This window comes from Rhizobium sp. 007, assembly GCF_015353075.1.
In the GTDB taxonomy this organism is placed as follows: Bacteria; Pseudomonadota; Alphaproteobacteria; order Rhizobiales; family Rhizobiaceae; genus Rhizobium.
This window is the reverse complement of the sequence record NZ_CP064189.1, coordinates 346,029-461,371: the sequence shown is the minus strand read 5'-3', so window position 1 is coordinate 461,371 and position 115,343 is coordinate 346,029. Positions and strand designations below refer to the sequence as shown.

Sequence of the window (115,343 nt, the reverse complement as noted above, 5' to 3'; positions counted from 1 at the left end):
GCCATGCATGCAGTTGCTATCTCCGATGGGCTGCTTGAAGAGATCGCCCAGATCGGCGAGGCGAGCTTCCGCCGGATCTATGGCGATTCTCCGGCACACGCTCGAAGGCATGGGCGGATGCGCTGGCAAAGCATGCCCATCGTTCGACAGCAACGGCTTGCCTATGCGACGGGAAAGAATGCCTCCGATATAGCTCTGGTGGTTGACGCAATGGATTTTCCGCATAACGGCCGCTTCGGCGGCTTCTGCCTCCGCGAGCAGGGCGTCGATGTGTTCGGCTTCGGCTAGCAGAAGACACGGGAGACTTCTCGCCAAGCCTGCCGGCGGTTCGTCTACACCGAAACCTACTTCCCGGTGCGATCAAGGGCGAGCGGACGACCGCGTCTGCCGATAAGCCGCTGCAGCCGGCAGGCGCCGCCGTGCCGTCGATCAAAAAGGTGCTGTCGCAAGAGGGCACCGAAGATGGCTGGGTCAATCTGGGTACGGTCGGCAAGCAACTATCGAACCGGGCACCGTCTGGGGAACAGTTCTTCTGTGGTTGCCGTCCGTTGCGCAAGTAGTTTCTGACCTTTTTTGACGTGTGATCGAGTGCGGTCTTCTGTCAGGCCTTTGATTGCGGCGTTTCGAGAGACCGCTGGCCGGTATGGTGATCTGCGGATCGGGTCCAAATCTTGTTCCCGAGCTATAAGCTCCAGAGCTGTTACTGGTTGTCCCTATCCGGATCGGTTCGATCATGCGCCCATTCAGGTCATCGACTTCTCACACCTCCTTGCCGGCGCTGGCTATTCGCGAGCAGGACCTCCTTATCCATCGTGACATGCTCCAGAAGCCAGGGGTGACACGTGGACTGGCAAACCGATCTCGATCGCTGGCTTGCGCCGTTTGTCGCGGCGCTAGGGCACAAGACGCGGGCGCGGATGTGCCCTCTCTATGTCGCGGGTTTGATTGGTCCAGGAGACCGCAAGAGCGTTCAGCCGATGGCGGCGCGCGCTGGCGAGGTCGGCTACGATCAGCTTCATCATTTCGTCGCTGCCGGAGTTTGGGACAGTGCTCCACTCGAGGCTGCCCTGCTGAAGGAGGCAGATGGCCTGGTTGGCGATGAGGCGGGTTTTCTTGTCATCGATGACACGGCGTTGCCCAAGAAGGGACGTCACTCGGTTGGCGTCGCGCCACAATATGCCTCGTCGCTCGGAAAGACTGCCAATTGTCAGTCGCTGGTCTCGGTAACGTTGGCGTCACGCGAGGTGCCGGTGATGGTGGGCCTGCGGCTATTCCTGCCCGAGAGCTGGACAGATGATCCTGAGCGTATGGCGCGGGCCTGTGTGCCGAAGGATAGACAGACTGCTCTGACAAAGCCGGAGATTGCGATCGAGGAGGTCGACCGCGTCATCGCCTCCGGTGCTCGTTTCGGCTGTGTGCTTGCCGATTCAGGGTACGGCTCCAGCGGACCTTTCCGTCAGGCTTTGAGCGAGCGCGGTCTGCTGTGGGCAGTAGGTCTGTCGCGACGCCAGTACGTCTATCCCGCCGACGTTGCCCTGATCTTCCCCGTCGCGAAGGCCGGAAAGCCCCGCAAATACCACATCCCTGATCAGCCCCCGGTCTCTGCTGAAACGTTGTTGGCCGGAGGGAAATGGCAAAAGGTCAGCTGGCGGCGGGGCACCAAAGGTCGGCTGACATGTCTCTTCGCGGCCCGCCGTGTCCGTGTTGCGGATGGCCATAAGCACCGGATGCTCGATAACCGAATGCAATGCATGCCTGGCGACGAGGTTTGGCTTGTCGGCGAGCGGCGGTCAACCGGGGAGCAAAAATACTATGTGTCGAACCTGCCGGCCGATGCCACCATCAAGACGCTCGCTGCCACGATCAAGGCCAGGTGGGTCTGTGAACAGGCCCACCAGCAGCTCAAGGAGGAGCTTGGGCTCGACCACTTCGAAGGTAGATCCTGGACGGGATTACATCGACATGCGTTGATGACGATGATCGCCTACGCCTTCCTTCAATCCCGCCGCCTCAAAGCAGCGGGACGGAAAAAAAAGAGTCTCGGGGCCACCACCACAGCCAAGCATGCCGGCCATCAGGCAAGCGATCCTCGACCTCTTCGCACGACCTCCACCCCGACGATGTCCTCACTGTGACATGCTCCTTGCCGATATCGCAGAGCCTAAAGTGCCAAAGTAGTGCTAGCGGGTCTTTCTGAAGTCGAGCAGAGCTCCCAGCATCCGTTCTAGACATCTGCCCTCGGCGACGCGCCCAGAGCCATTGCAGTCGCTGAACGTGCAACCGCCTCCGAGCCTGTGCTCCAGCACTTTTTCTACGGTTATGCCGACAAAGTCCTTTGTCCTATAGTCTGTACGAGGCATCAGTTCCCTGTCGAGATTGGAAACCGTCAGCAGTAGTTTGAACTTAGACACGAGGGCGCTGTCTGCCCGGTCACAGGAAGAGTCGTAGGCGTCATCCGAGAAGTCGCCAAGAGGCCCGGCGTTGTGATTTGGATTGTTGTTGAGGGCGATTGCAAACAGGGGTGTCAGATCGTCGCCGGCCCACGAGTCCGAGGTCAGCTCAGGTTCGGCGCCGCCTTCAAGGAGCGCCGTCACTGTTTCCGGTCGGCCATCTTCAGCCGCCATTGTCAATGGTGTCGTCGTCTTGGCGTATTCGCTTCCCGGGAGTCGGCTCACGTTGATGCGATTGGACTTTGCCCCGTGCTTAAGGAGCATCTTGACCATGGGCGTATTGTCACAGGGGTCGTGGGCGATGATTGCGTTCATCAGAGGCGTCCATCGAGAGCCTCCGCGCGGACCATCGACCAGGGCGCCCCTCTTCAACAGTTCTTCAGCCATTTCCAAACGGGTACTAAGCCAAATTTGGCAGGCGTTCTCACGCACCTCGTGGCCATCCCCACGGAGGCCCTCGCGCTCAAGAAACGGATACAGAGTGTTGTCCGAGGTCGCGATCCACTCCAAAGCCATATCGCCGGTAGCGTCAGTGATGTTTGGGTCGCCAATTTCATCGAGCACAGCAAAGAACTTCTTGCTGTCGGCAGAGGAGGCCGCATCGAGCATTCTGGCGCTCGCGGATGCAGAGGCAGCACCATGCCCAGTTTGTCGGACAGGTATGCGTTAAGGACGCTCAGCGGTTGAACGATGCCGGCTGGGCATTTTTCGTCGGTCACGCGTATGAGCATCCCGTAGATCTTCTCGTCACGCAGGACCATCGATCCGCTCATGCTCTGCGCGAGCGGACAGGGATTGTTGCTGTCGGGCTTCGCCCTAACAGCAAGGTTGGAATTGCCGCTTGCAACAAACTCTATGGCCACATGGCTAAGGCTTGTGGGGGTCTCGCGGTGGACCAACTCATCAGGATAGGGCGGAGATGGTTCCGTCCCTGGAGAGGAAGCGGGACAATCGTCAAGCTGAAAGACCGAGAAGTCCAGCGCGCGGTCGGCCGCGAAGCGGTCGCCCCGTTTCGAGATCGAAGCCGAAGCTTCGTTGACGGTGATTTTCGCTTCCTCTGCTGAGGGATCGTCATCGAAGTCATCGGGCGCCAGCACGTGGAAAGGGGTAATTAGCCAGCAGTCGTTATTGTTTGAGAAAACGTATCCTTGACCCCTGTCGGGACCATCGACCTTTGCCTGCTGGGCGAGGGTGCTAGAGACCGCCGCAAGGAAGATAACAGAGATAGTTATCGCCCGAAACGTAATCACGGCTTCTTTCCAATTGCGGCTTCCCGCACCTTTTGAACCATCCCGAGCAGTGCGATCCAGAAGCCGATGAAGGCCCAGATGCCGATCAGGATTGGGTCGGCCTTTATCCGCTCCCACCACGAGAACTCGAGCGGAACGCCCTTCGTATCCCCATACCGCTCAATGATGACGCCCGTCGTGGGGTAGCGCGCCGCAATGTCGATCGGGCCGTTTCCTTCCACGCGGACGAATATGCTTCCTTTGGCGCCCCTCTCTCCCGTCAGCGTCAGCCGATCACCAAGACCGAGCTCGAGAGAGGGGCCGAAGATGACACCACCGCCCAGGCTGGAGTTGGCAATCGTGCGGATCTTTCCCTCGATGAGCAGCCATGCCGGAACAGGCTGATTGTAGCCAGTCCGGCCGATGGAGATGGCACTGGCCAGCATCCCGAAGGCGATAGGTTTTGGAAAGGCGTCACTGGGCGTCAGGACGGCGAAGACGCCGGAAGCCATAGGAGTACCGTTGACGAGTACCTTTGCATCGTTGTCGAGCGGTTGCGCGACTAGCTCAATGAGCTGTTTCGTGCGGCGAACGGCCACACGGAACCGACCCGCCAGAGTTACCCTCCCGGTGAATGCATCGGCGATTGCCGTTCCGCCATCCGGGCACGATCCGGTCTGAGTATTGGTAGTCGCAAAACTGCATAACCTTGCGTTCTCAACGCCAAAACCGCTCTCGTCGAGCACGGCACCTGGGGCCGTGTCGAACTGCAGCACTTCAGTCTGTGCAGACACATCGATCGTTGCGAACGAGGGCACAAATATGATGGTGATTGGTAACGCAATCAGCACGATGACGGTGCAAGCCGCGAGGGCGCGAAAGTAACTCATTCGCCGAGGACTCGGAACGGTAGCGGATCGCCTTTTCCCCCGAAGATGTCGGTGAAGTTGATGATGCCAGTGATCAGACTGCCGGCGGGCAAGCTGGCAGTGCAGACTGAGTCGAAGACTACTCTGCCCGTAGTGTTGCTGGGCTTACAGGTGCCAACGGCGCCTGGCGCATCGAAGGTTATCGACGGAGTTGCGTCGATGGCCTGGAAAACGAACTCAGCGGGCCCGGTCCATCGGTCCGCTGTTACAGACGCTATTGCAAATAACGGCGAGTCGGCTTGTCGCCATCGCGGCGGACACGCACTTGAATACGTCACCTCAATGCCGACTTCCGCGGGTTGACGCTCGGACAGAAATTGCTTCGGTGCCACGTCAAGCGGGAGAGAGAGCTTCACCGCGCCCGCCGATACCCCGGTCATATCGAACACTCCCGCAACTTGCAGAACGGCGTCGCCGGTGACAAGCCGTACACACAGTCGGGTGCCATGAACCGGATCGAAGTTCATATGGACGATGTTGGCGGCAATAGAGCCCTCGTTCGGCGTCGGGCGAACAGAGAGGAACCGGGCCGCCTCCATCGAAGCCATGGTAGAGCTTGCAGGCCTGATCGAGGGTCGTGAAGTCGGAACCGTCCCGCCCTTCGTGCATGGAGCCTTCAGGAAATTCCGGAAAGGCGGGGAAGAGCAGGTACCGGAAGACACCGCCGCCGCGGCCTTAGATGAAAGCGCTGGGCTGAAACTGCGGAGCGACGGCGATTACCGGCGCCTGGCCTTGGAAATTCTTCAAAGCCAAGCCTGGAAGAGCGTCCCACGGAAGTCGGGTAGGAAAAGGGACGCGCTATTGGTCGCCTGTTGCATCGTGTCCTCAGTGACGGATAAGGCCGAACCGGTGGGCTTCGTCAAGCAGGTCGCGGACGGAGGACGGCTGCCATTTTTTGCCGCCTCGCGCAGGGCGTTCTCCCATTTGATCCAGTTGAGTGGCAATATCTCGCAGCGATAGATCGGGATCGGCAATGGCGATCGCTGCCACCAGCTTCATCAGATGGTCCTCCGGCGCTCTGCGAGGCGACCGGGCAAGGAGTTCCTTTTCAGCCAGCTTTTCGCGGACCATACGATGCACGGCGCGCCGGAGCCGCTCAATGGTCCAGTCATGTCCACGACGGTTGAGAACCCGCACGACGTTGTCCCAGCTGTGCTGCGGCCGAAGCTGCCGCACCGTCGGCAGCCATGTTTGCGCGGAGGCAATGAGTTCGTCGAGATACAATTTCTCGCGTGCTTTCGAAACCGCCTTGATAGCCTCCGGTCGACGCTCTCGCAGACCAGGATTTCCGGGAAGCTTCCCTCTGGCTTTAGCAGCCTTAATGCCAGCCTTGGTCCGTTCCGCGATGAGCGCTCTTTCGAGCTGCGCGACAGCACCGAGAACCTGGAGAGAGAACATCCCTTGCGGGGTCGAGGTATCGATCGGATCCCGGATCGACCGAAAATGTACGCCGCGCACTTCGAGATCCTCGATGACCTGTAGCAGATGACTAACGGACCGCGCCAGCCGATCGAGCCGCACCACGACGAGGACGTCGCCGGCGGTGAGTTCTCCGAGCAATCGCGTCAACACCGGTCGAGCACGCGATGCACCAGAGCCGTGCTCTTGGTAGATACGATCGCAGCCGGCGGCACGCAGCTCGTCCATCTGGGCGTCATGGAGCTGATCCTCCGTCGAGACGCGGGCATAGCCGATGAGCCGCTTTGAATGCGGCGGGACGTTAACTGTTTGTCTCTTCGCCATCACGCTTTTCAACGACGCACCTCGAGGGCTTTTGTACAGATAAGGAATGCGTCAGAAAATGACCAGTTGCAAGCGTGTTTTATGGTCCAAATGCAGCCCCACCAGACTCGAAATAGGGTGCCAGACGAGTCTCGGGCCATGGTGGCGGGAAGCGCGCACTGGTGGGCTCCTGTGGCGGAAATGCCTGAAGACCAACGGATCTGGAGGAGGGGAGGGGCGAGCGCTGAGCGGCGCACCTGACGTGGTGAGCGCACGATATTGCCCCGCGAAAAGCCGCTGAGGCACTTCAGAGTTTCGCTCGTAGTCCGCCGAACCTGGCCTAAATCCACGAAAGGCCGGAAAACTAAGGGTTTCCGCTCAATCAGCGCGGGCGCCACTCTGATTTGCGAGAGGAAATCGATAACCTCCGATAAACGCTACTTATCGGAAGTTAGGACGCATCGCCACAATGCCCATGGATGGCAGAAGTAATGACGCATATCGCTTCTAGTTAATGCTGCATTTACCATGATTTCAATGCGTTATGATCTCGCGAAATTGCCCATCCAGAGCCTGCTGCGGCCGATCTCGGACGCCGGCACGCTTTGGCCGCCTCGACGAGCGCATTGCCCGCTCGCCGGTCGGTGCGGGCTTTCTCGAGCGCATGCGCCGATGCTTGCGCCTCGCTTTGGCTCGACGGCGAACTCGTCGATCTCGAGGACCTGGTCCTGCATGACGCCAGTCACGATATTCGCACGCCAACCCATGAACTGACCATCGCCCGCGACATCCTGAAAACCCGGCGGCGGATCGCGGCGCAGCCACCCGGCTGGGCGCTAAGTTCAGAGGGGATGCGAACGTCTCCGCGGCCAGGGTCAGAATGTGATCACCGACGGTGACGACGCCAGGGCCACCGCGGGAAACGGCGCACCGGATGCTGCGGATCTGACGGCGGGAGAAGGAGGGGAGGGGGCCAATCCCTCTGACCCGCTTGCGGCGCAATTCGCTGAGATCGATGCGGTGCTGGCCCGCTCGGAAGCGGTGCTGGAGGAAGAGAAGCGGCCGGGCCGGCACCAACGGTCGGGAAAAGGATCCGCTGGTCTATGATCTCGATTGGGACGAAGACGAACGGCTTGACGACTGGCGGGCGGTGCTTCGCGAGCTCGACGGCATGCCGCCGGTGCTGCAGGCGACATCGCCCTCGACGCCTGGCATGATCTGGCCGTGCTGCAACACGCGCCGTGGCTCGGGCGGCTGTTGGCAGGCGCAATCCTGCGCCAGGCCGGCGTCACGACCGCGGCGCATCTCGCCACCATCAATCTCGGGCTAAATCCACCCCTGTCGATCGGCGCCGGCATCGTGACCGTGAGACCCGGCTGGCTGCCATCGCGGAGGGTTTGATCGCGGCGGCCGAGATCGGTCTCAAGGAGCATGACCGGTTGGCGCTCGCGCATCAAATGATGCAGCGCAAGCTGGTCGACCCCGCACATCCTCAAAACTCCCCGCCCTGATCAACCTTGTCATTTCGCGCCGCTGGTCCGGCATGGTTTCGAAAACCCTCGAGGTGACGCCGCAGGCGGCCCGCCGCATTGTCGGCGAGCTGGGTCTGCGCGAGATGACCGGGAGATTTTGGGAGGATCCATTTGGTCATATCGTGCGGTAGTGTGCTGAAGGTTCTGCAAATTCCGAAATGAGAGCGGTCATGGCAAGCTGGTGATGTTCAAGCCACCTGATTCCCTGATGAGGAACGTCGCCATGACCAAGACGGAAAGTAAGACAGCCAGCGCCGCAGTCAAAGACATTCTTGTTTCCAATCCCGATGGCCTGCGGGAGATCATGCGCGTGATGATGCAGGAAGTGCTGGAAGCCGAGATGGAGCAGGCTTTGGGCGCTTCGAAGAGCGAACGCACATCGGAGCGCCTAGGCTACCGCTCGGGCTACTATGGCCGCACGCTGATCACCCGCGTCGGCAAGCTGGAACTGCGAGTGCCGCAGGATCGTTCGGGCCGCTTCTCCACCGAGCTGTTTGAGCGCTATCAGCGTTCTGAACAGGCGCTGGTTTCGACACTGGCGGAGATGTACGTCCAGGGTGTCTCGACACGGAAGGTGAAGGCGATCACTGAAGAACTGTGTGGGCATGCCTTCTCGGCTTCTGCGATTTCGGCCATCAACAAGCGGCTGGACGAAAGCCTCAAGGCTTTTGCCAAGCGCCTGCTTCCCGAGCCTTTCCCTTACCTCATCCTCGATGCCCGCTATGAGAAGGTGCGCGAAGCGGGCGTGGTCATGAGCCAGGCGGTGCTGATTGCAATCGGTATCGACTGGGACGGCCGCCGTCAGGTCCTGGCTGTCGAGATGGCCAATCGCGAGAGCAGCTCGTCATGGAAGGACTTCCTGCTCGGCCTGAAGACGCGAGGCCTTCACGGCGTTGAGTTTGTTGTCGCCGACGATCATGCCGGCTTGCGAGCCGCCATTCGCGAAGTGCTCAACGCAGCTGCCTATCAGCGCTGCTACGTGCATTTCCTCAGGAATGCGCTCGATCATCTGCCGCGCAAGGCCGACGACGACTGCCTGCAGGAACTACGCTGGATCTACGACCGCCGGGATCTCGCCGAGGCACGTGCCGATCTCGCCCAGTGGCTGGGAAAATGGCAGGGCAAGTATCCCAGGCTTACCGATTGGGTCGAGGAAACGATCAAGGAGACACTGACCTTCTATCGGCTGCCTCGCCGGCACCACAAGCACATGAAGTCGACCAATATGCTTGAACGCTTCAATGAGGAGATCGGGCGCCGAACCTATATGTCGTGCGTATCTTTCCCAATACGGCCAGTTGCTTGCGTCTGGTGCGGGCGCTTGCGTGGAAACGCACGAGAACTGGCTGGAAGCCAACCGCTACATCAACATGGAGGACCTGAAAGAACACAAGAAGATCATGCTCAAAGCAGCCGCATGACCAGCTTCATGACCGCCAATTTTGCAGAACTTGACGCACACAACCTATCGTGCGTCTACTCCGCGCCAACTGCTCTTGCTGGACGTGACATCGCCTGTGTCTCACTCAAAGCTAGCTACGTTGGCTGAGATACCCATTCGGAAAGCTCAAAGGGGCGGACATTATAACGCTTGATCAACAGAACACCTCGTCGGCATTCGTTCGATAGAACGCACCGACGAGGCCGCCTTGTTCGCATCCGAAGTTGCTGCGCTGGGACGCGCTGTTGCGAAAGTCCGTCGCCAAAGCGGTGCTGCAAGAATCATCGCCCGAATACTCCTGGGCGAACTAGGATTTCCACCGATGCCTATCCTAAAGACGCGGTCGGGTATTCCGACCTGGCCAGCCGGCATTGTTGGCTCTTTGGCTCATCACGATACAGTAGCAGCAGCCACTATTGCAGGGAAGAAAAGGATTGCAACGGTTGGTATCGACATCGAACCAAATGAACTTCTTCCGGAGAACTTGATTGAATTGATTGCAACTCCTAGGGAGCAACGCATGTACGACTTGCGTATGCTCCAGCGGCGGGACCTCTTTGTTTTAAAGGAGGCGGTATATAAGGCGTATTTTCCACTATATAATGACTTTCTTGAATTCCAAGACGTTGAAATTGATATTCGCGCCCGTTCAGGATACGTGCAGAAGGCAAATTGCACCTTTTTCCTAGAGCTACTTATTTCCAAAAATGTAATCGGTTTGGCGTATTTGAGATCCTGATCGAAATAGATTGAATCAGAACCGCTTGGTGAAGGAGCTGCGGCTGGCGGGTCCGCGTTGTCCGATGTCCGACAATTCCGCGTTGTCCGATGTCCGACAATGCCGAACATGCGACATAGCAGTGTTAACGCCACCATATTGTTCTAAAATGACTTTCTCCTTTGGCACGGTATATGCGCGTTCACCTACGAACGCGCATGGATAAGGAGAAATGGTCCCTTGATCACGCTCACTGGAAGCCAGACGAAGTCAAGGTGGTTGCAATACTGCCGATACAGTATTGCAGAGGGCGGGGGCTTGCTAAGCACTGTGGGAAGATCTGGTTCAGCGCAAGAGTTTCGTTACCCTCAATACGAGCCAAATAACACAATCGATCGTGGCAGGGCTGTTGATCGAACAGGGGATAAGTTTGCGTGGCTGGGTTCAGCCGGCGCTGGATTGGTATCGTGCGAAGCGCGACGTCATGTTGCGTAGTGTGTTTTCGCCTTTCCCGGAGCAGATTCGATGGAATCGACCCTCTGGCGGCTTCTTCCTGACTTTTGCTCTTCCTTTCAGATTTGGCGCGGACAGCGTGGACGAGTGTGCAAGGTGCGACAATGTCATTGTTAGCCGATGAGTTTCTTTGCGTTGGACAACTCTCAAGACTGCCGGATTCGATTAGCGTTCAGCACGGTTACCCCCGAGCAGATCCGAACCAGTGTGGTGACTGGTTTGGGCCACTGCGAAGCGCGGCGCCTAGAGCGGGAACTGTCCAGCCGACTGGGTCGAGTGGCTGAGGGGTGAAGATGGTATATCGGCCTTCTCCGACGCGCGGGAGTGCCTGCCAATCAGACGACCGGGATAAGCAACCTGCAGCGCGATCGATCTCCTCCAGCGTCGTTGTTGGCAGTGGTACGCTCGCTATCCGCTGCGCTCAGCTGGCAATGGAGATGGGCCACGTCATTGGTGCGGCCCTGTCCGGCGACGCCATATTCGCAGAGTGGGCGACTCGCGCCAACATCCCGTGTGTAGCGAGCGTTGAAGAGCTCTCGTCTTTTTTGGAGGCCGAACCGGTAGATTGGATTTTCTCGGTTGCCAATCCGTTCATATTGCCACCGGACGTGTTTGGGCGAGTGCGTCAAGGTGCTTTCAATTACCACGACGGTCCATTGCCACGATATGCGGGAACGCACGCGACGTCCTGGGCGCTGCTGGCGCAGGAGACCGAATATGCCATCACGTGGCATCGGATCGATGATGGTGTTGATACGGGTGACGTCGTGGTTCAGCGCCAAGTGCTGATTGCGCCCGCCGATACGGCGTTGACCCTGAACCTTAAATGTTATGAAGCCGCGATCGAGGGCTTCCGCGAGCTTTTAACTGGCTTGGCGAAGGGAGAGCTCACTGCCTATCCGCAGGCGCTGGTGAGCAGAAGCTACTTTCCGAGACGTCGACGCCCGGATGCGGCAGGCTGTCTGCGATGGGATCGGCCCGCGCAAGATCTGTCAGCGATGACGCGTGCCTTGAACTTGGGCCCATATCATCCCAATCCATTGGGTCTGCCCAAGGCTCTCGTAGGCGATGAGGTGGTCACAGTCAGACGCTTGGAGGTGCTGCCTCAACGCTCGGGCCTCCCGGCAGGTTCTCTGCTTGAAATCCACTCCAGCCACTGGCGGGTGGCGACGGGTACACAGGATGTCGATGTTTGCTTTGGCAGCTCCGATGGTCAGGCGGTGGACGCGCGAGCCCTCGCCAGGCATTCCAATCTGGATGAAGGTGGTCGCCTTCCAATTTTGAGCGAAGATGAGGCGCGGAGCATAACTGCGACCTATGAATTGCTGGCGCCTTCAGAGGATTTTTGGCGACAGCGGCTGGAGCAGCTTAGAATATTGCAGTTTCCTTTCCTGTCGTCCTGCGTGCCTGAGGCGCCGCCCAAACGGCAGTCGAGTTCGTGGTTCATTGCAAGTGCTTTGGCTAAGCTGTCGCCAAATGATCGCACGGAATACTTGGTAACGGCTTGGCTGATCTATCTCGCCCGCATCACCGGAGAAACAGAGCTTCAACTGGGATGGACGCCTGCACCGGATCGATCGCAAACTGGCTCTAAAGCGGTGGAGGTGCTTATCGCCTCTGTCGTGCCGATGGAAGTTACCATTGAGCTTGCACATGATTTTGAAGAAGTGCGCAAAGCGGTGGCGGCCGAATTCGCTCAGCTGAGGGAGCACGGTAGCTTTGCCCGGGATGTTATCGCGCGCTGCCCGACATTGCGAGGTGTGGAGGCGCTACGGTCTCACCAGCCCTGGCCGATTGGCATCACAATCACCACAGACAGCGGTTCCGTCGCTGGCGATCTGACGACAAGCCAAAGTGCTGGGTCAGCCCCATGCGGCGATTTGCTGACGTTTGAGGTTTGCGCTCTGGATGGGAGCTTTCGATGGCATTTTGACGCAAGTCGACTAGCGCCCGAGCAGATCGACCGTATGACGCAGCATTTGCAAACTTTGTTATATGGTGTGACGGCCGATGCAGGACAGCCGGTCGGCCGCATCGACATCCTGCCGGCCGCCGAGCGCACCTACCTGCTGGAGGATCTGAACCGGACGGCGGCCGATTATCCGTCGGATCTTTGCATCCACGAACTGTTCGAGGCGCAGGTGCAGCGTGCGCCCGACGCGGTGGCGGTGGTCCATGAGGACGAGCGCCTGAGCTATGGCGAGCTCAACGCGCGGGCCAACCGGCTGGCGCATCATCTGATCGGGCTCGGGGTCAGGCCGGACCAGCCGGTGGCGATCTGCCTGGAGCGCAGCCCGGCGATGGTGGTGGGGCTGCTGGCGATCCTCAAGGCGGGCGGCGCCTATCTGCCGCTGGACCCGGCCTATCCGTGCGCGCGGCTGCGGCAGGTGCTCGAGGATGCCGCACCGCGGCTGCTGCTTTGCGATGCCGCCGGACGCGCCGCACTCGGCGCCGAGGCGCTTGCGGCCGTGAGTGTGGTCGACGTGGATGCGGCAATACCCGCCTGGGCGGATGCGCCATCTTCCGACCCCGACCCGCAGGCGCTCGGCCTGACCGCACGCCATCTCGCCTATGTCATCTACACATCCGGTTCAACCGGAACACCAAAAGGCGTCATGATCGAGCATGCGAGCACCGTGAACCTGCTGCTTTGGAACAGCTGCGCCTTCGCAGGGTCAGAGATCGGCCGCATGCTGTTCTCCACCTCGATCAATTTTGATTTGTCCGTCTATGAGTGCTTCGTGCCGCTGTCGCAGGGAAGCAGGCTCTATCTCGTCGGGAATGCATTGGACTTGGCGCAGACGTCCCTGGATGTCTCCATGATCAACACCGTGCCCTCGGTGATCACATCCCTGCTCGACAGGAAAACCGTGCCGCTATCGGCAAGCATCATCAATCTAGCAGGCGAACGGCTGAAGCCGGAGCTGATCGAGAGGATCTTCGGGGAGAGTCGGGTACAGAAGATCTGCAACCTGTATGCTCCATCCGAGACGACGACATATTCGACCTGGATTTGCATGCCAAGGGGAGAGGCCGTCGTCGAGACGATCGGCCGTCCGATATCGAACACGCGGATGTACCTGCTGGACGCTCATGGCCAGCCGGTTCCGTTCGGGGCGGTGGGCGAGCTCTATATCGGCGGGGCGGGGGTGGCGCGTGGCTACCTCAACCGTCCCGATCTGACGGCGGAGCGGTTCCTGGCCGATCCGTTCAGCGATGAGGCAGGCGCCCGGATGTACCGGACCGGCGACCTGGCCCGCTACCTGCCGGACGGCAATCTGGAGTTTCTGGGCCGCAACGACGACCAGGTGAAGATCCGCGGCTTCCGCATCGAGCCGGGCGAGATCGCCGCGCGGCTTTGCGAGCACGCCCGGGTGCGCGAGGCGGTGGTGGTGGCGCGCCAGGACCGCGCCGGCGACAAGCACCTTGTCGCCTATGTCGTGTGTGGACCCGAGGCCGGATCGGACGACGAGGATGGAAGCGGGCTGGCCGTCGCCTTGCGGGCGCATCTGGGCGGGCGGCTGCCGGACTACATGGTGCCGTCGGCGTTCGTGCGGCTATCGGCGCTGCCCTTGACGGCGAACGGCAAGCTCGACCGCAAGGGGCTGCCGGCGCCGGCCGACGACGCCTATGCGCGCCGCAGCTATGAGGCGCCGCAGGGCGGGATCGAGACGGCGCTGGCCGAGATCTGGGCGGAGCTCCTCGGGGTCGAGCGGGTCGGACGCCACGACCACTTCTTCGAGCTCGGCGGCCATTCCTTGCTGGCGGTGCAGCTCTTGAGCCGGCTGTCACAGGCTGTTGGTGTGGAACTGCCGCTGACGAGGCTGTTTGCCACGCCGGTGCTTTCCGATCTGGCAGAAAGCATCGTCGAGGTGTTGAGCCGCGCCGGTCCGCAAGAGCTGACGGCGATTGTGGCCGTGTCACGTCATGAGCCGCTTGTGCTGTCGTTTGCGCAGCAGCGGCTATGGTTTTTGGCGCAGCTGGACGAGGGCAGCACCAACTATCACATTCCGCTGGCCTTGCGGCTGCGTGGTAGGCTCGACCGCACCGTCTGGCAGCGCAGCCTTGACCGTTTGTTTGCCCGTCATGAGGCGCTGCGCAGTGTCTTTGTCGCACCGCAGGGCAAGCCCCGGGTTGAGGTTCTGCCGCCGGATGCGGGGCTGCCGGTGACAGTGCACGATCTGCACGGGCTGCCGGATGCGGATGCCGTGCTTTCCGAGCTGTGCGACGAAGAGATGCACTCGCCGTTCGACCTGGCGCGCGGGCCGCTGATCCGCGGCCGGCTGATCCGGCTGGCGGAGGACGAACACGTCTTCCTGCTGACCCAGCATCATATCGTCTCCGACGGCTGGTCGATGGGCGTGCTGGTGCGGAGCTCAGTCAGCTTTACCGGGCGTTCGAGGCTGGAGAGGACGATCCCTTGCCGCCGCTGGCGATCCAGTATCCGGATTATGCCGCCTGGCAACGCCAATGGCTGTCGGGGGAACGGCTGCAGAGCCAGGCGCAGTATTGGCGCAACGCCTTGGCAAACGCTCCGGCCCGTCTTGCCTTGCCGACGGACCGTGCGCGTCCGGCCCAGCAGTCGTTTGCCGGGGCCAGTGTGCCTGTTGTCATCGATCAGGACTGACGCGGGGGCTGAAGCGGCTAAGCCGGCAGCATGGCACGACCTTGTTCATGACGGTGCTGGCGGCCTGGGCGGCGGTGCTGTCGCGTCTGTCGGGGCAGGACGACTTGTGATCGGCGTGCCGAGCGCCAATCGTGGCCGGGCGAGATCGAAGATTGATGGCTTCTTCGTCAACACCCTGGCGCTTCGGGTCGACCTGTCGGGCGAGCCTGATGTGTCGCAGCTTCTGGAACGGACGCGGCGCACGGCCCTGGCTGCGCAGGAGCATCAGGACCTGCCGTTCGAACAGGTGGTGGAGATCGTCAAGCCGCCCCGGCATCTGATCACACGCCGCTGTTCCAGGTGATGTTGGCCTGGCAGAACAACACCGTCGGGTCATTGACCTGCCGGGCTGCGGGAGGCTGCGGGCGAGGGGCTCGATCAGGTCAAGTTCGATCTGGAGCTGAGCCTTGGCGAGCATGGCGAGGAGATCGCCGGAACGTTCGGCTATGCCACGGCGCTGTTCGATCAGGCGACGATCGAGCGGCAGCGTGGTTATCTGCTGGCGCTGCTGCGGGCGATGGTTGCCGATGCCGACCAGCCGGTCGGCCGCATCGAGCTGCTGTCATCAGATGAGCGCACCTATCTGCTGGAGGATCTGAACCGGACGGCGGCGGCCTATCCGTCGGAGCGCTGCATCCACGAGCTGTTCGAGCAACAGGTCCGGCGCGCACCCGAAGCCGTCGCCCTCGTCCATGAGGACGAAGAGCTGAGCTATGGCGCGCTCAACGCCCAGGCCAACCGGCTGGCCCATCATCTGATTGCGCTGGGTAAGCCGGATCAGCCGGTGGCGATCTGCCTGGAGCGCAGCCCGGCGATGGTGGTGGGACTTTTGGCGATCCTCAAGGCGGGCGGCGCCTATCTGCCGCTGGACCCGGCCTATCCGTGCGCGCGGCTGCGGCAGGTTGTCGAGGATGCCGCACCGCACCTGCTGCTTTGCGATGCCGTCGGACGCGCCGCACTCGGCCCGGAGGCGCTTGTCGATCTGACGGTGATCGATCTGGAGACGGCCACCCCGGCCTGGGCCGAACTGCCGGCCTCGAACCCGGACCCGCGCGCCCTTGGCCTGACCGCGCGCCATCTCGCCTATGTCATCTACACCTCAGGCTCACCGGAACCCCAAAGGCGTCATGGTCGAGCATCGGGGATTGGTGCGTCTGGTGGCGGGCAACGATTTCGTCGAAATCTCGCCGCAGGACATCTTTCTCAATGCCTCCTCGCCGACATTCGACGCGACCACGTTCGAGGTCTGGGGTGCCTTGGCGAACGGCGCCAGGGTTGTGCTCTATCCTGAACGTCACCTCTCGACCGCAACGCTGGCCCAGATCATCCAGGACCAAGGCGTCACCATCGCTTGGATGACTGCCCGGTTGTTCGACGTCTATGTCGCGGAGGGGCGGAGCACCAATCGGCTACAGCAACTGCTGGTCGGGGGCGAGGAGGTCTCCATCGCTTCCATCAGGGCATGCCAGAAGCGACATCCGACGCTGCGAATCTCAAATGGCTACGGCCCGACAGAGAACACCACCTTTAGTCTTTGTATCCGGTGCCTGCTGAGTTCGATGGCCGGCAACGGGTGCCGCTGGGTCGACCAATTCGCAATTCGGTGGCCTATCTGTTGGATCGGTTTGCCCAGCCCGTGCCGTTCGGGGCGGCGGGAGAGCTTTACATCGGCGGGGCAGGGTTGCGCGGGGCTACCTCAACCGCCCCGCTGACGGCCGAGCGGTTTGGCCGATCCGTTCAGCGATGAGGCAGGCGCCCGGCTGTACCGGACCGGCGACCTGGGGCGTTATCTGCCGGACGGCAATCTGGAGTTCCTCGGCCGCAACGACGACCAGGTGAAGATCCGCGGCTTCCGTATCGAGCCGGGCGAGATCGCCGCACGGCTTTGCGAGCACGCCCGGGTGCGCGAGGCGGCGGTGGTGGCGCGCCAGGACCGCGCCGGCGACAAGCACCTTGTCGCCTATGTCGTGTGTGGACCCGAGGCCGGATCGGACGACGACGATGGAAGCGGGCTGGCCGGCGCCTTGCGGGCGCATCTGGGCGGGCGGCTGCCGGACTACATGGTGCCGTCGGCGTTCGTGCGGCTCGAAGCGCTGCCCTTGACGGCGAACGGCAAGCTCGACCGCAAGGGGCTGCCGGCGCCGGCCGACGACGCCTATGCGCGCCGCAGCTATGAGGCGCCGCAGGGCGGGATCGAGACGGCGCTGGCCGGGATCTGGGCCGAGCTTCTGGGGCTGGAGCGGGTCGGACGCCACGACCACTTCTTCGAGCTCGGCGGCCACTCGCTCCTGGCGGTTCAATTGATGGAGCGGCTGCGGCGGCTGTCGCTGGGGGTGGAGGTGCGCACCCTGTTCGCCAGGCCGGTGCTGGCCGATCTCGCCGCAAGCCTGGGCAGCCATCACGAGGTGGCGGTGCCTGCCAACCTGATCACCGAGGAGAGTACGGCGATTACGCCGCAGATGCTGCCGCTCATCGATCTGACCCAGGAGGAGATCGACCGGATCGTCGCCACGGTTCCCGGCGGCGTCGGCAACATCCAGGACATTTATGGCCTGTCGCCGCTGCAGGACGGCATCCTGTTCCATCATCTGCTGGCCAGCCGGGGCGATCCATATCTGCTGGTCTCGCAGATGGCGTTCGCCGACCGGGGTCTGCTGGAGCGCTATCTAGCGGCGGTTCAGCAAGTCGTGGATCGGCACGACATCCTGCGCACCGCCTTTGTCTGGGAGGGGCTGTCGAGCCCGGCCCAGGTGGTGTGGCGGAAAGCGCCGCTGCAGGTGAGCGAGGTCGAGCTGGATGACTGTGACGGTTCCGGCGCCGAGGAGCTCCGGCGCCGGTTTGATCCACGCCGGCAGCGCATCGACCTTGGCCGGGCGCCGCTGTTGCGGTTTGTGATCGCGCGCGAGCCGGGCAGCGGGCGCTGGCTGCTGCTGGAGCTGCAGCATCATCTGATCGGGGATCACACGACGCTGGAAGTGATGCATGCCGAGGTGCGGGCCGTGCTCGACGGGCGTGCGCATGAGCTGGCAGCGCCGCAGCCGTTCCGCAATCTGGTGGCGCAGGCGCGGCTGGGGGTTGATGCCAAGGCGCATGAAGAGTTCTTCCAGGAACAGTTGGCCGACATCGACGAGCCGACCATGCCGTTTGGGCTGAGCGAGGTCTATGGTGATGGCATCGGGTCTCACGAGGCGCGGCGGATGTTGCCGCAGGCGCTCAACGATCGGCTGCGGCAACAAGCGCGGCGGCTCGGGTAAGCCTGGCGAGCCTTTGCCATCTGGCCTGGGGGCAGGTGGTGGCGCGCAGCAGCGGCCGTGAGCAGGTGGTGTTCGGCACGGTGCTGTTCGGCCGCATGCATGCGGGTGCGGGCGCCGACCGGGCGCTGGGCCTGTTCATCAACACCCTGCCTGTGCGGCTCGACCTCGACGGGACCGGGGTCGAGGCGAGCGTGCGGACCACCCATGCGCGGCTTTCCGAGCTGCTGGCGCACGAGCATGCCTCGCTGGCGCTGGCGCAACGCTGCAGCGGGGTGGCGGCGCCGGCGCCGCTGTTCAGCGCGCTGTTGAACTACCGTCACAACACGCACCGGCGCTCGCCTGCGAAGCGGATGATCTCCTGTCCGGCATGGAATGGCTGGGCGGCGAGGAGCGCACCAACTATCCGCTGACCCTGTCGGTGGAGGATTTTGGCGAGGCGCTCGGCCTCACGGCGCAGGTGGCGGAGCCGTGTCTGCGGATCGGGTTGCGGCTACATGCAGCAGGTGCTCGAGCAATTGGCGAGGCGCTGGAGCATGCCCCAATAGGCCGGTGCGCGAGTCGACATCCTGCCGGCCGCCGAACGCAGCTATCTGCTGGAGGATCTGAACCGGACGGCGGCGGATTATCCGTCGGAGCGCTGCATCCACGAGCTGTTCGAGCAGCAGGTGCAAAAGGCGCCGGAGGCGGTGGCGGTGGTCCATGAGGACGAGCGCCTGAGCTATGGCGAGCTCAACGCCCGGGCCAACCGGCTGGCCCATCATCTGATTGCGCTGGGTGTGAAGCCGGATCAGCCGGTGGCGATCTGCCTGGAGCGCAGCCCGGCGATGGTGGTGGGACTTTTGGCGATCCTCAAGGCGGGCGGCGCCTATCTGCCGCTGGATCCGGCCTATCCGTCGGCGCGGCTGCGGCAGGTGCTCGAGGATGCCGCACCGCGGCTGCTGCTTTGCGATCCGGCCGGCCGCGCCGCACTCGGCCCCGAGCCGCTTGTCGATCTGACGGTGATCGATCTGGAGACGGCGACCCCGGCCTGGGCCGAACTGCCGGCCTCGAACCCGGACCCGAGCGCCCTTGGCCTGACCGCACGCCATCTCGCCTATGTCATCTACACCTCCGGCTCCACCGGAACCCCAAAGGGCGTCATGGTCGAGCATGGAAGTCTGGTCAATCTTACAGCATGGCATGTGCAAGCGTTCTGTCGGCAACCAGAAACCTGCTGCGCACTCACGGCCGGAGTGGCATTCGATGCCAGTATTTGGGAGCTATGGTCTGCATTATCCAATCGGAGCGCATTGCTGCTCTCGCCAAGAGCAGCAGCAGGAGATCCCCTGCTTCTACTGCAATGGTGGCGTGATCAATCGCTGGACGCCGCCTTTTTAGTCACACCGCTGGCTACAACCGCATTAGAAGACAAGCTGATAAATCCCACGTTGGAGTACTTGCTTATTGGCGGTGATCGTCTCCAGCGTGTGCCTTCCCGGCTACCGTCGCCTCTCAAGTTAATAAACAATTATGGCCCGACGGAAGCCACCGTCGTGGCAACCTCGGGACGGCTCTTCAGTGACAACGTTGTGCCACATATCGGCCGTCCGATTGCCAACACGCGGGTGTATCTGCTGGACGGTCATGGTGCGCCCGTGCCGTATGGAGCGGTCGGGGAGTTGTATATCGGGGGTGCCGGTGTAGCGCGGGGCTACCTCAACCGCCCCGAGCTGACGGCCGAGCGGTTCATCGCCAGTCCCTTTGTGGACGGCGATCGGCTGTACCGGACCGGCGACCTGGGGCGTTATCTGCCGGACGGCAATCTGGAGTTCCTCGGCCGCAACGACGACCAGGTGAAGATCCGCGGCTTCCGCATCGAGCCGGGCGAGATCGCCGCACGGCTTGGCGAGCACGCCCGGGTGCGCGAGGCGGCGGTGGTGGCGCGCCAGGACCGCGCCGGCGACAAGCACCTTGTCGCCTATGTCGTGTGTGGACCCGAGGCAGGATCGGACGACGACGATGGAAGCGGGCTGGCCGTCGCCTTGCGGGCGCATCTGGGCGGGCGGCTGCCGGACTACATGGTGCCGGCGGCGTTCGTGCGGCTATCGGCGCTGCCCTTGACGGCGAACGGCAAGCTCGACCGCAAGGGGCTGCCGGCGCCGGCCGACGACGCCTATGCGCGCCGCAGCTATGAGGCGCCGCAGGGCGGGATCGAGACGGCGCTGGCCGGGATCTGGGCCGAGCTCCTCGGTGTCGAGCGGGTCGGACGCCACGACCACTTCTTCGAACTCGGCGGCCACTCGCTCCTGGCGGTTCAATTGATGGAGCGGCTGCGGCGGCTGTCGCTGGGGGTGGAGGTGCGCACCCTGTTCGCCAGGCCGGTGCTGGCCGATCTCGCCGCAAGCCTGGGCAGCCATCACGAGGTGGCGGTGCCTGCCAACCTGATCACCGAGGAGAGTACGGCGATTACGCCGCAGATGCTGCCGCTCATCGATCTGACCCAGGAGGAGATCGACCGGATCGTCGCCACGGTTCCCGGCGGCGTCGGCAACATCCAGGACATTTATGGCCTGTCGCCGCTGCAGGACGGCATCCTGTTCCATCATCTGCTGGCCAGCCGGGGCGATCCATATCTGCTGGTCTCGCAGATGGCGTTCGCCGACCGGGGTCTGCTGGAGCGCTATCTAGCGGCGGTTCAGCAAGTCGTGGATCGGCACGACATCCTGCGCACCGCCTTTGTCTGGGAGGGGCTGTCGAGCCCGGCCCAGGTGGTCTGGCGGAAAGCGCCGCTGCAGGTGAGCGAGGTCGAGCTGGATGACTGTGACGGTTCCGGCGCCGAGGAGCTCCGGCGCCGGTTTGATCCACGCCGGCAGCGCATCGACCTTGGCCGGGCGCCGCTGTTGCGGTTTGTGATCGCGCGCGAGCCGGGCAGCGGGCGCTGGCTGCTGCTGGAGCTGCAGCATCATCTGATCGGGGATCACACGACGCTGGAAGTGATGCATGCCGAGGTGCGGGCCGTGCTCGACGGGCGTGCGCATGAGCTGGCAGCGCCGCAGCCGTTCCGCAATCTGGTGGCGCAGGCGCGGCTGGGGGTTGATGCCAAGGCGCATGAAGAGTTCTTCCAGGAACAGTTGGCCGACATCGACGAGCCGACCATGCCGTTCGGGCTGAGCGAGGTGCGCGGCGACGGCAGCGGGGTCGGCGAGGCACGGCGGATGCTGCCGCAGGCGCTCAACGATCGGCTGCGGCAACAAGCGCGGCGGCTCGGGGTAAGCCTGGCGAGCCTTTGCCATCTGGCCTGGGGGCAGGTGGTGGCGCGTGCAAGCGGCCGTGAGCAGGTGGTGTTCGGCACGGTGCTGTTCGGCCGCATGCATGCGGGTGCGGGCGCCGACCGGGCGCTGGGCCTGTTCATCAACACCCTGCCTGTGCGGCTCGACCTCGACGGGACCGGGGTCGAGGCGAGCGTGCGGACCACCCATGCGCGGCTTTCCGAGCTGCTGGCGCACGAGCATGCCTCGCTGGCGCTGGCGCAACGCTGCAGCGGGGTGGCGGCGCCGGCGCCGCTGTTCAGCGCGCTGTTGAACTACCGTCACAACACGCCGGCGCTCGCCTGCGAAGCGGATGATCTCCTGTCCGGCATGGAATGGCTGGGCGGCGAGGAGCGCACCAACTATCCGCTGACCCTGTCGGTGGAGGATTTTGGCGAGGCGCTCGGCCTGACGGCGCAGGTGGTGGAGCCCGTGTCTGCGGATCGGGTCTGCGGCTACATGCAGCAGGTGCTCGAGCAACTGGCCGAGGCGCTGGAGCATGCCCCCAATAGGCCGGTGCGCGAGCTCGACATCCTGCCGGCCGCCGAACGCAGCTATCTGCTGGAGGATCTGAACCGGACGGCGGCGGATTATCCGTCGGAGCGCTGCATCCACGAGCTGTTCGAGCAGCAGGTGCAAAAGGCGCCGGAGGCGGTGGCGGTGGTCTTCGAAGAGCAGTCGATCTGCTATGGCGAACTGAACGCCCGGGCCAACCGGCTGGCCCATCATCTGATCGGGCTCGGGGTCAGGCCGGACCAGCCGGTGGCCATCTGCCTGGAGCGCAGCCCGGCGATGGTGGTGGGACTTTTGGCGATCCTCAAGGCGGGCGGCGCCTATCTGCCGCTGGATCCGGCCTATCCGTCGGCGCGGCTGCGGCAGGTGCTCGGCGATGCCGCGCCGCACCTGCTGCTTTGCGATGCGGCCGGACGCGCCGCACTCGGCCCGGAGGCGCTCGCCGATCTGACGGTGATGGATCTGGAGACGGCCACCCCGGCCTGGGCCGAACTGCCGGCCTCGAACCCGGACCCGCGCGCCCTTGGCCTGACCGCGCGCCATCTCGCCTATGTCATCTACACCTCAGGCTCCACCGGAACCCCAAAGGGCGTCATGGTCGAGCATGGAAGTCTGGTCAATCTTACAGCATGGCATGTGCAAGCGTTCTGTCGGCAACCAGAAACCTGCTGCGCACTCACGGCCGGAGTGGCATTCGATGCCAGTATTTGGGAGCTATGGTCTGCATTATCCAATCGGAGCGCATTGCTGCTCTCGCCAAGAGCAGCAGCAGGAGATCCCCTGCTTCTACTGCAATGGTGGCGTGATCAATCGCTGGACGCCGCCTTTTTAGTCACACCGCTGGCTACAACCGCATTAGAAGACAAGCTGATAAATCCCACGTTGGAGTACTTGCTTATTGGCGGTGATCGTCTCCAGCGTGTGCCTTCCCGGCTACCGTCGCCTCTCAAGTTAATAAACAATTATGGCCCGACGGAAGCCACCGTCGTGGCAACCTCGGGACGGCTCTTCAGTGACAACGTTGTGCCACATATCGGCCGTCCGATTGCCAACACGCGGGTGTATCTGCTGGACGGTCATGGTGCGCCCGTGCCGTATGGAGCGGTCGGGGAGTTGTATATCGGGGGTGCCGGTGTAGCGCGGGGCTACCTGAACCGCCCCGAGCTGACGGCCGAGCGGTTCATCGCCAGCCCCTTTGTGGCGGGCGACCAGCTGTACCGGACCGGCGACCTGGGGCGCTATCTGCCGGACGGCAATCTGGAGTTCCTCGGCCGCAACGACGACCAGGTGAAGATCCGCGGCTTCCGCATCGAGCCGGGCGAGATCGCCGCACGGCTTGGCGAGCACGCCTGGGTGCGCGAGGCGGCGGTGGTGGCGCGCCAGGATCGCACCGGCGACAAGCACCTTGTCGCCTATGTCGTGTGTGGACCCGAGGCCGGATCGGACGACGACGATGGAAGCGGGCTGGCCGGCGCCTTGCGGGCGCATCTGGGCGGGCGGCTGCCGGACTACATGGTGCCGTCGGCGTTCGTGCGGTTGGAGGCGCTGCCCTTGACGGCGAACGGCAAGCTCGACCGCAAGGGGCTGCCGGCGCCGGCCGACGACGCCTATGCGCGCCGCAGCTATGAGGCGCCGCAGGGCGGGATCGAGACGGCGCTGGCCGGGATCTGGGCCGAGCTCCTCGGTGTCGAGCGGGTCGGACGCCACGACCACTTCTTCGAGCTCGGCGGCCACTCCTTGCTGGCGGTGCAGCTCTCGAGCCGGCTGTCGCAGGCTGTTGGCGTCGCGCTGCCGCTGACGAGGCTGTTTGCCAGGCCGGTGCTTTCCGATCTGGCGGCAAGCATCGTCGAGGCGTTGAGCCGCGCCGGTCCGCAAGAGCTGCCGGCGATTGCGGCCGTGTCGCGTCATGAGCCGCTTGTGCTGTCGTTTGCGCAGCAGCGGCTATGGTTTTTGGCGCAGCTGGACGAGGGCAGCACAAACTATCACATTCCGCTGGCCTTGCGGCTGCGTGGTGGGCTCGACCGCACCGCCTGGCAGCGCAGCCTTGACCATTTGTTTGCCCGTCACGAGGCGCTGCGCAGTGTCTTTGTCGCACCGGAGGGCAAGCCCCGGGTTGAGGTTCTGCCGCCGGAGGCGGGGTTGCCGGTGCTCGAGCACGATCTGCGGGGCCGGCCGGATGCAGAGGCGGCGCTTCTGGATCTGTGCCATGAAGAGGCGCGCACGCCATTCGATCTTGCGCGCGGGCCGCTGATCCGCGGGCGGCTGATCCGGATGTCGGATGCGGAGCACGTCTTCCTGCTGACCCAGCATCATATCGTCTCGGACGGCTGGTCGATGGGCGTGCTGGTGCGTGAACTCAGTCAGCTTTACCGGGCGTTTGCGGCTGGAGAGGACGATCCTTTGCCGCCGCTGGCGATCCAGTACCCGGATTATGCCGCCTGGCAACGGCAATGGCTGTCGGGGGAACGGCTGCAGCGCCAGGCGCAGTATTGGCGCGACGCCCTGGCCGGCGCTCCGGCCAGACTTGCCTTGCCGACGGACCGAGCGCGTCCGGCCCAGCAGTCGTTTGCCGGGGCCAGTGTGCCTGTTGTCATCGACCAGGATCTGACGCGGGGTCTGAAGCGGCTGAGCCGGCAGCATGGCACGACGTTGTTCATGACGGTGCTGGCGGCCTGGGCGGCGGTGCTGTCGCGTCTGTCGGGGCAGGACGACATTGTGATCGGCGTGCCGAGCGCCAATCGCGGCCGGGGCGAGATCGAAGAATTGATCGGCTTCTTCGTCAACACCCTGGCGCTTCGGGTCGACCTGTCGGACGAGCCGAGCGTGTCGCAGCTTCTGGAACGGACGCGGCGCACGGCCCTGGCTGCGCAGGAGCATCAGGACCTGCCGTTCGAGCAGGTGGTGGAGATCGTCAAGCCGCCCCGGCATCTTGATCACACGCCGCTGTTCCAGGTGATGTTGGCCTGGCAGAACAACGCCGTCGGGTCATTGGACCTTGCCGGGCTGAACGTGGCGGCGGCCGGGGACGGGCTCGATCAGGTCAAGTTCGATCTGGAGCTGAGCCTTGGCGAGCATGGCGAGGAGATCGCCGGAACGTTCGGCTATGCCACGGCGCTGTTCGATCAGGCGACCATCGAGCGGCAGCGTGGTTATCTGCTGGCGCTGCTGCGGGCGATGGTTGCCGATGCCGACCAGCCGGTCGGCCGCATCGACATTCTTCCGGCCGAGGAGCGGACCTATCTTTTGGAGGATCTGAACCGGACGGCGGCGGCCTATCCGTCGGAGCGCTGCATCCACGAGCTGTTCGAGCAACAGGTCCGGCGCGCACCCGAAGCCGTCGCCCTCGTCCATGAGGACGAAGAGCTGAGCTATGGCGCGCTCAACGCCCAGGCCAACCGGCTGGCCCATCATCTGATCGGGCTCGGGGTCAGGCCGGATCAGCCGGTGGCGATCTGCCTGGAGCGCAGCCCGGCGATGGTGGTGGGACTTTTGGCGATCCTCAAGGCGGGCGGCGCCTATCTGCCGCTGGACCCGGCCTATCCGTGCGCGCGGCTGCGGCAGGTTGTCGAGGATGCCGCACCGCGGCTGCTGCTTTGCGATGCCGCCGGACGCGCCGCACTCGGCCCGGAGGCGCTTGTCGATCTGACGGTGGTCGATCTGGAGACGGCGACCCCGGCCTGGGCCGAACTGCCCGCCTCGAACCCGGACCCGAGCGCCCTTGGCCTGACCTCACGCCATCTCGCCTATGTCATCTACACCTCCGGATCAACCGGAACCCCAAAGGGCGTCATGGTCGAGCATCACAGCCTGGTCAATCTGGGGTTGGCTCAGATCGGGCTTTTTGGCGTCTGTTCAAATAGCCGTGTCGTGCAGTTCGCCTCCTTCGGTTTTGATGCAAGTGCTTGGGAGCTTGTCATGGCGTTTGGCTCAGGCGCCGCATTGCACTTGCCTGCGGACGAGCTCCGCCAGGCGAGTAACAAGCTATCGGATTACCTGCGAAGCGAAGCCATAACCCATGCGACGTTACCTCCAGCCTTGCTTCAGGCAAGCAGGGATCCGGGATGTTTGGCATCGCAAGTTCTCATTCTTGCTGGCGAACTGCCGAAAGCAGAACTCGTCCGAAGTCTGGCCTCGGCATCTATCGTCAACGCTTATGGCCCGACCGAAGCAACAGTCTGCGCGACGGTTTGGAGTTGTCCCGATAATTTTGATGGGTCAGTTGTCCCGATCGGCCGTCCGATTGCCAACACGCGGGTGTATCTGCTGGACGGTCATGGTGCGCCCGTGCCGTTCGGGGCGGCGGGTGAGCTTTACATCGGCGGGGCAGGCGTTGCGCGGGGCTACCTGAACCGTCCCGAGCTGACGGCGGAGCGTTTCCTGGCCGATCCGTTCAGCGATGAGGCAGGCGCCCGGCTGTACCGGACCGGCGACCTGGGGCGCTATCTGCCGGACGGCAATCTGGAGTTTCTGGGCCGCAACGACGACCAGGTGAAGATCCGCGGCTTCCGCATCGAGCCGGGCGAGATCGCCGCCCGGCTTTGCGAGCACGCCCGGGTGCGCGAGGCGGTGGTGGTGGCGCGCCAGGACCGCGCCGGCGACAAGCACCTTGTCGCCTATGTCGTGTGTGGACCCGAGGCCGGATCGGACGACGAGGATGGAAGCGGGCTGGCCGTCGCCTTGCGGGCGCATCTGGGCGGGCGGCTGCCGGACTACATGGTGCCGTCGGCGTTCGTGCGGTTGGAGGCGCTGCCGTTGACGGCGAACGGCAAGCTCGACCGCAAGGGGCTGCCGGCGCCGGCCGACGACGCCTATGCGCGCCGCAGCTATGAGGCGCCGCAAGGCGAGATCGAGACGGCGCTGGCCGGGATCTGGGCCGAGCTTCTGGGGCTGGAGCGGGTCGGACGCCACGACCACTTCTTCGAGCTCGGCGGCCATTCCTTGCTGGCGGTTCAATTGATGGAGCGGCTGCGGCGGCTGTCGCTGGGGGTGGAGGTGCGCACCCTGTTCGCCAGGCCGGTGCTGGCCGATCTGGCCGCAAGCCTGGGCAGCCATCACGAGGTGGCGGTGCCTGCCAACCTGATCACCGAGGAGAGTACGGCGATTACGCCGCAGATGCTGCCGCTCATCGATCTGACCCAGGAGGAGATCGACCGGATCGTCGCCACGGTTCCCGGCGGCGTCGGCAACATCCAGGACATTTATGGCCTGTCGCCGCTGCAGGACGGCATCCTGTTCCATCATCTGCTGGCCAGCCGGGGCGATCCATATCTGCTGGTCTCGCAGATGGCGTTCGCCGACCGGGGTCTGCTGGAGCGCTATCTAGCGGCGGTTCAGCAAGTGGTGGATCGGCACGACATCCTGCGCACCGCCTTTGTCTGGGAGGGGCTGTCGAGCCCGGCCCAGGTGGTCTGGCGGAAAGCGCCGCTGCAGGTGAGCGAGGTCGAGCTGGATGACTGTGACGGTTCCGGCGCCGAGGAGCTCCGGCGCCGGTTTGATCCACGCCGGCAGCGCATCGACCTTGGCCGGGCGCCGCTGTTGCGGTTTGTGATCGCGCGCGAGCCGGGCAGCGGGCGCTGGCTGCTGCTGGAGCTGCAGCATCATCTGATCGGGGATCACACGACGCTGGAAGTGATGCATGCCGAGGTGCGGGCCGTGCTCGACGGGCGTGCGCATGAGCTGGCAGCACCGCAGCCGTTCCGCAATCTGGTGGCGCAGGCGCGGCTGGGGGTTGATGCCAAGGCGCATGAAGAGTTCTTCCAGGAACAGTTGGCCGACATCGACGAGCCGACCATGCCGTTTGGGCTGAGCGAGGTCTATGGTGATGGCATCGGGTCTCACGAGGCGCGGCGGATGCTGCCGCAGGCGCTCAACGATCGGCTGCGGCAACAAGCGCGGCGGCTCGGGGTAAGCCTGGCGAGCCTTTGCCATCTGGCCTGGGGGCAGGTGGTGGCGCGTGCAAGCGGCCGTGAGCAGGTGGTGTTCGGCACGGTGCTGTTCGGCCGCATGCATGCCGGTGCGGGCGCCGACCGGGCGCTTGGCCTGTTCATCAACACCCTGCCTGTGCGGCTCGACCTCGACGGGACCGGGGTCGAGGCGAGCGTGCGGACCACCCATGCGCGGCTTTCCGAGCTGCTGGCGCACGAGCATGCCTCGCTGGCGCTGGCGCAACGCTGCAGCGGGGTTGCGGCGCCGGCGCCGCTGTTCAGCGCGCTGTTGAACTACCGTCACACCACGCCGGCGGCCATGTCCGGCTCCGGAACGGACGATGTCCTGTCGGGCGTGGAATGGCTGGGCGGCGAGGAACGCACCAACTATCCGCTGACCCTGTCGGTGGAGGATTTTGGCGAGGCGCTCGGCCTGACGGCGCAGGTGGTGGAGCCCGTGTCTGCGGATCGGGTCTGCGGCTACATGCAGCAGGTGCTCGAGCAATTGGCCGAGGCGCTGGAGCATGCCCCTAATAGGCCGGTGCGCGAGCTCGACATCCTGCCGGCCGCCGAGCGCAGCTATCTGCTGGAGGATCTGAACCGGACGGCGGCGGCCTATCCGTCGGAGCGGTGCATCCACGAGCTGTTCGAGCAGCAGGTGCAAAAGGCGCCGGAGGCGGTGGCGGTGGTCTTCGAAGAGCAGTCGATCTGCTATGGCGAGCTCAACGCCCGGGCCAACCGGCTGGCCCATCATCTGATTGCGCTGGGTGTGAAGCCGGACCAGCCGGTGGCGATCTGCCTGGAGCGCAGCCCGGCGATGGTGGTGGGACTGCTGGCGATCCTCAAGGCGGGCGGCGCCTATCTGCCGCTGGACCCGGCCTATCCGTCGGCGCGGCTGCGGCAGGTTGTCGACGATGCCGCACCGCACCTGCTGCTTTGCGATGCGGCCGGCCGCGCCGCACTCGGCCCCGAGGCGCTCGCCTATCTGACGGTGGTCGATCTGGAGACGGCGACCCCGGCCTGGGCCGAACTGCCGGCCTCGGACCCAGACCCGAGCGCCCTTGGCCTGACCCCCAGCCATCTCGCCTATGTCATCTACACCTCAGGCTCCACCGGAACCCCAAAGGGCGTCATGGTCGAGCATGCCAGCACCGTCAACCTGCTGCATTGGAGCCGCGGCGTGTTTGCGGAGTCAGAGATCAGCCGCACGCTGTTTTCTACCTCGATCAGTTTTGATTTGTCCGTCTATGAGTGCTTCGTTCCGCTGTCGCAAGGAAGCACGCTTTATCTTGTCGAGGATGCACTGGCGCTGGCGCAGACGCCCTTGGATGTCTCCTTGATCAACACGGTCCCCTCGGCGATCGCCGCTCTGGTCGACCAGCAAGCCGTGCCGGCTTCGACCAGCGTCATCAATTTGGCGGGTGAGCGGCTGAAGGCAGATCTGATCGAGAGGGTCTTCGAGAGCAGTGGCGTAGAGAAGATCTGTAATCTGTACGCTCCTTCGGAGACGACGACGTACTCGACCTGGATTTGCATGCCGAGGGGAGAGGCTGTCGTTGAGACGATCGGCCGTCCGATTGCCAACACGCGGGTGTATCTGCTGGACGGTCATGGTGCGCCCGTGCCGTTCGGGGCGGTGGGCGAGCTTTACATCGGCGGGGCAGGCGTTGCGCGGGGCTACCTCAACCGCCCCGAGCTGACGGCCGAGCGGTTCATCGCCAGTCCCTTTGTCGACGGCGATCGGCTGTACCGGACCGGCGACCTGGGGCGCTATCTGCCGGACGGCAATCTGGAGTTCCTCGGCCGCAACGACGACCAGGTGAAGATCCGCGGCTTCCGCATCGAGCCGGGCGAGATCGCCGCACGGCTTTGCGAGCACGCCCGGGTGCGCGAGGCGGCGGTGGTGGCGCGCCAGGACCGCGCCGGCGACAAGCACCTTGTCGCCTATGTCGTGTGTGGACCCGAGGCAGGATCGGACGACGACGATGGAGGCGGGCTGGCCGGCGCCTTGCGGGCGCATCTGAGCGGGCGGCTGCCGGACTACATGGTGCCGTCGGCGTTCGTGCGGCTCGAAGCGCTGCCCTTGACGGCGAACGGCAAGCTCGACCGCAAGGGGCTGCCGGCGCCGGCCGACGACGCCTATGCGCGCCGCAGCTATGAGGCGCCGCAGGGCGAGATCGAGACGGCGCTGGCCGGGATCTGGGCCGAGCTTCTGGGGCTGGAGCGGGTCGGACGCCACGACCACTTCTTCGAGCTCGGCGGCCACTCCTTGCTGGCGGTGCAGCTCTCGAGCCGGCTGTCGCAGGCTGTTGGCGTCGCGCTGCCGCTGACGAGGCTGTTTGCCAGGCCGGTGCTTTCCGATCTGGCGGCAAGCATCGTCGAGGCGTTGAGCCGCGCCGGTCCGCAAGAGCTGCCGGCGATTGCGGCCGTGTCGCGTCATGAGCCGCTTGTGCTGTCGTTTGCGCAGCAGCGGCTATGGTTTTTGGCGCAGCTGGACGAGGGCAGCACAAACTATCACATTCCGCTGGCCTTGCGGCTGCGTGGTGGGCTCGACCGCACCGCCTGGCAGCGCAGCCTTGACCATTTGTTTGCCCGTCACGAGGCGCTGCGCAGTGTCTTTGTCGCACCGGAGGGCAAGCCCCGGGTTGAGGTTCTGCCGCCGGATGCGGGGTTGCCGGTGCTCGAGCACGATCTGCGGGGCCGGCCGGATGCAGAGGCGGCGCTTCTGGATCTGTGCCATGAAGAGGCGCGCACGCCATTCGATCTTGCGCGCGGGCCGCTGATCCGCGGGCGGCTGATCCGGATGTCGGATGCGGAACACGTCTTCCTGTTGACCCAGCATCATATCGTCTCGGACGGCTGGTCGATGGGCGTGCTGGTGCGTGAACTCAGTCAGCTTTACCGGGCGTTCGAGGCTGGAGAGGACGATCCTTTGCCGCCGCTGGCGATCCAGTACCCGGATTATGCCGCCTGGCAACGGCAATGGCTGTCGGGGGAACGGCTGCAGCGCCAGGCGCAGTATTGGCGCGACGCCCTGGCCGGCGCTCCGGCCCGTCTTGCCTTGCCGACGGACCGTGCGCGTCCGGCCCAGCAGTCGTTTGCCGGGGCCAGTGTGCCTGTTGTCATCGACCAGGATCTGACGCGGGGTCTGAAGCGGCTGAGCCGGCAGCATGGCACGACGTTGTTCATGACGGTGCTGGCGGCCTGGGCGGCGGTGCTGTCGCGTCTGTCGGGGCAGGACGACCTTGTGATCGGCGTGCCGAGCGCCAATCGCGGCCGGGGCGAGATCGAAGAGTTGATAGGCTTCTTCGTCAACACCCTGGCGCTTCGGGTCGACCTGTCGGGCGAACCTGATGTGTCGGAGCTTCTGGAACGGACGCGGCGCACGGCCCTGGCTGCGCAGGAGCATCAGGACCTGCCGTTCGAACAGGTGGTGGAGATCGTCAAGCCGCCCCGGCATCTTGATCACACGCCGCTGTTCCAGGTGATGTTGGCCTGGCAGAACAACGCCGTCGGGTCGTTCGACCTTGCCGGGCTGAACGTGGAGGCTGCGGGCGAGGGGCTCGATCAGGTCAAGTTCGATCTGGAGCTGAGCCTTGGCGAGCGTGGTGAGGAGATCGCCGGAACGTTCGGCTATGCGACGGCGCTGTTCGATCAGGCGACGATCGAGCGGCAGCGTGGTTATCTGCTGGCGCTGCTGCGGGCGATGGTTGCCGATGCCGACCAGCCGGTCGGCCGCATCGAGCTGCTGTCATCAGATGAGCGCACCTATCTGCTGGAGGATCTGAACCGGACGGCGGCGGCCTATCCGTCGGAGCGCTGCATCCACGAGCTGTTCGAGCAACAGGTCCGGCGCGCACCCGAAGCCGTCGCCCTCGTCCATGAGGACGAAGAGCTGAGCTATGGCGCGCTCAACGCCCAGGCCAACCGGCTGGCCCATCATCTGATTGCGCTGGGTGTGAAGCCGGATCAGCCGGTGGCGATCTGCCTGGAGCGCAGCCCGGCGATGGTGGTGGGACTTTTGGCGATCCTCAAGGCGGGCGGCGCCTATCTGCCGCTGGACCCGGCCTATCCGTGCGCGCGGCTGCGGCAGGTGCTCGAGGATGCCGCACCGCACCTGCTGCTTTGCGATGCCGTCGGACGCGCCGCACTCGGCCCGGAGGCGCTTGTCGATCTGACGGTGATCGATCTGGAGACGGCCACCCCGGCCTGGGCCGAACTGCCGGCCTCGAACCCGGACCCGCGCGCCCTTGGCCTGACCCCCAGCCATCTCGCCTATGTCATCTACACCTCAGGCTCCACCGGAACGCCCAAAGGCGTCATGGTCGAGCATCGGGGATTGGTGCGTCTGGTGGCGGGCAACGATTTCGTCGAAATCTCGCCGCAGGACATCTTTCTCAATGCCTCCTCGCCGACATTCGACGCGACCACGTTCGAGGTCTGGGGTGCCTTGGCGAACGGCGCCAGGGTTGTGCTCTATCCTGAACGTCACCTCTCGACCGCAACGCTGGCCCAGATCATCCAGGACCAAGGCGTCACCATCGCTTGGATGACTGCCCGGTTGTTCGACGTCTATGTCGCGGAGGGGCGGAGCACCAATCGGCTACAGCAACTGCTGGTCGGGGGCGAGGAGGTCTCCATCGCTTCCATCAGGGCATGCCAGAAGCGACATCCGACGCTGCGAATCTCAAATGGCTACGGCCCGACAGAGAACACCACCTTTAGTCTTTGCTATCCGGTGCCTGCTGAGTTCGATGGCCGGCAACGGGTGCCGCTGGGTCGACCAATTCGCAATTCGGTGGCCTATCTGTTGGATCGGTTTGCCCAGCCCGTGCCGTTCGGGGCGGTGGGCGAGCTTTACATCGGCGGGGCAGGGGTTGCGCGGGGCTACCTGAACCGGCCCAAGCTGACGGCCGAGCGGTTTTTGGCCGATCCGTTCAGCGATGAGGCAGGCGCCCGGCTGTACCGGACCGGCGACCTGGGGCGTTATCTGCCGGACGGCAATCTGGAGTTCCTCGGCCGCAACGACGACCAGGTGAAGATCCGCGGCTTCCGCATCGAGCCGGGCGAGATCGCCGCACGGCTTTGCGAGCACGCCCGGGTGCGCGAGGCGGCGGTGGTGGCGCGCCAGGACCGCGCCGGCGACAAGCACCTTGTCGCCTATGTCGTGTGTGGACCCGAGGCAGGATCGGACGACGAGGATGGAAGCGGGCTGGCCGTCGCCTTGCGGGCGCATCTGGGCGGGCGGCTGCCGGACTACATGGTGCCGTCGGCGTTCGTGCGGCTCGAGGCGCTGCCCTTGACGGCGAACGGCAAGCTCGACCGCAAGGGGCTGCCTTCGCCGGAGGACGACGCCTATGTGCGCCGCACCTACGAGGCGCCGCAGGGCGAGATCGAGACGATGCTGGCCGGCATCTGGGCGGAGCTTCTCGGGTCGAGCGGGTCGGCCGCCACGACCACTTCTTCGAGCTCGGCGGACATTCCTTGCTGGCGGTGCAGCTGATGGAGCGGCTGCGGCGGCTGTCGCTCGGGGTGGAGGTGCGCACCCTGTTCGCCAGGCCGGTGCTGGCCGATCTTGCCGCCAGCCTTGGCAGCCATCACGAGGTGGCGGTGCCTGCCAACCTGATCACCAAGCAGAGTACGGCGATTACGCCGCAGATGCTGCCGCTCATCGCGCTGGCCCAGCCGGAGATCGACCGGATCGTCGCCACGGTTCCCGGCGGCGTCGGCAACATCCAGGACATTTATGGCCTGTCGCCGCTGCAGGACGGCATCCTGTTCCATCATCTGCTGGCCAGCCGGGGCGATCCATATCTGCTGGTCTCGCAGATGGCGTTCGCCGACCGGGGTCTGCTGGAGCGCTATCTAGCGGCGGTTCAGCAAGTCGTGGATCGGCACGACATCCTGCGCACCGCCTTTGTCTGGGAGGGGCTGTCGAGCCCGGCCCAGGTGGTCTGGCGGAAAGCGCCGCTGCAGGTGAGCGAGGTCGAGCTGGATGACTGTGACGGTTCCGGCGCCGAGGAGCTCCGGCGCCGGTTTGATCCACGCCGGCAGCGCATCGACCTTGGCCGGGCGCCGCTGTTGCGGTTTGTGATCGCGCGCGAGCCGGGCAGCGGGCGCTGGCTGCTGCTGGAGCTGCAGCATCATCTGATCGGGGATCACACGACGCTGGAAGTGATGCATGCCGAGGTGCGGGCCGTGCTCGACGGGCGTGCGCATGAGCTGGCAGCGCCGCAGCCGTTCCGCAATCTGGTGGCGCAGGCGCGGCTGGGGGTTGATGCCAAGGCGCATGAAGAGTTCTTCCAGGAACAGTTGGCCGACATCGACGAGCCGACCATGCCGTTTGGGCTGAGCGAGGTCTATGGTGATGGCATCGGGTCTCACGAGGCGCGGCGGATGCTGCCGCAGGCGCTCAACGATCGGCTGCGGCAACAAGCGCGGCGGCTCGGGGTAAGCCTGGCGAGCCTTTGCCATCTGGCCTGGGGGCAGGTGGTGGCGCGTGCAAGCGGCCGTGAGCAGGTGGTGTTCGGCACGGTGCTGTTCGGCCGCATGCATGCCGGTGCGGGCGCCGACCGGGCGCTGGGCCTGTTCATCAACACCCTGCCATTGCGGCTCGACCTCGACGGGACCGGGGTCGAGGCGAGCGTGCGGACCACCCATGCGCGGCTTTCCGAGCTGCTGGCGCACGAGCATGCCTCGCTGGCGCTGGCGCAACGCTGCAGCGGGGTGGCGGCGCCGGCGCCGCTGTTCAGCGCGCTGTTGAACTACCGTCACAACACGCCGGCGCTCGCCTGCGAAGCGGAGGATGGGCTGTCCGGCATGGAATGGCTGGGCGGCGAGGAGCGCACCAACTATCCGCTGACCCTGTCGGTGGAGGATTTTGGCGAGGCGCTCGGCCTGACGGCGCAGGTGGTGGAGCCCGTGTCTGCGGATCGGGTCTGCGGCTACATGCAGCAGGTGCTCGAGCAACTGGCCGAGGCGCTGGAGCATGCCCCCAATAGGCCGGTGCGCGAGCTCGACATCCTGCCGGCCGCCGAACGCAGCTATCTGCTGGAGGATCTGAACCGGACGGCGGCGGATATCCGTCGGAGCGCTGCATCCACGAGCTGTTCGAGCAGCAGGTCCGGCGCGCACCCGAAGCCGTCGCCCTCGTCCATGAGGAGAGCGCCTGAGCTATGGCGAGCTCAACGCCCGGGCCAACCGGCTGGCCCATCATCTGATCGGGCTGGGGTCAGGCCGGACGACCGTGTGGCGATCTGCCTGGAGCGCAGTCCGTCGATGGTGGTGGGACTGCTGGCGATCCTCAAGGCGGGCGGCGCCTATCTGCCGCTGGACCCGGCCTATCCGTCGCGCGGCTGCGGCAGGTCTCGATGATGCCGCACCGCGGCTGCTGCTTTGCGACGCGGCCGGCCGCGCCGCACTCGGCCCCGAGGCGCTTGTCGATCTGACGGTGGTCGATCTGGAGACGGCGACCCCGGCCTGGGCCGAACTGCCCGCCTCGAACCCGGACCCGAGCGCCCTTGGCCTGACCGCACGCCATCTCGCCTATGTCATCTACACCTCCGGCTCCACCGGAACCCCAAAGGGCGTCATGGTCGAGCACGCCAGCACCGTCAACCTGCTGCATTGGAGCAGCGGCGTGTTTGCGGAGTCAGAGATCAGCCGCACGCTGTTTTCTACCTCGATCAGTTTTGATTTGTCCGTCTATGAGTGCTTCGTTCCGCTGTCGCAAGGAAGCACGCTTTATCTTGTCGAGGATGCACTGGCGCTGGCGCAGACGCCCTTGGATGTCTCCTTGATCAACACGGTCCCCTCGGCGATCGCCGCTCTGGTCGACCAGCAAGCCGTGCCGGCTTCGACCAGCGTGATCAATTTGGCGGGTGAGCGGCTGAAGGCAGATCTGATCGAGAGGGTCTTCGAGAGCAGTGGCGTAGAGAAGATCTGTAATCTGTACGCTCCTTCGGAGACGACGACGTACTCGACCTGGATTTGCATGCCGAGGGGAGAGGCTGTCGTTGAGACGATCGGCCGTCCGATTGCCAACACGCGGGTGTATCTGCTGGACGGTCATGGTGCGCCGGTTCCGTATGGAGGTCGGGGAGTTTATATCGGGGGTGCGGTGTGCGCGTGGCTACCTCAACCGCCCGAGCTGACGCCGAGCGGTTTTGGCCGATCCGTTCAGCGATGAGGCGGCGCGGCTGTACCGGACCGGCGACCTGGGGCGCTATCTGCCGGACGGCAATCTGGAGTTCCTCGGCCGCAACGACGACCAGGTGAAGATCCGCGGCTTCCGCATCGAGCCGGGCGAGATCGCCGCACGGCTTTGCGAGCACGCCCGGGTGCGCGAGGCGGCGGTGGTGGCGCGCCAGGACCGCGCCGGCGACAAGCACCTTGTCGCCTATGTCGTGTGTGGACCCGAGGCCGGATCGGACGACGACGATGGAAGCGGGCTGGCCGTCGCCTTGCGGGCGCATCTGGGCGGGCGGCTGCCGGACTACATGGTGCCGTCGGCGTTCGTGCGGCTCGAGCGCTGCCCTTGACGGCGAACGGCAAGCTCGACCGCAAGGGGCTGCCGGCGCCGGCCGACGACGCCTATGCGCGCCGCAGCTATGAGGCGCCGCAGGGCGGATCGAGACGGCGCTGGCCGGGATCTGGGCCGAGCTTCTGGGGTCGAGCGGGTCGGACGCCACGACCACTTCTTCGACTCGGCGGCCACTCGCTCCTGGCGGTTCAATTGATGGAGCGGCTGCGGCGGCTGTCGCTGGGGGTGGAGGTGCGCACCCTGTTCGCCAGGCCGGTGCTGGCCGATCTGCCGCAAGCCTGGGCAGCCATCACGAGGTGGCGGTGCCTGCCAACCTGATCACCGAGGAGAGTACGGCGATTACGCCGCAGATGCTGCCGCTCATCGATCTGACCCAGGAGGAGATCGACCGGATCGTCGCCACGGTTCCCGCGGCGTCGGCAACATCCAGGACATTTATGGCCTGTCGCCGCTGCAGGACGGCATCCTGTTCCATCATCTGCTGGCCAGCCGGGGCGATCCATATCTGCTGGTCTCGCAGATGGCGTTCGCCGCGTGGCCTGCTGGACCGCTATCTTGGCGCGGTTCAGCAAGTGGTGGATCGGCACGACATCCTGCGCACCGCCTTTGTCTGGGAGGGGCTGTCGAGCCCGGCCCAGGTGGTGTCGGCGTGCGCCGCTGCAGGTGAGCGAGGTCGAGCTGGATGACTGTGACGGTTCCGGCGCCGATGAGCTCCGGCGCCGGTTTGATCCACGCCGGCAGCGCATCGACCTTGGCCGGGCGCCGCTGTTGCGGTTTGTGATCGCGCGCGAGCCGGGCAGCGGGCGCTGGCTGCTGCTGGAGCTGCAGCATCATCTGATCGGGGATCACACGACGCTGGAAGTGATGCATGCCGAGGTGCGGGCCGTGCTCGACGGGCGTGCGCATGAGCTGGCAGCACCGCAGCCGTTCCGCAATCTGGTGGCGCAGGCGCGGCTGGGGGTTGATGCCAAGGCGCATGAAGAGTTCTTCCAGGAACAGTTGGCCGACATCGACGAGCCGACCATGCCGTTTGGGCTGAGCGAGGTCTATGGTGATGGCATCGGGTCTCACGAGGCGCGGCGGATGCTGCCGCAGGCGCTCAACGATCGGCTGCGGCAACAAGCGCGGCGGCTCGGGGTAAGCCTGGCGAGCCTTTGCCATCTGGCCTGGGGGCAGGTGGTGGCGCGTGCAAGCGGCCGTGAGCAGGTGGTGTTCGGCACGGTGCTGTTCGGCCGCATGCATGGGGTGCGGGCGCCGACCGGGCGCTGGGCCTGTTCATCAACACCCTGCCTGTGCGGCTCGACCTCGACGGGACCGGGGTCGAGGCGAGCGTGCGGACCACCCATGCGCGGCTTTCCGAGCTGCTGGCGCACGAGCATGCCTCGCTGGCGCTGGCGCAACGCTGCAGCGGGGTGGCGGCGCCGGCGCCGCTGTTCAGCGCGCTGTTGAACTACCGTCACAACACGCCGGCGCTCGCCTGCGAAGCGGATGATCCTGTCCGGCATGGAATGGCTGGGCGGCGAGGAGCGCACCAACTATCCGCTGACCCTGTCGGTGGAGGATTTTGGCGAGGCGCTCGGCCTGACGGCGCAGGTGGCGGAGCCCGTGTCTGCGGATCGGGTCTGCGGCTACATGCAGCAGGTGCTCGAGCAATTGGCCGAGGCGCTGGAGCATGCCCCCAATAGGCCGGTGCGCGAGCTCGACATCCTGCCGGCCGCCGAGCGCAGCTATCTGCTGGAGGATCTGAACCGGACGGCGGCGGCCTATCCGTCGGAGCGGTGCATCCACGAGCTGTTCGAGCAGCAGGTCCGGCGCGCACCCGAAGCGTCGCTGGTCCATGAGGACGACCGCCTGAGCTATGGCGAGCTCAACGCCCGGGCCAACCGGCTGGCCCATCATCTGATTGCGCTGGGTGTGAAGCCGGATCAGCCGGTGGCGATCTGCCTGGAGCGCAGCCCGGCGATGGTGGTGGGACTTTTGGCGATCCTCAAGGCGGGCGGCGCCTATCTGCCGCTGGATCCGGCCTATCCGTCGGCGCGGCTGCGGCAGGTGCTCGAGGATGCCGCACCGCACCTGCTGCTTTGCGATGCGGCCGGACGCGCCGCACTCGGCCCGGAGGCGCTCGCCGATCTGACGGTGGTCGATCTGGAGACGGCCACCCCGGCCTGGGCCGAACTGCCGGCCTCGAACCCGGACCCGCGCGCCCTTGGCCTGACCACACGCCATCTCGCCTATGTCATCTACACCTCAGGCTCAACCGGAACCCCAAAGGGCGTCATGGTCGAGCATGCCAGCACCGTCAACCTGCTGCATTGGAGCAGCGGCGTATTTGCGGAGTCAGAGATCAGCCGCACGCTGTTTTCTACCTCGATCAGTTTTGATTTGTCCGTCTATGAGTGCTTCGTTCCGCTGTCGCAAGGAAGCACGCTTTATCTTGTCGAGGATGCACTGGCGCTGGCGCAGACGCCCTTGGATGTCTCCTTGATCAACACGGTCCCCTCGGCGATCGCCGCTCTGGTCGACCAGCAAGCCGTGCCGGCTTCGACCAGCGTCATCAATTTGGCGGGTGAGCGGCTGAAGGCAGATCTGATCGAGAGGGTCTTCGAGAGCAGTGGCGTAGAGAAGATCTGTAATCTGTACGCTCCTTCGGAGACGACGACGTACTCGACCTGGATTTGCATGCCGAGGGGAGAGGCTGTCGTTGAGACGATCGGCCGTCCGATTGCCAACACGCGGGTGTATCTGCTGGACGGTCATGGTGCGCCCGTGCCGTTCGGGGCGGTGGGCGAGCTTTACATCGGCGGGGCAGGGTTGCGCGGGGCTACCTGAACCGCCCGAGCTGACGGCGAGCGGTTCATGCCAGCCTTTGTGACGGCGATCGGCTGTACCGGACCGGCGACCTGGGGCGCTATCTGCCGGACGGCAATCTGGAGTTCCTCGGCCGCAACGACGACCAGGTGAAGATCCGCGGCTTCCGCATCGAGCCGGGCGAGATCGCCGCACGGCTTTGCGAGCACGCCCGGGTGCGCGAGGCGGCGGTGGTGGCGCGCCAGGACCGCGCCGGCGACAAGCACCTTGTCGCCTATGTCGTGTGTGGACCCGAGGCCGGATCGGACGACGACGATGGAAGCGGGCTGGCCGTCGCCTTGCGGGCGCATCTGGGCGGGCGGCTGCCGGACTACATGGTGCCGTCGGCGTTCGTGCGGCTCGAGGCGCTGCCCTTGACGGCGAACGGCAAGCTCGACCGCAAGGGGCTGCCGGCGCCGGCCGACGACGCCTATGCGCGCCGCAGCTATGAGGCGCCGCAGGGCGAGATCGAGACGGCGCTGGCCGGGATCTGGGCCGAGCTCTCGGTGTCGAGCGGGTCGGACGCCACGACCACTTCTTCGAACTCGGCGGCCACTCGCTCCTGGCGGTTCAATTGATGGAGCGGCTGCGGCGGCTGTCGCTGGGGGTGGAGGTGCGCACCCTGTTCGCCAGGCCGGTGCTGGCCGATCTCGCCGCAAGCCTGGGCAGCCATCACGAGGTGGCGGTGCCTGCCAACCTGATCACCGGAGAGTACGGCGATTACGCCGCAGATGCTGCCGCTCATCGATCTGACCCAGGAGGAGATCGACCGGATCGTCGCCACGGTTCCCGGCGGCGTCGGCAACATCCAGGACATTTATGGCCTGTCGCCGCTGCAGGACGGCATCCTGTTCCATCATCTGCTGGCCAGCCGGGGCGATCCATATCTGCTGGTCTCGCAGATGGCGTTCGCCGACCGGGGTCTGCTGGAGCGCTATCTAGCGGCGGTTCAGCAAGTCGTGGATCGGCACGACATCCTGCGCACCGCCTTTGTCTGGGAGGGGCTGTCGAGCCCGGCCCAGGTGGTCTGGCGGAAAGCGCCGCTGCAGGTGAGCGAGGTCGAGCTGGATGACTGTGACGGTTCCGGCGCCGAGGAGCTCCGGCGCCGGTTTGATCCACGCCGGCAGCGCATCGACCTTGGCCGGGCGCCGCTGTTGCGGTTTGTGATCGCGCGCGAGCCGGGCAGCGGGCGCTGGCTGCTGCTGGAGCTGCAGCATCATCTGATCGGGGATCACACGACGCTGGAAGTGATGCATGCCGAGGTGCGGGCCGTGCTCGACGGGCGTGCGCATGAGCTGGCAGCGCCGCAGCCGTTCCGCAATCTGGTGGCGCAGGCGCGGCTGGGGGTTGATGCCAAGGCGCATGAAGAGTTCTTCCAGGAACAGTTGGCCGACATCGACGAGCCGACCATGCCGTTTGGGCTGAGCGAGGTGCGCGGCGACGGCAGTGGGGTCGGCGAGGCACGGCGGATGCTGCCGCAGGCGCTCAACGATCGGCTGCGGCAACAAGCGCGGCGGCTCGGGGTAAGCCTGGCGAGCCTTTGCCATCTGGCCTGGGGGCAGGTGGTGGCGCGTGCAAGCGGCCGTGAGCAGGTGGTGTTCGGCACGGTGCTGTTCGGCCGCATGCATGCGGGTGCGGGCGCCGACCGGGCGCTGGGCCTGTTCATCAACACCCTGCCTGTGCGGCTCGACCTCGACGGGACCGGGGTCGAGGCGAGCGTGCGGACCACCCATGCGCGGCTTTCCGAGCTGCTGGCGCACGAGCATGCCTCGCTGGCGCTGGCGCAACGCTGCAGCGGGGTGGCGGCGCCGGCGCCGCTGTTCAGCGCGCTGTTGAACTACCGTCACAACACGCCGGCGCTCGCCTGCGAAGCGGATGATCTCCTGTCCGGCATGGAATGGCTGGGCGGCGAGGAGCGCACCAACTATCCGCTGACCCTGTCGGTGGAGGATTTTGGCGAGGCGCTCGGCCTGACGGCGCAGGTGGCGGAGCCCGTGTCTGCGGATCGGGTCTGCGGCTACATGCAGCAGGTGCTCGAGCAACTGGCCGAGGCGCTGGAGCATGCCCCCAATAGGCCGGTGCGCGAGCTCGATATCCTGCCGGCCGCCGAACGCAGCTATCTGCTGGAGGATCTGAACCGGACGGCGGCGGCCTATCCGTCGGAGCGGTGCATCCACGAGCTGTTCGAGCAGCAGGTCCGGCGCGCACCCGAAGCCGTCGCCCTCGTCCATGAGGACGACCGCCTGAGCTATGGCGAGCTCAACGCCCGGGCCAACCGGCTGGCCCATCATCTGATTGCGCTGGGTGTGAAGCCGGATCAGCCGGTGGCGATCTGCCTGGAGCGCAGCCCGGCGATGGTGGTGGGACTTTTGGCGATCCTCAAGGCGGGCGGCGCCTATCTGCCGCTGGATCCGGCCTATCCGTCGGCGCGGCTGCGGCAGGTGCTCGAGGATGCCGCACCGCACCTGCTGCTTTGCGATGCGGCCGGACGCGCCGCACTCGGCCCGGAGGCGCTTGTCGATCTGACGGTGATCGATCTGGAGACGGCGACCCCGGCCTGGGCCGAACTGCCGGCCTCGAACCCGGACCCGAGCGCCCTTGGCCTGACCGCACGCCATCTCGCCTATGTCATCTACACCTCCGGCTCCACCGGAACCCCAAAGGGCGTCATGGTCGAGCACGCCAGCACCGTCAACCTGCTGCATTGGAGCAGCGGCGGCGTGTTTGCGGAGTCAGAGATCAGCCGCACGCTGTTTTCTACCTCGATCAGTTTTGATTTGTCCGTCTATGAGTGCTTCGTTCCGCTGTCGCAAGGAAGCACGCTTTATCTTGTCGAGGATGCACTGGCGCTGGCGCAGACGCCCTTGGATGTCTCCTTGATCAACACGGTCCCCTCGGCGATCGCCGCTCTGGTCGACCAGCAAGCCGTGCCGGCTTCGACCAGCGTGATCAATTTGGCGGGTGAGCGGCTGAAGGCAGATCTGATCGAGAGGGTCTTCGAGAGCAGTGGCGTAGAGAAGATCTGTAATCTGTACGCTCCTTCGGAAACGACGACGTACTCGACCTGGATTTGCATGCCGAGGGGAGAGGCTGTCGTTGAGACGATCGGCCGTCCGATTGCCAACACGCGGGTGTATCTGCTGGACGGTCATGGTGCGCCCGTGCCGTTCGGGGCGGCGGGTGAGCTTTACATCGGCGGGGCAGGCGTTGCGCGGGGCTACCTGAACCGTCCCGAGCTGACGGCGGAGCGTTTCCTGGCCGATCCGTTCAGCGATGAGGCAGGCGCCCGGCTGTACCGGACCGGCGACCTGGGGCGCTATCTGCCGGACGGCAATCTGGAGTTTCTGGGCCGCAACGACGACCAGGTGAAGATCCGCGGCTTCCGCATCGAGCCGGGCGAGATCGCCGCACGGCTTTGCGAGCACGCCCGGGTGCGCGAGGCGGTGGTGGTGGCGCGCCAGGACCGCGCCGGCGACAAGCACCTTGTCGCCTATGTCGTGTGTGGACCCGAGGCCGGATCGGACGACGAGGATGGAAGCGGGCTGGCCGTCGCCTTGCGGGCGCATCTGGGCGGGCGGCTGCCGGACTACATGGTGCCGTCGGCGTTCGTGCGGTTGGAGGCGCTGCCGTTGACGGCGAACGGCAAGCTCGACCGCAAGGGGCTGCCGGCGCCGGCCGACGACGCCTATGCGCGCCGCAGCTATGAGGCGCCGCAGGCGAGATCGAGACGGCGCTGGCCGGGATCTGGGCCGAGCTCTGGGGCTGGAGCGGGTCGGACGCCACGACCACTTCTTCGAGCTCGGCGGCCATTCCTTGCTGGCGGTTCAATTGATGGAGCGGCTGCGGCGGCTGTCGCTGGGGGTGGAGGTGCGCACCCTGTTCGCCAGGCCGGTGCTGGCCGATCTGGCCGCAAGCCTGGGCAGCCATCACGAGGTGGCGGTGCCTGCCAACCTGATCACCGAGGAGAGTACGGCGATTACGCCGCAGATGCTGCCGCTCATCGATCTGACCCAGGAGGAGATCGACCGGATCGTCGCCACGGTTCCCGGCGGCGTCGGCAACATCCAGGACATTTATGGCCTGTCGCCGCTGCAGGACGGCATCCTGTTCCATCATCTGCTGGCCAGCCGGGGCGATCCATATCTGCTGGTCTCGCAGATGGCGTTCGCCGACCGGGGTCTGCTGGAGCGCTATCTAGCGGCGGTTCAGCAAGTCGTGGATCGGCACGACATCCTGCGCACCGCCTTTGTCTGGGAGGGGCTGTCGAGCCCGGCCCAGGTGGTCTGGCGGAAAGCGCCGCTGCAGGTGAGCGAGGTCGAGCTGGATGACTGTGACGGTTCCGGCGCCGAGGAGCTCCGGCGCCGGTTTGATCCACGCCGGCAGCGCATCGACCTTGGCCGGGCGCCGCTGTTGCGGTTTGTGATCGCGCGCGAGCCGGGCAGCGGGCGCTGGCTGCTGCTGGAGCTGCAGCATCATCTGATCGGGGATCACACGACGCTGGAAGTGATGCATGCCGAGGTGCGGGCCGTGCTCGACGGGCGTGCGCATGAGCTGGCAGCGCCGCAGCCGTTCCGCAATCTGGTGGCGCAGGCGCGGCTGGGGGTTGATGCCAAGGCGCATGAAGAGTTCTTCCAGGAACAGTTGGCCGACATCGACGAGCCGACCATGCCGTTTGGGCTGAGCGAGGTGCGCGGCGACGGCATCGGGTCACGAGGCACGGCGGATGCTGCCGCAGGCGCTCAACGATCGGCTGCGGCAACAAGCGCGGCGGCTCGGGGTAAGCCTGGCGAGCCTTTGCCATCTGGCCTGGGGGCAGGTGGTGGCGCGTGCAAGCGGCCGTGAGCAGGTGGTGTTCGGCACGGTGCTGTTCGGCCGCATGCATGCGGGTGCGGGCGCCGACCGGGCGCTGGGCCTGTTCATCAACACCCTGCCTGTGCGGCTCGACCTCGACGGGACCGGGGTCGAGGCGAGCGTGCGGACCACCCATGCGCGGCTTTCCGAGCTGCTGGCGCACGAGCATGCCTCGCTGGCGCTGGCGCAACGCTGCAGCGGGGTTGCGGCGCCGGCGCCGCTGTTCAGCGCGCTGTTGAACTACCGTCACAACACGCCGGCGGCCATGTCCGCTCCGGAACGGACGATGTCCTGTCGGCGTGGAATGGCTGGGCGGCGAGGAACGCACCAACTATCCGCTGACCCTGTCGGTGGAGGATTTTGGCGAGGCGCTCGGCCTGACGGCGCAGGTGGTGGAGCCCGTGTCTGCGGATCGGGTCTGCGGCTACATGCAGCAGGTGCTCGAGCAATTGGCCGAGGCGCTGGAGCATGCCCCTAATAGGCCGGTGCGCGAGCTCGACATCCTGCCGGCCGCCGAGCGCAGCTATCTGCTGGAGGATCTGAACCGGACGGCGGCGGCCTATCCGTCGGAGCGGTGCATCCACGAGCTGTTCGAGCAGCAGGTGCAAAAGGCGCCGGAGGCGGTGGCGGTGGTCTTCGAAGAGCAGTCGAGCTATGGCGAGCTCAACGCCCGGGCCAACCGGCTGGCCCATCATCTGATTGCGCTGGGTGTGAAGCCGGACCAGCCGGTGGCGATCTGCCTGGAGCGCAGCCCGGCGATGGTGGTGGGACTGCTGGCGATCCTCAAGGCGGGCGGCGCCTATCTGCCGCTGGACCCGGCCTATCCGTCGGCGCGGCTGCGGCAGGTTGTCGACGATGCCGCACCGCACCTGCTGCTTTGCGATGCGGCCGGCCGCGCCGCACTCGGCCCCGAGGCGCTCGCCTATCTGACGGTGGTCGATCTGGAGACGGCGACCCCGGCCTGGGCCGAACTGCCGGCCTCGGACCCAGACCCGAGCGCCCTTGGCCTGACCCCAGCCATCTCGCCTATGTCATCTACACCTCAGGCTCCACCGGAACCCCAAAGGGCGTCATGGTCGAGCATGCCAGCACCGTCAACCTGCTGCATTGGAGCCGCGGCGTGTTTGCGGAGTCAGAGATCAGCCGCACGCTGTTTTCTACCTCGATCAGTTTTGATTTGTCCGTCTATGAGTGCTTCGTTCCGCTGTCGCAAGGAAGCACGCTTTATCTTGTCGAGGATGCACTGGCGCTGGCGCAGACGCCCTTGGATGTCTCCTTGATCAACACGGTCCCCTCGGCGATCGCCGCTCTGGTCGACCAGCAAGCCGTGCCGGCTTCGACCAGCGTCATCAATTTGGCGGGTGAGCGGCTGAAGGCAGATCTGATCGAGAGGGTCTTCGAGAGCAGTGGCGTAGAGAAGATCTGTAATCTGTACGCTCCTTCGGAGACGACGACGTACTCGACCTGGATTTGCATGCCGAGGGGAGAGGCTGTCGTTGAGACGATCGGCCGTCCGATTGCCAACACGCGGGTGTATCTGCTGGACGGTCATGGTGCGCCCGTGCCGTTCGGGGCGGTGGGCGAGCTTTACATCGGCGGGGCAGGCGTTGCGCGGGGCTACCTCAACCGCCCCGAGCTGACGGCCGAGCGGTTCATCGCCAGTCCCTTTGTCGACGGCGATCGGCTGTACCGGACCGGCGACCTGGGGCGCTATCTGCCGGACGGCAATCTGGAGTTCCTCGGCCGCAACGACGACCAGGTGAAGATCCGCGGCTTCCGCATCGAGCCGGGCGAGATCGCCGCACGGCTTTGCGAGCACGCCCGGGTGCGCGAGGCGGCGGTGGTGGCGCGCCAGGACCGCGCCGGCGACAAGCACCTTGTCGCCTATGTCGTGTGTGGACCCGAGGCAGGATCGGACGACGACGATGGAGGCGGGCTGGCCGGCGCCTTGCGGGCGCATCTGAGCGGGCGGCTGCCGGACTACATGGTGCCGTCGGCGTTCGTGCGGCTCGAAGCGCTGCCCTTGACGGCGAACGGCAAGCTCGACCGCAAGGGGCTGCCGGCGCCGGCCGACGACGCCTATGCGCGCCGCAGCTATGAGGCGCCGCAGGGCGAGATCGAGACGGCGCTGGCCGGGATCTGGGCCGAGCTTCTGGGGCTGGAGCGGGTCGGACGCCACGACCACTTCTTCGAGCTCGGCGGCCACCCTTGCTGGCGGTGCAGCTCTCGAGCCGGCTGTCGCAGGCTGTTGGCGTCGCGCTGCCGCTGACGAGGCTGTTTGCCAGGCCGGTGCTTTCCGATCTGGCGGCAAGCATCGTCGAGGCGTTGAGCCGCGCCGGTCCGCAAGAGCTGCCGGCGATTGCGGCCGTGTCGCGTCATGAGCCGCTTGTGCTGTCGTTTGCGCAGCAGCGGCTATGGTTTTTGGCGCAGCTGGACGAGGGCAGCACAAACTATCACATTCCGCTGGCCTTGCGGCTGCGTGGTGGGCTCGACCGCACCGCCTGGCAGCGCAGCCTTGACCATTTGTTTGCCCGTCACGAGGCGCTGCGCAGTGTCTTTGTCGCACCGGAGGGCAAGCCCCGGGTTGAGGTTCTGCCGCCGGATGCGGGGTTGCCGGTGCTCGAGCACGATCTGCGGGCCGGCCGGATGCAGAGGCGGCGCTTCTGGATCTGTGCCATGAAGAGGCGCGCACGCCATTCGATCTTGCGCGCGGGCCGCTGATCCGCGGGCGGCTGATCCGGATGTCGGATGCGGAACACGTCTTCCTGTTGACCCAGCATCATATCGTCTCGGACGGCTGGTCGATGGGCGTGCTGGTGCGTGAACTCAGTCAGCTTTACCGGGCGTTCGAGGCTGGAGAGGACGATCCTTTGCCGCCGCTGGCGATCCAGTACCCGGATTATGCCGCCTGGCAACGGCAATGGCTGTCGGGGGAACGGCTGCAGCGCCAGGCGCAGTATTGGCGCGACGCCCTGGCCGGCGCTCCGGCCCGTCTTGCCTTGCCGACGGACCGTGCGCGTCCGGCCCAGCAGTCGTTTGCCGGGGCCAGTGTGCCTGTTGTCATCGACCAGGATCTGACGCGGGGTCTGAAGCGGCTGAGCCGGCAGCATGGCACGACGTTGTTCATGACGGTGCTGGCGGCCTGGGCGGCGGTGCTGTCGCGTCTGTCGGGGCAGGACGACCTTGTGATCGGCGTGCCGAGCGCCAATCGCGGCCGGGGCGAGATCGAAGAGTTGATAGGCTTCTTCGTCAACACCCTGGCGCTTCGGGTCGACCTGTCGGGCGAACCTGATGTGTCGGAGCTTCTGGAACGGACGCGGCGCACGGCCCTGGCTGCGCAGGAGCATCAGGACCTGCCGTTCGAACAGGTGGTGGAGATCGTCAAGCCGCCCCGGCATCTTGATCACACGCCGCTGTTCCAGGTGATGTTGGCCTGGCAGAACAACGCCGTCGGGTCGTTCGACCTTGCCGGGCTGAACGTGGAGGCTGCGGGCGAGGGGCTCGATCAGGTCAAGTTCGATCTGGAGCTGAGCCTTGGCGAGCGTGGTGAGGAGATCGCCGGAACGTTCGGCTATGCGACGGCGCTGTTCGATCAGGCGACGATCGAGCGGCAGCGTGGTTATCTGCTGGCGCTGCTGCGGGCGATGGTTGCCGATGCCGACCAGCCGGTCGGCCGCATCGAGCTGCTGTCATCAGATGAGCGCACCTATCTGCTGGAGGATCTGAACCGGACGGCGGCGGCCTATCCGTCGGAGCGCTGCATCCACGAGCTGTTCGAGCAACAGGTCCGGCGCGCACCCGAAGCCGTCGCCCTCGTCCATGAGGACGAAGAGCTGAGCTATGGCGCGCTCAACGCCCAGGCCAACCGGCTGGCCCATCATCTGATTGCGCTGGGTGTGAAGCCGGATCAGCCGGTGGCGATCTGCCTGGAGCGCAGCCCGGCGATGGTGGTGGGACTTTTGGCGATCCTCAAGGCGGGCGGCGCCTATCTGCCGCTGGACCCGGCCTATCCGTGCGCGCGGCTGCGGCAGGTGCTCGAGGATGCCGCACCGCACCTGCTGCTTTGCGATGCCGTCGGACGCGCCGCACTCGGCCCGGAGGCGCTTGTCGATCTGACGGTGATCGATCTGGAGACGGCCACCCCGGCCTGGGCCGAACTGCCGGCCTCGAACCCGGACCCGCGCGCCCTTGGCCTGACCCCCAGCCATCTCGCCTATGTCATCTACACCTCAGGCTCCACCGGAACGCCCAAAGGCGTCATGGTCGAGCATCGGGGATTGGTGCGTCTGGTGGCGGGCAACGATTTCGTCGAAATCTCGCCGCAGGACATCTTTCTCAATGCCTCCTCGCCGACATTCGACGCGACCACGTTCGAGGTCTGGGGTGCCTTGGCGAACGGCGCCAGGGTTGTGCTCTATCCTGAACGTCACCTCTCGACCGCAACGCTGGCCCAGATCATCCAGGACCAAGGCGTCACCATCGCTTGGATGACTGCCCGGTTGTTCGACGTCTATGTCGCGGAGGGGCGGAGCACCAATCGGCTACAGCAACTGCTGGTCGGGGGCGAGGAGGTCTCCATCGCTTCCATCAGGGCATGCCAGAAGCGACATCCGACGCTGCGAATCTCAAATGGCTACGGCCCGACAGAGAACACCACCTTTAGTCTTTGCTATCCGGTGCCTGCTGAGTTCGATGGCCGGCAACGGGTGCCGCTGGGTCGACCAATTCGCAATTCGGTGGCCTATCTGTTGGATCGGTTTGCCCAGCCCGTGCCGTTCGGGGCGGTGGGCGAGCTTTACATCGGCGGGGCAGGGGTTGCGCGGGGCTACCTGAACCGGCCCAAGCTGACGGCCGAGCGGTTTTTGGCCGATCCGTTCAGCGATGAGGCAGGCGCCCGGCTGTACCGGACCGGCGACCTGGGGCGTTATCTGCCGGACGGCAATCTGGAGTTTCCTCGGCCGCAACGACGACCAGGTGAAGATCCGCGGCTTCCGCATCGAGCCGGGCGAGATCGCCGCACGGCTTTGCGAGCACGCCCGGGTGCGCGAGGCGGCGGTGGTGGCGCGCCAGGACCGCGCCGGCGACAAGCACCTTGTCGCCTATGTCGTGTGTGGACCCGAGGCAGGATCGGACGACGAGGATGGAAGCGGGCTGGCCGTCGCCTTGCGGGCGCATCTGGGCGGGCGGCTGCCGGACTACATGGTGCCGTCGGCGTTCGTGCGGCTCGAGGCGCTGCCCTTGACGGCGAACGGCAAGCTCGACCGCAAGGGGCTGCCTTCGCCGGAGGACGACGCCTATGTGCGCCGCACCTACGAGGCGCCGCAGGGCGAGATCGAGACGATGCTGGCCGGCATCTGGGCGGAGCTTCTCGGGGTCGAGCGGGTCGGCCGCCACGACCACTTCTTCGAGCTCGGCGGACATTCCTTGCTGGCGGTGCAGCTGATGGAGCGGCTGCGGCGGCTGTCGCTCGGGGTGGAGGTGCGCACCCTGTTCGCCAGGCCGGTGCTGGCCGATCTTGCCGCCAGCCTTGGCAGCCATCACGAGGTGGCGGTGCCTGCCAACCTGATCACCAAGCAGAGTACGGCGATTACGCCGCAGATGCTGCCGCTCATCGCGCTGGCCCAGCCGGAGATCGACCGGATCGTCGCCACGGTTCCCGGCGGCGTCGGCAACATCCAGGACATTTATGGCCTGTCGCCGCTGCAGGACGGCATCCTGTTCCATCATCTGCTGGCCAGCCGGGGCGATCCATATCTGCTGGTCTCGCAGATGGCGTTCGCCGACCGGGGTCTGCTGGAGCGCTATCTAGCGGCGGTTCAGCAAGTCGTGGATCGGCACGACATCCTGCGCACCGCCTTTGTCTGGGAGGGGCTGTCGAGCCCGGCCCAGGTGGTCTGGCGGAAAGCGCCGCTGCAGGTGAGCGAGGTCGAGCTGGATGACTGTGACGGTTCCGGCGCCGAGGAGCTCCGGCGCCGGTTTGATCCACGCCGGCAGCGCATCGACCTTGGCCGGGCGCCGCTGTTGCGGTTTGTGATCGCGCGCGAGCCGGGCAGCGGGCGCTGGCTGCTGCTGGAGCTGCAGCATCATCTGATCGGGGATCACACGACGCTGGAAGTGATGCATGCCGAGGTGCGGGCCGTGCTCGACGGGCGTGCGCATGAGCTGGCAGCGCCGCAGCCGTTCCGCAATCTGGTGGCGCAGGCGCGGCTGGGGGTTGATGCCAAGGCGCATGAAGAGTTCTTCCAGGAACAGTTGGCCGACATCGACGAGCCGACCATGCCGTTTGGGCTGAGCGAGGTCTATGGTGATGGCATCGGGTCTCACGAGGCGCGGCGGATGCTGCCGCAGGCGCTCAACGATCGGCTGCGGCAACAAGCGCGGCGGCTCGGGGTAAGCCTGGCGAGCCTTTGCCATCTGGCCTGGGGGCAGGTGGTGGCGCGTGCAAGCGGCCGTGAGCAGGTGGTGTTCGGCACGGTGCTGTTCGGCCGCATGCATGCCGGTGCGGGCGCCGACCGGGCGCTGGGCCTGTTCATCAACACCCTGCCATTGCGGCTCGACCTCGACGGGACCGGGGTCGAGGCGAGCGTGCGGACCACCCATGCGCGGCTTTCCGAGCTGCTGGCGCACGAGCATGCGTCGCTGGCGCTGGCGCAACGCTGCAGCGGGGTGGCGGCGCCGGCGCCGCTGTTCAGCGCGCTGTTGAACTACCGTCACAACACGCCGGCGCTCGCCTGCGAAGCGGAGGATGGGCTGTCCGGCATGGAATGGCTGGGCGGCGAGGAGCGCACCAACTATCCGCTGACCCTGTCGGTGGAGGATTTTGGCGAGGCGCTCGGCCTGACGGCGCAGGTGGTGGAGCCTGTGTCTGCGGATCGGGTCTGCGGCTACATGCAGCAGGTGCTCGAGCAACTGGCCGAGGCGCTGGAGCATGCCCCCAATAGGCCGGTGCGCGAGCTCGACATCCTGCCGGCCGCCGAACGCAGCTATCTGCTGGAGGATCTGAACCGGACGGCGGCGGATTATCCGTCGGAGCGCTGCATCCACGAGCTGTTCGAGCAGCAGGTCCGGCGCGCACCCGAAGCCGTCGCCCTCGTCCATGAGGAGGAGCGCCTGAGCTATGGCGAGCTCAACGCCCAGGCCAACCGGCTGGCCCATCATCTGATCGGGCTCGGGGTCAGGCCGGACGACCGTGTGGCGATCTGCCTGGAGCGCAGTCCGTCGATGGTGGTGGGACTGCTGGCGATCCTGAAGGCGGGCGGCGCCTATCTGCCGCTGGACCCGGCCTATCCGTGCGCGCGGCTGCGGCAGGTCCTCGATGATGCCGCACCGCGGCTGCTGCTTTGCGACGCGGCCGGCCGCGCCGCACTCGGCCCCGAGGCGCTTGTCGATCTGACGGTGGTCGATCTGGAGACGGCGACCCCGGCCTGGGCCGAACTGCCCGCCTCGAACCCGGACCCGAGCGCCCTTGGCCTGACCGCACGCCATCTCGCCTATGTCATCTACACCTCCGGCTCCACCGGAACCCCAAAGGGCGTCATGGTCGAGCACGCCAGCACCGTCAACCTGCTGCATTGGAGCAGCGGCGTGTTTGCGGAGTCAGAGATCAGCCGCACGCTGTTTTCTACCTCGATCAGTTTTGATTTGTCCGTCTATGAGTGCTTCGTTCCGCTGTCGCAAGGAAGCACGCTTTATCTTGTCGAGGATGCACTGGCGCTGGCGCAGACGCCCTTGGATGTCTCCTTGATCAACACGGTCCCCTCGGCGATCGCCGCTCTGGTCGACCAGCAAGCCGTGCCGGCTTCGACCAGCGTGATCAATTTGGCGGGTGAGCGGCTGAAGGCAGATCTGATCGAGAGGGTCTTCGAGAGCAGTGGCGTAGAGAAGATCTGTAATCTGTACGCTCCTTCGGAGACGACGACGTACTCGACCTGGATTTGCATGCCGAGGGGAGAGGCTGTCGTTGAGACGATCGGCCGTCCGATTGCCAACACGCGGGTGTATCTGCTGGACGGACATGGTGCGCCGGTTCCGTATGGAGCGGTCGGGGAGTTGTATATCGGGGGTGCCGGTGTAGCGCGTGGCTACCTCAACCGCCCCGAGCTGACCGCCGAGCGGTTTTTGGCCGATCCGTTCAGCGATGAGGCAGGGGCGCGGCTGTACCGGACCGGCGATCTGGGGCGCTATCTGCCGGACGGCAATCTGGAGTTCCTCGGCCGCAACGACGACCAGGTGAAGATCCGCGGCTTCCGCATCGAGCCGGGCGAGATCGCCGCACGGCTTTGCGAGCACGCCCGGGTGCGCGAGGCGGCGGTGGTGGCGCGCCAGGACCGCGCCGGCGACAAGCACCTTGTCGCCTATGTCGTGTGTGGACCCGAGGCCGGATCGGACGACGACGATGGAAGCGGGCTGGCCGGCGCCTTGCGGGCGCATCTGGGCGGGCGGCTGCCGGACTACATGGTGCCGTCGGCGTTCGTGCGGCTCGAAGCGCTGCCCTTGACGGCGAACGGCAAGCTCGACCGCAAGGGGCTGCCGGCGCCGGCCGACGACGCCTATGCGCGCCGCCTATGAGGCGCCGCAGGCGGGATCGAGACGGCGCTGGCCGGGATCTGGGCCGAGCTTCTGGGGCTGGAGCGGGTCGGACGCCACGACCACTTCTTCGAGCTCGGCGGCCACTCGCTCCTGGCGGTTCAATTGATGGAGCGGCTGCGGCGGCTGTCGCTGGGGGTGGAGGTGCGCACCCTGTTCGCCAGGCCGGTGCTGGCCGATCTGCCGCAAGCCTGGGCAGCCATCACGAGGTGGCGGTGCCTGCCAACCTGATCACCGAGGAGAGTACGGCGATTACGCCGCAGATGCTGCCGCTCATCGATCTGACCCAGGAGGAGATCGACCGGATCGTCGCCACGGTTCCCGGCGGCGTCGGCAACATCCAGGACATTTATGGCCTGTCGCCGCTGCAGGACGGCATCCTGTTCCATCATCTGCTGGCCAGCCGGGGCGATCCATATCTGCTGGTCTCGCAGATGGCGTTCGCCGAGCGTGGCCTGCTGGACCGCTATCTTGGCGCGGTTCAGCAGGTGGTGGATCGGCACGACATCCTGCGCACCGCCTTTGTCTGGGAGGGGCTGTCGAGCCCGGCCAGGTGGTGTGGCGGCGTGCGCCGCACAGGTGAGCGAGGTCGAGCTGGATGACTGTGACGGTTCCGGCGCCGATGAGCTCCGGCGCCGGTTTGATCCACGCCGGCAGCGCATCGACCTTGGCCGGGCGCCGCTGTTGCGGTTTGTGATCGCGCGCGAGCCGGGCAGCGGGCGCTGGCTGCTGCTGGAGCTGCAGCATCATCTGATCGGGGATCACACGACGCTGGAAGTGATGCATGCCGAGGTGCGGGCCGTGCTCGACGGGCGTGCGCATGAGCTGGCAGCACCGCAGCCGTTCCGCAATCTGGTGGCGCAGGCGCGGCTGGGGGTTGATGCCAAGGCGCATGAAGAGTTCTTCCAGGAACAGTTGGCCGACATCGACGAGCCGACCATGCCGTTTGGGCTGAGCGAGGTCTATGGTGATGGCATCGGGTCTCACGAGGCGCGGCGGATGCTGCCGCAGGCGCTCAACGATCGGCTGCGGCAACAAGCGCGGCGGCTCGGGGTAAGCCTGGCGAGCCTTTGCCATCTGGCCTGGGGGCAGGTGGTGGCGCGTGCAAGCGGCCGTGAGCAGGTGGTGTTCGGCACGGTGCTGTTCGGCCGCATGCATGCGGGTGCGGGCGCCGACCGGGCGCTGGGCCTGTTCATCAACACCCTGCCTGTGCGGCTCGACCTCGACGGGACCGGGGTCGAGGCGAGCGTGCGGACCACCCATGCGCGGCTTTCCGAGCTGCTGGCGCACGAGCATGCCTCGCTGGCGCTGGCGCAACGCTGCAGCGGGGTGGCGGCGCCGGCGCCGCTGTTCAGCGCGCTGTTGAACTACCGTCACAACACGCCGGCGCTCGCCTGCGAAGCGGATGATCTCCTGTCCGGCATGGAATGGCTGGGCGGCGAGGAGCGCACCAACTATCCGCTGACCCTGTCGGTGGAGGATTTTGGCGAGGCGCTCGGCCTGACGGCGCAGGTGGCGGAGCCCGTGTCTGCGGATCGGGTCTGCGGCTACATGCAGCAGGTGCTCGAGCAATTGGCCGAGGCGCTGGAGCATGCCCCCAATAGGCCGGTGCGCGAGCTCGATATCCTGCCGGCCGCCGAGCGCAGCTATCTGCTGGAGGATCTGAACCGGACGGCGGCGGCCTATCCGTCGGAGCGGTGCATCCACGAGCTGTTCGAGCAGCAGGTCCGGCGCGCACCCGAAGCCGTCGCCCTCGTCCATGAGGACGACCGCCTGAGCTATGGCGAGCTCAACGCCCGGGCCAACCGGCTGGCCCATCATCTGATTGCGCTGGGTGTGAAGCCGGATCAGCCGGTGGCGATCTGCCTGGAGCGCAGCCCGGCGATGGTGGTGGGACTTTTGGCGATCCTCAAGGCGGGCGGCGCCTATCTGCCGCTGGATCCGGCCTATCCGTCGGCGCGGCTGCGGCAGGTGCTCGAGGATGCCGCACCGCACCTGCTGCTTTGCGATGCGGCCGGACGCGCCGCACTCGGCCCGGAGGCGCTCGCCGATCTGACGGTGGTCGATCTGGAGACGGCCCCCGGCCTGGGCCGAACTGCCGGCCTCGAACCCGGACCCGCGCCCTTGGCCTGACCCACGCCATCTCGCCTATGTCATCTACACCTCAGGCTCAACCGGAACCCCAAAGGGCGTCATGGTCGAGCATGCCAGCACCGTCAACCTGCTGCATTGGAGCAGCGGCGTATTTGCGGAGTCAGAGATCAGCCGCACGCTGTTTTCTACCTCGATCAGTTTTGATTTGTCCGTCTATGAGTGCTTCGTTCCGCTGTCGCAAGGAAGCACGCTTTATCTTGTCGAGGATGCACTGGCGCTGGCGCAGACGCCCTTGGATGTCTCCTTGATCAACACGGTCCCCTCGGCGATCGCCGCTCTGGTCGACCAGCAAGCCGTGCCGGCTTCGACCAGCGTCATCAATTTGGCGGGTGAGCGGCTGAAGGCAGATCTGATCGAGAGGGTCTTCGAGAGCAGTGGCGTAGAGAAGATCTGTAATCTGTACGCTCCTTCGGAGACGACGACGTACTCGACCTGGATTTGCATGCCGAGGGGAGAGGCTGTCGTTGAGACGATCGGCCGTCCGATTGCCAACACGCGGGTGTATCTGCTGGACGGTCATGGTGCGCCCGTGCCGTTCGGGGCGGTGGGGAGCTTTACATCGGCGGGGCAGGGGTTGCGCGGGGCTACCTGAACCGCCCGAGCTGACGGCGAGCGGTTCTCGCCGTCCTTTGTGGACGGCGATCGGCTGTACCGGACCGGCGACCTGGGGCGCTATCTGCCGGACGGCAATCTGGAGTTCCTCGGCCGCAACGACGACCAGGTGAAGATCCGCGGCTTCCGCATCGAGCCGGGCGAGATCGCCGCACGGCTTTGCGAGCACGCCCGGGTGCGCGAGGCGGCGGTGGTGGCGCGCCAGGACCGCGCCGGCGACAAGCACCTTGTCGCCTATGTCGTGTGTGGACCCGAGGCCGGATCGGACGACGACGATGGAAGCGGGCTGGCCGTCGCCTTGCGGGCGCATCTGGGCGGGCGGCTGCCGGACTACATGGTGCCGGCGGCGTTCGTGCGGCTCGAGGCGCTGCCCTTGACGGCGAACGGCAAGCTCGACCGCAAGGGGCTGCCGGCGCCGGCCGACGACGCCTATGCGCGCCGCAGCTATGAGGCGCCGCAGGGCGAGATCGAGACGGCGCTGGCCGGGATCTGGGCCGAGCTCCTCGGTGTCGAGCGGGTCGGACGCCACGACCACTTCTTCGAACTCGGCGGCCACTCGCTCCTGGCGGTTCAATTGATGGAGCGGCTGCGGCGGCTGTCGCTGGGGGTGGAGGTGCGCACCCTGTTCGCCAGGCCGGTGCTGGCCGATCTCGCCGCAAGCCTGGGCAGCCATCACGAGGTGGCGGTGCCTGCCAACCTGATCACCGAGGAGAGTACGGCGATTACGCCGCAGATGCTGCCGCTCATCGATCTGACCCAGGAGGAGATCGACCGGATCGTCGCCACGGTTCCCGGCGGCGTCGGCAACATCCAGGACATTTATGGCCTGTCGCCGCTGCAGGACGGCATCCTGTTCCATCATCTGCTGGCCAGCCGGGGCGATCCATATCTGCTGGTCTCGCAGATGGCGTTCGCCGACCGGGGTCTGCTGAGCGCTATCTTAGCGGCGGTTCAGCAAGTCGTGGATCGGCACGACATCCTGCGCACCGCCTTTGTCTGGGAGGGGCTGTCGAGCCCGGCCCAGGTGGTCTGGCGGAAAGCGCCGCTGCAGGTGAGCGAGGTCGAGCTGGATGACTGTGACGGTTCCGGCGCCGATGAGCTCCGGCGCCGGTTTGATCCACGCCGGCAGCGCATCGACCTTGGCCGGGCGCCGCTGTTGCGGTTTGTGATCGCGCGCGAGCCGGGCAGCGGGCGCTGGCTGCTGCTGGAGCTGCAGCATCATCTGATCGGGGATCACACGACGCTGGAAGTGATGCATGCCGAGGTGCGGGCCGTGCTCGACGGGCGTGCGCATGAGCTGGCAGCGCCGCAGCCGTTCCGCAATCTGGTGGCGCAGGCGCGGCTGGGGGTTGATGCCAAGGCGCATGAAGAGTTCTTCCAGGAACAGTTGGCCGACATCGACGAGCCGACCATGCCGTTTGGGCTGAGCGAGGTGCGCGGCGACGGCATGGGTCGGCGAGGCACGGCGGATGCTGCCGCAGGCGCTCAACGATCGGCTGCGGCAACAAGCGCGGCGGCTCGGGGTAAGCCTGGCGAGCCTTTGCCATCTGGCCTGGGGGCAGGTGGTGGCGCGTGCAAGCGGCCGTGAGCAGGTGGTGTTCGGCACGGTGCTGTTCGGCCGCATGCATGCGGGTGCGGGCGCCGACCGGGCGCTGGGCCTGTTCATCAACACCCTGCCTGTGCGGCTCGACCTCGACGGGACCGGGGTCGAGGCGAGCGTGCGGACCACCCATGCGCGGCTTTCCGAGCTGCTGGCGCACGAGCATGCCTCGCTGGCGCTGGCGCAACGCTGCAGCGGGGTGGCGGCGCCGGCGCCGCTGTTCAGCGCGCTGTTGAACTACCGTCACAACACGCCGGCGCTCGCCTGCGAAGCGGATGATCTCCTGTCCGGCATGGAATGGCTGGGCGGCGAGGAGCGCACCAACTATCCGCTGACCCTGTCGGTGGAGGATTTTGGCGAGGCGCTCGGCCTGACGGCGCAGGTGGCGGAGCCCGTGTCTGCGGATCGGGTCTGCGGCTACATGCAGCAGGTGCTCGAGCAACTGGCCGAGGCGCTGGAGCATGCCCCCAATAGGCCGGTGCGCGAGCTCGATATCCTGCCGGCCGCCGAACGCAGCTATCTGCTGGAGGATCTGAACCGGACGGCGGCGGCCTATCCGTCGGAGCGGTGCATCCACGAGCTGTTCGAGCAGCAGGTCCGGCGCGCACCCGAAGCGTCGCTCGTCCATGAGGACGAGCGCCTGAGCTATGGCGAGCTCAACGCCCGGGCCAACCGGCTGGCCCATCATCTGATGCGCTGGGTGTGAAGCCGGATCAGCCGGTGGCGATCTGCCTGGAGCGCAGCCCGGCGATGGTGGTGGGACTTTTGGCGATCCTCAAGGCGGGCGGCGCCTATCTGCCGCTGGATCCGGCCTATCCGTCGGCGCGGCTGCGGCAGGTGCTCGAGGATGCCGCACCGCACCTGCTGCTTTGCGATGCGGCCGGACGCGCCGCACTCGGCCCGGAGGCGCTTGTCGATCTGACGGTGATCGATCTGGAGACGGCGACCCCGGCCTGGGCCGAACTGCCGGCCTCGAACCCGGACCCGAGCGCCCTTGGCCTGACCGCACGCCATCTCGCCTATGTCATCTACACCTCCGGCTCCACCGGAACCCCAAAGGGCGTCATGGTCGAGCACGCCAGCACCGTCAACCTGCTGCATTGGAGCAGCGGCGTGTTTGCGGAGTCAGAGATCAGCCGCACGCTGTTTTCTACCTCGATCAGTTTTGATTTGTCCGTCTATGAGTGCTTCGTTCCGCTGTCGCAAGGAAGCACGCTTTATCTTGTCGAGGATGCACTGGCGCTGGCGCAGACGCCCTTGGATGTCTCCTTGATCAACACGGTCCCCTCGGCGATCGCCGCTCTGGTCGACCAGCAAGCCGTGCCGGCTTCGACCAGCGTGATCAATTTGGCGGGTGAGCGGCTGAAGGCAGATCTGATCGAGAGGGTCTTCGAGAGCAGTGGCGTAGAGAAGATCTGTAATCTGTACGCTCCTTCGGAAACGACGACGTACTCGACCTGGATTTGCATGCCGAGGGGAGAGGCTGTCGTTGAGACGATCGGCCGTCCGATTGCCAACACGCGGGTGTATCTGCTGGACGGTCATGGTGCGCCCGTGCCGTTCGGGGCGGCGGGTGAGCTTTACATCGGCGGGGCAGGCGTTGCGCGGGGCTACCTGAACCGTCCCGAGCTGACGGCGGAGCGTTTCCTGGCCGATCCGTTCAGCGATGAGGCAGGCGCCCGGCTGTACCGGACCGGCGACCTGGGGCGCTATCTGCCGGACGGCAATCTGGAGTTTCTGGGCCGCAACGACGACCAGGTGAAGATCCGCGGCTTCCGCATCGAGCCGGGCGAGATCGCCGCACGGCTTTGCGAGCACGCCCGGGTGCGCGAGGCGGTGGTGGTGGCGCGCCAGGACCGCGCCGGCGACAAGCACCTTGTCGCCTATGTCGTGTGTGGACCCGAGGCCGGATCGGACGACGAGGATGGAAGCGGGCTGGCCGTCGCCTTGCGGGCGCATCTGGGCGGGCGGCTGCCGGACTACATGGTGCCGTCGGCGTTCGTGCGGTTGGAGGCGCTGCCGTTGACGGCGAACGGCAAGCTCGACCGCAAGGGGCTGCCGGCGCCGGCCGACGACGCCTATGCGCGCCGCAGCTATGAGGCGCCGCAAGGCGAGATCGAGACGGCGCTGGCCGGGATCTGGGCCGAGCTTCTGGGGCTGGAGCGGGTCGGACGCCACGACCACTTCTTCGAGCTCGGCGGCCATTCCTTGCTGGCGGTTCAATTGATGGAGCGGCTGCGGCGGCTGTCGCTGGGGGTGGAGGTGCGCACCCTGTTCGCCAGGCCGGTGCTGGCCGATCTGGCCGCAAGCCTGGGCAGCCATCACGAGGTGGCGGTGCCTGCCAACCTGATCACCGAGGAGAGTACGGCGATTACGCCGCAGATGCTGCCGCTCATCGATCTGACCCAGGAGGAGATCGACCGGATCGTCGCCACGGTTCCCGGCGGCGTCGGCAACATCCAGGACATTTATGGCCTGTCGCCGCTGCAGGACGGCATCCTGTTCCATCATCTGCTGGCCAGCCGGGGCGATCCATATCTGCTGGTCTCGCAGATGGCGTTCGCCGACCGGGGTCTGCTGGAGCGCTATCTAGCGGCGGTTCAGCAAGTCGTGGATCGGCACGACATCCTGCGCACCGCCTTTGTCTGGGAGGGGCTGTCGAGCCCGGCCCAGGTGGTCTGGCGGAAAGCGCCGCTGCAGGTGAGCGAGGTCGAGCTGGATGACTGTGACGGTTCCGGCGCCGAGGAGCTCCGGCGCCGGTTTGATCCACGCCGGCAGCGCATCGACCTTGGCCGGGCGCCGCTGTTGCGGTTTGTGATCGCGCGCGAGCCGGGCAGCGGGCGCTGGCTGCTGCTGGAGCTGCAGCATCATCTGATCGGGGATCACACGACGCTGGAAGTGATGCATGCCGAGGTGCGGGCCGTGCTCGACGGGCGTGCGCATGAGCTGGCAGCGCCGCAGCCGTTCCGCAATCTGGTGGCGCAGGCGCGGCTGGGGGTTGATGCCAAGGCGCATGAAGAGTTCTTCCAGGAACAGTTGGCCGACATCGACGAGCCGACCATGCCGTTTGGGCTGAGCGAGGTGCGCGGCGACGGCAGCGGGTCGGCGAGGCACGGCGGATGCTGCCGCAGGCGCTCAACGATCGGCTGCGGCAACAAGCGCGGCGGCTCGGGGTAAGCCTGGCGAGCCTTTGCCATCTGGCCTGGGGGCAGGTGGTGGCGCGTGCAAGCGGCCGTGAGCAGGTGGTGTTCGGCACGGTGCTGTTCGGCCGCATGCATGCGGTGCGGGCGCCGACCGGGCGCTGGGCCTGTTCATCAACACCCTGCCTGTGCGGCTCGACCTCGACGGGACCGGGGTCGAGGCGAGCGTGCGGACCACCCATGCGCGGCTTTCCGAGCTGCTGGCGCACGAGCATGCCTCGCTGGCGCTGGCGCAACGCTGCAGCGGGGTGGCGGCGCCGGCGCCGCTGTTCAGCGCGCTGTTGAACTACCGTCACAACACGCCGGCGCTCGCCTGCGAAGCGGATGATCTCCTGTCCGGCATGGAATGGCTGGGCGGCGAGGAGCGCACCAACTATCCGCTGACCCTGTCGGTGGAGGATTTTGGCGAGGCGCTCGGCCTGACGGCGCAGGTGGTGGAGCCCGTGTCTGCGGATCGGGTCTGCGGCTACATGCAGCAGGTGCTCGAGCAACTGGCGGAGGCGCTGGAGCATGCCCCCAATAGGCCGGTCGGCCGCATCGACATCCTGCCGGCCGCCGAGCGCAGCTATCTGCTGGAGGATCTGAACCGGACGGCGGCGGCCTATCCGTCGGAGCGGTGCATCCACGAGCTGTTCGAGCAGCAGGTGCAAAAGGCGCCGGAGGCGGTGGCGGTGGTCCATGAGGACGAGCGCCTGAGCTATGGCGAGCTCAACGCCCGGGCCAACCGGCTGGCCCATCATCTGATTGCGCTGGGTGTGAAGCCGGACCAGCCGGTGGCGATCTGCCTGGAGCGCAGCCCGGCGATGGTGGTGGGACTGCTGGCGATCCTCAAGGCGGGCGGCGCCTATCTGCCGCTGGACCCGGCCTATCCGTCGGCGCGGCTGCGGCAGGTTGTCGACGATGCCGCACCGCACCTGCTGCTTTGCGATGCGGCCGGCCGCGCCGCACTCGGCCCCGAGGCGCTCGCCTATCTGACGGTGGTCGATCTGGAGACGGCGACCCCGGCCTGGGCCGAACTGCCGGCCTCGGACCCAGACCCGAGCGCCCTTGGCCTGACCCCCAGCCATCTCGCCTATGTCATCTACACCTCAGGCTCCACCGGAACCCCAAAGGGCGTCATGGTCGAGCATGCCAGCACCGTCAACCTGCTGCATTGGAGCCGCGGCGTGTTTGCGGAGTCAGAGATCAGCCGCACGCTGTTTTCTACCTCGATCAGTTTTGATTTGTCCGTCTATGAGTGCTTCGTTCCGCTGTCGCAAGGAAGCACGCTTTATCTTGTCGAGGATGCACTGGCGCTGGCGCAGACGCCCTTGGATGTCTCCTTGATCAACACGGTCCCCTCGGCGATCGCCGCTCTGGTCGACCAGCAAGCCGTGCCGGCTTCGACCAGCGTCATCAATTTGGCGGGTGAGCGGCTGAAGGCAGATCTGATCGAGAGGGTCTTCGAGAGCAGTGGCGTAGAGAAGATCTGTAATCTGTACGCTCCTTCGGAGACGACGACGTACTCGACCTGGATTTGCATGCCGAGGGGAGAGGCTGTCGTTGAGACGATCGGCCGTCCGATTGCCAACACGCGGGTGTATCTGCTGGACGGTCATGGTGCGCCCGTGCCGTTCGGGGCGGTGGGCGAGCTTTACATCGGCGGGGCAGGCGTTGCGCGGGGCTACCTCAACCGCCCCGAGCTGACGGCCGAGCGGTTCATCGCCAGTCCCTTTGTCGACGGCGATCGGCTGTACCGGACCGGCGACCTGGGGCGCTATCTGCCGGACGGCAATCTGGAGTTCCTCGGCCGCAACGACGACCAGGTGAAGATCCGCGGCTTCCGCATCGAGCCGGGCGAGATCGCCGCACGGCTTTGCGAGCACGCCCGGGTGCGCGAGGCGGCGGTGGTGGCGCGCCAGGACCGCGCCGGCGACAAGCACCTTGTCGCCTATGTCGTGTGTGGACCCGAGGCAGGATCGGACGACGACGATGGAGGCGGGCTGGCCGGCGCCTTGCGGGCGCATCTGAGCGGGCGGCTGCCGGACTACATGGTGCCGTCGGCGTTCGTGCGGCTCGAAGCGCTGCCCTTGACGGCGAACGGCAAGCTCGACCGCAAGGGGCTGCCGGCGCCGGCCGACGACGCCTATGCGCGCCGCAGCTATGAGGCGCCGCAGGGCGAGATCGAGACGGCGCTGGCCGGGATCTGGGCCGAGCTTCTGGGGCTGGAGCGGGTCGGACGCCACGACCACTTCTTCGAGCTCGGCGGCCACTCCTTGCTGGCGGTGCAGCTCTCGAGCCGGCTGTCGCAGGCTGTTGGCGTCGCGCTGCCGCTGACGAGGCTGTTTGCCAGGCCGGTGCTTTCCGATCTGGCGGCAAGCATCGTCGAGGCGTTGAGCCGCGCCGGTCCGCAAGAGCTGCCGGCGATTGCGGCCGTGTCGCGTCATGAGCCGCTTGTGCTGTCGTTTGCGCAGCAGCGGCTATGGTTTTTGGCGCAGCTGGACGAGGGCAGCACAAACTATCACATTCCGCTGGCCTTGCGGCTGCGTGGTGGGCTCGACCGCACCGCCTGGCAGCGCAGCCTTGACCATTTGTTTGCCCGTCACGAGGCGCTGCGCAGTGTCTTTGTCGCACCGGAGGGCAAGCCCCGGGTTGAGGTTCTGCCGCCGGATGCGGGGTTGCCGGTGCTCGAGCACGATCTGCGGGGCCGGCCGGATGCAGAGGCGGCGCTTCTGGATCTGTGCCATGAAGAGGCGCGCACGCCATTCGATCTTGCGCGCGGGCCGCTGATCCGCGGGCGGCTGATCCGGATGTCGGATGCGGAACACGTCTTCCTGTTGACCCAGCATCATATCGTCTCGGACGGCTGGTCGATGGGCGTGCTGGTGCGTGAACTCAGTCAGCTTTACCGGGCGTTCGAGGCTGGAGAGGACGATCCTTTGCCGCCGCTGGCGATCCAGTACCCGGATTATGCCGCCTGGCAACGGCAATGGCTGTCGGGGGAACGGCTGCAGCGCCAGGCGCAGTATTGGCGCGACGCCCTGGCCGGCGCTCCGGCCCGTCTTGCCTTGCCGACGGACCGTGCGCGTCCGGCCCAGCAGTCGTTTGCCGGGGCCAGTGTGCCTGTTGTCATCGACCAGGATCTGACGCGGGGTCTGAAGCGGCTGAGCCGGCAGCATGGCACGACGTTGTTCATGACGGTGCTGGCGGCCTGGGCGGCGGTGCTGTCGCGTCTGTCGGGGCAGGACGACCTTGTGATCGGCGTGCCGAGCGCCAATCGCGGCCGGGGCGAGATCGAAGAGTTGATAGGCTTCTTCGTCAACACCCTGGCGCTTCGGGTCGACCTGTCGGGCGAACCTGATGTGTCGGAGCTTCTGGAACGGACGCGGCGCACGGCCCTGGCTGCGCAGGAGCATCAGGACCTGCCGTTCGAACAGGTGGTGGAGATCGTCAAGCCGCCCCGGCATCTTGATCACACGCCGCTGTTCCAGGTGATGTTGGCCTGGCAGAACAACGCCGTCGGGTCGTTCGACCTTGCCGGGCTGAACGTGGAGGCTGCGGGCGAGGGGCTCGATCAGGTCAAGTTCGATCTGGAGCTGAGCCTTGGCGAGCGTGGTGAGGAGATCGCCGGAACGTTCGGCTATGCGACGGCGCTGTTCGATCAGGCGACGATCGAGCGGCAGCGTGGTTATCTGCTGGCGCTGCTGCGGGCGATGGTTGCCGATGCCGACCAGCCGGTCGGCCGCATCGAGCTGCTGTCATCAGATGAGCGCACCTATCTGCTGGAGGATCTGAACCGGACGGCGGCGGCCTATCCGTCGGAGCGCTGCATCCACGAGCTGTTCGAGCAACAGGTCCGGCGCGCACCCGAAGCCGTCGCCCTCGTCCATGAGGACGAAGAGCTGAGCTATGGCGCGCTCAACGCCCAGGCCAACCGGCTGGCCCATCATCTGATTGCGCTGGGTGTGAAGCCGGATCAGCCGGTGGCGATCTGCCTGGAGCGCAGCCCGGCGATGGTGGTGGGACTTTTGGCGATCCTCAAGGCGGGCGGCGCCTATCTGCCGCTGGACCCGGCCTATCCGTGCGCGCGGCTGCGGCAGGTTGTCGAGGATGCCGCACCGCACCTGCTGCTTTGCGATGCCGTCGGACGCGCCGCACTCGGCCCGGAGGCGCTTGTCGATCTGACGGTGATCGATCTGGAGACGGCCACCCCGGCCTGGGCCGAACTGCCGGCCTCGAACCCGGACCCGCGCGCCCTTGGCCTGACCGCGCGCCATCTCGCCTATGTCATCTACACCTCAGGCTCAACCGGAACCCCAAAGGGCGTCATGGTCGAGCATCGGGGATTGGTGCGTCTGGTGGCGGGCAACGATTTCGTCGAAATCTCGCCGCAGGACATCTTTCTCAATGCCTCCTCGCCGACATTCGACGCGACCACGTTCGAGGTCTGGGGTGCCTTGGCGAACGGCGCCAGGGTTGTGCTCTATCCTGAACGTCACCTCTCGACCGCAACGCTGGCCCAGATCATCCAGGACCAAGGCGTCACCATCGCTTGGATGACTGCCCGGTTGTTCGACGTCTATGTCGCGGAGGGGCGGAGCACCAATCGGCTACAGCAACTGCTGGTCGGGGGCGAGGAGGTCTCCATCGCTTCCATCAGGGCATGCCAGAAGCGACATCCGACGCTGCGAATCTCAAATGGCTACGGCCCGACAGAGAACACCACCTTTAGTCTTTGTTATCCGGTGCCGGCTGAGTTCGATGGCCGGCAACGGGTGCCGCTGGGTCGACCAATTCGCAATTCGGTGGCCTATCTGTTGGATCGGTTTGCCCAGCCCGTGCCGTTCGGGGCGGCGGGTGAGCTTTACATCGGCGGGGCAGGCGTTGCGCGGGGCTACCTCAACCGCCCCGAGCTGACGGCCGAGCGGTTCCTGGCCGATCCGTTCAGCGATGAGGCAGGCGCCCGGCTGTACCGGACCGGCGACCTGGGGCGTTATCTGCCGGACGGCAATCTGGAGTTCCTCGGCCGCAACGACGACCAGGTGAAGATCCGCGGCTTCCGTATCGAGCCGGGCGAGATCGCCGCGCGGCTTTGCGAGCACGCCCGGGTGCGCGAGGCGGTGGTGGTGGCGCGCCAGGACCGCGCCGGCGACAAGCACCTTGTCGCCTATGTCGTGTGTGGACCCGAGGCCGGATCGGACGACGAGGATGGAGGCGGGCTGGCCGGCGCCTTGCGGGCGCATCTGGGCGGGCGGCTGCCGGACTACATGGTGCCGTCGGCGTTCGTGCGGCTCGAAGCGCTGCCCTTGACGGCGAACGGCAAGCTCGACCGCAAGGGGCTGCCGGCGCCGGCCGACGACGCCTATGCGCGCCGCAGCTATGAGGCGCCGCAGGGCGGGATCGAGACGGCGCTGGCCGGGATCTGGGCCGAGCTTCTGGGGCTGGAGCGGGTCGGACGCCACGACCACTTCTTCGAGCTCGGCGGACACTCGCTCCTGGCGGTTCAATTGATGGAGCGGCTGCGGCGGCTGTCGCTCGGGGTGGAGGTGCGCACCCTGTTCGCCAGGCCGGTGCTGGCCGATCTCGCCGCAAGCCTGGGCAGCCATCACGAGGTGGCGGTGCCTGCCAACCTGATCACCGAGGAGAGTACGGCGATTACGCCGCAGATGCTGCCGCTCATCGATCTGACCCAGGAGGAGATCGACCGGATCGTCGCCACGGTTCCCGGCGGCGTCGGCAACATCCAGGACATTTATGGCCTGTCGCCGCTGCAGGACGGCATCCTGTTCCATCATCTGCTGGCCAGCCGGGGCGATCCATATCTGCTGGTCTCGCAGATGGCGTTCGCCGACCGGGGTCTGCTGGAGCGCTATCTAGCGGCGGTTCAGCAAGTCGTGGATCGGCACGACATCCTGCGCACCGCCTTTGTCTGGGAGGGGCTGTCGAGCCCGGCCCAGGTGGTGTGGCGGAAAGCGCCGCTGCAGGTGAGCGAGGTCGAGCTGGATGACTGTGACGGTTCCGGCGCCGAGGAGCTCCGGCGCCGGTTTGATCCACGCCGGCAGCGCATCGACCTTGGCCGGGCGCCGCTGTTGCGGTTTGTGATCGCGCGCGAGCCGGGCAGCGGGCGCTGGCTGCTGCTGGAGCTGCAGCATCATCTGATCGGGGATCACACGACGCTGGAAGTGATGCATGCCGAGGTGCGGGCCGTGCTCGACGGGCGTGCGCATGAGCTGGCAGCGCCGCAGCCGTTCCGCAATCTGGTGGCGCAGGCGCGGCTGGGGGTTGATGCCAAGGCGCATGAAGAGTTCTTCCAGGAACAGTTGGCCGACATCGACGAGCCGACCATGCCGTTTGGGCTGAGCGAGGTCTATGGTGATGGCATCGGGTCTCACGAGGCGCGGCGGATGTTGCCGCAGGCGCTCAACGATCGGCTGCGGCAACAAGCGCGGCGGCTCGGGGTAAGCCTGGCGAGCCTTTGCCATCTGGCCTGGGGGCAGGTGGTGGCGCGCAGCAGCGGCCGTGAGCAGGTGGTGTTCGGCACGGTGCTGTTCGGCCGCATGCATGCGGGTGCGGGCGCCGACCGGGCGCTGGGCCTGTTCATCAACACCCTGCCTGTGCGGCTCGACCTCGACGGGACCGGGGTCGAGGCGAGCGTGCGGACCACCCATGCGCGGCTTTCCGAGCTGCTGGCGCACGAGCATGCCTCGCTGGCGCTGGCGCAACGCTGCAGCGGGGTGGCGGCGCCGGCGCCGCTGTTCAGCGCGCTGTTGAACTACCGTCACAACACGCCGGCGCTCGCCTGCGAAGCGGATGATCTCCTGTCCGGCATGGAATGGCTGGGCGGCGAGGAGCGCACCAACTATCCGCTGACCCTGTCGGTGGAGGATTTTGGCGAGGCGCTCGGCCTCACGGCGCAGGTGGCGGAGCCCGTGTCTGCGGATCGGGTCTGCGGCTACATGCAGCAGGTGCTCGAGCAATTGGCCGAGGCGCTGGAGCATGCCCCCAATAGGCCGGTGCGCGAGCTCGACATCCTGCCGGCCGCCGAACGCAGCTATCTGCTGGAGGATCTGAACCGGACGGCGGCGGCCTATCCGTCGGAGCGCTGCATCCACGAGCTGTTCGAGCAGCAGGTGCAAAAGGCGCCGGAGGCGGTGGCGGTGGTCTTCGAAGAGCAGTCGATCTGCTATGGCGAACTGAACGCCCGGGCCAACCGGCTGGCCCATCATCTGATCGGGCTCGGGGTCAAGCCGGACGACCGTGTGGCCATCTGCCTGGAACGCAGTCCGTCGATGGTGGTGGGACTGCTGGCGATCCTCAAGGCGGGCGGCGCCTATCTGCCGCTGGATCCGGCCTATCCGTCGGCGCGGCTGCGGCAGGTGCTCGGCGATGCCGCGCCGCACCTGCTGCTTTGCGATGCGGCCGGACGCGCCGCACTCGGCCCGGAGGCGCTCGCCGATCTGACGGTGATCGATCTGGAGACGGCCACCCCGGCCTGGGCCGAACTGCCGGCCTCGAACCCGGACCCGCGCGCCCTTGGCCTGAGCCCGCGCCATCTCGCCTATGTCATCTACACCTCCGGCTCCACCGGAACGCCAAAGGGCGTCATGGTCGAGCATGGAAGTCTGGTAAACTATTTGCATTGGTCGGATCGCCGCCATTACGAAGGAGCCGGCAACGGCTCGCTGATGCTGCTGTCGTTCAGCTTCGATGCCGGCATTACGACCTTGTTCGGGCCTCTGCTGGCAGGCGCCAGGCTTCGTCTTGTCAACCCAATTGCCCAAATAGATGCGCTTGCCGCTGTCGAGGAGGATCAGACCTATGATCTGGTCAAGCTGACGCCTTCGCATCTAGGCATGCTGAACAAGCGGCTTGAAGCCTACAAAGGACCGGCTCCGACAAGAGCACTCATGGTCGGGGGCGAGGCCTTAATCCCGGCAGACATGCAGTTTTGGCAAAAGCGCTTTCCGAGCGTGCGTCTGATCAATCAATTTGGACCGACAGAAGCAACGGTTGGATGTGCCACATTCGAGATATCCAAATCTGTCGAGGACATGGCCTCGATCCCGATCGGCCGTCCGATTGCCAACACGCGGGTGTATCTGCTGGACGGTCATGGTGCGCCCGTGCCGTTCGGGGCGGCGGGTGAGCTTTACATCGGCGGGGCAGGCGTTGCGCGGGGCTACCTGAACCGTCCCGAGCTGACGGCGGAGCGTTTCCTGGCCGATCCGTTCAGCGATGAGGCAGGCGCCCGGCTGTACCGGACCGGCGACCTGGGGCGCTATCTGCCGGACGGCAATCTGGAGTTTCTGGGCCGCAACGACGACCAGGTGAAGATCCGCGGCTTCCGCATCGAGCCGGGCGAGATCGCCGCCCGGCTTTGCGAGCACGCCCGGGTGCGCGAGGCGGCGGTGGTGGCGCGCCAGGACCGCGCCGGCGACAAGCACCTTGTCGCCTATGTCGTGTGTGGACCCGAGGCCGGATCGGACGACGACGATGGAAGCGGGCTGGCCGTCGCCTTGCGGGCGCATCTGGGCGGGCGGCTGCCGGACTACATGGTGCCGGCGGCGTTCGTGCGGCTCGAGGCGCTGCCCTTGACGGCGAACGGCAAGCTCGACCGCAAGGGGCTGCCGGCGCCGGCCGACGACGCCTATGCGCGCCGCAGCTATGAGGCGCCGCAGGGCGAGATCGAGACGGCGCTGGCCGGGATCTGGGCCGAGCTCCTCGGTGTCGAGCGGGTCGGACGCCACGACCACTTCTTCGAACTCGGCGGCCACTCGCTCCTGGCGGTTCAATTGATGGAGCGGCTGCGGCGGCTGTCGCTGGGGGTGGAGGTGCGCACCCTGTTCGCCAGGCCGGTGCTGGCCGATCTCGCCGCAAGCCTGGGCAGCCATCACGAGGTGGCGGTGCCTGCCAACCTGATCACCGAGGAGAGTACGGCGATTACGCCGCAGATGCTGCCGCTCATCGATCTGACCCAGGAGGAGATCGACCGGATCGTCGCCACGGTTCCCGGCGGCGTCGGCAACATCCAGGACATTTATGGCCTGTCGCCGCTGCAGGACGGCATCCTGTTCCATCATCTGCTGGCCAGCCGGGGCGATCCATATCTGCTGGTCTCGCAGATGGCGTTCGCCGACCGGGGTCTGCTGGAGCGCTATCTAGCGGCGGTTCAGCAAGTCGTGGATCGGCACGACATCCTGCGCACCGCCTTTGTCTGGGAGGGGCTGTCGAGCCCGGCCCAGGTGGTGTGGCGGCGTGCGCCGCTACAGGTGAGCGAGGTCGAGCTGGATGACTGTGACGGTTCCGGCGCCGATGAGCTCCGGCGCCGGTTTGATCCACGCCGGCAGCGCATCGACCTTGGCCGGGCGCCGCTGTTGCGGTTTGTGATCGCGCGCGAGCCGGGCAGCGGGCGCTGGCTGCTGCTGGAGCTGCAGCATCATCTGATCGGGGATCACACGACGCTGGAAGTGATGCATGCCGAGGTGCGGGTCGTGCTCGACGGGCGTGCGCATGAGCTGGCAGCACCGCAGCCGTTCCGCAATCTGGTGGCGCAGGCGCGGCTGGGGGTTGATGCCAAGGCGCATGAAGAGTTCTTCCAGGAACAGTTGGCCGACATCGACGAGCCGACCATGCCGTTCGGGCTGAGCGAGGTCTACGGCGACGGCCGCGGATCCCGCGAGGCACGGCGGATGCTACCGCAGGCGCTCAACGATCGGCTGCGGCAACAGGCGCGGCGGCTCGGGGTAAGCCTGGCGAGCCTTTGCCATCTGGCCTGGGGGCAGGTGGTGGCGCGTGCAAGCGGCCGTGAGCAGGTGGTGTTCGGCACGGTGCTGTTCGGCCGCATGCATGCGGGTGCGGGCGCCGACCGGGCGCTGGGCCTGTTCATCAACACCCTGCCTGTGCGGCTCGACCTCGACGGGACCGGGGTCGAGGCGAGCGTGCGGACCACCCATGCGCGGCTTTCCGAGCTGCTGGCGCACGAGCATGCCTCGCTGGCGCTGGCGCAACGCTGCAGCGGGGTGGCGGCGCCGGCGCCGCTGTTCAGCGCGCTGTTGAACTACCGTCACAACACGCCGGCGGTCGCCTGCGAAGCGGAGGATCTCCTGTCGGGCGTGGAATGGCTGGGCGGCGAGGAACGCACCAACTATCCGCTGACCCTGTCGGTGGAGGATTTTGGCGAGGCGCTCGGCCTGACGGCGCAGGTGGTGGAGCCCGTGTCTGCGGATCGGGTCTGCGGCTACATGCAGCAGGTGCTCGAGCAACTGGCCGAGGCGCTGGAGCATGCCCCCAATAGGCCGGTGCGCGAGCTCGATATCCTGCCGGCCGCCGAACGCAGCTATCTGCTGGAGGATCTGAACCGGACGGCGGCGGATTATCCGTCGGAGCGCTGCATCCATGAGCTGTTCGAGCAACAGGTGCAAAAGGCGCCGGAGGCGGTGGCGGTGGTCCATGAGGACGAGCGGCTGAGCTATGGCGAGCTCAACGCCCGGGCCAACCGGCTGGCGCATCATCTGATCGCCCTCGGGGTCAGGCCGGGGGATTGCGTTGCGACAATGCTGGACCGCTCTGTCGCCCTTGTGGTGGCGCAGCTGGCGATCCTCAAGGCGGGGGGAGTGTATGTGCCGGTCGATCGCGCTCTTCCGTCTGCGCGACAAGAATGGCTATTGGCCGACTGTGCTGCGCGCCTGGTGCTTGGCAAGAGTGACGATGATGACCTGGTTGAGGCGACGATCCCTGTTCTGGCTATTGAGCCGCTCATGGCTGGAACAGGGTGTAGCAGAGATCCTGGCCTGGCATTGAGCGCCGAGGCTGCCGCTTACGTGATGTACACGTCTGGTTCGACTGGCCTTCCCAAGGGAGTTGTTGTGCCTCACCGTGCCGTCAACCGGCTCGTCATCAACAATGGCTATGCGAAGATCGATGCCGGAGATCGTGTGGCATGGGCGGGTAATCCCGCCTTCGACGCGAGCACATTTGAAGTGTGGGCGCCGCTGCTTAACGGTGGCTGCATTATTGCGATGGATGCCATCACCGTCATAAATCCTTCACGTTTTGCCAGGACGCTTGAACAGCAAGGGGTGACATCACTTTTTCTAACAACAGCGTTATTCAACCAGTATACATCATCGATTGCCCCGACGTTAGCACAACTTAAATACCTCCTCTGTGGAGGCGAACGCAATGACCTTCCCTCGTTTCTGAAATTGCTGAGGGAAGAAGGTCCTGTACGTCTCGTTCACTGCTATGGTCCGACCGAGACGACGACCTTCGCGACAGTTTGCGAGATCACTGCAATTGATGAGACATTCCGCCGTCTCCCGATCGGCCGTCCGATTGCCAACACGCGGGTGTATCTGCTGGACGGACATGGTGCGCCCGTGCCGTTCGGGGCGGTGGGTGAGCTTTACATCGGCGGGGCAGGCGTGGCACGTGGCTACCTGAACCGTCCCGAGCTGACGGCGGAGCGGTTCCTGGCCGATCCGTTCAGCGATGAGGCAGGCGCCCGGATGTACCGGACCGGCGACCTGGGACGTTATCTGCCGGACGGCAATCTGGAGTTCCTCGGCCGCAACGACGACCAGGTGAAGATCCGCGGCTTCCGCATCGAGCCGGGCGAGATCGCCGCACGGCTTGGCGAGCACGCCCGGGTGCGCGAGGCGGTGGTGGCGCGCCAGGACCGCGCCGGCGACAAGCACCTTGTCGCCTATGTCGTGTGTGGACCCGAGGCCGGATCGGACGACGAGGATGGAAGCGGGCTGGCCGGCGCCTTGCGGGCGCATCTGGGCGGGCGGCTGCCGGACTACATGGTGCCGGCGGCGTTCGTGCGGTTGGAGGCGCTGCCGTTGACGGCGAACGGCAAGCTCGACCGCAAGGGCTGCCGGCGCCGGCCGACGACGCCTATGCGCGCCGCAGCTATGAGGCGCCGCAGGGCGGGATCGAGACGGCGCTGGCCGGGATCTGGGCCGAGCTTCTGGGGCTGGAGCGGGTCGGACGCCACGACCACTTCTTCGAGCTCGGCGGCCATTCCTTGCTGGCGGTTCAATTGATGGAGCGGCTGCGGCGGCTGTCGCTGGGGGTGGAGGTGCGCACCCTGTTCGCCAGGCCGGTGCTGGCCGATCTCGCCGCAAGCCTGGGCAGCCATCACGAGGTGGCGGTGCCTGCCAACCCGATCACCGAGGAGAGTACGGCGATTACGCCGCAGATGCTGCCGCTCATCGCGCTGGCCCAGGAGGAGATCGACCGGATCGTCGCCACGGTGCCCGGCGGTGTCGGCAACATCCAGGACATTTATGGCTTGTCGCCGCTGCAGGACGGCATCCTGTTCCATCATCTGCTGGCCAGCCGGGGCGATCCATATCTGCTGGTCTCGCAGATGGCGTTCGCCGACCGGGGTCTGCTGGAGCGCTATCTAGCGGCGGTTCAGCAAGTCGTGGATCGGCACGACATCCTGCGCACCGCCTTTGTCTGGGAGGGGCTGTCGAGCCCGGCCCAGGTGGTCTGGCGGAAAGCGCCGCTGCAGGTGAGCGAGGTCGAGCTGGATGACTGTGACGGTTCCGGCGCCGAGGAGCTCCGGCGCCGGTTTGATCCACGCCGGCAGCGCATCGACCTTGGCCGGCCCGCTGTTGCGGTTTGTGATCGCGCGCGAGCCGGGCAGCGGCGCTGGCTGCTGCTGGAGCTGCAGCATCATCTGATCGGGATCACACGACGCTGGAAGTGATGCATGCCGAGGTGCGGGCCGTGCTCGACGGGCGTGCGCATGAGCTGGCAGCGCCGCAGCCGTTCCGCAATCTGGTGGCGCAGGCGCGGTGGGGGTTGATGCCAAGGCGCATGAAGAGTTTCTTCCAGGAACAGTTGGCCACATCGACGAGCCGACCATGCCGTTCGGGCTGAGCGAGGTGCGCGGCGACGGCAGCGGGGTCGGCGAGGCACGGCGGATGCTGCCGCAGGCGCTCAACGATCGGCTGCGGCAACAAGCGCGGCGGCTCGGGGTAAGCCTGGCGAGCCTTTGCCATCTGGCCTGGGGGCAGGTGGTGCGCGTGCAAGCGGCCGTGAGCAGGTGGTGTTCGGCACGGTGCTGTTCGGCCGCATGCATGCGGGTGCGGGCGCCGACCGGGCGCTGGGCCTGTTCATCAACACCCTGCCTGTGCGGCTCGACCTCGACGGGACCGGGGTCGAGGCGAGCGTGCGGACACCCATGCGCGGCTTTCCGAGCTGCTGGCGCACGAGCATGCCTCGCTGGCGCTGGCGCAACGCTGCAGCGGGGTGGCGGCGCCGGCGCCGCTGTTCAGCGCGCTGTTGAACTACCGTCACAACACGCGCGGCGCTCGCCTGCGAAGCGGATGATCTCCTGTCGGCATGGAATGGCTGGGCGGCGAGGAGCGCACCAACTATCCGCTGACCCTGTCGGTGGAGGATTTTGGCGAGGCGCTCGGCCTGACGGCGCAGGTGGCGGAGCCCGTGTCTGCGGATCGGGTCTGCGGCTACATGCAGCAGGTGCTCGAGCAATTGGCCGAGGCGCTGGAGCATGCCCCCAATAGGCCGGTGCGCGAGCTCGATATCCTGCCGGCCGCCGAGCGCAGCTATCTGCTGGAGGATCTGAACCGGACGGCGGCGGCCTATCCGTCGGAGCGCTGCATCCACGAGCTGTTCGAGCAGCAGGTGCCGGCGCCGAGGCGGTCGGTGGTCTGAAGAGAGCGACTGCTATGGCGAGCTCAACGCCCGGCCAACCGGCTGGCCCATCATCTGATTGCGCTGGGTGTGAAGCCGGATCAGCCGGTGGCGATCTGCCTGGAGCGCAGCCCGGCGATGGTGGTGGGACTTTTGGCGATCCTCAAGGCGGGCGGCGCCTATCTGCCGCTGGACCCGGCCTATCCGTCGGCGCGGCTGCGGCAGGTTGTCGAGGATGCCGCACCGCACCTGCTGCTTTGCGATGCCGCGGACGCGCCGCACTCGGCCCGGGGCGCTTGTCGATCTGACGGTGATCGATCTGGAGACGGCCACCCCGGCCTGGGCCGAACTGCCGGCCTCGAACCCGGACCCGCGCGCCCTTGGCCTGACCCGCGCCATCTCGCCTATGTCATCTACACCTCAGGCTCAACCGGAACCCCAAAGGGCGTCATGGTCGAGCATCGGGGGTTGGTGCGTCTGGTGGCGGGCAACGATTTCGTCGAAATCTCGCCGCAGGACATCTTTCTCAATGCCTCCTCGCCGACATTCGACGCGACCACGTTCGAGGTCTGGGGTGCCTTGGCGAACGGCGCCAGGGTTGTGCTCTATCCTGAACGTCACCTCTCGACCGCAACGCTGGCCCAGATCATCCAGGACCAAGGCGTCACCATCGCTTGGATGACTGCCCGGTTGTTCGACGTCTATGTCGCGGAGGGGCGGAGCACCAATCGGCTACAGCAACTGCTGGTCGGGGGCGAGGAGGTCTCCATCGCTTCCATCAGGGCATGCCAGAAGCGACATCCGACGCTGCGAATCTCAAATGGCTACGGCCCGACAGAGAACACCACCTTTAGTCTTTGCTATCCGGTGCCTGCTGAGTTCGATGGCCGGCAACGGGTGCCGCTGGGTCGACCAATTCGCAATTCGGTGGCCTATCTGTTGGATCGGTTTGCCCAGCCCGTGCCGTTCGGGGCGGTGGGCGAGCTTTACATCGGCGGGGCAGGGGTTGCGCGGGGCTACCTGAACCGGCCCAAGCTGACGGCCGAGCGGTTTTTGGCCGATCCGTTCAGCGATGAGGCAGGCGCCCGGATGTACCGGACCGGCGACCTGGGGCGGTATCTGCCGGACGGCAATCTGGAGTTTCGGCCGCAACGACGACCAGGTGAAGATCCGCGGCTTCCGCATCGAGCCGGGCGAGATCGCCGCCGGCTTTGCGAGCACGCCCGGGTGCGCGAGGCGGCGGTGGTGGCGCGCCAGGACCGCGCCGGCGACAAGCACCTTGTCGCCTATGTCGTGTGTGGACCCGAGGCCGGATCGGACGACGAGGATGGAAGCGCGGCTGGCCGTCGCCTTGCGGGCGCATCTGGGCGGGCGGCTGCCGGACTACATGGTGCCGTCGGCGTTCGTGCGGCTCGAAGCGCTGCCCTTGACGGCGAACGGCAAGCTCGACCGCAAGGGGCTGCCGGCGCCGGCCGACGACGCCTATGCGCGCCGCAGCTATGAGGCGCCGCAGGGCGGATCGAGACGGCGCTGGCCGGGATCTGGGCCGAGCTTCTCGGGTCTGCGGGTCGGACGCCACGACCACTTCTTCGAGCTCGGCGGACACTCGCTCCTGGCGGTTCAATTGATGGAGCGGCTGCGGCGGCTGTCGCTCGGGGTGGAGGTGCGCACCCTGTTCGCCAGGCCGGTGCTGGCCGATCTCGCCGCAGCCTGGGCAGCCATCACGAGGTGGCGGTGCCTGCCAACCTGATCACCGAGGAGAGTACGGCGATTACGCCGCAGATGCTGCCGCTCATCGATCTGACCCAGGAGAGATCGACCGGATCGTCGCCACGGTTCCCGGCGGCGTCGGCAACATCCAGGACATTTATGGCCTGTCGCCGCTGCAGGACGGCATCCTGTTCCATCATCTGCTGGCCAGCCGGGGCGATCCATATCTGCTGGTCTCGCAGATGGCGTTCGCCGACCGGGGTCTGCTGGAGCGCTATCTAGCGGCGGTTCAGCAAGTCGTGGATCGGCACGACATCCTGCGCACCGCCTTTGTCTGGGAGGGGCTGTCGAGCCCGGCCCAGGTGGTCTGGCGGAAAGCGCCGCTGCAGGTGAGCGAGGTCGAGCTGGATGACTGTGACGGTTCCGGCGCCGAGGAGCTCCGGCGCCGGTTTGATCCACGCCGGCAGCGCATCGACCTTGGCCGGGCGCCGCTGTTGCGGTTTGTGATCGCGCGCGAGCCGGGCAGCGGGCGCTGGCTGCTGCTGGAGCTGCAGCATCATCTGATCGGGGATCACACGACGCTGGAAGTGATGCATGCCGAGGTGCGGGCCGTGCTCGACGGGCGTGCGCATGAGCTGGCAGCCCGCAGCCGTTCCGCAATCTGGTGGCGCAGGCGCGGCTGGGGGTTGATGCCAAGGCGCATGAAGAGTTCTTCCAGGAACAGTTGGCCGACATCGACGAGCCGACCATGCCGTTTGGGCTGAGCGAGGTCTATGGTGATGGCATCGGGTCTCACGAGGCGCGGCGGATGCTGCCGCAGGCGCTCAACGATCGGCTGCGGCAACAAGCGCGGCGGCTCGGGGTAAGCCTGGCGAGCCTTTGCCATCTGGCCTGGGGGCAGGTGGTGGCGCGTGCAGCGGCCGTGAGCAGGTGGTGTTCGGCACGGTGCTGTTCGGCCGCATGCATGCGGGTGCGGGCGCCGACCGGGCGCTGGGCCTGTTCATCAACACCCTGCCTGTGCGGCTCGACCTCGACGGGACCGGGGTCGAGGCGAGCGTGCGGACCACCCATGCGCGGCTTTCCGAGCTGCTGGCGCACGAGCATGCCTCGCTGGCGCTGGCGCAACGCTGCAGCGGGGTGGCGGCGCCGGCGCCGCTGTTCAGCGCGCTGTTGAACTACCGTCACAACACGCCGGCGCTCGCCTGCGAAGCGGATGATCTCCTGTCCGGCATGGAATGGCTGGGCGGCGAGGAGCGCACCAACTATCCGCTGACCCTGTCGGTGGAGGATTTTGGCGAGGCGCTCGGCCTGACGGCGCAGGTGGCGGAGCCCGTGTCTGCGGATCGGGTCTGCGGCTACATGCAGCAGGTGCTCGAGCAATTGGCCGAGGCGCTGGAGCATGCCCCCAATAGGCCGGTGCGCGAGCTCGACATCCTGCCGGCCGCCGAACGCAGCTATCTGCTGGAGGATCTGAACCGGACGGCGGCGGATTATCCGTCGGAGCGCTGCATCCACGAGCTGTTCGAGCAGCAGGTGCAAAAGGCGCCGGAGGCGGTGGCGGTGGTCTTCGAAGAGCAGTCGATCTGCTATGGCGAACTGAACGCCCGGGCCAACCGGCTGGCCCATCATCTGATCGGGCTGGAAGCCGGACAGCCGGTGGCGATCTGCCTGGAGCGCAGCCCGGCGATGGTGGTGGGACTTTTGGCGATCCTCAAGGCGGGCGGCGCCTATCTGCCGCTGGATCCGGCCTATCCGTCGGCGCGGCTGCGGCAGGTGCTCGAGATGCCGCCGCACCTGCTGCTTTGCGATGCGGCCGGACGCGCCGCACTCGGCCCGAGGCGCTTGTCGATCTGACGGTGGTCGATCTGGAGACGGCGACCCCGGCCTGGGCCGAACTGCCGGCCTCGAACCCGGACCCGAGCGCCCTTGGCCTGACCGCGCGCCATCTCGCCTATGTCATCTACACCTCCGGCTCCACCGGAACCCCAAACGTCATGGTCGAGCATGGAACTTAGTCAATCTTACAGCATGGCATGTGCAAACGTTTTGTCTGCAACCAGAAACCTGCTGCGCGCTCACGGCCGGATCATTCGATGCCAGTATTTGGGAAGCTATGGTCTGCATTATCAATCGGAGCGCATTGCTGCTCCGCCCGGCATCGCAGAAGAGCCTGCTTCTACTGCAAATGGTGGCGTGATCAGCGTTGGACGCCGCCTTTTTAGACCACCGCTGGCTACGCATTAGAAGACAAGTTGGTAAATCCACGTTGGGATACTTGCTTATTGGCGGTGATCGTCTCCAGCGTGTGCCTTCCCGGCTACCGTCGCCTCTCAAGTTAATAAACAATTATGGCCCGACGGAAGCCACCGTCGTGGCAACCTCGGGACGGCTCTTCAGTGACAACGTTGTGCCACATATCGGCCGTCCGATTGCCAACACGCGGGTGTATCTTCTGGACGGTCATGGTGCGCCCGTGCCGTATGGAGCGGTCGGGGAGTTGTATATCGGGGGTGCCGGTGTAGCGCGTGGCTACCTCAACCGCCCCGAGCTGACGGCCGAGCGTTTCCTGCCGATCCCTTCAGCGATGAGGCAGGCGCCCGGCTGTACCGGACCGGCGACCTGGCGCTTATCTGCCGGACGGCAATCTGGAGTTCTCGGCCGCAACGACGACCAGGTGAAGATCCGCGGCTTCCGCATCGAGCCGGGCGAGATCGCCGCGCGGCTTTGCGAGCACGCCCGGGTGCGCGAGGCGGCGGTGGTGGCGCGCCAGGACCGCGCCGGCGACAAGCACCTTGTCGCCTATGTCGTGTGTGGACCCGAGGCCGGATCGGACGACGACGATGGAAGCGGGCTGGCCGTCGCCTTGCGGGCGCATCTGGGCGGGCGGCTGCCGGACTACATGGTGCCGTCGGCGTTCGTGCGGCTATCGGCGCTGCCCTTGACGGCGAACGGCAAGCTCGACCGCAAGGGGCTGCCGGCGCCGGCCGACGACGCCTATGCGCGCCGCAGCTATGAGGCGCCGCAGGGCGGGATCGAGACGGCGCTGGCCGGGATCTGGGCCGAGCTCCTCGGTGTCGAGCGGGTCGGACGCCACGACCACTTCTTCGAACTCGGCGGCCACTCGCTCCTGGCGGTTCAATTGATGGAGCGGCTGCGGCGGCTGTCGCTGGGGGTGGAGGTGCGCACCCTGTTCGCCAGGCCGGTGCTGGCCGATCTCGCCGCAGCCTGGGCAGCCATCACGAGGTGGCGGTGCCTGCCAACCTGATCACCGAGGAGAGTACGGCGATTACGCCGCAGATGCTGCCGCTCATCGCGCTGACCCAGGAGGAGATCGACCGGATCGTCGCCACGGTTCCCGGCGGCGTCGGCAACATCCAGGACATTTATGGCCTGTCGCCGCTGCAGGACGGCATCCTGTTCCATCATCTGCTGGCCAGCCGGGGCGATCCATATCTGCTGGTCTCGCAGATGGCGTTCGCCGACCGGGGTCTGCTGGAGCGCTATCTAGCGGCGGTTCAGCAAGTGGTGGATCGGCACGACATCCTGCGCACCGCCTTTGTCTGGGAGGGGCTGTCGAGCCCGGCCCAGGTGGTCTGGCGGAAAGCGCCGCTGCAGGTGAGCGAGGTCGAGCTGGATGACTGTGACGGTTCCGGCGCCGAGGAGCTCCGGCGCCGGTTTGATCCACGCCGGCAGCGCATCGACCTTGGCCGGGCGCCGCTGTTGCGGTTTGTGATCGCGCGCGAGCCGGGCAGCGGGCGCTGGCTGCTGCTGGAGCTGCAGCATCATCTGATCGGGGATCACACGACGCTGGAAGTGATGCATGCCGAGGTGCGGGCCGTGCTCGACGGGCGTGCGCATGAGCTGGCAGCGCCGCAGCCGTTCCGCAATCTGGTGGCGCAGGCGCGGCTGGGGGTTGATGCCAAGGCGCATGAAGAGTTCTTCCAGGAACAGTTGGCCGACATCGACGAGCCGACCATGCCGTTTGGGCTGAGCGAGGTCGCGGCGACGGCAGCGGGTCGGCGAGGCACGGCGGATGCTGCCGCAGGCGCTCAACGATCGGCTGCGGCAACAAGCGCGGCGGCTCGGGGTAAGCCTGGCGAGCCTTTGCCATCTGGCCTGGGGGCAGGTGGTGGCGCGTGCAAGCGGCCGTGAGCAGGTGGTGTTCGGCACGGTGCTGTTCGGCCGCATGCATGCGGTGCGGGCGCCGACCGGGCGCTGGCCTGTTCATCAACACCCTGCCTGTGCGGCTCGACCTCGACGGGACCGGGGTCGAGGCGAGCGTGCGGACCACCCATGCGCGGCTTTCCGAGCTGCTGGCGCACGAGCATGCCTCGCTGGCGCTGGCGCAACGCTGCAGCGGGGTGGCGGCGCCGGCGCCGCTGTTCAGCGCGCTGTTGAACTACCGTCACAACACGCCGGCGCTCGCCTGCGAAGCGGATGATCTCCTGTCCGGCATGGAATGGCTGGGCGGCGAGGAGCGCACCAACTATCCGCTGACCCTGTCGGTGGAGGATTTTGGCGAGGCGCTCGGCCTCACGGCGCAGGTGGCGGAGCCCGTGTCTGCGGATCGGGTCTGCGGCTACATGCAGCAGGTGCTCGAGCAATTGGCCGAGGCGCTGGAGCATGCCCCAATAGGCCGGTCGCCGCATCGACATCCTGCCGGCCGCCGAGCGCAGCTATCTGCTGGAGGATCTGAACCGGACGGCGGCGGCCTATCCGTCGGAGCGCTGCATCCACGAGCTGTTCGAGCAGCAGGTGCAAAAGGCGCCGGAGGCGGTGGCGGTGGTCCATGAGGACGAGCGCCTGAGCTATGGCGAGCTCAACGCCCGGGCCAACCGGCTGGCCCATCATCTGATTGCGCTGGGTGTGAAGCCGGACCAGCCGGTGGCGATCTGCCTGGAGCGCAGCCCGGCGATGGTGGTGGGACTGCTGGCGATCCTCAAGGCGGGCGGCGCCTATCTGCCGCTGGACCCGGCCTATCCGTCGGCGCGGCTGCGGCAGGTTGTCGACGATGCCGCACCGCACCTGCTGCTTTGCGATGCGGCCGGCCGCGCCGCACTCGGCCCCGAGGCGCTCGCCTATCTGACGGTGGTCGATCTGGAGACGGCGACCCCGGCCTGGGCCGAACTGCCGGCCTCGGACCCAGACCCGAGCGCCCTTGGCCTGACCCCCAGCCATCTCGCCTATGTCATCTACACCTCAGGCTCCACCGGAACCCCAAAGGGCGTCATGGTCGAGCATGCCAGCACCGTCAACCTGCTGCATTGGAGCCGCGGCGTGTTTGCGGAGTCAGAGATCAGCCGCACGCTGTTTTCTACCTCGATCAGTTTTGATTTGTCCGTCTATGAGTGCTTCGTTCCGCTGTCGCAAGGAAGCACGCTTTATCTTGTCGAGGATGCACTGGCGCTGGCGCAGACGCCCTTGGATGTCTCCTTGATCAACACGGTCCCCTCGGCGATCGCCGCTCTGGTCGACCAGCAAGCCGTGCCGGCTTCGACCAGCGTCATCAATTTGGCGGGTGAGCGGCTGAAGGCAGATCTGATCGAGAGGGTCTTCGAGAGCAGTGGCGTAGAGAAGATCTGTAATCTGTACGCTCCTTCGGAGACGACGACGTACTCGACCTGGATTTGCATGCCGAGGGGAGAGGCTGTCGTTGAGACGATCGGCCGTCCGATTGCCAACACGCGGGTGTATCTGCTGGACGGTCATGGTGCGCCCGTGCCGTTCGGGGCGGTGGGCGAGCTTTACATCGGCGGGGCAGGCGTTGCGCGGGGCTACCTCAACCGCCCCGAGCTGACGGCCGAGCGGTTCATCGCCAGTCCCTTTGTCGACGGCGATCGGCTGTACCGGACCGGCGACCTGGGGCGCTATCTGCCGGACGGCAATCTGGAGTTCCTCGGCCGCAACGACGACCAGGTGAAGATCCGCGGCTTCCGCATCGAGCCGGGCGAGATCGCCGCACGGCTTTGCGAGCACGCCCGGGTGCGCGAGGCGGCGGTGGTGGCGCGCCAGGACCGCGCCGGCGACAAGCACCTTGTCGCCTATGTCGTGTGTGGACCCGAGGCAGGATCGGACGAACGATGGAGGCGGGCTGGCCGGCGCCTTGCGGGCGCATCTGAGCGGGCGGCTGCCGGACTACATGGTGCCGTCGGCGTTCGTGCGGCTCGAAGCGCTGCCCTTGACGGCGAACGGCAAGCTCGACCGCAAGGGGCTGCCGGCGCCGGCCGACGACGCCTATGCGCGCCGCAGCTATGAGGCGCCGCAGGGCGAGATCGAGACGGCGCTGGCCGGGATCTGGGCCGAGCTTCTGGGGCTGGAGCGGGTCGGACGCCACGACCACTTCTTCGAGCTCGGCGGCCACTCCTTGCTGGCGGTGCAGCTCTCGAGCCGGCTGTCGCAGGCTGTTGGCGTCGCGCTGCCGCTGACGAGGCTGTTTGCCAGGCCGGTGCTTTCCGATCTGGCGGCAAGCATCGTCGAGGCGTTGAGCCGCGCCGGTCCGCAAGAGCTGCCGGCGATTGCGGCCGTGTCGCGTCATGAGCCGCTTGTGCTGTCGTTTGCGCAGCAGCGGCTATGGTTTTTGGCGCAGCTGGACGAGGGCAGCACAACTATCACATTCCGCTGGCCTTGCGGCTGCGTGGTGGGCTCGACCGCACCGCCTGGCAGCGCAGCCTTGACCATTTGTTTGCCCGTCACGAGGCGCTGCGCAGTGTCTTTGTCGCACCGGAGGGCAAGCCCCGGGTTGAGGTTCTGCCGCCGGATGCGGGGTTGCCGGTGCTCGAGCACGATCTGCGGGGCCGGCCGGATGCAGAGGCGGCGCTTCTGGATCTGTGCCATGAAGAGGCGCGCACGCCATTCGATCTTGCGCGCGGGCCGCTGATCCGCGGGCGGCTGATCCGGATGTCGGATGCGGAACACGTCTTCCTGTTGACCCAGCATCATATCGTCTCGGACGGCTGGTCGATGGGCGTGCTGGTGCGTGAACTCAGTCAGCTTTACCGGGCGTTCGAGGCTGGAGAGGACGATCCTTTGCCGCCGCTGGCGATCCAGTACCCGGATTATGCCGCCTGGCAACGGCAATGGCTGTCGGGGGAACGGCTGCAGCGCCAGGCGCAGTATTGGCGCGACGCCCTGGCCGGCGCTCCGGCCCGTCTTGCCTTGCCGACGGACCGTGCGCGTCCGGCCCAGCAGTCGTTTGCCGGGGCCAGTGTGCCTGTTGTCATCGACCAGGATCTGACGCGGGGTCTGAAGCGGCTGAGCCGGCAGCATGGCACGACGTTGTTCATGACGGTGCTGGCGGCCTGGGCGGCGGTGCTGTCGCGTCTGTCGGGGCAGGACGACCTTGTGATCGGCGTGCCGAGCGCCAATCGCGGCCGGGGCGAGATCGAAGAGTTGATAGGCTTCTTCGTCAACACCCTGGCGCTTCGGGTCGACCTGTCGGGCGAACCTGATGTGTCGGAGCTTCTGGAACGGACGCGGCGCACGGCCCTGGCTGCGCAGGAGCATCAGGACCTGCCGTTCGAACAGGTGGTGGAGATCGTCAAGCCGCCCCGGCATCTTGATCACACGCCGCTGTTCCAGGTGATGTTGGCCTGGCAGAACAACGCCGTCGGGTCGTTCGACCTTGCCGGGCTGAACGTGGAGGCTGCGGGCGAGGGGCTCGATCAGGTCAAGTTCGATCTGGAGCTGAGCCTTGGCGAGCATGGTGAGGAGATCGCCGGAACGTTCGGCTATGCCACGGCGCTGTTCGATCAGGCGACGATCGAGCGGCAGCGTGGTTATCTGCTGGCGCTGCTGCGGGCGATGGTTGCCGATGCCGACCAGCCGGTCGGCCGCATCGAGCTGCTGTCATCAGATGAGCGCACCTATCTGCTGGAGGATCTGAACCGGACGGCGGCGGCCTATCCGTCGGAGCGCTGCATCCACGAGCTGTTCGAGCAACAGGTCCGGCGCGCACCCGAAGCCGTCGCCCTCGTCCATGAGGACGAAGAGCTGAGCTATGGCGCGCTCAACGCCCAGGCCAACCGGCTGGCCCATCATCTGATCGGGCTCGGGGTCAGGCCGGATCAGCCGGTGGCGATCTGCCTGGAGCGCAGCCCGGCGATGGTGGTGGGACTTTTGGCGATCCTCAAGGCGGGCGGCGCCTATCTGCCGCTGGACCCGGCCTATCCGTGCGCGCGGCTGCGGCAGGTTGTCGAGGATGCCGCACCGCACCTGCTGCTTTGCGATGCCGTCGGACGCGCCGCACTCGGCCCGGAGGCGCTTGTCGATCTGACGGTGATCGATCTGGAGACGGCCACCCCGGCCTGGGCCGAACTGCCGGCCTCGAACCCGGACCCGCGCGCCCTTGGCCTGACCGCGCGCCATCTCGCCTATGTCATCTACACCTCAGGCTCAACCGGAACCCCAAAGGGCGTCATGGTCGAGCATCGGGGGTTGGTGCGTCTGGTGGCGGGCAACGATTTCGTCGAAATCTCGCCGCAGGACATCTTTCTCAATGCCTCCTCGCCGACATTCGACGCGACCACGTTCGAGGTCTGGGGTGCCTTGGCGAACGGCGCCAGGGTTGTGCTCTATCCTGAACGTCACCTCTCGACCGCAACGCTGGCCCAGATCATCCAGGACCAAGGCGTCACCATCGCTTGGATGACTGCCCGGTTGTTCGACGTCTATGTCGCGGAGGGGCGGAGCACCAATCGGCTACAGCAACTGCTGGTCGGGGGCGAGGAGGTCTCCATCGCTTCCATCAGGGCATGCCAGAAGCGACATCCGACGCTGCGAATCTCAAATGGCTACGGCCCGACAGAGAACACCACCTTTAGTCTTTGTTATCCGGTGCCGGCTGAGTTCGATGGCCGGCAACGGGTGCCGCTGGGTCGACCAATTCGCAATTCGGTGGCCTATCTGTTGGATCGGTTTGCCCAGCCCGTGCCGTTCGGGGCGGCGGGTGAGCTTTACATCGGCGGGGCAGGCGTTGCGCGGGGCTACCTCAACCGCCCCGAGCTGACGGCCGAGCGGTTCCTGGCCGATCCGTTCAGCGATGAGGCAGGCGCCCGGCTGTACCGGACCGGCGACCTGGGGCGTTATCTGCCGGACGGCAATCTGGAGTTCCTCGGCCGCAACGACGACCAGGTGAAGATCCGCGGCTTCCGTATCGAGCCGGGCGAGATCGCCGCGCGGCTTTGCGAGCACGCCCGGGTGCGCGAGGCGGTGGTGGTGGCGCGCCAGGACCGCGCCGGCGACAAGCACCTTGTCGCCTATGTCGTGTGTGGACCCGAGGCCGGATCGGACGACGAGGATGGAGCGGGCTGGCCGCCCTTGCGGGCGCATCTGGGCGGGCGGCTGCCGGACTACATGGTGCCGTCGGCGTTCGTGCGGCTCGAGCGCTGCCCTTGACGGCGAACGGCAAGCTCGACCGCAAGGGGCTGCCGCCGGCCGACGACGCCTATGCGCGCCGCAGCTATGAGGCGCCGCAGGGCGGATCGAGACGGCGCTGGCCGGGATCTGGGCCGAGCTTCTGGGGCTGGAGCGGGTCGGACGCCACGACCACTTCTTCGAGCTCGGCGGACACTCGCTCCTGGCGGTTCAATTGATGGAGCGGCTGCGGCGGCTGTCGCTCGGGGTGGAGGTGCGCACCCTGTTCGCCAGGCCGGTGCTGGCCGATCTCGCCGCAAGCCTGGGCAGCCATCACGAGGTGGCGGTGCCTGCCAACCTGATCACCGAGGAGAGTACGGCGATTACGCCGCAGATGCTGCCGCTCATCGATCTGACCCAGGAGGAGATCGACCGGATCGTCGCCACGGTTCCCGGCGGCGTCGGCAACATCCAGGACATTTATGGCCTGTCGCCGCTGCAGGACGGCATCCTGTTCCATCATCTGCTGGCCAGCCGGGGCGATCCATATCTGCTGGTCTCGCAGATGGCGTTCGCCGACCGGGGTCTGCTGGAGCGCTATCTAGCGGCGGTTCAGCAAGTCGTGGATCGGCACGACATCCTGCGCACCGCCTTTGTCTGGGAGGGGCTGTCGAGCCCGGCCCAGGTGGTGGCGGAAAGCGCCGCTGCAGGTGAGCGAGGTCGAGCTGGATGACTGTGACGGTTCCGGCGCCGAGGAGCTCCGGCGCCGGTTTGATCCACGCCGGCAGCGCATCGACCTTGGCCGGGCGCCGCTGTTGCGGTTTGTGATCGCGCGCGAGCCGGGCAGCGGGCGCTGGCTGCTGCTGGAGCTGCAGCATCATCTGATCGGGGATCACACGACGCTGGAAGTGATGCATGCCGAGGTGCGGGCCGTGCTCGACGGGCGTGCGCATGAGCTGGCAGCGCCGCAGCCGTTCCGCAATCTGGTGGCGCAGGCGCGGCTGGGGGTTGATGCCAAGGCGCATGAAGAGTTCTTCCAGGAACAGTTGGCCGACATCGACGAGCCGACCATGCCGTTTGGGCTGAGCGAGGTCTATGGTGATGGCATCGGGTCTCACGAGGCGCGGCGGATGTTGCCGCAGGCGCTCAACGATCGGCTGCGGCAACAAGCGCGGCGGCTCGGGGTAAGCCTGGCGAGCCTTTGCCATCTGGCCTGGGGGCAGGTGGTGGCGCGCAGCAGCGGCCGTGAGCAGGTGGTGTTCGGCACGGTGCTGTTCGGCCGCATGCATGCGGGTGCGGGCGCCGACCGGGCGCTGGGCCTGTTCATCAACACCCTGCCTGTGCGGCTCGACCTCGACGGGACCGGGGTCGAGGCGAGCGTGCGGACCACCCATGCGCGGCTTTCCGAGCTGCTGGCGCACGAGCATGCCTCGCTGGCGCTGGCGCAACGCTGCAGCGGGGTGGCGGCGCCGGCGCCGCTGTTCAGCGCGCTGTTGAACTACCGTCACAACACGCCGGCGCTCGCCTGCGAAGCGGATGATCTCCTGTCCGGCATGGAATGGCTGGGCGGCGAGGAGCGCACCAACTATCCGCTGACCCTGTCGGTGGAGGATTTTGGCGAGGCGCTCGGCCTCACGGCGCAGGTGGCGGAGCCCGTGTCTGCGGATCGGGTCTGCGGCTACATGCAGCAGGTGCTCGAGCAATTGGCCGAGGCGCTGGAGCATGCCCCCAATAGGCCGGTGCGCGAGCTCGACATCCTGCCGGCCGCCGAACGCAGCTATCTGCTGGAGGATCTGAACCGGACGGCGGCGGCTATCCGTCGGAGCGCTGCATCCACGAGCTGTTCGAGCAGCAGGTGCAAAAGGCGCCGGAGGCGGTGGCGGTGGTCTTCGAAGAGCAGTCGATCTGCTATGGCGAACTGAACGCCCGGGCCAACCGGCTGGCCCATCATCTGATCGGGCTCGGGGTCAAGCCGGACACCGTGTGGTGCCATCTGCCTGGAACGCAGTCCGTCGATGGTGGTGGGACTGCTGGCGATCCTCAAGGCGGGCGGCGCCTATCTGCCGCTGGATCCGGCCTATCCGTCGGCGCGGCTGCGGCAGGTGCTCGGCGATGCCGCGCCGCACCTGCTGCTTTGCGATGCGGCCGGACGCGCCGCACTCGGCCCGGAGGCGCTCGCGATCTGACGGTGATCGATCTGGAGACGGCCACCCCGGCCTGGGCCGAACTGCCGGCCTCGAACCCGGACCCGCGCCCTTGGCCTGAGCCCGCGCCATCTCGCCTATGTCATCTACACCTCCGGCTCCACCGGAACGCCAAAGGGCGTCATGGTCGAGCATGGAAGTCTGGTAAACTATTTGCATTGGTCGGATCGCCGCCATTACGAAGGAGCCGGCAACGGCTCGCTGATGCTGCTGTCGTTCAGCTTCGATGCCGGCATTACGACCTTGTTCGGGCCTCTGCTGGCAGGCGCCAGGCTTCGTCTTGTCAACCCAATTGCCCAAATAGATGCGCTTGCCGCTGTCGAGGAGGATCAGACCTATGATCTGGTCAAGCTGACGCCTTCGCATCTAGGCATGCTGAACAAGCGGCTTGAAGCCTACAAAGGACCGGCTCCGACAAGAGCACTCATGGTCGGGGGCGAGGCCTTAATCCCGGCAGACATGCAGTTTTGGCAAAAGCGCTTTCCGAGCGTGCGTCTGATCAATCAATTTGGACCGACAGAAGCAACGGTTGGATGTGCCACATTCGAGATATCCAAATCTGTCGAGGACATGGCCTCGATCCCGATCGGCCGTCCGATTGCCAACACGCGGGTGTATCTGCTGGACGGTCATGGTGCGCCCGTGCCGTTCGGGGCGGCGGGTGAGCTTTACATCGGCGGGGCAGGCGTTGCGCGGGGCTACCTGAACCGTCCCGAGCTGACGGCGGAGCGTTTCCTGGCCGATCCGTTCAGCGATGAGGCAGGCGCCCGGCTGTACCGGACCGGCGACCTGGGGCGCTATCTGCCGGACGGCAATCTGGAGTTTCTGGGCCGCAACGACGACCAGGTGAAGATCCGCGGCTTCCGCATCGAGCCGGGCGAGATCGCCGCCCGGCTTGCGAGCACGCCCGGGTGCGCGAGGCGGCGGTGGTGGCGCGCCAGGACCGCGCCGGCGACAAGCACCTTGTCGCCTATGTCGTGTGTGGACCCGAGGCCGGATCGGACGACGACGATGGAAGCGGGCTGGCCGTCGCCTTGCGGGCGCATCTGGCGGGCGGCTGCGGACTACATGGTGCCGGCGGCGTTCGTGCGGCTCGAGGCGCTGCCCTTGACGGCGAACGGCAAGCTCGACCGCAAGGGGCTGCCGGCGCCGGCCGACGACGCCTATGCGCGCCGCAGCTATGAGGCGCCGCAGGGCGAGATCGAGACGGCGCTGGCCGGGATCTGGGCCGAGCTCCTCGGTGTCGAGCGGGTCGGACGCCACGACCACTTCTTCGAACTCGGCGGCCACTCGCTCCTGGCGGTTCAATTGATGGAGCGGCTGCGGCGGCTGTCGCTGGGGGGTGGAGGTGCGCACCCTGTTCGCCAGGCCGGTGCTGGCCGATCTCGCCGCAAGCCTGGGCAGCCATCACGAGGTGGCGGTGCCTGCCAACCTGATCACCGAGGAGAGTACGGCGATTACGCCGCAGATGCTGCCGCTCATCGATCTGACCAGGAGGAGATCGACGGATCGTCGCCACGGTTCCGGCGGCGTCGGCAACATCCAGGACATTTATGGCCTGTCGCCGCTGCAGGACGGCATCCTGTTCCATCATCTGCTGGCCAGCCGGGGCGATCCATATCTGCTGGTCTCGCAGATGGCGTTCGCCGACCGGGGTCTGCTGGAGCGCTATCTAGCGGCGGTTCAGCAAGTCGTGGATCGGCACGACATCCTGCGCACCGCCTTTGTCTGGGAGGGGCTGTCGAGCCGGCCAGGTGGTGTGGCGGCGTGCGCCGCTAAGGTGAGCGAGGTCGAGCTGGATGACTGTGACGGTTCCGGCGCCGATGAGCTCCGGCGCCGGTTTGATCCACGCCGGCAGCGCATCGACCTTGGCGGGCGCCGCTGTTGCGGTTTGTGATCGCGCGCGAGCCGGGCAGCGGGCGCTGGCTGCTGCTGGAGCTGCAGCATCATCTGATCGGGATCACACGACGCTGGAGAGTGATGCATGCCGAGGTGCGGGTCGTGCTCGACGGGCGTGCGCATGAGCTGGCAGCACCGCAGCCGTTCCGCAATCTGGTGGCGCAGGCGCGGCTGGGGGTTGATGCCAAGGCGCATGAAGAGTTTTCCAGGAACAGTTGGCCGACATCGACGAGCCGACCATGCCGTTCGGGCTGAGCGAGGTCTACGGCGACGGCCGCGGATCCGCGAGGCACGGCGGATGCTACCGCAGGCGCTCAACGATCGGCTGCGGCAACAGGCGCGGCGGCTCGGGGTAAGCCTGGCGAGCCTTTGCCATCTGGCCTGGGGGCAGGTGGTGGCGCGTGCAAGCGGCCGTGAGCAGGTGGTGTTCGGCACGGTGCTGTTCGGCCGCATGCATGCGGGTGCGGGCGCCGACCGGGCGCTGGGCCTGTTCATCAACACCCTGCCTGTGCGGCTCGACCTCGACGGGACCGGGGTCGAGGCGAGCGTGCGGACCACCCATGCGCGGCTTTCCGAGCTGCTGGCGCACGAGCATGCCCCTCGCTGGCGCTGGCGCAAGCTGTGCGGGGGTGGCGGCGCCGGCGCCGCTGTTCAGCGCGCTGTTGAACTACCGTCACAACACGCCGGCGGTCGCCTGCGAAGCGGAGGATTCTCCTGTCGGGCGTGGAATGGCTGGGCGGCGAGGAACGCACCAACTATCCGCTGACCCTGTCGGTGGAGGATTTTGGCGAGGCGCTCGGCCTGACGGCGCAGGTGGTGGAGCCCGTGTCTGCGGATCGGGTCTGCGGCTACATGCAGCAGGTGCTCGAGCAACTGGCCGAGGCGCTGGAGCATGCCCCAATAGGCCGGTGCGCGAGCTCGATATCCTGCCGGCCGCCGCCGAACGCAGCTATCTGCTGGAGGATCTGAACCGGACGGCGGCGGATTATCCGTCGGAGCGCTGCATCCATGAGCTGTTCGAGCAACAGGTGCAAAAGGCGCCGGAGGCGGTGGCGGTGGTCCATGAGGACGAGCGGCTGAGCTATGGCGAGCTCAACGCCCGGGCCAACCGGCTGGCGCATCATCTGATCGCCCTCGGGGTCAGGCCGGGGGATTGCGTTGCGACAATGCTGGACCGCTCTGTCGCCCTTGTGGTGGCGCAGCTGGCGATCCTCAAGGCGGGGGGAGTGTATGTGCCGGTCGATCGCGCTCTTCCGTCTGCGCGACAAGAATGGCTATTGGCCGACTGTGCTGCGCGCCTGGTGCTTGGCAAGAGTGACGATGATGACCTGGTTGAGGCGACGATCCCTGTTCTGGCTATTGAGCCGCTCATGGCTGGAAACAGGGTGTAGCAGAGATCCTGGCCTGGCATTGAGCGCCGAGGCTGCCGCTTACGTGATGTACACGTCTGGTTCGACTGGCCTTCCCAAGGGAGTTGTTGTGCCTCACCGTGCCGTCAACCGGCTCGTCATCAACAATGGCTATGCGAAGATCGATGCCGGAGATCGTGTGGCATGGGCGGGTAATCCCGCCTTCGACGCGAGCACATTTGAAGTGTGGGCGCCGCTGCTTAACGGTGGCTGCATTATTGCGATGGATGCCATCACCGTCATAAATCCTTCACGTTTTGCCAGGACGCTTGAACAGCAAGGGGTGACATCACTTTTTCTAACAACAGCGTTATTCAACCAGTATACATCATCGATTGCCCCGACGTTAGCACAACTTAAATACCTCCTCTGTGGAGGCGAACGCAATGACCTTCCCTCGTTTCTGAAATTGCTGAGGGAAGAAGGTCCTGTACGTCTCGTTCACTGCTATGGTCCGACCGAGACGACGACCTTCGCGACAGTTTGCGAGATCACTGCAATTGATGAGACATTCCGCCGTCTCCCGATCGGCCGTCCGATTGCCAACACGCGGGGTGTATCTGCTGGACGGACATGGTGCGCCGTGCCGTTCGGGGCGGTGGGTGAGCTTTACATCGGCGGGGCAGGCGTGGCACGTGGCTACCTGAACCGTCCCGAGCTGACGGCGGAGCGGTTCCTGGCCGATCCGTTCAGCGATGAGGCAGGCGCCCGGATGTACCGGACCGGCGACCTGGGACGTTATCTGCCGGACGGCAATCTGGAGTTCCTCGGCCGCAACGACGACCAGGTGAAGATCCGCGGCTTCCGCATCGAGCCGGGCGAGATCGCCGCACGGCTTGGCGAGCACGCCCGGGTGCGCGAGGCGGCGGTGGTGGCGCGCCAGGACCGCGCCGGCGACAAGCACCTTGTCGCCTATGTCGTGTGTGGACCCGAGGCCGGATCGGACGACGAGGATGGAAGCGGGCTGGCCGGCGCCTTGCGGGCGCATCTGGGCGGGCGGCTGCCGGACTACATGGTGCCGGCGGCGTTCGTGCGGTTGGAGGCGCTGCCGTTGACGGCGAACGGCAAGCTCGACCGCAAGGGGCTGCCGGCGCCGGCCGACGACGCCTATGCGCGCCGCAGCTATGAGGCGCCGCAGGGCGGGATCGAGACGGCGCTGGCCGGGATCTGGGCCGAGCTTCTGGGGCTGGAGCGGGTCGGACGCCACGACCACTTCTTCGAGCTCGGCGGCCATTCCTTGCTGGCGGTTCAATTGATGGAGCGGCTGCGGCGGCTGTCGCTGGGGGTGGAGGTGCGCACCTGTTCGCCAGGCCGGTGCTGGCCGATCTCGCCGCAAGCCTGGGCAGCCATCACGAGGTGGCGGTGCCTGCCAACCCGATCACCGAGGAGAGTACGGCGATTACGCCGCAGATGCTGCCGCTCATCGCGCTGGCCCAGGAGGAGATCGACCGGATCGTCGCCACGGTGCCCGGCGGTGTCGGCAACATCCAGGACATTTATGGCTTGTCGCCGCTGCAGGACGGCATCCTGTTCCATCATCTGCTGGCCAGCCGGGGCGATCCATATCTGCTGGTCTCGCAGATGGCGTTCGCCGACCGGGGTCTGCTGGAGCGCTATCTAGCGGCGGTTCAGCAAGTCGTGGATCGGCACGACATCCTGCGCACCGCCTTTGTCTGGGAGGGCTGTCGAGCCCGGCCCAGGTGGTCTGGCGGAAAGCGCCGCTGCAGGTGAGCGAGGTCGAGCTGGATGACTGTGACGGTTCCGGCGCCGAGGAGCTCCGGCGCCGGTTTGATCCACGCCGGCAGCGCATCGACCTTGGCCGGGCGCCGCTGTTGCGGTTTGTGATCGCGCGCGAGCCGGCAGCGGGCGCTGGCTGCTGCTGGAGCTGCAGCATCATCTGATCGGGGATCACACGACGCTGGAAGTGATGCATGCCGAGGTGCGGGCCGTGCTCGACGGGCGTGCGCATGAGCTGGCAGCGCCGCAGCCGTTCCGCAATCTGGTGGCGCAGGCGCGGCTGGGGGTTGATGCCAAGGCGCATGAAGAGTTCTTCCAGGAACAGTTGGCCGACATCGACGAGCCGACCATGCCGTTCGGGCTGAGCGAGGTGCGCGGCGACGGCAGCGGGGTCGGCGAGGCACGGCGGATGCTGCCGCAGGCGCTCAACGATCGGCTGCGGCAACAAGCGCGGCGGCTCGGGTAAGCCTGGCGAGCCTTTGCCATCTGGCCTGGGGGCAGGTGGTGGCGCGTGCAAGCGGCCGTGAGCAGGTGGTGTTCGGCACGGTGCTGTTCGGCCGCATGCATGCGGGTGCGGGCGCCGACCGGGCGCTGGGCCTGTTCATCAACACCCTGCCTGTGCGGCTCGACCTCGACGGGACCGGGGTCGAGGCGAGCGTGCGGACCACCCATGCGCGGCTTTCCGAGCTGCTGGCGCACGAGCATGCCTCGCTGGCGCTGGCGCAACGCTGCAGCGGGGTGGCGGCGCCGGCGCCGCTGTTCAGCGCGCTGTTGAACTACCGTCACAACACGCGGCGCTCGCCTGCGAAGCGGATGATCTCCTGTCCGGCATGGAATGGCTGGGCGGCGAGGAGCGCACCAACTATCCGCTGACCCTGTCGGTGGAGGATTTTGGCGAGGCGCTCGGCCTGACGGCGCAGGTGGCGGAGCCCGTGTCTGCGGATCGGGTCTGCGGCTACATGCAGCAGGTGCTCGAGCAATTGGCCGAGGCGCTGGAGCATGCCCCCAATAGGCCGGTGCGCGAGCTCGATATCCTGCCGGCCGCCGAGCGCAGCTATCTGCTGGAGGATCTGAACCGGACGGCGGCGGCCTATCCGTCGGAGCGCTGCATCCACGAGCTGTTCGAGCAGCAGGTGCAAAAGGCGCCGGAGGCGGTGGCGGTGGTCTTCGAAGAGCAGTCGATCTGCTATGGCGAACTGAACGCCCGGGCCAACCGGCTGGCCCATCATCTGATTGCGCTGGGTGTGAAGCCGGATCAGCCGGTGGCGATCTGCCTGGAGCGCAGCCCGGCGATGGTGGTGGGACTTTTGGCGATCCTCAAGGCGGGCGGCGCCTATCTGCCGCTGGACCCGGCCTATCCGTCGGCGCGGCTGCGGCAGGTTGTCGAGGATGCCGCACCGCACCTGCTGCTTTGCGATGCCGCCGGCCGCGCCGCACTCGGCCCGGAGGCGCTCGCCGATCTGACGGTGGTCGATCTGGAGACGGCCACCCCGGCCTGGGCCGAACTGCCGGCCTCGAACCCGGACCCGCGCGCCCTTGGCCTGAGCCCGCGCCATCTCGCCTATGTCATCTACACCTCCGGCTCCACCGGAACCCCAAAGGGCGTCATGGTCGAGCATCGGGGGTTGGTGCGTCTGGTGGCGGGCAACGATTTCGTCGAAATCTCGCCGCAGGACATCTTTCTCAATGCCTCCTCGCCGACATTCGACGCGACCACGTTCGAGGTCTGGGGTGCCTTGGCGAACGGCGCCAGGGTTGTGCTCTATCCTGAACGTCACCTCTCGACCGCAACGCTGGCCCAGATCATCCAGGACCAAGGCGTCACCATCGCTTGGATGACTGCCCGGTTGTTCGACGTCTATGTCGCGGAGGGGCGGAGCACCAATCGGCTACAGCAACTGCTGGTCGGGGGCGAGGAGGTCTCCATCGCTTCCATCAGGGCATGCCAGAAGCGACATCCGACGCTGCGAATCTCAAATGGCTACGGCCCGACAGAGAACACCACCTTTAGTCTTTGCTATCCGGTGCCTGCTGAGTTCGATGGCCGGCAACGGGTGCCGCTGGGTCGACCAATTCGCAATTCGGTGGCCTATCTGTTGGATCGGTTTGCCCAGCCCGTGCCGTTCGGGGCGGTGGGCGAGCTTTACATCGGCGGGGCAGGGGTTGCGCGGGGCTACCTGAACCGGCCCAAGCTGACGGCCGAGCGGTTTTTGGCCGATCCGTTCAGCGATGAGGCAGGCGCCCGGATGTACCGGACCGGCGACCTGGGGCGGTATCTGCCGGACGGCAATCTGGAGTTTCTGGGCCGCAACGACGACCAGGTGAAGATCCGCGGCTTCCGCATCGAGCCGGGCGAGATCGCCGCCCGGCTTTGCGAGCACGCCCGGGTGCGCGAGGCGGCGGTGGTGGCGCGCCAGGACCGCGCCGGCGACAAGCACCTTGTCGCCTATGTCGTGTGTGGACCCGAGGCCGGATCGGACGACGACGATGGAAGCGGGCTGGCCGTCGCCTTGCGGGCGCATCTGGGCGGGCGGCTGCCGGACTACATGGTGCCGTCGGCGTTCGTGCGGTTGGAGGCGCTGCCCTTGACGGCGAACGGCAAGCTCGACCGCAAGGGGCTGCCGGCGCCGGCCGACGACGCCTATGCGCGCCGCAGCTATGAGGCGCCGCAGGGCGGGATCGAGACGGCGCTGGCCGGGATCTGGGCCGAGCTCCTCGGTGTCGAGCGGGTCGGACGCCACGACCACTTCTTCGAACTCGGCGGCCACTCGCTCCTGGCGGTTCAATTGATGGAGCGGCTGCGGCGGCTGTCGCTGGGGGTGGAGGTGCGCACCCTGTTCGCCAGGCCGGTGCTGGCCGATCTCGCCGCCAGCCTGGGCAGCCATCACGAGGTGGCGGTGCCTGCCAACCTGATCACCGAGGAGAGTACGGCGATTACGCCGCAGATGCTGCCGCTCATCGATCTGACCCAGGAGGAGATCGACCGGATCGTCGCCACGGTTCCCGGCGGCGTCGGCAACATCCAGGACATTTATGGCCTGTCGCCGCTGCAGGACGGCATCCTGTTCCATCATCTGCTGGCCAGCCGGGGCGATCCATATCTGCTGGTCTCGCAGATGGCGTTCGCCGACCGGGGTCTGCTGGAGCGCTATCTAGCGGCGGTTCAGCAAGTCGTGGATCGGCACGACATCCTGCGCACCGCCTTTGTCTGGGAGGGGCTGTCGAGCCCGGCCCAGGTGGTCTGGCGGAAAGCGCCGCTGCAGGTGAGCGAGGTCGAGCTGGATGACTGTGACGGTTCCGGCGCCGAGGAGCTCCGGCGCCGGTTTGATCCACGCCGGCAGCGCATCGACCTTGGCCGGGCGCCGCTGTTGCGGTTTGTGATCGCGCGCGAGCCGGGCAGCGGGCGCTGGCTGCTGCTGGAGCTGCAGCATCATCTGATCGGGGATCACACGACGCTGGAAGTGATGCATGCCGAGGTGCGGGCCGTGCTCGACGGGCGTGCGCATGAGCTGGCAGCACCGCAGCCGTTCCGCAATCTGGTGGCGCAGGCGCGGCTGGGGGTTGATGCCAAGGCGCATGAAGAGTTCTTCCAGGAACAGTTGGCCGACATCGACGAGCCGACCATGCCGTTTGGGCTGAGCGAGGTCTATGGTGATGGCATCGGGTCTCACGAGGCGCGGCGGATGCTGCCGCAGGCGCTCAACGATCGGCTGCGGCAACAAGCGCGGCGGCTCGGGGTAAGCCTGGCGAGCCTTTGCCATCTGGCCTGGGGGCAGGTGGTGGCGCGTGCAAGCGGCCGTGAGCAGGTGGTGTTCGGCACGGTGCTGTTCGGCCGCATGCATGCGGGTGCGGGCGCCGACCGGGCGCTGGGCCTGTTCATCAACACCCTGCCTGTGCGGCTCGACCTCGACGGGACCGGGGTCGAGGCGAGCGTGCGGACCACCCATGCGCGGCTTTCCGAGCTGCTGGCGCACGAGCATGCCTCGCTGGCGCTGGCGCAACGCTGCAGCGGGGTGGCGGCGCCGGCGCCGCTGTTCAGCGCGCTGTTGAACTACCGTCACAACACGCCGGCGCTCGCCTGCGAAGCGGATGATCTCCTGTCCGGCATGGAATGGCTGGGCGGCGAGGAGCGCACCAACTATCCGCTGACCCTGTCGGTGGAGGATTTTGGCGAGGCGCTCGGCCTGACGGCGCAGGTGGCGGAGCCCGTGTCTGCGGATCGGGTCTGCGGCTACATGCAGCAGGTGCTCGAGCAATTGGCCGAGGCGCTGGAGCATGCCCCCAATAGGCCGGTGCGCGAGCTCGACATCCTGCCGGCCGCCGAACGCAGCTATCTGCTGGAGGATCTGAACCGGACGGCGGCGGATTATCCGTCGGAGCGCTGCATCCACGAGCTGTTCGAGCAGCAGGTGCAAAAGGCGCCGGAGGCGGTGGCGGTGGTCTTCGAAGAGCAGTCGATCTGCTATGGCGAACTGAACGCCCGGGCCAACCGGCTGGCCCATCATCTGATCGGGCTCGGGGTCAGGCCGGACCAGCCGGTGGCCATCTGCCTGGAGCGCAGCCCGGCGATGGTGGTGGGACTTTTGGCGATCCTCAAGGCGGGCGGCGCCTATCTGCCGCTGGATCCGGCCTATCCGTCGGCGCGGCTGCGGCAGGTGCTCGGCGATGCCGCGCCGCACCTGCTGCTTTGCGATGCGGCCGGACGCGCCGCACTCGGCCCGGAGGCGCTCGCCGATCTGACGGTGGTCGATCTGGAGACGGCGACCCCGGCCTGGGCCGAACTGCCGGCCTCGGACCCAGACCCGAGCGCCCTTGGCCTGACCGCGCGCCATCTCGCCTATGTCATCTACACCTCCGGCTCCACCGGAACGCCCAAAGGCGTCATGGTCGAGCATCAGAACTTAGTCAATCTTATATCATGGCATGTGCAAACGTTTTGTCTGCAACCAGAAACGTGCTGCGCGCTCACGGCTGGATCAGCGTTCGATGCCAGCACCTGGGAAGTATGGTCCGCATTATGCAATCGTAGCACATTGCTGCTCCCGCCCGGAGCATCGGCAGAAGAGCCTCTTCGTCTGCTGCAATGGTGGCGTGATCAGGCGTTGGACGCTGCCTTTTTGACCACCCCGCTGGCGGCGATCGCATTGGAAGACAAGTTGGTAAATCCAAAATTGGGATACCTGCTGATCGGCGGTGATCGTCTCCAGCGTGTGCCTTCCCGGCTCCCGTCGCCTCTCAAGTTAATAAACAATTATGGCCCGACGGAAGCCACCGTCGTGGCAACCTCGGGACGGCTCTTCAGTGACAACGTTGTGCCACATATCGGCCGTCCGATTGCCAACACGCGGGTGTATCTTCTGGACGGTCATGGTGCGCCCGTGCCGTATGGAGCGGTCGGGGAGTTGTATATCGGGGGTGCCGGTGTAGCGCGTGGCTACCTCAACCGCCCCGAGCTGACGGCCGAGCGTTTCCTGGCCGATCCGTTCAGCGATGAGGCAGGCGCCCGGCTGTACCGGACCGGCGACCTGGCGCGCTATCTGCCGGACGGCAATCTGGAGTTTCTGGGCCGCAACGACGACCAGGTGAAGATCCGCGGCTTCCGCATCGAGCCGGGCGAGATCGCCGCGCGGCTTTGCGAGCACGCCCGGGTGCGCGAGGCGGCGGTGGTGGCGCGCCAGGACCGCGCCGGCGACAAGCACCTTGTCGCCTATGTCGTGTGTGGACCCGAGGCCGGATCGGACGACGACGATGGAAGCGGGCTGGCCGTCGCCTTGCGGGCGCATCTGGGCGGGCGGCTGCCGGACTACATGGTGCCGTCGGCGTTCGTGCGGCTATCGGCGCTGCCGTTGACGGCGAACGGCAAGCTCGACCGCAAGGGGCTGCCGGCGCCGGCCGACGACGCCTATGCGCGCCGCAGCTATGAGGCGCCGCAGGGCGGGATCGAGACGGCGCTGGCCGGGATCTGGGCCGAGCTCCTCGGTGTCGAGCGGGTCGGACGCCACGACCACTTCTTCGAACTCGGCGGCCACTCGCTCCTGGCGGTTCAATTGATGGAGCGGCTGCGGCGGCTGTCGCTGGGGGTGGAGGTGCGCACCCTGTTCGCCAGGCCGGTGCTGGCCGATCTCGCCGCCAGCCTGGGCAGCCATCACGAGGTGGCGGTGCCTGCCAACCTGATCACCGAGGAGAGTACGGCGATTACGCCGCAGATGCTGCCGCTCATCGCGCTGACCCAGGAGGAGATCGACCGGATCGTCGCCACGGTTCCCGGCGGCGTCGGCAACATCCAGGACATTTATGGCCTGTCGCCGCTGCAGGACGGCATCCTGTTCCATCATCTGCTGGCCAGCCGGGGCGATCCATATCTGCTGGTCTCGCAGATGGCGTTCGCCGACCGGGGTCTGCTGGAGCGCTATCTAGCGGCGGTTCAGCAAGTCGTGGATCGGCACGACATCCTGCGCACCGCCTTTGTCTGGGAGGGGCTGTCGAGCCCGGCCCAGGTGGTCTGGCGGAAAGCGCCGCTGCAGGTGAGCGAGGTCGAGCTGGATGACTGTGACGGTTCCGGCGCCGAGGAGCTCCGGCGCCGGTTTGATCCACGCCGGCAGCGCATCGACCTTGGCCGGGCGCCGCTGTTGCGGTTTGTGATCGCGCGCGAGCCGGGCAGCGGGCGCTGGCTGCTGCTGGAGCTGCAGCATCATCTGATCGGGGATCACACGACGCTGGAAGTGATGCATGCCGAGGTGCGGGCCGTGCTCGACGGGCGTGCGCATGAGCTGGCAGCGCCGCAGCCGTTCCGCAATCTGGTGGCGCAGGCGCGGCTGGGGGTTGATGCCAAGGCGCATGAAGAGTTCTTCCAGGAACAGTTGGCCGACATCGACGAGCCGACCATGCCGTTTGGGCTGAGCGAGGTCTATGGTGATGGCATCGGGTCTCACGAGGCGCGGCGGATGCTGCCGCAGGCGCTCAACGATCGGCTGCGGCAACAAGCGCGGCGGCTCGGGGTAAGCCTGGCGAGCCTTTGCCATCTGGCCTGGGGGCAGGTGGTGGCGCGTGCAAGCGGCCGTGAGCAGGTGGTGTTCGGCACGGTGCTGTTCGGCCGCATGCATGCGGGTGCGGGCGCCGACCGGGCGCTGGGCCTGTTCATCAACACCCTGCCTGTGCGGCTCGACCTCGACGGGACCGGGGTCGAGGCGAGCGTGCGGACCACCCATGCGCGGCTTTCCGAGCTGCTGGCGCACGAGCATGCCTCGCTGGCGCTGGCGCAACGCTGCAGCGGGGTGGCGGCGCCGGCGCCGCTGTTCAGCGCGCTGTTGAACTACCGTCACAACACGCCGGCGCTCGCCTGCGAAGCGGATGATCTCCTGTCCGGCATGGAATGGCTGGGCGGCGAGGAGCGCACCAACTATCCGCTGACCCTGTCGGTGGAGGATTTTGGCGAGGCGCTCGGCCTGACGGCGCAGGTGGCGGAGCCCGTGTCTGCGGATCGGGTCTGCGGCTACATGCAGCAGGTGCTCGAGCAATTGGCCGAGGCGCTGGAGCATGCCCCCAATAGGCCGGTGCGCGAGCTCGACATCCTGCCGGCCGCCGAACGCAGCTATCTGCTGGAGGATCTGAACCGGACGGCGGCGGATTATCCGTCGGAGCGGTGCATCCACGAGCTGTTCGAGCAGCAGGTCCGGCGCGCACCCGAAGCCGTCGCCCTCGTCCATGAGGACGACCGCCTGAGCTATGGCGAGCTCAACGCCCGGGCCAACCGGCTGGCCCATCATCTGATTGCGCTGGGTGTGAAGCCGGATCAGCCGGTGGCGATCTGCCTGGAGCGCAGCCCGGCGATGGTGGTGGGACTTTTGGCGATCCTCAAGGCGGGCGGCGCCTATCTGCCGCTGGATCCGGCCTATCCGTCGGCGCGGCTGCGGCAGGTGCTCGGCGATGCCGCGCCGCACCTGCTGCTTTGCGATGCGGCCGGACGCGCCGCACTCGGCCCGGAGGCGCTCGCCGATCTGACGGTGGTCGATCTGGAGACGGCCACCCCGGCCTGGGCCGAACTGCCGGCCTCGAACCCGGACCCGCGCGCCCTTGGCCTGACCACACGCCATCTCGCCTATGTCATCTACACCTCCGGCTCCACCGGAACACCCAAAGGGGCACAGAATGAGCATCGGGCTATTCTCAATCGCCTGATCTGGATGCAGAAAGCCTACGCTCTCAATGCGACTGATGTCGTCTTGCAGAAGACGCCATTTGGCTTCGACGTCTCGGCCTGGGAATTCTTCTGGACGTTGCTTGAGGGGGCGACCCTGGTACTGGCGCCTCCGGCTGCACACAAAGACCCCGATGCCCTTGTAAACCTTATAATCAGTCATCGCATCACCACTGCGCACTTTGTACCATCCATGCTGGTCAGCTTTATGGACGCGAAGAGCGTTGATCGCTGCACATCACTGCAGCGTCTCGTGTGCAGTGGCGAGGCACTTGCTGCCTCCCTTGCGCACAAGGTTCGGCGCGTATTGCCTTGGACTGGCCTGCACAATCTATATGGTCCCACGGAAGCTGCTATCGACGTGACGGCCTGGAATTGCCCGGCTGATTTTGATGGGTCAGTTGTCCCGATCGGCCGTCCGATTGCCAACACGCGGGTGTATCTGCTGGACGGTCATGGTGCGCCCGTGCCGTTCGGGGCGGCGGGTGAGCTTTATGTCGGCGGGGCGGGGGTGGCGCGCAGCTATCTCAACCGGCCGGAGCTGACGGCCGAGCGGTTCATCGCCAGCCCCTTTGTGGCGGGCGACCGGCTGTACCGGACCGGCGACCTGGCCCGCTACCTGCCGGACGGCAATCTGGAGTTTCTGGGCCGCAACGACGAGCAGGTGAAGATCCGCGGCTTCCGCATCGAGCCGGGCGAGATCGCCGCCCGGCTTTGCGAGCACGCGCTTGTGCGTGACGCCGTCGTGGTGGCGCGAGAGGATGGCGCCGGCGGCAAACGGCTGATCGCCTATGTGGTTGCGGCGGCGGAGCAAGCCGGCGAGGCCGAGAAGTCCGACCTTGCCGGTGCCTTGCGCGCCCATCTGAGTGCCTGCCTGCCCGACTACATGGTGCCGTCGGCCTTCGTGCGGCTATCGGCACTGCCGCTGACGCCGAACGGCAAGCTCGACCGCAAGGCGCTGCCTGTTCCGGAGGACGATGCCTATGCGCGCCGGACCTATGAGGCGCCGCAGGGCGCGGTCGAGACGGCGCTGGCGGCGATCTGGGAAGAGCTTCTCGGGATCGAGCGGGTCGGCCGCCACGACCACTTCTTCGAACTCGGCGGCCATTCGCTGCTCGCGGTGCAGCTGATGAGCCGGCTGCCGCAGGCTCTCGGTGTCGAGATGCCGCTGACGACGCTGTTCGCCAGGCCGACATTGGCCGATTTGGCGCTAAGTGTTGGCGAAGTGCTGAACGGTTCTGGTGCGCAGGCAGCACCGGCCATCATGCCAGTCGGACGTGATGGTGCGCTTCCGCTTTCCTATTCGCAGCAGCGTCTCTGGTTCTTGTCACAGTTGGACGCGGAGAGCACCAACTATCACATGCCGCTGGCCCTGCGGCTGCGGGGAGTGCTCGACCGCGTCGCCTGGCAGCGCAGCCTTGACCATTTGTTTGCCCGTCACGAGGCGCTGCGCAGTGTCTTTGTCGCACCGGAGGGCAAGCCCCGGGTTGAGGTTCTGCCGCCGGATGCGGGGTTGCCGGTGCTCGAGCACGATCTGCGGGGCCGGCCGGATGCAGAGGCGGCGCTTCTGGATCTGTGCCATGAAGAGGCGCGCACGCCATTCGATCTTGCGCGCGGGCCGCTGATCCGCGGGCGGCTGATCCGGATGTCGGATGCGGAACACGTCTTCCTGTTGACCCAGCATCATATCGTCTCGGACGGCTGGTCGATGGGCGTGCTGGTGCGTGAACTCAGTCAGCTTTACCGGGCGTTCGAGGCTGGAGAGGACGATCCTTTGCCGCCGCTGGCGATCCAGTACCCGGATTATGCCGCCTGGCAACGGCAATGGCTGTCGGGGGAACGGCTGCAGCGCCAGGCGCAGTATTGGCGCGACGCCCTGGCCGGCGCTCCGGCCCGTCTTGCCTTGCCGACGGACCGTGCGCGTCCGGCCCAGCAGTCGTTTGCCGGGGCCAGTGTGCCTGTTGTCATCGACCAGGATCTGACGCGGGGTCTGAAGCGGCTGAGCCGGCAGCATGGCACGACGTTGTTCATGACGGTGCTGGCGGCCTGGGCGGCGGTGCTGTCGCGTCTGTCGGGGCAGGACGACCTTGTGATCGGCGTGCCGAGCGCCAATCGCGGCCGGGGCGAGATCGAAGAGTTGATAGGCTTCTTCGTCAACACCCTGGCGCTTCGGGTCGACCTGTCGGGCGAACCTGATGTGTCGGAGCTTCTGGAACGGACGCGGCGCACGGCCCTGGCTGCGCAGGAGCATCAGGACCTGCCGTTCGAACAGGTGGTGGAGATCGTCAAGCCGCCCCGGCATCTTGATCACACGCCGCTGTTCCAGGTGATGTTGGCCTGGCAGAACAACGCCGTCGGGTCGTTCGACCTTGCCGGGCTGAACGTGGAGGCTGCGGGCGAGGGGCTCGATCAGGTCAAGTTCGATCTGGAGCTGAGCCTTGGCGAGCGTGGTGAGGAGATCGCCGGAACGTTCGGCTATGCGACGGCGCTGTTCGATCAGGCGACGATCGAGCGGCAGCGTGGTTATCTGCTGGCGCTGCTGCGGGCGATGGTTGCCGATGCCGACCAGCCGGTCGGCCGCATCGAGCTGCTGTCATCAGATGAGCGCACCTATCTGCTGGAGGATCTGAACCGGACGGCGGCGGCCTATCCGTCGGAGCGCTGCATCCACGAGCTGTTCGAGCAACAGGTCCGGCGCGCACCCGAAGCCGTCGCCCTCGTCCATGAGGACGAAGAGCTGAGCTATGGCGCGCTCAACGCCCAGGCCAACCGGCTGGCCCATCATCTGATTGCGCTGGGTGTGAAGCCGGATCAGCCGGTGGCGATCTGCCTGGAGCGCAGCCCGGCGATGGTGGTGGGACTTTTGGCGATCCTCAAGGCGGGCGGCGCCTATCTGCCGCTGGACCCGGCCTATCCGTGCGCGCGGCTGCGGCAGGTGCTCGAGGATGCCGCACCGCACCTGCTGCTTTGCGATGCCGTCGGACGCGCCGCACTCGGCCCGGAGGCGCTTGTCGATCTGACGGTGATCGATCTGGAGACGGCCACCCCGGCCTGGGCCGAACTGCCGGCCTCGAACCCGGACCCGCGCGCCCTTGGCCTGACCCCCAGCCATCTCGCCTATGTCATCTACACCTCAGGCTCCACCGGAACGCCCAAAGGCGTCATGGTCGAGCATCGGGGATTGGTGCGTCTGGTGGCGGGCAACGATTTCGTCGAAATCTCGCCGCAGGACATCTTTCTCAATGCCTCCTCGCCGACATTCGACGCGACCACGTTCGAGGTCTGGGGTGCCTTGGCGAACGGCGCCAGGGTTGTGCTCTATCCTGAACGTCACCTCTCGACCGCAACGCTGGCCCAGATCATCCAGGACCAAGGCGTCACCATCGCTTGGATGACTGCCCGGTTGTTCGACGTCTATGTCGCGGAGGGGCGGAGCACCAATCGGCTACAGCAACTGCTGGTCGGGGGCGAGGAGGTCTCCATCGCTTCCATCAGGGCATGCCAGAAGCGACATCCGACGCTGCGAATCTCAAATGGCTACGGCCCGACAGAGAACACCACCTTTAGTCTTTGCTATCCGGTGCCTGCTGAGTTCGATGGCCGGCAACGGGTGCCGCTGGGTCGACCAATTCGCAATTCGGTGGCCTATCTGTTGGATCGGTTTGCCCAGCCCGTGCCGTTCGGGGCGGTGGGCGAGCTTTACATCGGCGGGGCAGGGGTTGCGCGGGGCTACCTGAACCGGCCCAAGCTGACGGCCGAGCGGTTTTTGGCCGATCCGTTCAGCGATGAGGCAGGCGCCCGGATGTACCGGACCGGCGACCTGGGGCGGTATCTGCCGGACGGCAATCTGGAGTTTCTGGGCCGCAACGACGACCAGGTGAAGATCCGCGGCTTCCGCATCGAGCCGGGCGAGATCGCCGCCCGGCTTTGCGAGCACGCCCGGGTGCGCGAGGCGGCGGTGGTGGCGCGCCAGGACCGCGCCGGCGACAAGCACCTTGTCGCCTATGTCGTGTGTGGACCCGAGGCCGGATCGGACGACGAGGATGGAAGCGGGCTGGCCGTCGCCTTGCGGGCGCATCTGGGCGGGCGGCTGCCGGACTACATGGTGCCGTCGGCGTTCGTGCGGCTCGAAGCGCTGCCCTTGACGGCGAACGGCAAGCTCGACCGCAAGGGGCTGCCGGCGCCGGCCGACGACGCCTATGCGCGCCGCAGCTATGAGGCGCCGCAAGGCGAGATCGAGACGGCGCTGGCCGGGATCTGGGCCGAGCTTCTGGGGCTGGAGCGGGTCGGACGCCACGACCACTTCTTCGAGCTCGGCGGCCATTCCTTGCTGGCGGTTCAATTGATGGAGCGGCTGCGGCGGCTGTCGCTGGGGGTGGAGGTGCGCACCCTGTTCGCCAGGCCGGTGCTGGCCGATCTCGCCGCAAGCCTGGGCAGCCATCACGAGGTGGCGGTGCCTGCCAACCTGATCACCGAGGAGAGTACGGCGATTACGCCGCAGATGCTGCCGCTCATCGCGCTGGCCCAGCCGGAGATCGACCGGATCGTCGCCACGGTTCCCGGCGGCGTCGGCAACATCCAGGACATTTATGGCCTGTCGCCGCTGCAGGACGGCATCCTGTTCCATCATCTGCTGGCCAGCCGGGGCGATCCATATCTGCTGGTCTCGCAGATGGCGTTCGCCGACCGGGGTCTGCTGGAGCGCTATCTAGCGGCGGTTCAGCAAGTCGTGGATCGGCACGACATCCTGCGCACCGCCTTTGTCTGGGAGGGGCTGTCGAGCCCGGCCCAGGTGGTGTGGCGGCGTGCGCCGCTGCAGGTGAGCGAGGTCGAGCTGGATGACTGTGACGGTTCCGGCGCCGAGGAGCTCCGGCGCCGGTTTGATCCACGCCGGCAGCGCATCGACCTTGGCCGGGCGCCGCTGTTGCGGTTTGTGATCGCGCGCGAGCCGGGCAGCGGGCGCTGGCTGCTGCTGGAGCTGCAGCATCATCTGATCGGGGATCACACGACGCTGGAAGTGATGCATGCCGAGGTGCGGGCCGTGCTCGACGGGCGTGCGCATGAGCTGGCAGCACCGCAGCCGTTCCGCAATCTGGTGGCGCAGGCGCGGCTGGGGGTTGATGCCAAGGCGCATGAAGAGTTCTTCCAGGAACAGTTGGCCGACATCGACGAGCCGACCATGCCGTTTGGGCTGAGCGAGGTCTATGGTGATGGCATCGGGTCTCACGAGGCGCGGCGGATGCTGCCGCAGGCGCTCAACGATCGGCTGCGGCAACAAGCGCGGCGGCTCGGGGTAAGCCTGGCGAGCCTTTGCCATCTGGCCTGGGGGCAGGTGGTGGCGCGTGCAAGCGGCCGTGAGCAGGTGGTGTTCGGCACGGTGCTGTTCGGCCGCATGCATGCGGGTGCGGGCGCCGACCGGGCGCTGGGCCTGTTCATCAACACCCTGCCTGTGCGGCTCGACCTCGACGGGACCGGGGTCGAGGCGAGCGTGCGGACCACCCATGCGCGGCTTTCCGAGCTGCTGGCGCACGAGCATGCCTCGCTGGCGCTGGCGCAACGCTGCAGCGGGGTGGCGGCGCCGGCGCCGCTGTTCAGCGCGCTGTTGAACTACCGTCACAACACGCCGGCGCTCGCCTGCGAAGCGGATGATCTCCTGTCCGGCATGGAATGGCTGGGCGGCGAGGAGCGCACCAACTATCCGCTGACCCTGTCGGTGGAGGATTTTGGCGAGGCGCTCGGCCTGACGGCGCAGGTGGCGGAGCCCGTGTCTGCGGATCGGGTCTGCGGCTACATGCAGCAGGTGCTCGAGCAATTGGCCGAGGCGCTGGAGCATGCCCCCAATAGGCCGGTGCGCGAGCTCGATATCCTGCCGGCCGCCGAGCGCAGCTATCTGCTGGAGGATCTGAACCGGACGGCGGCGGCCTATCCGTCGGAGCGCTGCATCCACGAGCTGTTCGAGCAGCAGGTGCAAAAGGCGCCGGAGGCGGTGGCGGTGGTCTTCGAAGAGCAGTCGATCTGCTATGGCGAACTGAACGCCCGGGCCAACCGGCTGGCCCATCATCTGATTGCGCTGGGTGTGAAGCCGGATCAGCCGGTGGCGATCTGCCTGGAGCGCAGCCCGGCGATGGTGGTGGGACTTTTGGCGATCCTCAAGGCGGGCGGCGCCTATCTGCCGCTGGACCCGGCCTATCCGTCGGCGCGGCTGCGGCAGATTGTCGAGGATGCCGCACCGCACCTGCTGCTTTGCGATGCGGCCGGCCGCGCCGCACTCGGCCCCGAGGCGCTTGTCGATCTGACGGTGGTCGATCTGGAGACGGCGACCCCGGCCTGGGCCGAACTGCCGGCCTCGAACCCGGACCCGCGCGCCCTTGGCCTGACCCCCAGCCATCTCGCCTATGTCATCTACACCTCAGGCTCCACCGGAACGCCCAAAGGCGTCATGGTCGAGCATGCTCAGATGGCTCGTCTGTTCGAGGCGACCCAGGACTGGTATGGCTTCACCGAACACGACGTATGGTGCCTGTTCCATTCCATCTCGTTCGACTTCTCGGTGTGGGAATTGTGGGGCGCACTGCGCTATGGCGGGCGTTTGATTCTTGTGCCGAGTAATACCGCCCGTTCTGCTCCAGACTTCCATGAGCTAGTCTGCAAGTCTGGCGTCACGGTTCTCAATCAGACGCCCTCGGCTTTTAAAGCTTTCATGGATGTAGAATTCCCGAGCAATGTTCGAAACCGCCTTCGATATGTGATTTTTGGTGGGGAGGCTCTGCAGCCATCCATTCTAAAGCCGTGGTATGAAAGGCATTCAGACAGTGCCCCGCAATTGATCAACATGTACGGCATCACGGAAGCGATCGTGCATGTAACCTATCGGCCTCTAAATCAATCTGACACCTCCAACTCGGCCAATCTGATCGGAAAGCCCATCCCCGATCTTCGGTTGTACTTGTTGGATCGCTTCGGCCAGCCGGTTCCGTTCGGGGCGGTGGGCGAGCTTTACATCGGCGGGGCGGGGGTGGCGCGTGGCTACCTCAACCGTCCCGATCTGACGGCGGAGCGGTTCCTGGCCGATCCGTTCAGCGATGAGGCAGGCGCCCGGATGTACCGGACCGGCGATCTGGCGCGGTATCTGCCGGACGGCAATCTGGAGTTTCTGGGCCGCAACGACGACCAGGTGAAGATCCGCGGCTTCCGCATCGAGCCGGGCGAGATCGCCGCGCGGCTTTGCGAGCACGCCTGGGTGCGCGAGGCGGTGGTGGTGGCGCGCCAGGACCGCGCCGGCGACAAGCACCTTGTCGCCTATGTCGTGTGTGGACCCGAGGCCGGATCGGACGACGAGGATGGAAGCGGGCTGGCCGTCGCCTTGCGGGCGCATCTGGGCGGGCGGCTGCCGGACTACATGGTGCCGTCGGCGTTCGTGCGGCTATCGGCGCTGCCGTTGACGGCGAACGGCAAGCTCGACCGCAAGGGGCTGCCGGCGCCGGCCGACGACGCCTATGCGCGCCGCAGCTATGAGGCGCCGCAGGGCGAGGTCGAGACGCTGCTGGCCGGGATCTGGCAAGGGCTGCTCGGGGTCGAGCGGATCGGCCGCCACGACAACTTCTTCGAACTTGGCGGCCACTCGCTCCTGGCGGTTCAATTGATGGAGCGGCTGCGGCGGCTGTCGCTGGGGGTGGAGGTGCGCACCCTGTTCGCCAGGCCGGTGCTGGCCGATCTCGCCGCAAGCCTGGGCAGCCATCACGAGGTGGCGGTGCCTGCCAACCTGATCACCGAGGAGAGTACGGCGATTACGCCGCAGATGCTGCCGCTCATCGATCTGACCCAGGAGGAGATCGACCGGATCGTCGCCACGGTTCCCGGCGGCGTCGGCAACATCCAGGACATTTATGGCCTGTCGCCGCTGCAGGACGGCATCCTGTTCCATCATCTGCTGGCCAGCCGGGGCGATCCATATCTGCTGGTCTCGCAGATGGCGTTCGCCGACCGGGGTCTGCTGGAGCGCTATCTAGCGGCGGTTCAGCAAGTCGTGGATCGGCACGACATCCTGCGCACCGCCTTTGTCTGGGAGGGGCTGTCGAGCCCGGCCCAGGTGGTGTGGCGGCGTGCGCCGCTACAGGTGAGCGAGGTCGAGCTGGATGACTGTGACGGTTCCGGCGCCGATGAGCTCCGGCGCCGGTTTGATCCACGCCGGCAGCGCATCGACCTTGGCCGGGCGCCGCTGTTGCGGTTTGTGATCGCGCGCGAGCCGGGCAGCGGGCGCTGGCTGCTGCTGGAGCTGCAGCATCATCTGATCGGGGATCACACGACGCTGGAAGTGATGCATGCCGAGGTGCGGGCCGTGCTCGACGGGCGTGCGCATGAGCTGGCAGCACCGCAGCCGTTCCGCAATCTGGTGGCGCAGGCGCGGCTGGGGGTTGATGCCAAGGCGCATGAAGAGTTCTTCCAGGAACAGTTGGCCGACATCGACGAGCCGACCATGCCGTTCGGGCTGAGCGAGGTGCGCGGCGACGGCACGCGGGGTCGGCGAGGCACGGCGGATGCTGCCGCAGGCGCTCAACGATCGGCTGCGGCAACAAGCGCGGCGGCTCGGGGTAAGCCTGGCGAGCCTTTGCCATCTGGCCTGGGGGCAGGTGGTGGCGCGTGCAAGCGGCCGTGAGCAGGTGGTGTTCGGCACGGTGCTGTTCGGCCGCATGCATGCGGGTGCGGGCGCCGACCGGGCGCTGGGCCTGTTCATCAACACCCTGCCTGTGCGGCTCGACCTCGACGGGACCGGGGTCGAGGCGAGCGTGCGGACCACCCATGCGCGGCTTTCCGAGCTGCTGGCGCACGAGCATGCCTCGCTGGCGCTGGCGCAACGCTGCAGCGGGGTGGCGGCGCCGGCGCCGCTGTTCAGCGCGCTGTTGAACTACCGTCACAACACGCCGGCGCTCGCCTGCGAAGCGGATGATCTCCTGTCCGGCATGGAATGGCTGGGCGGCGAGGAGCGCACCAACTATCCGCTGACCCTGTCGGTGGAGGATTTTGGCGAGGCGCTCGGCCTGACGGCGCAGGTGGCGGAGCCCGTGTCTGCGGATCGGGTCTGCGGCTACATGCAGCAGGTGCTCGAGCAATTGGCCGAGGCGCTGGAGCATGCCCCCAATAGGCCGGTGCGCGAGCTCGATATCCTGCCGGCCGCCGAGCGCAGCTATCTGCTGGAGGATCTGAACCGGACGGCGGCGGCCTATCCGTCGGAGCGCTGCATCCACGAGCTGTTCGAGCAGCAGGTGCAAAAGGCGCCGGAGGCGGTGGCGGTGGTCTTCGAAGAGCAGTCGATCTGCTATGGCGAACTGAACGCCCGGGCCAACCGGCTGGCCCATCATCTGATTGCGCTGGGTGTGAAGCCGGATCAGCCGGTGGCGATCTGCCTGGAGCGCAGCCCGGCGATGGTGGTGGGACTTTTGGCGATCCTCAAGGCGGGCGGCGCCTATCTGCCGCTGGACCCGGCCTATCCGTCGGCGCGGCTGCGGCAGGTTGTCGAGGATGCCGCACCGCACCTGCTGCTTTGCGATGCCGCCGGCCGCGCCGCACTCGGCCCGGAGGCGCTCGCCGATCTGACGGTGGTCGATCTGGAGACGGCCACCCCGGCCTGGGCCGAACTGCCGGCCTCGAACCCGGACCCGCGCGCCCTTGGCCTGACCACACGCCATCTCGCCTATGTCATCTACACCTCCGGCTCCACCGGAACACCCAAAGGGGCACAGAATGAGCATCGGGCTATTCTCAATCGCCTGATCTGGATGCAGAAAGCCTACGCTCTCAATGCGACTGATGTCGTCTTGCAGAAGACGCCATTTGGCTTCGACGTCTCGGCCTGGGAATTCTTCTGGACGTTGCTTGAGGGGGCGACCCTGGTACTGGCGCCTCCGGCTGCACACAAAGACCCCGATGCCCTTGTAAACCTTATAATCAGTCATCGCATCACCACTGCGCACTTTGTACCATCCATGCTGGTCAGCTTTATGGACGCGAAGAGCGTTGATCGCTGCACATCACTGCAGCGTCTCGTGTGCAGTGGCGAGGCACTTGCTGCCTCCCTTGCGCACAAGGTTCGGCGCGTATTGCCTTGGACTGGCCTGCACAATCTATATGGTCCCACGGAAGCTGCTATCGACGTGACGGCCTGGAATTGCCCGGCTGATTTTGATGGGTCAGTTGTCCCGATCGGCCGTCCGATTGCCAACACGCGGGTGTATCTGCTGGACGGTCATGGTGCGCCCGTGCCGTTCGGGGCGGCGGGTGAGCTTTATGTCGGCGGGGCGGGGGTGGCGCGCGGCTATCTCAACCGGCCGGAGCTGACGGCCGAGCGGTTCATCGCCAGTCCCTTTGTGGACGGCGATCGGCTGTACCGGACCGGCGACCTGGGGCGCTATCTGCCGGACGGCAATCTGGAGTTTCTGGGCCGCAACGACGACCAGGTGAAGATCCGCGGCTTCCGCATCGAGCCGGGCGAGATCGCCGCACGGCTTTGCGAGCACGCCCGGGTGCGCGAGGCGGTGGTGGTGGCGCGCCAGGACCGCGCCGGCGACAAGCACCTTGTCGCCTATGTCGTGTGTGGACCCGAGGCCGGATCGGACGACGACGATGGAAGCGGGCTGGCCGTCGCCTTGCGGGCGCATCTGGGCGGGCGGCTGCCGGACTACATGGTGCCGTCGGCGTTCGTGCGGCTCGAGGCGCTGCCCTTGACGGCGAACGGCAAGCTCGACCGCAAGGGGCTGCCGGCGCCGGCCGACGACGCCTATGCGCGCCGCAGCTATGAGGCGCCGCAAGGCGAGATCGAGACGGCGCTGGCCGGGATCTGGGCCGAGCTTCTGGGGCTGGAGCGGGTCGGACGCCACGACCACTTCTTCGAGCTCGGCGGCCACTCCTTGCTGGCGGTGCAGCTCTCGAGCCGGCTGTCGCAGGCTGTTGGCGTCGCGCTGCCGCTGACGAGGCTGTTTGCCAGGCCGGTGCTTTCCGATCTGGCGGCAAGCATCGTCGAGGCGTTGAGCCGCGCCGGTCCGCAAGAGCTGCCGGCGATTGCGGCCGTGTCGCGTCATGAGCCGCTTGTGCTGTCGTTTGCGCAGCAGCGGCTATGGTTTTTGGCGCAGCTGGACGAGGGCAGCACCAACTATCACATTCCGCTTGCCTTGCGGCTGCGTGGTGGGCTCGACCGCACCGCCTGGCAGCGCAGCCTTGACCATTTGTTTGCCCGTCATGAGGCGCTGCGCAGTGTCTTTGTCGCACCGGAGGGCAAGCCCCGGGTTGAGGTTCTGCCGCCGGAGGCGGGGTTGCCGGTGCTGGAGCACGATCTGCAGGGCCGGCCGGATGCTGAGGCGGCGCTTCTGGATCTGTGTCATGAAGAGGCGCGCACGCCATTCGATCTTGCGCGCGGGCCGCTGATCCGCGGGCGTCTGATCCGGATGTCGGATGCGGAGCACGTCTTCCTGCTGACCCAGCATCATATCGTCTCGGACGGCTGGTCGATGGGCGTGCTGATGCGTGAACTCAGTCAGCTTTACCGGGCGTTTGCGGCTGGAGAGGACGATCCTTTGCCGCCGCTGGCGATCCAGTACCCGGATTATGCCGCCTGGCAACGCCAATGGCTGTCGGGGGAACGGCTGCAGAGCCAGGCGCAGTATTGGCGCGACGCCCTGTCCGGCGCTCCGGCCCGACTTGCCTTGCCGACGGACCGTGCGCGGCCGGCCCAGCAGTCGTTTGCCGGGGCCAGTGTGCCTGTTGTCATCGATGCGGACCTGACGCGGGGGCTGAAGCGGCTGAGCCGGCAGCATGGCACGACCTTGTTCATGACGGTGCTGGCGGCCTGGGCGGCGGTGCTGTCGCGTCTGTCGGGGCAGGACGACCTTGTGATCGGCGTGCCGAGCGCCAATCGCGGCCGGGGCGAGATCGAAGAGTTGATCGGCTTCTTCGTCAACACCCTGGCGCTTCGGGTCGACCTGTCGGGCGAGCCTGATGTGTCGGAGCTTCTGGAACGGACGCGGCGCACGGCCCTGGCTGCACAGGAGCATCAGGACCTGCCGTTCGAGCAGGTGGTGGAGATCGTCAAGCCGCCCCGGCATCTCGATCACACGCCGCTGTTCCAGGTGATGTTGGCCTGGCAGAACAACGCCGTCGGGTCGTTCGACCTTGCCGGGCTGAGCGTGGAGGCGGCCGGGGACGGGCTCGATCAGGTCAAGTTCGATCTGGAGCTGAGCCTTGGCGAGTGCGATGAGGTCATAGCCGGAACGTTTGGTTATGCCACGGCGCTGTTCGATCAGGCGACGATCGAGCGGCAGCGTGGTTATCTGCTGGCGTTGCTGCGAGCGATGGTTGCTGATGCCGGGCAGCCGGTCGGCCGCATCGATATCCTGCCGGCCGCCGAACGCAGCTATCTGCTGGAGGATCTGAACCGGACGGCGGCCGATTATCCGTCGGACGGTTGCGTCCACGAACTGTTCGAGGCGCAGGTGCAGCGTGCGCCGGATGCCGTGGCGGTGGTTCATGAGGACGAGACGCTGAGCTATGGCGAGCTCAACGCGCGGGCCAACCGGCTGGCCCATCATCTGATCGGGCTCGGGGTCAGGCCGGATCAGCCGGTGGCGATCTGCCTGGAGCGCAGCCCGTCGATGGTGGTGGGACTTTTGGCGATCCTCAAGGCGGGCGGCGCCTATCTGCCGCTGGACCCGGCCTATCCGTGCGCGCGGCTGCGGCAGGTTGTCGAGGATGCCGCACCGCACCTGCTGCTTTGCGATCCGGCCGGACGCGCCGCACTCGGCCCGGAGGCGACGGTCGATCTGACGGTGATCGATCTGGAGACGGCGACCCCGGCCTGGGCCGAACTGCCGGCCTCGAACCCGGACCCGAGCGCCCTTGGCCTGACCGCACGCCATCTCGCCTATGTCATCTACACCTCCGGCTCCACCGGAACCCCAAAGGGCGTCATGGTCGAGCACGCCAGCACCGTCAACCTGCTGCATTGGAGCAGCGGCGTGTTTGCGGAGTCAGAGATCAGCCGCACGCTGTTTTCTACCTCGATCAGTTTTGATTTGTCCGTCTATGAGTGCTTCGTTCCGCTGTCGCAAGGAAGCACTCTTTATCTTGTCGAGGATGCACTGGCGCTGGCGCAGACGCCCTTGGATGTCTCCTTGATCAACACGGTCCCCTCGGCGATCGCCGCTCTGGTCGACCAGCAAGCCGTGCCGGCTTCGACCAGCGTGATCAATTTGGCGGGTGAGCGGCTGAAGGCAGATCTGATCGAGAGGGTCTTCGAGAGCAGTGGCGTAGAGAAGATCTGTAATCTGTACGCTCCTTCGGAAACGACGACGTACTCGACCTGGATTTGCATGCCGAGGGGAGAGGCTGTCGTTGAGACGATCGGCCGTCCGATTGCCAACACGCGGGTGTATCTGCTGGACGGACATGGTGCGCCCGTGCCGTTCGGGGCGGTGGGCGAGCTTTACATCGGCGGGGCGGGGGTGGCGCGTGGCTACCTGAACCGCCCCGAGCTGACGGCGGAGCGGTTCCTGGCAGATCCGTTCAGCGATGAGGCAGGGGCCCGGCTGTACCGGACCGGCGACCTGGGGCGGTATCTGCCGGACGGCAATCTGGAGTTCCTCGGCCGCAACGACGACCAGGTGAAGATCCGCGGCTTCCGCATCGAGCCGGGCGAGATCGCCGCCCGGCTTTGCGAGCACGCCCGGGTGCGCGAGGCGGCGGTGGTGGCGCGCCAGGACCGCGCCGGCGACAAGCACCTTGTCGCCTATGTCGTGTGTGGACCCGAGGCCGGATCGGACGACGACGATGGAAGCGGGCTGGCCGTCGCCTTGCGGGCGCATCTGGGCGGGCGGCTGCCGGACTACATGGTGCCGGCGGCGTTCGTGCGGCTCGAGGCGCTGCCGTTGACGGCGAACGGCAAGCTCGACCGCAAGGGGCTGCCGGCGCCGGCCGACGACGCCTATGCGCGGGCGGCCTATGCGGCGCCGCAGGGCGGGATCGAGACGGCGCTGGCCGGGATCTGGGCCGAGCTCCTCGGTGTCGAGCGGGTCGGCCGCCACGACAACTTCTTCGAACTCGGCGGCCACTCGCTCCTGGCGGTTCAATTGATGGAGCGGCTGCGGCGGCTGTCGCTGGGGGTGGAGGTGCGCACCCTGTTCGCCAGGCCGGTGCTGGCCGATCTCGCCGCAAGCCTGGGCAGCCATCACGAGGTGGCGGTGCCTGCCAACCTGATCACCGAGGAGAGTACGGCGATTACGCCGCAGATGCTGCCGCTCATCGATCTGACCCAGGAGGAGATCGACCGGATCGTCGCCACGGTTCCCGGCGGCGTCGGCAACATCCAGGACATTTATGGCCTGTCGCCGCTGCAGGACGGCATCCTGTTCCATCATCTGCTGGCCAGCCGGGGCGATCCATATCTGCTGGTCTCGCAGATGGCGTTCGCCGACCGGGGTCTGCTGGAGCGCTATCTAGCGGCGGTTCAGCAAGTCGTGGATCGGCACGACATCCTGCGCACCGCCTTTGTCTGGGAGGGGCTGTCGAGCCCGGCCCAGGTGGTCTGGCGGAAAGCGCCGCTGCAGGTGAGCGAGGTCGAGCTGGATGACTGTG

At 66.3% G+C, this 115,343-nt stretch carries 59 protein-coding genes and 17 pseudogenes (1 of these 76 only partly in view); 71 read left to right on the top strand and 5 right to left on the bottom strand.

The window, feature by feature from the left end; translation table 11 throughout:
* Nucleotides 1–3 precede the first annotated feature (3 nt).
* Both ISN39_RS33285 and ISN39_RS33280 read left to right on the top strand, forming a co-directional pair.
* Complete coding sequence (locus ISN39_RS33285) at nucleotides 4–288, top strand: NYN domain-containing protein (protein WP_194732211.1); 285 nt, start codon at nucleotides 4–6, stop codon at nucleotides 286–288.
* A gap of 554 nt (nucleotides 289–842) precedes the next feature.
* Entirely contained in the window at nucleotides 843–2,135 is a 1,293-nt protein-coding gene (locus tag ISN39_RS33280; RefSeq protein ID WP_194732210.1) for an IS701 family transposase, read from the top strand.
* 45 nt (nucleotides 2,136–2,180) lie between these two features.
* Here the strand turns inward: ISN39_RS33280 and ISN39_RS33275 are convergent, their stop codons facing one another.
* From ISN39_RS33275 to ISN39_RS33260, 4 genes are all read right to left on the bottom strand, one after another.
* Nucleotides 2,181–3,059, bottom strand: coding sequence for an ankyrin repeat domain-containing protein (locus ISN39_RS33275; protein WP_194732209.1), 879 nt, complete (start codon nucleotides 3,057–3,059; stop codon nucleotides 2,181–2,183).
* Nucleotides 3,060–3,696: 637 nt separating this feature from the next.
* Nucleotides 3,697–4,569 (bottom strand): hypothetical protein, encoded by an 873-nt coding sequence (locus ISN39_RS33270; RefSeq protein ID WP_194732208.1) that lies wholly within the window; start codon nucleotides 4,567–4,569, stop codon nucleotides 3,697–3,699.
* A complete protein-coding gene (locus ISN39_RS33265; RefSeq protein ID WP_194732207.1) occupies nucleotides 4,566–5,156 on the bottom strand; it encodes a hypothetical protein in 591 nt (196 codons plus the stop codon). The genes ISN39_RS33270 and ISN39_RS33265 overlap by 4 nt, the downstream gene beginning before the upstream one ends.
* A 277-nt stretch (nucleotides 5,157–5,433) precedes the next feature.
* Nucleotides 5,434–6,351, bottom strand: a complete 918-nt coding sequence (locus tag ISN39_RS33260) for a recombinase family protein (RefSeq protein WP_194732206.1) — start codon at nucleotides 6,349–6,351, stop codon at nucleotides 5,434–5,436.
* Nucleotides 6,352–6,858: 507 nt separating this feature from the next.
* Here ISN39_RS33260 and ISN39_RS33255 point away from each other — a divergent pair.
* The 42 genes and pseudogenes from ISN39_RS33255 (at nucleotide 6,859) to ISN39_RS33100 (ending at nucleotide 75,967) form a co-directional block, all read left to right on the top strand.
* Nucleotides 6,859–7,993 (top strand): annotated as a pseudogene (locus ISN39_RS33255) (RHE_PE00001 family protein).
* A 92-nt stretch (nucleotides 7,994–8,085) separates the two neighbouring features.
* Nucleotides 8,086–9,283 (top strand): annotated as a pseudogene (locus ISN39_RS33250) (IS256 family transposase).
* A gap of 228 nt (nucleotides 9,284–9,511) precedes the next feature.
* Nucleotides 9,512–10,042, top strand: a complete 531-nt coding sequence (locus ISN39_RS33245) for a 4'-phosphopantetheinyl transferase superfamily protein (RefSeq protein WP_246763564.1) — start codon at nucleotides 9,512–9,514, stop codon at nucleotides 10,040–10,042.
* A gap of 785 nt (nucleotides 10,043–10,827) precedes the next feature.
* Nucleotides 10,828–14,850: pseudogene (locus ISN39_RS38275) on the top strand (amino acid adenylation domain-containing protein); the annotation flags it as partial.
* Nucleotides 14,757–15,161 carry a condensation domain-containing protein gene (locus tag ISN39_RS37775; RefSeq protein ID WP_281438349.1) on the top strand — a complete coding sequence of 135 codons (405 nt, stop codon included), beginning with the start codon at nucleotides 14,757–14,759 and terminating at the stop codon, nucleotides 15,159–15,161. The pseudogene ISN39_RS38275 and the gene ISN39_RS37775, both read left to right, overlap by 94 nt.
* A pseudogene (locus tag ISN39_RS37770) lies at nucleotides 15,097–16,248 on the top strand (AMP-binding protein); the annotation flags it as partial. The gene ISN39_RS37775 and the pseudogene ISN39_RS37770, both read left to right, overlap by 65 nt.
* A gap of 37 nt (nucleotides 16,249–16,285) precedes the next feature.
* Nucleotides 16,286–16,912 (top strand): AMP-binding protein, encoded by a 627-nt coding sequence (locus tag ISN39_RS37765; protein ID WP_348652019.1) that lies wholly within the window; start codon nucleotides 16,286–16,288, stop codon nucleotides 16,910–16,912.
* 12 nt (nucleotides 16,913–16,924) lie between these two features.
* Nucleotides 16,925–18,454: a condensation domain-containing protein gene (locus tag ISN39_RS33230; protein ID WP_194732205.1), complete on the top strand. Its 1,530-nt coding sequence runs from the start codon at nucleotides 16,925–16,927 to the stop codon at nucleotides 18,452–18,454.
* A gap of 2 nt (nucleotides 18,455–18,456) precedes the next feature.
* The gene (locus ISN39_RS37760) at nucleotides 18,457–18,864 is read left to right on the top strand and encodes a condensation domain-containing protein (RefSeq protein ID WP_194732235.1); all 408 of its coding nucleotides are present in this window, start codon (nucleotides 18,457–18,459) and stop codon (nucleotides 18,862–18,864) included.
* Between the two features lie 255 nt (nucleotides 18,865–19,119).
* A complete protein-coding gene (locus ISN39_RS33220) occupies nucleotides 19,120–33,681 on the top strand; it encodes a non-ribosomal peptide synthetase (RefSeq protein WP_281438343.1) in 14,562 nt (4,853 codons plus the stop codon).
* Nucleotides 33,672–35,471, top strand: a pseudogene (locus ISN39_RS33215) (condensation domain-containing protein); the annotation flags it as partial. The gene ISN39_RS33220 and the pseudogene ISN39_RS33215, both read left to right, overlap by 10 nt.
* Complete coding sequence (locus tag ISN39_RS33210) at nucleotides 35,383–36,366, top strand: AMP-binding protein (protein ID WP_348652030.1); 984 nt, start codon at nucleotides 35,383–35,385, stop codon at nucleotides 36,364–36,366. The pseudogene ISN39_RS33215 and the gene ISN39_RS33210, both read left to right, overlap by 89 nt.
* A complete protein-coding gene (locus tag ISN39_RS37755; protein WP_194732202.1) occupies nucleotides 36,344–36,718 on the top strand; it encodes an AMP-binding protein in 375 nt (124 codons plus the stop codon). Before ISN39_RS33210 ends, ISN39_RS37755 begins: the two co-directional genes overlap by 23 nt.
* Complete coding sequence (locus tag ISN39_RS33200; protein WP_194732201.1) at nucleotides 36,715–37,038, top strand: phosphopantetheine-binding protein; 324 nt, start codon at nucleotides 36,715–36,717, stop codon at nucleotides 37,036–37,038. The genes ISN39_RS37755 and ISN39_RS33200 overlap by 4 nt, the downstream gene beginning before the upstream one ends.
* The gene (locus ISN39_RS33195; RefSeq protein WP_194732200.1) at nucleotides 37,023–37,406 is read left to right on the top strand and encodes a hypothetical protein; all 384 of its coding nucleotides are present in this window, start codon (nucleotides 37,023–37,025) and stop codon (nucleotides 37,404–37,406) included. The genes ISN39_RS33200 and ISN39_RS33195 overlap by 16 nt, the downstream gene beginning before the upstream one ends.
* On the top strand, nucleotides 37,384–38,169 hold the full coding sequence (locus ISN39_RS33190) for a condensation domain-containing protein (protein WP_194732199.1): 786 nt from the start codon (nucleotides 37,384–37,386) through the stop codon (nucleotides 38,167–38,169). The genes ISN39_RS33195 and ISN39_RS33190 overlap by 23 nt, the downstream gene beginning before the upstream one ends.
* Before the next feature lie 39 nt (nucleotides 38,170–38,208).
* Nucleotides 38,209–39,549 (top strand): AMP-binding protein, encoded by a 1,341-nt coding sequence (locus tag ISN39_RS33185; protein ID WP_194732198.1) that lies wholly within the window; start codon nucleotides 38,209–38,211, stop codon nucleotides 39,547–39,549.
* A 128-nt stretch (nucleotides 39,550–39,677) separates the two neighbouring features.
* Nucleotides 39,678–39,899: pseudogene (locus ISN39_RS38270) on the top strand (hypothetical protein); the annotation flags it as partial.
* 158 nt (nucleotides 39,900–40,057) lie between these two features.
* Nucleotides 40,058–40,165, top strand: a pseudogene (locus ISN39_RS38265) (phosphopantetheine-binding protein); the annotation flags it as partial.
* A 133-nt stretch (nucleotides 40,166–40,298) separates the two neighbouring features.
* Nucleotides 40,299–43,154: pseudogene (locus ISN39_RS38260) on the top strand (amino acid adenylation domain-containing protein); the annotation flags it as partial.
* 100 nt (nucleotides 43,155–43,254) lie between these two features.
* On the top strand, nucleotides 43,255–44,409 hold the full coding sequence (locus ISN39_RS38255) for a condensation domain-containing protein (protein WP_348652029.1): 1,155 nt from the start codon (nucleotides 43,255–43,257) through the stop codon (nucleotides 44,407–44,409).
* Nucleotides 44,291–44,896: a condensation domain-containing protein gene (locus ISN39_RS38250; RefSeq protein ID WP_194732194.1), complete on the top strand. Its 606-nt coding sequence runs from the start codon at nucleotides 44,291–44,293 to the stop codon at nucleotides 44,894–44,896. The genes ISN39_RS38255 and ISN39_RS38250 overlap by 119 nt, the downstream gene beginning before the upstream one ends.
* Nucleotides 44,847–45,320: pseudogene (locus ISN39_RS38245) on the top strand (AMP-binding protein); the annotation flags it as partial. The gene ISN39_RS38250 and the pseudogene ISN39_RS38245, both read left to right, overlap by 50 nt.
* Nucleotides 45,296–46,687, top strand: coding sequence for an amino acid adenylation domain-containing protein (locus ISN39_RS38240; RefSeq protein ID WP_348652018.1), 1,392 nt, complete (start codon nucleotides 45,296–45,298; stop codon nucleotides 46,685–46,687). The pseudogene ISN39_RS38245 and the gene ISN39_RS38240, both read left to right, overlap by 25 nt.
* The gene (locus ISN39_RS38235) at nucleotides 46,636–47,139 is read left to right on the top strand and encodes a condensation domain-containing protein (RefSeq protein WP_348652028.1); all 504 of its coding nucleotides are present in this window, start codon (nucleotides 46,636–46,638) and stop codon (nucleotides 47,137–47,139) included. Before ISN39_RS38240 ends, ISN39_RS38235 begins: the two co-directional genes overlap by 52 nt.
* Nucleotides 47,082–48,071: pseudogene (locus ISN39_RS38230) on the top strand (condensation domain-containing protein); the annotation flags it as partial. The gene ISN39_RS38235 and the pseudogene ISN39_RS38230, both read left to right, overlap by 58 nt.
* Nucleotides 48,063–49,310: pseudogene (locus ISN39_RS38225) on the top strand (amino acid adenylation domain-containing protein); the annotation flags it as partial. The pseudogenes ISN39_RS38230 and ISN39_RS38225, both read left to right, overlap by 9 nt.
* Nucleotides 49,300–49,614 (top strand): annotated as a pseudogene (locus ISN39_RS38220) (hypothetical protein); the annotation flags it as partial. The pseudogenes ISN39_RS38225 and ISN39_RS38220, both read left to right, overlap by 11 nt.
* Nucleotides 49,615–49,656: 42 nt before the next feature.
* Nucleotides 49,657–52,986, top strand: coding sequence for an amino acid adenylation domain-containing protein (locus ISN39_RS38215; RefSeq protein ID WP_246763579.1), 3,330 nt, complete (start codon nucleotides 49,657–49,659; stop codon nucleotides 52,984–52,986).
* A gap of 15 nt (nucleotides 52,987–53,001) precedes the next feature.
* Complete coding sequence (locus tag ISN39_RS38210; protein WP_348652027.1) at nucleotides 53,002–53,235, top strand: phosphopantetheine-binding protein; 234 nt, start codon at nucleotides 53,002–53,004, stop codon at nucleotides 53,233–53,235.
* Complete coding sequence (locus ISN39_RS33155) at nucleotides 53,220–53,606, top strand: condensation domain-containing protein (RefSeq protein ID WP_194732193.1); 387 nt, start codon at nucleotides 53,220–53,222, stop codon at nucleotides 53,604–53,606. The genes ISN39_RS38210 and ISN39_RS33155 overlap by 16 nt, the downstream gene beginning before the upstream one ends.
* Nucleotides 53,584–55,137, top strand: a complete 1,554-nt coding sequence (locus ISN39_RS37740; protein WP_194732192.1) for an AMP-binding protein — start codon at nucleotides 53,584–53,586, stop codon at nucleotides 55,135–55,137. Before ISN39_RS33155 ends, ISN39_RS37740 begins: the two co-directional genes overlap by 23 nt.
* Nucleotides 55,070–55,750, top strand: a complete 681-nt coding sequence (locus ISN39_RS38205) for an AMP-binding protein (protein WP_348652026.1) — start codon at nucleotides 55,070–55,072, stop codon at nucleotides 55,748–55,750. The genes ISN39_RS37740 and ISN39_RS38205 overlap by 68 nt, the downstream gene beginning before the upstream one ends.
* Nucleotides 55,751–55,789: 39 nt before the next feature.
* Nucleotides 55,790–57,358: a condensation domain-containing protein gene (locus ISN39_RS38200; protein WP_194732191.1), complete on the top strand. Its 1,569-nt coding sequence runs from the start codon at nucleotides 55,790–55,792 to the stop codon at nucleotides 57,356–57,358.
* Complete coding sequence (locus ISN39_RS38195; RefSeq protein ID WP_194732190.1) at nucleotides 57,240–58,076, top strand: condensation domain-containing protein; 837 nt, start codon at nucleotides 57,240–57,242, stop codon at nucleotides 58,074–58,076. Before ISN39_RS38200 ends, ISN39_RS38195 begins: the two co-directional genes overlap by 119 nt.
* Nucleotides 58,073–60,547 (top strand): non-ribosomal peptide synthetase, encoded by a 2,475-nt coding sequence (locus ISN39_RS38190; RefSeq protein ID WP_194732189.1) that lies wholly within the window; start codon nucleotides 58,073–58,075, stop codon nucleotides 60,545–60,547. Before ISN39_RS38195 ends, ISN39_RS38190 begins: the two co-directional genes overlap by 4 nt.
* Before the next feature lie 190 nt (nucleotides 60,548–60,737).
* Nucleotides 60,738–72,596, top strand: coding sequence for an amino acid adenylation domain-containing protein (locus ISN39_RS38185; RefSeq protein ID WP_348652017.1), 11,859 nt, complete (start codon nucleotides 60,738–60,740; stop codon nucleotides 72,594–72,596).
* Entirely contained in the window at nucleotides 72,485–73,267 is a 783-nt protein-coding gene (locus ISN39_RS33120) for a condensation domain-containing protein (RefSeq protein WP_246763576.1), read from the top strand. Before ISN39_RS38185 ends, ISN39_RS33120 begins: the two co-directional genes overlap by 112 nt.
* A 342-nt stretch (nucleotides 73,268–73,609) precedes the next feature.
* Entirely contained in the window at nucleotides 73,610–73,849 is a 240-nt protein-coding gene (locus ISN39_RS33115; protein ID WP_194732187.1) for a hypothetical protein, read from the top strand.
* A 56-nt stretch (nucleotides 73,850–73,905) separates the two neighbouring features.
* Nucleotides 73,906–74,238, top strand: a complete 333-nt coding sequence (locus ISN39_RS33110) for a hypothetical protein (protein WP_194732186.1) — start codon at nucleotides 73,906–73,908, stop codon at nucleotides 74,236–74,238.
* Nucleotides 74,239–74,307: 69 nt separating this feature from the next.
* Nucleotides 74,308–75,720: an amino acid adenylation domain-containing protein gene (locus ISN39_RS33105; protein ID WP_348652016.1), complete on the top strand. Its 1,413-nt coding sequence runs from the start codon at nucleotides 74,308–74,310 to the stop codon at nucleotides 75,718–75,720.
* Nucleotides 75,644–75,967 (top strand): phosphopantetheine-binding protein, encoded by a 324-nt coding sequence (locus ISN39_RS33100; RefSeq protein ID WP_194732185.1) that lies wholly within the window; start codon nucleotides 75,644–75,646, stop codon nucleotides 75,965–75,967. The genes ISN39_RS33105 and ISN39_RS33100 overlap by 77 nt, the downstream gene beginning before the upstream one ends.
* Here the strand turns inward: ISN39_RS33100 and ISN39_RS37210 are convergent.
* The gene (locus ISN39_RS37210) at nucleotides 75,939–76,127 is read right to left on the bottom strand and encodes a hypothetical protein (RefSeq protein ID WP_246763563.1); all 189 of its coding nucleotides are present in this window, start codon (nucleotides 76,125–76,127) and stop codon (nucleotides 75,939–75,941) included. The two genes, ISN39_RS33100 and ISN39_RS37210, sit on opposite strands and share 29 nt — an antisense overlap.
* Between ISN39_RS37210 and ISN39_RS37205 the strand changes: the two genes are divergently transcribed.
* The 27 genes and pseudogenes from ISN39_RS37205 to ISN39_RS38090 all read left to right on the top strand — a co-directional run.
* Nucleotides 76,041–76,691, top strand: a complete 651-nt coding sequence (locus tag ISN39_RS37205) for a condensation domain-containing protein (RefSeq protein ID WP_348652025.1) — start codon at nucleotides 76,041–76,043, stop codon at nucleotides 76,689–76,691. The two genes, ISN39_RS37210 and ISN39_RS37205, sit on opposite strands and share 87 nt — an antisense overlap.
* A 169-nt stretch (nucleotides 76,692–76,860) precedes the next feature.
* On the top strand, nucleotides 76,861–77,781 hold the full coding sequence (locus ISN39_RS37200; RefSeq protein ID WP_246763562.1) for an AMP-binding protein: 921 nt from the start codon (nucleotides 76,861–76,863) through the stop codon (nucleotides 77,779–77,781).
* Between the two features lie 2 nt (nucleotides 77,782–77,783).
* On the top strand, nucleotides 77,784–77,942 hold the full coding sequence (locus tag ISN39_RS33090) for a hypothetical protein (protein ID WP_194732184.1): 159 nt from the start codon (nucleotides 77,784–77,786) through the stop codon (nucleotides 77,940–77,942).
* A 290-nt stretch (nucleotides 77,943–78,232) separates the two neighbouring features.
* A complete protein-coding gene (locus ISN39_RS38180) occupies nucleotides 78,233–79,192 on the top strand; it encodes an AMP-binding protein (RefSeq protein ID WP_348652024.1) in 960 nt (319 codons plus the stop codon).
* A complete protein-coding gene (locus tag ISN39_RS38175; protein WP_194732182.1) occupies nucleotides 79,177–80,079 on the top strand; it encodes a condensation domain-containing protein in 903 nt (300 codons plus the stop codon). The genes ISN39_RS38180 and ISN39_RS38175 overlap by 16 nt, the downstream gene beginning before the upstream one ends.
* 38 nt (nucleotides 80,080–80,117) lie before the next feature.
* Nucleotides 80,118–80,720, top strand: coding sequence for a hypothetical protein (locus ISN39_RS38170; RefSeq protein ID WP_348652015.1), 603 nt, complete (start codon nucleotides 80,118–80,120; stop codon nucleotides 80,718–80,720).
* Nucleotides 80,683–82,182: an amino acid adenylation domain-containing protein gene (locus tag ISN39_RS38165; RefSeq protein WP_348652014.1), complete on the top strand. Its 1,500-nt coding sequence runs from the start codon at nucleotides 80,683–80,685 to the stop codon at nucleotides 82,180–82,182. Before ISN39_RS38170 ends, ISN39_RS38165 begins: the two co-directional genes overlap by 38 nt.
* A pseudogene (locus tag ISN39_RS38160) lies at nucleotides 82,067–82,333 on the top strand (phosphopantetheine-binding protein); the annotation flags it as partial. The gene ISN39_RS38165 and the pseudogene ISN39_RS38160, both read left to right, overlap by 116 nt.
* Nucleotides 82,334–82,497: 164 nt before the next feature.
* Nucleotides 82,498–85,320 (top strand): amino acid adenylation domain-containing protein, encoded by a 2,823-nt coding sequence (locus ISN39_RS38155; protein ID WP_348652013.1) that lies wholly within the window; start codon nucleotides 82,498–82,500, stop codon nucleotides 85,318–85,320.
* Entirely contained in the window at nucleotides 85,317–85,517 is a 201-nt protein-coding gene (locus ISN39_RS38150; protein WP_348652012.1) for a hypothetical protein, read from the top strand. The genes ISN39_RS38155 and ISN39_RS38150 overlap by 4 nt, the downstream gene beginning before the upstream one ends.
* Entirely contained in the window at nucleotides 85,427–86,011 is a 585-nt protein-coding gene (locus ISN39_RS38145; protein WP_348652023.1) for a phosphopantetheine-binding protein, read from the top strand. The genes ISN39_RS38150 and ISN39_RS38145 overlap by 91 nt, the downstream gene beginning before the upstream one ends.
* A pseudogene (locus tag ISN39_RS38140) lies at nucleotides 85,989–87,002 on the top strand (condensation domain-containing protein); the annotation flags it as partial. The gene ISN39_RS38145 and the pseudogene ISN39_RS38140, both read left to right, overlap by 23 nt.
* Nucleotides 87,003–87,133: 131 nt before the next feature.
* Nucleotides 87,134–87,199: pseudogene (locus ISN39_RS38135) on the top strand (hypothetical protein); the annotation flags it as partial.
* Between the two features lie 94 nt (nucleotides 87,200–87,293).
* Nucleotides 87,294–87,464, top strand: coding sequence for an AMP-binding protein (locus ISN39_RS38130; RefSeq protein WP_348652011.1), 171 nt, complete (start codon nucleotides 87,294–87,296; stop codon nucleotides 87,462–87,464).
* A gap of 9 nt (nucleotides 87,465–87,473) precedes the next feature.
* Nucleotides 87,474–88,754, top strand: a pseudogene (locus ISN39_RS38125) (amino acid adenylation domain-containing protein); the annotation flags it as partial.
* Nucleotides 88,755–88,950: 196 nt separating this feature from the next.
* Nucleotides 88,951–89,379 carry a condensation domain-containing protein gene (locus ISN39_RS38120; RefSeq protein ID WP_348652022.1) on the top strand — a complete coding sequence of 143 codons (429 nt, stop codon included), beginning with the start codon at nucleotides 88,951–88,953 and terminating at the stop codon, nucleotides 89,377–89,379.
* A complete protein-coding gene (locus tag ISN39_RS38115) occupies nucleotides 89,367–89,636 on the top strand; it encodes a hypothetical protein (protein ID WP_194732181.1) in 270 nt (89 codons plus the stop codon). Before ISN39_RS38120 ends, ISN39_RS38115 begins: the two co-directional genes overlap by 13 nt.
* Nucleotides 89,637–89,679: 43 nt before the next feature.
* Nucleotides 89,680–90,147, top strand: coding sequence for a condensation domain-containing protein (locus ISN39_RS38110; RefSeq protein ID WP_194732180.1), 468 nt, complete (start codon nucleotides 89,680–89,682; stop codon nucleotides 90,145–90,147).
* Nucleotides 90,105–90,350 carry a hypothetical protein gene (locus ISN39_RS38105; RefSeq protein ID WP_210388720.1) on the top strand — a complete coding sequence of 82 codons (246 nt, stop codon included), beginning with the start codon at nucleotides 90,105–90,107 and terminating at the stop codon, nucleotides 90,348–90,350. Before ISN39_RS38110 ends, ISN39_RS38105 begins: the two co-directional genes overlap by 43 nt.
* Nucleotides 90,290–90,772: an AMP-binding protein gene (locus ISN39_RS37195; protein ID WP_246763561.1), complete on the top strand. Its 483-nt coding sequence runs from the start codon at nucleotides 90,290–90,292 to the stop codon at nucleotides 90,770–90,772. The genes ISN39_RS38105 and ISN39_RS37195 overlap by 61 nt, the downstream gene beginning before the upstream one ends.
* Complete coding sequence (locus ISN39_RS37190; protein ID WP_348652010.1) at nucleotides 90,702–92,411, top strand: non-ribosomal peptide synthetase; 1,710 nt, start codon at nucleotides 90,702–90,704, stop codon at nucleotides 92,409–92,411. The genes ISN39_RS37195 and ISN39_RS37190 overlap by 71 nt, the downstream gene beginning before the upstream one ends.
* Nucleotides 92,315–92,521, top strand: a complete 207-nt coding sequence (locus tag ISN39_RS38100) for a hypothetical protein (RefSeq protein WP_348652021.1) — start codon at nucleotides 92,315–92,317, stop codon at nucleotides 92,519–92,521. The genes ISN39_RS37190 and ISN39_RS38100 overlap by 97 nt, the downstream gene beginning before the upstream one ends.
* Nucleotides 92,491–92,691, top strand: coding sequence for a hypothetical protein (locus ISN39_RS37185; protein ID WP_246763560.1), 201 nt, complete (start codon nucleotides 92,491–92,493; stop codon nucleotides 92,689–92,691). Before ISN39_RS38100 ends, ISN39_RS37185 begins: the two co-directional genes overlap by 31 nt.
* A 26-nt stretch (nucleotides 92,692–92,717) precedes the next feature.
* On the top strand, nucleotides 92,718–92,993 hold the full coding sequence (locus ISN39_RS37180; RefSeq protein WP_246763559.1) for a hypothetical protein: 276 nt from the start codon (nucleotides 92,718–92,720) through the stop codon (nucleotides 92,991–92,993).
* Nucleotides 92,981–93,400, top strand: a pseudogene (locus ISN39_RS37175) (condensation domain-containing protein); the annotation flags it as partial. The gene ISN39_RS37180 and the pseudogene ISN39_RS37175, both read left to right, overlap by 13 nt.
* Nucleotides 93,358–109,380 (top strand): non-ribosomal peptide synthetase, encoded by a 16,023-nt coding sequence (locus ISN39_RS38095; protein ID WP_194732179.1) that lies wholly within the window; start codon nucleotides 93,358–93,360, stop codon nucleotides 109,378–109,380. The pseudogene ISN39_RS37175 and the gene ISN39_RS38095, both read left to right, overlap by 43 nt.
* Nucleotides 109,262–115,343, top strand: partial view of a non-ribosomal peptide synthetase gene (locus tag ISN39_RS38090; protein WP_194732178.1) — the 5' portion only. 509 nt of this gene lie beyond the right edge of the window; only the first 6,082 of its 6,591 coding nucleotides appear in the window; the start codon lies at nucleotides 109,262–109,264; its stop codon lies off the right edge, out of view. The genes ISN39_RS38095 and ISN39_RS38090 overlap by 119 nt, the downstream gene beginning before the upstream one ends.

Excerpts from the sequence above, each read along its gene's own strand:
- ISN39_RS38170 (WP_348652015.1), top strand. The coding sequence starts at position 80,118 with ATGCGGTGCGGGCGCCGACCGGGCGCTGGCCTGTTCATCAACACCCTG.
- ISN39_RS38110 (WP_194732180.1), top strand. The coding sequence starts at position 89,680 with ATGCTACCGCAGGCGCTCAACGATCGGCTGCGGCAACAGGCGCGGCGG.
- ISN39_RS33285 (WP_194732211.1), top strand. The coding sequence starts at position 4 with ATGCATGCAGTTGCTATCTCCGATGGGCTGCTTGAAGAGATCGCCCAG.
- ISN39_RS37180 (WP_246763559.1), top strand. The coding sequence starts at position 92,718 with ATGCATGCCGAGGTGCGGGCCGTGCTCGACGGGCGTGCGCATGAGCTG.
- ISN39_RS33185 (WP_194732198.1), top strand. The coding sequence starts at position 38,209 with ATGATCCTGTCCGGCATGGAATGGCTGGGCGGCGAGGAGCGCACCAAC.
- ISN39_RS38130 (WP_348652011.1), top strand. The coding sequence starts at position 87,294 with ATGGTGGTGGGACTGCTGGCGATCCTCAAGGCGGGCGGCGCCTATCTG.
- ISN39_RS37210 (WP_246763563.1), bottom strand. The coding sequence starts at position 76,127 with ATGATGGAACAGGATGCCGTCCTGCAGCGGCGACAGGCCATAAATGTC.
- ISN39_RS37190 (WP_348652010.1), top strand. The coding sequence starts at position 90,702 with ATGATGACCTGGTTGAGGCGACGATCCCTGTTCTGGCTATTGAGCCGC.
- ISN39_RS38255 (WP_348652029.1), top strand. The coding sequence starts at position 43,255 with ATGCGCGCCGCAGCTATGAGGCGCCGCAGGCGAGATCGAGACGGCGCT.
- ISN39_RS33275 (WP_194732209.1), bottom strand. The coding sequence starts at position 3,059 with ATGCTCGATGCGGCCTCCTCTGCCGACAGCAAGAAGTTCTTTGCTGTG.
- ISN39_RS38155 (WP_348652013.1), top strand. The coding sequence starts at position 82,498 with ATGGTTTTTGGCGCAGCTGGACGAGGGCAGCACAACTATCACATTCCG.
- ISN39_RS33270 (WP_194732208.1), bottom strand. The coding sequence starts at position 4,569 with ATGAGTTACTTTCGCGCCCTCGCGGCTTGCACCGTCATCGTGCTGATT.
- ISN39_RS38120 (WP_348652022.1), top strand. The coding sequence starts at position 88,951 with ATGCTGCCGCTCATCGATCTGACCAGGAGGAGATCGACGGATCGTCGC.
- ISN39_RS33260 (WP_194732206.1), bottom strand. The coding sequence starts at position 6,351 with ATGGCGAAGAGACAAACAGTTAACGTCCCGCCGCATTCAAAGCGGCTC.
- ISN39_RS38250 (WP_194732194.1), top strand. The coding sequence starts at position 44,291 with ATGCTGCCGCAGGCGCTCAACGATCGGCTGCGGCAACAAGCGCGGCGG.
- ISN39_RS33265 (WP_194732207.1), bottom strand. The coding sequence starts at position 5,156 with ATGGCTTCGATGGAGGCGGCCCGGTTCCTCTCTGTTCGCCCGACGCCG.
- ISN39_RS33110 (WP_194732186.1), top strand. The coding sequence starts at position 73,906 with ATGGAATGGCTGGGCGGCGAGGAGCGCACCAACTATCCGCTGACCCTG.
- ISN39_RS38095 (WP_194732179.1), top strand. The coding sequence starts at position 93,358 with ATGGAATGGCTGGGCGGCGAGGAGCGCACCAACTATCCGCTGACCCTG.
- ISN39_RS38195 (WP_194732190.1), top strand. The coding sequence starts at position 57,240 with ATGCTGCCGCAGGCGCTCAACGATCGGCTGCGGCAACAAGCGCGGCGG.
- ISN39_RS37765 (WP_348652019.1), top strand. The coding sequence starts at position 16,286 with ATGTCATCTACACCTCAGGCTCACCGGAACCCCAAAGGCGTCATGGTC.